The sequence below is a fragment of the Vibrio sp. J383 genome (genome assembly GCF_023503985.1).
Taxonomy (GTDB): Bacteria; Pseudomonadota; Gammaproteobacteria; order Enterobacterales; family Vibrionaceae; genus Vibrio; species Vibrio splendidus.
In genome coordinates this window covers 1,265,369-1,380,711 of the sequence record NZ_CP097294.1, presented here as the reverse complement: position 1 = coordinate 1,380,711, position 115,343 = coordinate 1,265,369, and the positions used below count along the sequence as shown (strand labels likewise).

The window sequence follows — 115,343 nt, the reverse complement described above, 5'->3', positions numbered from 1 at the left end:
CAACTTCTACAGGCAGGGTATTCGAAAGCAGAATTAAGATAAAACTTCATTTCCGCTCTACGGCTTAAGTGTCTATTGCGCGTATCATTATCAGCAAAAACGCCTTTCCCGAGCGCAGAAATGCGATACTCCCACTTAATAGCATCTGCACCAAGCTCTTCTAAAATAGAAGATTTAAGCGCTGCAGCACGTTTATCTGACAGTTTAGTGTTATATTCCACCAAGCCGATATCACACGTATAACCTTCAACGTTCAACAACATTTCCGATTCTGTAGCACTCAGATACTTTGCCACTTTTTTTACTAGGTCCTTATCAGAATCGGCAAGTTTATCATTCGCACTATCAAATTCGAAAAACAGCGTGAGATAGCTTGCCTCGCCTTCTTTAGCCTGTTTTTTTTGTGACAACGGTTGACCATTTAGTAATACTCTGTGGCGTACACTTTCATCAGAGAATGCTTCAAGGAGCGCTTTTTTATGTTCCGCTTCAGACTCAAGCAAAACCTGACGATCTTTTTCATCACTCAGTGAAAGCGTAGAGATAACCGATTGTGTTTTCTGTCCATATTCTTTTGACTTATCGATATAGGCATTAAACGCCGTCTCAGAATTCTCAACACCTTTTGGGATTTCAAGACCGCTAGAAACAAGCTGCGCAAAACCAAAAGGCTTATCAAGCACATATTCAATAGCACGAACGGCCGGCTTTAAAGGGGTTAAGATCTTATCGTCAACCTTATGCCAAAAATGCTGTAACGATGGTGGAATCGTATAAACGCTCGGTAAGGTATTCCCAAGGTGATTTGACCAGTTGAGGGCATTCGCTAAATCAGTAATCGGTGCAAGTGTACCTTGCGCTGGTGGCTTGAGCGTTTGCGCAAAATCTAAGAACCCCTTAGCTTTAGCATCAATACCGACCGCGAGCTTTAACGCATTTAAAAGTTCATCTCCAGCTTGCTCCTTATTCAAACCCGCGCTGAACGCTTTATGGACCGTCGTCATACTGAATGGGTCCATTACGCCTGACGCTGAAGCTTCGATAACCCCTTTATAGTTCCCAATGGAGTTAAGAATATTAATCGATGGTTGAACACCGTTCGCGGCTTTGTTTTCGCTGGTATAGGGGAGGTTTTTACTCCAATCTAGCCAACCTTTAAACGTGTCTGGCGCATGTTGAAACAGTGATTCTTCAACAGATATAGGATCACCAGACACAATGATGCTACGCCCTGCTATTGAATAAATCGGTAGGTGTAAGACTTGTTCAGACAAGGAGTAACAATTGTTTGGTAGGTTTAACTTAGTAACCTGAGCCATTTGACTATCTGAAGGTTCAAGTAATGAATCCCAATATCGCTTGATTCCTTCTAAATCTATATCAAAGCGGACTAATTGCTTAATCTGTTCATCATCGTCTAGATGACCGCCCGTAATCCAAAATGTGGCGACATATTGAGTCACCTCTTCTGCATCCTGAGCGTCACTCGCTTGGTTGGCAATATCAAAATATGTTACCGGCCTTACTCGGCTGGTGATTTTATTACCTATATCCTCAGCATCCCCTTTGATGATTAAGTTTTCTGGTTGTCCAGACAAAGTAACTTCCGCGCCCTCAAAATAGTCGGCTGAGAAGAATAAATTGATGGTCCAAACTTGAGGAATGCGCAGATAATAAAAGTTATGTTTATAGTTTCCGCTATAAATTTGTTCATACAGGCGCTTATACGCGCCCTCTTCTTGCTGACCTAGTTCCTTTTCCGCTTCTTCGGCTTTATGGATAAAAAACTCGGCTAATTCGGGCGCTAAAAATTTTCTTTCCGCTGCATCCTTACTCAAATCATCTTCAATTTGCTGAACGCGTATGCGTAAGACATCAACTTTATACCGCGAATCAACTGCCTCTTTGGCTAGTTTAGCTAATCCTTCCGGCCAAGCAGTATCTGCAGACATGACCGCAGCGGGAATTAAGTAAGGTGGAATATAGACTGGCTTTAGATTCTCTCTAGTGCCAGAAATCGACAATGGGTTAGAAGCAAGCTTATTCCCATCAAGCTCATTAACGGATTGAACCTTGGAATTCCAACCTTGTAGCCGACCTGATGAATCACTGAAGTATAATGGTGACTCATTCTTACTACTGCTACCATCCGCAGTTTGACCCACCGCCAACTCTGGTAAGGCTAACGCAAAGCCGGGTAATGGATAAAGCCCATTGCCGGTAATGGCATCTCCAGTTGGTCCAACTAATTGCCCCATCAAATAGAGAGAGTGCTGTTCAATCTTAGCCCAAGCCATTGTTACGCTCCTCTAGAACTGTTTTTGCTTTTTCGATGTCAGCGTAGGTTGGCAACGGGTAGAGTGACTCGCTCCAATTATCCGTCTCTTTATGCTCAATTACATAATGGCTAAAACCAAAGCCATAGGCGGATTTTTTAACTCGTTCTCCATCTCTAAAACCTACGAACCCATATATCATTTCTGTAGTAGGGCTGTTATCGATCGGTTGGTGTAATACGCGGGTTATATTTCGGCCATGAACAGGGACGAACCACATGTCATTACCACTAAAAGCCAACAAATCCACTGTAGCTCGGAAGTTGCCCATTTTTCCAGATGGTCTTCCCGAATGGTACACCTTACCCCCACCCTCGCCTCCAAGGCAGTAGAAGCCATCTCCATACGTACCACCCCAGACATTACAATCGTAACTAATCGGAGTAAAATCACCGCGATCGATCAGTTTTAAGGTTTTGGCATCAAACACGAATGTGTTACCACATTTTGGAACATCACTTACCCCAAAAGTTTCTATATACGCCTCTTCCTCTCCTTGGCAACCAAACCCCGCTAGACCGGGTTCGTAACTAAAATAGATCGCTTGCTCTGACTGGCTCATATACGGCTTGGCAAGAGAGGTCATATAGCGTGCGTCTGGACCATTTACATCGGTAAATTTAACTACTTCTTTTGTGCCTAACTTAACCAACAGGAGTTCATCTCTTTTTTTCACAACAACTTGTGTGCTGTCTGTATCCCACATTATATCGTGACGAGTTGAGCCATATTCCTCACTAATTTCAGTTATTTCACCATTACTTAGATCATACAACACAGTGCTATCTTCCTGAGGGATAACAAGGTAGCGGCCGTTTGGCGAGCGTGACATATATTTAGCATAATCAATCCCAGTATTAGGCGCGGGCGGCAATGCCCCCTCAGGGATCAGCAATTGAGGGTTAGTACCATCAATGTTTAATGCCCAGTAACTGACCTTGGATTTGTCTTCGAGGTTTGCGACAGTAAACAGCACCTGAGGGAGTTTCACATTCTCGGTATTCCAATCAGCAACCTTTGGGTTATCCGGTATTTCAAAATCGTACTGGTAAAGCCAAGTATCCGTTTTACCTTTATACAAATCTAGGCGGTCTGCCATGCTCTCTATTCGAGCTTTCTCATCAAAGTAAGGTTTAGTGGCAATGTAACCAACACCTGCGGCGACAATAGTCGTCAAACCCAAACTGAGTAATATTTTCTTTTTCATTCTTAATCCATTTTCTAGTGAGGTTACAACGACCAATCCAGCACTAATGACTCAAAGCGTTGTTTTTCTTCTGTTGTCATACCTTTAGGCTTGTCGTTTGGCAGAGCTTTTGGCGGAGTTTCAGTAGCGCTCTCAGGCTCAACAAATAAATCGTTATAAGCGACCTGATCAAAAAGTACGTGACGGCTATCAGCATCTTGATCATGTACAAGAGACATAGTAAAGATTCCGTCCGATGGTAGCCCGCTTAGTAATGCTTGTTGCCAATCGTGGTCTTCCCCTTCATAAAACTCTAAATCAAAGACATCTTTATAATCGCTATTGTGATCGATCACATAGAGTGAATTCAAAGCGGTAATGCCGGAGGTGCCAACATCCACTCGGAATAATAGACCACTGTTTTTACCATCCACATAAGCGATCACGGTATTGCTCTGGTCGTAACTTCGAACGATGGCTTGCTGGTCGCTCAGCCATGGCATGTCATCCTCGGTAACTTTATGGATGGCGGCACTGTCTACATCGGAGGTGAATTCTTGTACACTGAATGACTGTCCGTCACTGTAACTGCTTAATTCATCTAATGGTGTGCTGGGTTTCTCTAGCAAAGCAGCATCCGATTCTAATGCTTCAATTTGAGCAAAGCGCTTTTGTTTCGGTGAAAAAATGATCTTGAGTCCACTTTCCCCTTGTTGGACGTCACCCGATATTTTATAAGGTGCCCAGAAATGCGCCATGGCAAAGCCGCTTGCGCTTCTTTGTATTACCTGAGGTGTGTCTTTTTTCTTTTCTTCTTGCTCTAAGGTACGGTAATACTCGACGTCAACATCTTGGTAGTAACCCTTCTCGTTTATGGCCATCTCTCGCCAAAGCTTCCCTTTCCAAAAAACATAAAGAAAACCACCACATAGATCAGAAGCTTTTGCTTTTTCATTACTGCCATCTAAGTAAGCTAATGGCCTCACCGGCACCAACACGTTATCCCATTCATCCATCTGAGTTTCTTTATCAACGGGTTGTAGGTCTTCGGCGAGTTTAAGCAAGATCGGCTGAGGCTGGTCAGAACAAGGGATTTTGATATAAAGCGTTTTACCCTCAGTCTCGAGATCTTTAAACGTCGCGAGGCTTCGATGTTTATTCTCTCGATCTGGCTTACCTACGGTGACTTTTCCTTTTTGAGCCTCAGTTTTACCCAACATCAAACATGCCGCATTGCTAGACCACTGGCCCGCAAACTCAACGACAATTTTGTGTTCTGGGGAAGGTTCAACTGGCGAGAAGCTATAGTGACGTGCCAAAGGTACATCATCGACAACTTGCTGGTAGTTAGCTTTGTGAACGCGCTCTGAACCGCTATTACTCACCCTGTCGACATGTAACTTTAGTCGGGGGAAGCTTGCTAGTTGCTTACTGGTTAATGAACTGCGCCTCACATTGGAGGAAAGACAAACCCAGTTCGCTTTTACGAGTTCTACTCGAATCGCGTTGAGTAGGCTGTGGACATTTTTTTTAGCCGACGCAGTAACCTGCTGAAGCAAATTACTTGGTAATTGAACCAAGATGTCTTTAGGGGTACGCACACGCGAAAATAGCCCTACACACTCATCTGGTGTTAAGACATATTGAAGGTCGTTCGTACTGAGAGACGAACTAGATATAAATTTGCAAACTAAGTGCATTTGGATTCTCCACAACCTACAGGTATATATAGTTGCGGTGATAACTAAGCTGATAAGGCTTAAAAAACGATTTGGTTAAATAAATTCTACGCGTAATGGTTATAAATTTCAATAGATTAGAAGGAGTATCGTCAAAAACCATAACACTAGCAATAAAGCTAATTAAACAGGATAAATAGTCATTTCGTCTGACCAACTAAAAAGGCAAATCAATTTGAACGGATGTCACATAATAATCATTTAATTGCGTACTTAAGTAAATACTAACTAGACCAAACACACATATCTGGTGGAAGCATTTCATCGATTTAGAAGGTTATATTGAGCATTTTCTCATCTGTAAAAGAGAAAAAAAGTGGGAATAAATTCCCACATAAACTTAGCCAATATAAATAGGTTTTATTTTGGAACACTAAATTGGCTTAAAAGGGTGGTACTAAAGTACCAAAATGCAGAACACCACATCAAATAACGATGTGATATAAACACTATATATATTATGCATTTAATATCAAGATGACACTTTTCTAGAGATAACACCAAAAACTACTATGCAAAATATCTATGCAATTGCCATTCTGATTGCATCACCAGTTATATTAGTTATCTGACTGAAAATATGCCTAAATAATGAAACAGAAAAAACAAAATAATTTTCATTTCAATGACTCAGCATCACTAAACTAATCAATATTGGGCACTGGTGTGCAATAATTTTCTTAATAAAATTGAGGGTAATAAAAATGATTAAGCCCTGGATACATACTCAAATTCCAACAACCTGAGATACATTTGCAAAAAAGGTCTGCCGAATAGGCAGACCTTTGTCTAATCTTCCATATAACAATTAGTGTTATGCTGCTAGTTTTGTGCCATTGTCGTAAATAAGCAATTGTCGTAATAAGCTTGGCACTACGACCACTGCAGCGCTCACATCCTTATTTAAGGTAAATGTAGATTCAACCAAAGTAGCATCGGCTCCCAGTCCATTAGCACCACGTAGTGACACCGTCACAGTTCCACCTTCGATTGGATCAAGAGTCATTTCATATTGCCAAACTCCGTTTTCACCGACCAGCACCTCAGCATCTGAAACTTTAACTCCCCCACTGTCTGTGACACTTAGGCTCAACTTATCACCTTCAGAAAAACGAACCGTAGTACCATCGAGAATCAACGTTGGTGACTCTGATTCGTTAACATCATTACCTCTGTTGATCGCAGAGATGCTAATAGTTGGCGTGATAGGCAGCGAATGTGTGCTATCCGCACCCACATTACCCGATAAATCTTGGTAATCTTTCACCACCAAATCAACATTCAAATCAGGCGACGCAGGAACCAATACATCCCCTGTCCACACACTGGCGTCAACACTCTTCGTCAGCGAGATGACCGTACCACCCAACTCAGCACTGGCCGCTTGCAACGCTTTATCGAACTTAAGGCTGACCGATACGCTTTGACCTATCGCTTGGTGTGTTGGGTTAAACGTCACGCTCGTTAACGTCGGCACTGCTTGCGCGAGCGTAAAGCTTGCGCTTTCGGTGACTTGCACACCTGAAGCGTTGGTGCCCGTCACAATGACGGTGTAGCTGCCGTTCGGTTGATCGCTGATGTCAACGTTACTGCTCCAAGCCCCACCGCTTGCTACGGTCGTAACGCCATTTTTCAGTACCGTCTCATTGCCTTGCGCTTTCACTTCTAGGCGGAGCTCTTGACCATCAAAACGGGTCGAGGTGCCTGAGAAGGCCAAGTTCGCGGCATTGCTGCCGTCCACACTGCCCACCGGTGTGATGTCCAAGGTTGGCGTGATAGGCAGCGAATGTGTGCTATCCGCACCCACATTACCCGATAAATCTTGGTAATCTTTCACCACCAAATCCACCGTCAAATCAGACGACGCAGGAACCAATACATCCCCTGTCCACACACTGGCATCCACACTCTTCGTCAGCGAGATGACCGTACCACCCAACTCAGCACTGGCCGCTTGCAACGCTTTATCGAACTTAAGGCTGACCGATACGCTTTGACCTATCGCTTGGTGTGTTGGGTTAAACGTCACGCTCGTTAACGTCGGCACCGCTTGCGCGAGCGTAAAGCTTGCGCTTTCGGTGACTTGCACACCTGAAGCGTTGGTGCCCGTCACAATGACGGTGTAGCTGCCGTTCGGTTGATCACTGATGTCAACGGTACTGCTCCAAGCCCCACCGCTTGCTACGGTCGCGTTGCCACTTTTTAATACCGTCTCACTGCCTTGCGCTTTCACTTCCAGGCGGAGCTCTTGACCATCAAAACGGGTCGAAGTGCCTGAGAAGGCCAAGTTCGCGGCATTGCTGCCGTCCACACTGCCCACAGGTGTGATGTCCAAGGTTGGCGTGATAGGCAGCGAATGTGTGCTATCCGCACCCACATTACCCGATAAATCTTGGTAATCTTTCACCACCAAATCCACCGTCAAATCAGACGACGCAGGAACCAATACATCCCCTGTCCACACGCTGGCATCCACACTCTTCGTCAGCGAGATGACCGTACTACCCAACTCAGCACTGGCCGCTTGCAACGCTTTATCGAACTTAAGGCTGACCGATACGCTTTGACCTATCGCTTGGTGTGTTGGGTTAAACGTCACGCTCGTTAACGTCGGCACCGCTTGCGCGAGCGTAAAGCTTGCGCTTTCGGTGACTTGCACACCTGAAGCGTTGGTGCCCGTCACAATGACGGTGTAGCTGCCGTTCGGTTGATCGCTGATGTCAACGGTACTGCTCCAAGCCCCACCGCTTGCTACGGTCGTAACGCCATTTTTCAGTACCGTCTCATTGCCTTGCGCTTTCACTTCCAGGCGGAGCTCTTGACCATCAAAACGAGTCGAGGTGCCTGAGAAGGCCAAGTTCGCGGCATTGCTGCCGTCCACACTGCCCACCGGTGTGATGTCCAAGGTTGGCGTGATAGGCAGCGAATGTGTGCTATCCGCACCCACATTACCCGATAAATCTTGGTAATCTTTCACCACCAAATCCACCGTCAAATCAGACGACGCAGGAACCAATACATCCCCTGTCCACACACTGGCGTCCACACTCTTCGTCAGCGAGATGACCGTACCACCCAACTCAGCACTGGCCGCTTGCAACGCTTTATCGAACTTAAGGCTGACCGATACGCTTTGACCTATCGCTTGGTGTGTTGGGTTAAACGTCACGCTCGTTAACGTCGGCACCGCTTGCGCGAGCGTAAAGCTTGCGCTTTCGGTGACTTGCACACCTGAAGCGTTGGTGCCCGTCACAATGACGGTGTAGCTGCCGTTCGGTTGATCGCTGATGTCAACGGTACTGCTCCAAGCCCCACCGCTTGCTACGGTCGTAACGCCATTTTTCAGTACCGTCTCATTGCCTTGCGCTTTCACTTCCAGGCGGAGCTCTTGACCATCAAAACGAGTCGAGGTGCCTGAGAAGGCCAAGTTCGCGGCATTGCTGCCGTCCACACTGCCCACCGGTGTGATGTCCAAGGTTGGCGTGATAGGCAGCGAATGTGTGCTATCCGCACCCACATTACCCGATAAATCTTGGTAATCTTTCACCACCAAATCCACCGTCAAATCAGACGACGCAGGAACCAATACATCCCCTGTCCACACACTGGCATCCACACTCTTCGTCAGCGAGATGACCGTACCACCCAACTCAGCACTGGCCGCTTGCAACGCTTTATCGAACTTAAGGCTGACCGATACGCTTTGACCTATCGCTTGGTGTGTTGGGTTAAACGTCACGCTCGTTAACGTCGGCACCGCTTGCGCGAGCGTAAAGCTTGCGCTTTCGGTGACTTGCACACCTGAAGCGTTGGTGCCCGTCACAATGACGGTGTAGCTGCCGTTCGGTTGATCGCTGATATCAACGGTACTGCTCCAAGCCCCACCGCTTGCTACGGTCGTAACGCCATTTTTCAGTACCGTCTCATTGCCTTGCGCTTTCACTTCCAGGCGGAGCTCTTGACCATCAAAACGAGTCGAGGTGCCTGAGAAGGCCAAGTTCGCGGCATTGCTGCCGTCCACACTGCCCACCGGTGTGATGTCCAAGGTTGGCGTGATAGGCAGCGAATGTGTGCTATCCGCACCCACATTACCCGATAAATCTTGGTAATCTTTCACCACCAAATCCACCGTCAAATCAGACGACGCAGGAACCAATACATCCCCTGTCCACACACTGGCATCCACACTCTTCGTCAGCGAGATGACCGTACCACCCAACTCAGCACTGGCCGCTTGCAACGCTTTATCGAACTTAAGGCTGACCGATACGCTTTGACCTATCGCTTGGTGTGTTGGGTTAAACGTCACGCTCGTTAACGTCGGCACTGCTTGCGCGAGCGTAAAGCTTGCGCTTTCGGTGACTTGCACACCTGAAGCGTTGGTGCCCGTCACAATGACGGTGTAGCTGCCGTTCGGTTGATCGCTGATATCAACGGTACTGCTCCAAGCCCCACCGCTTGCTACGGTCGTAACGCCATTTTTCAGTACCGTCTCATTGCCTTGCGCTTTCACTTCCAGGCGGAGCTCTTGACCATCAAAACGAGTCGAGGTGCCTGAGAAGGCCAAGTTCGCGGCATTGCTGCCGTCCACACTGCCCACCGGTGTGATGTCCAAGGTTGGCGTGATAGGCAGCGAATGTGTGCTATCCGCACCCACATTACCCGATAAATCTTGGTAATCTTTCACCACCAAATCCACCGTCAAATCAGACGACGCAGGAACCAATACACCCCCTGTCCACACGCTGGCATCCACACTCTTCGTCAGCGAGATGACCGTACCACCCAACTCAGCACTGGCCGCTTGCAACGCTTTATCGAACTTAAGGCTGACCGATACGCTTTGACCTATCGCTTGGTGTGTTGGGTTAAACGTCACGCTCGTTAACGTCGGCACCGCTTGCGCGAGCGTAAAGCTTGCGCTTTCGGTGACTTGCACACCTGAAGCGTTGGTGCCCGTCACAATGACGGTGTAGCTGCCGTTCGGTTGATCGCTGATGTCAACGGTACTGCTCCAAGCCCCACCGCTTGCTACGGTCGCGTTGCCACTTTTTAATACCGTCTCACTGCCTTGCGCTTTCACTTCCAGGCGGAGCTCTTGACCATCAAAACGGGTCGAAGTGCCTGAGAAGGCCAAGTTCGCGGCATTGCTGCCGTCCACACTGCCCACAGGTGTGATGTCCAAGGTTGGCGTGATAGGCAGCGAATGTGTGCTATCCGCACCCACATTACCCGATAAATCTTGGTAATCTTTCACCACCAAATCCACCGTCAAATCAGACGACGCAGGAACCAATACATCCCCTGTCCACACGCTGGCATCCACACTCTTCGTCAGCGAGATGACCGTACTACCCAACTCAGCACTGGCCGCTTGCAACGCTTTATCGAACTTAAGGCTGACCGATACGCTTTGACCTATCGCTTGGTGTGTTGGGTTAAACGTCACGCTCGTTAACGTCGGCACCGCTTGCGCGAGCGTAAAGCTTGCGCTTTCGGTGACTTGCACACCTGAAGCGTTGGTGCCCGTCACAATGACGGTGTAGCTGCCGTTCGGTTGATCGCTGATGTCAACGGTACTGCTCCAAGCCCCACCGCTTGCTACGGTCGTAACGCCATTTTTCAGTACCGTCTCATTGCCTTGCGCTTTCACTTCCAGGCGGAGCTCTTGACCATCAAAACGAGTCGAGGTGCCTGAGAAGGCCAAGTTCGCGGCATTGCTGCCGTCCACACTGCCCACCGGTGTGATGTCCAAGGTTGGCGTGATAGGCAGCGAATGTGTGCTATCCGCACCCACATTACCCGATAAATCTTGGTAATCTTTCACCACCAAATCCACCGTCAAATCAGACGACGCAGGAACCAATACATCCCCTGTCCACACACTGGCGTCCACACTCTTCGTCAGCGAGATGACCGTACCACCCAACTCAGCACTGGCCGCTTGCAACGCTTTATCGAACTTAAGGCTGACCGATACGCTTTGACCTATCGCTTGGTGTGTTGGGTTAAACGTCACGCTCGTTAACGTCGGCACCGCTTGCGCGAGCGTAAAGCTTGCGCTTTCGGTGACTTGCACACCTGAAGCGTTGGTGCCCGTCACAATGACGGTGTAGCTGCCGTTCGGTTGATCGCTGATGTCAACGGTACTGCTCCAAGCCCCACCGCTTGCTACGGTCGCGTTGCCACTTTTTAATACCGTCTCACTGCCTTGCGCTTTCACTTCCAGGCGGAGCTCTTGACCATCAAAACGGGTCGAAGTGCCTGAGAAGGCCAAGTTCGCGGCATTGCTGCCGTCCACACTGCCCACCGGTGTGATGTCCAAGGTTGGCGTGATAGGCAGCGAATGTGTGCTATCCGCACCCACGTTACCCACCAAATCTTTATACTGGCTTACGATCAAACCCACAGCTAGTTCTTTGGTATCCGGTACTTGAACACTACCCTCCCAAACTTTCTTGTCGGTCGTTACAGTTAAGGAGCTAACTTCATTTTCACCAAGCATTGCGGTTGCTTCTTGTAATTCTTTATCGAATTCAAGAGTTACTTTTACATTTTCACCGATCTCCTGATGCAGTGGATCAAACGTCACTTTGGTCAGCGTTGGCAGAACACCCTCGACCCCCATAACCAAACTATCCCCTGTTCCGGGGATAGTATTTACGCTTTCGTAACTATTATCACCGACCCGTATGGTTATGTTTTTGTCCTGTTTTTCAGGCGTTATATAATTGACCGACCAAGTTATGTTATCTGTTGTAATCCATGATGCTTGCTTCAGCTCGCCTGTATCATTACCATCACTTGCTTGAATCTCTACATCTGAAAATTCAAATTGATTAACCTCTTCAGTGAAGGTAAACAAAAGTGGAATTTCGACTCCACCAGCCAAAGGCATTGACGCTGTCGTTGATATTGTTAACTCAGGAATACTTGCAGCTTCAACTTTTGCATTTAGTGACTTCTCGGTCTTGTGTTCAACTAAATCGTCTGCTGTTACCGTTATTAGATAGTCGCCAGGAGACAAAAGATAACGTATCAAGTAAGGGTCACCGTCTTTGGTCGGTTCTTCAATTGATTGTGGGTTTACCTGGGCATCGGTACCGTTGTTTGCAGTAGAATTAACACTGCTTAGATTTTTATCGAAGACGTATGCTCTTACATCCAAATAATATTGCCCTTCCTCCGGAATCATCGAATCCTGAGTACTGGTGATACTTGAAATGACCGGAGCTTGGTAATCAACAATGGACGCAATGCCTTCAACATCGTAAGTCTTATTGAGCACATTAACGTCGGTAATGACTCGCCCGATAGAATCGGTTACGGTTACTTTTTGCATGTACTCAGCTTGAGCATCGATATCAAAAGTCATCGTATCTGAAGCTGTTGAAGAGGCTATTTTTCCAGAAAACTTAATTGTGTTACCTGAAACTGGAACCAAATCTATAGTATAGCTAGCAGCCTTTACATCCTCTCCCTCATCAGAGGTAATGGTGAGCGCTTGGCTATCATTAGTAAAAGCAAGCTTACCCCCTTGTAAACTTGTTATGCCATCAAAAGCCAAATCAATAGTTGGCATCCTAATGTCAATATCAATCGTCTTATTTTGAGTCCAACCTACATTGTCAGTTGCTTCGACATTGACTCGTATCGAATTCAACTCTTCTAGCTCAATTTTTGGAAGATCAAAATAAAGATGTGAACTGTCGCTAGCGTCATCTTTATCAAAAACATATTTAGGGTTAATTATTGTGTACTTAACCTTTGCTATGCCGCTACCCTCATCCCACACAGAAAACTGAAATCTAACTAAACTAGCATCATCCGGAGATTCATTGAGGGATACAGCGTCGTCAACATTAGGTTTGCTATTATCGACCAGTACGCTGACTTGATCGCTTATAGACTCTCCCCATACATCAATAATTTGGATTTTTGGCGTAATAGGTTGACCATCAAGTTTATCATCTAATGGCGCGGTAAACGTAGAGCAAGAATAGCCATCCTCGCACTTAATGAAAGGGCCAAAGCTCTCTGGGTTATCATTTAGATTGTATGTGGCACCATCTAAAGTCACGACGATATTTTCCAGATCAGAATTTTGTCCAACCTTCACCTTGAAATTCATTTCAAGAGTCTCACCTCGAACAATAGTATCTTTACCGGGGCTAGTAATGGCGATTTCTAAATCGCCTTGGGCTGGAAGCAATAACTCTAACGCATGATCCGAACCTAAGTTTCCGGCGATATCAGACAAGTTCTTAATCGTGTATAAGTGCTGCAACGCTCCCGCAGGTAAAATATCGGCATACAAACCTGTATACGAACAGGTCGTTATACCCAATTTCGTGCTACAGCTATTTGGTTTAAAAGACCTGTTTAATCGGTTTCTTATTAATAATGGCTCATTACCATCACTAATATCCACACCAGAAAGATTGTCTTTGAAGCTCAATGTTAAGCTCAAAATTTTCTCACCTTTGTCGTTCAAACCAACGTCATTACCAGTAAATTGATATGTGTCCTGTTCAACCGTTGGGACATCGATATCCATCATATTAAAGCTGAACTTATTAACAGTTTCAGTGCCATTCGTTCCGACTGTTTTAGTTATCAAAACCACAGGTGAAACAGACATATTCACATCAGTTGTAACGCTACACTTATAATTCTCTTGAGGATTATTTATAACACCTGAATAAGCATAGTTTGGAACATCTTCCGGCACACCGTCTGATGTGTAATTTTCTCTTACCCAACATTCTAATGTATCCGCTTTTACCTCACCCACAGGGTCAAATTCAACATTGAGGGTACTTCCCGATATATGACTTTGGAAGTCAGTCGGTTTTGCGATTGACAGAGCAACACCTTGACGTTGCACATTGATACTTTCTGACCTTGTTGCAGACGGCCTTTCTTGTTCTGAGTTATAGCGAACATTATTATAAACTTTGAATTCCAGCTGATAGGCTCCGTCTTCAGTTAGATCTGCCTCTGTCAACCTAGCTTCCCATAAGCCGTCTTTCTGAGAAAATGAGATACTGTTGGTTTGTTCCCCATATTTATAAGTACCTTCAACTAGCGGGATCCCGCTTTCGTCTTCGGCAGCAATACTGATAATTACAGGTTCACTACGAGTAATTTGTATCTGGCCACCAACAGAAGAAACTGGCGTGCCACCTTCATATGTGAAGAGCACCGGATGAATAAATGGCATTAAGTTCTGAACTTTAACCGCATAATCTACGCTTGTTGTATTTCCTCTAATGTCCGAACCGCCTAATCTTATTGTGCGAATTGCACTATCGCCATCGTTTTCACCACCTAAAGGGATCTTCATTTCATCACCAACTAAGGTGCTTGCATCAGATGGGTTTTCTTTAAAAGTCCAATACTCTAATGTTTCTTTGTTAACACCCTCTGACGAAGGTGTTCCCCTGTCATTTAAGTCTTGAGCAGAAAGGTTGAATACATAATTACCAAGATAGAAACTTTCCGGATCAAACCCATTTAACTTTAGTGATGGCCCTTCACGATCTAGCAGAATAGTTCTAATTTCTGTTTTAGATTCAAATCCATATTCGTCTACAGCTTTAAGGTACAGGTTCGCCTTTTTGTCTTCGCCAATTACGATAGCGTCACTTTGCGTTTCTGTAATTACGATATCAAAAGGCTGCGTTGGATCTTCGGGGTCAATTGAACGTATTGCAGCCACTTGATCTTGTTGCCAAAGTTGAACTTTAGATACGTCAGAATCGTCAGATACTGACGTAAGCTTCACCGTAAAGTTGGTACCAAGAACATAGCTTTCACCGGAGTTTGTATCTATTACCCACGGGTCAGCAAGTTCAATTACTGGCCCCTTATTGTCGACTAAGAATTCAAATTCACCACTGTGTGTACCCAATGGAAAAGAGCTGTCTGTTGCTGTTACGTAGAAAAAGTTTTTCTCATTATATTTAAATGCATCGGCAACTAGTCTCACCTCTACATTAGGCTGAATACCAAAGAGATACGGCTCAGTACTCTCTTCAGGTTCGGTTTCGTACTGTTGTAAAGTGAAACGCCTTCCAGACTCTGCCTTCATTTCGACTTTAACCAAGCTTCCCGTGCTTAAACTCCAAGTAATATCAGGAACCCAACTTGAGTTACCACCCAGATGGTTGGCAATTTTAGATCCGTTTACTACCGGGCCTTTTGAATCAAGTAATACACTAAATTGAGGGGCATTGGTCGTCTGACGGTTAACTATATTAGACAAATTGTCTTCAGCACTCACATATACAGTCCAATTACCATCTTCTGGACTAAGAGTATTATCTTCTGCGCTACATTTGTCTCCAGAGCATAGTTTCACCTTAAAATATTTTTCTTCATTACTTGAAAAACGGTTCGGATCATAACTATTGCTTTCGCCTGTGGCCGCGTTATAGAAAGTTAGGCCGCGCTTATCCAACTTATCCCCTACAGGATCATCAATTGTAAAAGTGAGTTCTTGGTTATAATTGGTGTTCAGGTAGACGCCCTCTTCTACCGGGTTATCGTCACCACCGATCGGGGGAGTGTAAGTGACCAAAGGATAATCATTATCGATATATAAGGTTTCTATATGGGGATCATATCCATTGTAACCATAGCTATTTCCATGCTCGTCCATTGCACTCGTTATAAGCTCAAACTTGTCAATACCTGTGAGATTTGACGACTCAGTATCAAGGGTAAATAAATACTCTTTTTTATAACTATCACCACCTGACTCTCGAATATTCAGGTCAATTGGGGTTCCCGTATTCGGTTCAGTTTTTTCATACCACATAGTAACAAATGATGGCTGACTGCCTTCTTCTACTACAATGCCAGACGGATCTTCCAAAAGAATCCGCGAATCTAAAACACCAGCAACGTAACGTTTATTTCCAATCCATGTTTCTCGGCCATTTTCGATACTTAGCGAAGGTTGAGGCGGTGATTTATCAATACTTTCGCCATCACCGTCTATAATCTGTTCGCCTTCTAGGCTTGGGTTCGCCATTGATATCTGGTCGGCGTATCGCTGAGCTAGGTTAGCTGCTACACCATACTTTTCAGTCATAATCTTATAGTACGATTGCGCTAAGTCATTACGGTAAGACTTTGAGCTAAATTCATATGAATCTAGAACTATTTTTTTACCCCCACTACCAATACCGTTAGCTTGGCCATCGTACTGCAAGTCATCATAAATTGCGGAAGCAAAATCAACAGAGTTACTTAGTAGCATATTGTTTACTTGGGTAATGTCGTAAATCGCTTCTACTAAAAACCTATGAATATAATTATTAGGTAGTTTTTCTGGAATAGCATCTTTCAACATTTCATTCGTCGCATACGAAACGATCGTTGGGTCGAAACCAAAGAATGAATCGCTTCCACCAGCGAGAGCATATTCTACGTCGTCTAAAATTCGTGCGGCATTCTCAGGGGTCTTGTTTCCAGATTCAACTTGATTCCATTGAGAGTCAAACAGTCCAGTTTGGTATGTTGCTAGCTCGGTAATATAAAAAGTTTTAGAACCATTAAGTTTAAAGTAGGCTCCTATATTTGCGCTATTTAAGTTCACTTGTTCTGATCGTGCGCCTGGATCACTTTCCCACTTGTAGTAATGCGGTTGTGTATTACCATCAATACCGATTAACCGCACTCGCATAAAGTCATAGTTGACTAAATCTGTTGTCGCTTCGCAACTCGCAACATCAAGTGCTGGAGAGTTGTCAATTTCTAGCTGTTGAATAGTGGTACAATTTGCTAATGACGTAAATTCTCCGCTCGAGCCCAAACCTTCAAGTTGCACTCGAGCACCAATAAATGGAGTAATAACAGTCATTGTGGGTAAGTCAAAACTGCTGCGAAAGTAAACTTCTTGAACGGCACTTTTGTTGTTTGATTCGTCGATGGTTTGTATTTCGAGCTTTTGGCCTGCATTTTCAGAAACAGATTTAAAACTCTCTCCCAAAATTTCTTTCACAAATGGGACGTAGTAAATGATTTCACTGACATGGCCACTACTATTGAGAATTTCTTCGTGGGGAATTTTCGCTAAATATTTCTCTGTAGATGCTTGAGTTTCCGTCGTTTTCTGATAAGCGTATGTACCGTCATTGTTTTGGCTTACATAATACTTGACAGAAAGCGTTAACTTATCTGCGCTTGAACCCAAAACAGCCTCAGAACTGATATCCGAAACTCTTACACGTACGTAAGGGATGTTATTTTCTTTAAGCAAGTTTACGTTGAAATCATCAAACTCAACCCCACTAAGTGAGCCTTGCAGACCTGTACTTGCGTACATGAAATCAATTTTCAGATAGTCGCGGCTCGATTGCACACTTTCTGACGTATACGTACTTTGGGTATATGCGCCTTCGTATGTCGTCCTTTCCCCATCCACATCGACATTTACAAATGCCATCGAGGTCCCTTCTGGGTACGTAATATCTTGAGCTGGCTCTTGATCATCCTTAGTTACTGTATGTGGCTCTATTCCTACATTCCCTTGCGTATCTGTCGCCGTAATTTCAAATGATGTTGTTGATGATGAAAAGTCCTCTGCAGGATAGCTCTCTTCGAAGCTACAAGCGCTACCAAACTCAGCGTTCATCGGCTTACATTCTAAATTTTTAGGTAGTTCTCCATTGATTCTTACCGTCGTTGATTCGATATTTTGATAATCTTCTTTTATAATTCCTCTAAGAAAATAGTAATCATCTTTGCCATTGAAAGTTTCTTCTGAAGTTACCTCAATTACCGGCGCATTGTTGTCCCATTCAAAGTTTACATAATGGCCAATATCTCGCCCTTGAACTAATTCGTTGCCTAAGACATCAGTCGTATAAAAAACCAAACGTGCAGCAGTGACATTTGAGAGCCCCGTATCCGAATCAACTTCTACCGCATCAATGGCTTTTGTGTCTACGCTTACTTTAATACTTGTTTCTCTAAGACCAGATTCAAAGCCGTCGAATTCCAAGAAACAAAACTCACTACCCGCAGTATGTTCATCGTCACACTGACTCTCGAGAGACCAGACACCGTCCAGTTGGTATTCAAGGTACGCTGAAACACCTTGAACACCAATTTCATCATTGAGCTTGATATCCACTTTATCGAGACCTGCCAATACATCACTGTCTGTTCTAGACACTGTAGGCGCTTCGGTATCAATTTCGGTTTCGTCGCGAGGAGGGATCACACCGCCAGTACCGCTATTGGTGCCTTGGTCATTAATCTTACGGCTAAACTCAACATAGTCGTCTGCGTCTGTTCCTGAAATATTTAAGTTAGGATCATTGACGACAATTAGAACATGCTGTGCCAAATCGTTAGTGTAAATATCACTAGAGACTTTTTGTTGACCGAAGGTCAAAGGGGTTACCCCTCCCGACACAGTACTTATTTCCAGCCCATCGAGAAGACCATCGGCAATGACATCTCGATATTGGATATCAGCCAAATGCATCGATGTGTAAATATTACTCTGAGTATCACCGTATTTTTGAATTAGGTCGTACGAATAAGAAGAATAAGCGGTTAACAAAGCACCATATTGGTGACCGGATGTAGCAAAACTACTTTGACCACCTTTAGTAATGTCTATCGGAGTAGTTTCATTGACATCGAAACCATACATATCGTTAATGCTATTTAGTGATTCCGATATAGCAGTAGAGTCTGACACTCCCCTGCCTACTTTGTATTGAGTTAAGCCTGAAACGATGTTCGTCAAAGGGGTCAGCATTAAGTTTTGATCACGCCCTTCATTGTAATTGAGCATAGCTTCTAAACGCAGTGTTTTGCCGTTACTGACAGACACTGTATTTTTCGTTAAGGGATCGGTATAACTGCCTTCTTTAGCTACGATAAAAAGTGGCATTGATGAAGATTCAAATTCAACCTTGTAGTCACCAAAAGCATCGGAAGTCGTACTTGCTAACTTCCTACCTAGGTTTCCATCCTTGTATTCAAACACCTCAATTTTCGCACCGCTCACAGGAGCGTCAAAAACGTTACCTGAGATGCTTCCGGTATTCCTTGCTGGCGGGGTGTTATCACCTCCACCTTCCCCACCGCCACATGCGCTTAAGATAAGCGACGTAACAATAAGACCTAATGTTGATTTCAGCGTATTTTTAGTGAACATAGTATTCTGGCAGAGTATATTTTGCCGCGATTATATTATCGTCTAAAATTTTCTCAACATGACATAATAACTACTTGCAAAGTACAATTTAGCTAAATCAAAAGGTGAAAGGTTTGTTTTTTATCACTCTAGAAACACACCCTATGCCTTTAGCCAGTCATTAAGAAGGAATGAACTAAAATAACATGCAAAAAAAACAAATAAATATTATGATCTAATTCTTATTTTTATCCATTAACCGAATTTTATTGATGATTTATGTATTTGAAAATAAATAGCCATTTAAGTCGCCGCACCCTTTCCTTTGGCCTTTTGATGGTTTTTTTGATCGTTTCAACAGCCATATCGCTAAGCTACAACCATTCAAATACTGATAAAAAACAGGCACCTAAAATAGCTAAGCCCAAAAGCATTCATATTCCAACCCCAGCTCCGACATCTGAAATGGTTTCAGGGGTTGTGAAATACTCTTTTGTCAGTTCCATACTATCCTCTGGTTTGACGAACAATGAATTAAAATCACTATTGAGTCTATTAGGTGATAATTTTGACATTATTAAATCAGTTAACAACGGTGATAAGTTTTCAATAAAAACCCAACATGATGGTACAAACACAGAATATGTCAGTGCTTTTTACTATTTAGGCAGTGATATAGAATTTTTTGCTATGAGAGGGGCGGATGATAATATCTATAACGAAAATGGATATAAAATAAATAATGACTATGTATTCCCTCTTCCTAAGCATTATCGAGTAAGTTCATCATTCGATTTAAACAGGAAACACCCTATAACGAATCGAATTGCACCTCATTTTGGAACGGATTACGCGACACCTATTGGCACAGAGATTCATTCGTTGTCCGACGGTGTCGTTTTGAAGTCTCGATATAACCGTTTCGCAGGTAACTACCTAACCATAAAACACACTGATGGAAACTATGCGCGCTACCTTCATCTTTCAGAAAGACATGTCTTAGCTGGGGAATACATCACTAAAGGTCAGATAATCGGTCTTACTGGGAATTCAGGCCGAACAACTGGACCTCACTTGCATTTAGAGCTTTCGGTTGCTGGAGTACCGATTAACTTCGAACAATATATCAACGCAGACAAAAGCTACAACGACCAATTTATATACATCGCTCAAGCAGAGCGTAAACAGCTAATAAAAAGCCTAGCTCAATCGATACAATCAAGCCAACCTCCAACATAGTGCTTTTCGGAGTAACATTTGATTTTATCTTTGAGGCAAACCAAGCAAATACTCGCATTATTTGTCTCCGAATAGGCGACTCAAATAACGCGTTCTCTCACTAACTCATTTCAAGTTGCTAGCAGTTGAATCAAAGGCTTAGCCGCATAAGTACTGCGTTCTAAATTGTAACTTAATAGTCAATTTCAATTGAACTCCCAAGAATCTTTGCGCAAATGTCTTTTTCCGTAGTTCTTCTAGGCGATATAGCGCTTTACACGCCCTAGCGAACCCTTACAATGTGCAGCAAATATATTTATCAAGGTTTATCTCTATGTCTATTCAATGGTTTCCGGGTCACATGCATAAAGCCCGCAAAGAAATCGAAGAAGTTATCCCACAGGTTGATGTGATCATCGAAGTACTGGACGCTCGTATCCCGTTCAGTAGTGAAAACCCAATGATCTCTTCACTGCGCGGCGATAAGCCTTGTGTAAAAGTGTTGAACAAGCGCGACCTTGCCGATCCTGAGCTTACTGAGCGTTGGATTGAGCACTTCGAGAAAGAGCAAGGCGTTAAAGCGATTGCCATTACCACCAGCGTAAAAGAAGAAGTTAACCACGTGATGGAGCTAGTACGTAAACTGGCACCGCACCGTGAGCAAATGGGCAAGAACATTCGAACAATGATTATGGGTATCCCTAACGTGGGTAAATCGACCATTATCAACTGTTTGGCTGGACGTACGATTGCGGTAACGGGTAACCAACCTGCTGTAACTCGTCGTCAACAACGCATCAACCTGCAAAACGGTGTGATCCTTTCAGATACTCCTGGGATCCTTTGGCCTAAAGTAGAAAACCCACACAGCGGCTTCCGTTTAGCTGCGACTGGTGCGGTAAAAGATACAGCAATGGAATACGACGAAGTGGCATTCTACACAGTAGAATACCTAGCAAAGCAATACCCTCACCTACTGCAAGAACGCTACCAAATTGAAGAGCTGCCAGAGTCTGACATCGAATTGATGGAAGCGATTGGTCGTAAGCGTGGTGCACTTCGTGCAGGTGGTCATATAGACATTCACAAGTGTTCGGAAATCCTACTTCACGAACTTCGCAACGGTACTTTAGGTAAAGTAACGCTAGAGCTACCAGAGATGATCACCAAAGAATTGGTTGAAGTAGAAGAAGCGGCTGCGCTAAAAGCCGAGCAACAAATAAAGAAAAAAGAAGAACGCCGTAAACGTTACTTGAAGAACAAGCGCTAATCGCTATTAGTTTTTATTAATCTCCATTAGTTTCTGTTAACACTCTTACACCAGCCTCTAAGATATTCACGTTCTACCGATAATAGAGCGTGAATATTGCCTTGTACCGTTTGTTGATCTAGCTAACATACTGACAAATCTATAGAAATGGTCATTTACAATCCTAAAGACTGTGACATACTACGCAAATTATTGTGTATTCATTTCGGCTAGTTTCTCAATGCGCTCTTATTCTGGGTTCAAGAATCAAAGATTTAAAACCTATTTCGATAATGAAATTTATTTGCCGTACATAAATTTCATCTACATCCCGATCTCAATATTCTGTGCTTTCATTGTTACCGACTACATTCACTTTGGTACAGAGTGTGTAACACCTATCATTTTCCGAGTCTTACTTTTTCTATTGATGATGGCTGTCGCCAGATACTGCATTACAAATAAACCCAACGTTTTAGAACTCATAGAAAGTACCTTCCTTGTAATTAGCTCGCTTTTCTTGGTCTATGTAGGCCGACTCGCTATCGAGCTGAGTAATTTCGATTACCAAGGTGGCATCATTCTCGTAATGATCTACATCGGAACCTTTTCAAGACTGTCTGTTAAATACAGCATCTCTACGCTGTCATTTATCTTTTTGGCTTATCTCATTGGCCTTGCCCCTCAGCTTTATGAAGCAGAGCCTAGTCACGAAATAGAAACCATTTCCGTATACGTTTCAGCTTATATTCTTATTGCAGCTTCTTGTTTAAGACGAGATTTCGAAGTGCATAAACGCTTCACTCAATCCGAACAGCTTCGTAAACAAGCAATACAACTCCGCAAGCAATCTAATATGTTTGAAGCCCTTTCTTATCAAGATGCGCTAACGGGTTGCTACAACCGCCTTTATCTTCATCAGGTGATCGAACCAAGAATAGACCGTCAGTTATCCATTACATCAATCATGATAGATATTGATCATTTCAAATCGATTAACGACACCTACGGCCACCAAATGGGTGATATGGTGATCAAAGAACTGGCCGATGAGATTCAAAAAAGGCTACCAACCAGCAGTAACTGCTTTCGATACGGCGGTGAAGAGTTTTTGGTGATGGTCCAAGGAGAAACTGAGGCTTCAATTGAATCGCTAGTTAACTCCCTATTAGAATCCCCTTCTCTCCTTCGGTTAGAAGTAACGATTTCAATCGGTGTGAAACATGCGTTACAGGCTCTCGGCTCTGTCGAACAACTTATCGACGATGCCGATCAAGCACTCTACATTTCGAAGAAGAGCGGTAGAAATAAGATCACATGGAGTGATTAATCGCCCAGCATTTCACGCGCCCTAGCGATTCATTATAACGACCATTAATCCAATCAAAAAAGCCCCGAACAATTGAATGCTCGGGGCTTTTGTCTTTGTTCTTGTGCTTTAAAATAGCTTCGTTAAGAACCTGCTACTCAGCAAAAAACCAATACTCAACAAGAATCGACTAAGAATACACAACGCTCGCTGTTTTCTGTTCAAGTTCAACGGGAGAGCTCCAAGAAATCACTTTTTCATTCACTTGGCTGCCACATGGTGCGTTCCAAACTTGCTCTAGTTCTTCTTTGCCACCAATCGCCTGATAAAAAGCAATCGCTTGGTGGTTCTCAGACATCACCTCTAGGTAAAGCCCCGAATCAGAATAGTATTGCTGCAACCACTTTGACAATTCAGACAATAGACGCTTGCCAACACCACGACCGTGGTAATTATTGTCTACGTGTAACGCATCAATGAACGTACCACGTTCAAAGTTGTGATTACCAAACGCGCAGACAAAACCAACCAGTAAACCGCCTTCTTCAAGCAATAAAACATGTTGGTTGAAAGGAGGATTAATCAAACGAGTCTGCCAAATAACAGATCTGTCCTCCAAAACATCATTTTCTAGGTAATCATCAGCAAGAATGCCACGGTAATATAGCTTCCAGCTATCCGCGTGTAATTGGGCAATCCGCTCATAATCTTTATATTCAGCTACCTTAATTTCCATTTATTAGCCCTTAGTACTTCCATTTATGACTTGCTACTACATTTCACACTACCTTTATACAATATTTAAGCAAAACATACTAATACACGTTTACACTTTCAATATTGACTTACACGTGTACGCTGATATTCTAGCGAACAGATGTAAGCTCAATGGAAATTTACTAATGAATAGTGCCGATAAACCATCAACAAAAAAGCCACCACTAATCTGGCTCAATATTTTTGTTTTCTCTTTTAGCATGCTGCTTGCTGTTGTCGCGGCTCCCGTTTATGGCTACTTTTTTGGCTATGGTATGGAGCACTGGATATGGCTAGCGATCTGTTTTACGTTCTGCAACCTGTCTATCACGACGGGCTATCACCGCTTATGGTCACACAAAGCATTTGAAGCGCATTCAAGCCTAAGATTTCTATTTGCATTAGGTGGCGCATTTGCCTTACAAAACAGCGCGCTACACTGGTCTTCTGACCACCGAGTGCACCACAAGCATGTCGATAACAACGACAAAGATCCATACTCAGCAAAGCGTGGCTTTTGGTATTCGCACATCGGCTGGATGATTCGCAATTACAACACTGCAATGTACACAGATTACGAAAACTGTCGCGACCTAAAGAAAGATAAGATTGTTATGTGGCAGCACAAGCACTACGTTTTATTGGCATTGCTGATGAACTTCGGCGTTCCTATCGCATTAGGTGTTATTTACGGTGACGTGCTTGGCATGTTGTTAATTGTGGGTGCAGTTCGTTTGGTCCTCAACCACCACACCACATTCTTCATTAACTCTCTTGCTCATATCTGGGGTAGCCAACCTTTTACCGACAAAAACACAGCGCGTGACAACGGTGTGCTAGCGGTACTCACTTTTGGCGAAGGCTACCACAACTTCCACCACATCTTTGAGAACGACTACCGTAACGGCATCTACTGGTGGCAATACGATCCAACAAAATGGTTGATTAAGAGTGCTTCTTTAATGGGCTTAGCAAGCAAGCTTAAGAAAACACCACAAGCTCGTATTGAAAAAGCCGAGGCATCAATGTTATTAAAGCGCACGCAGCAAAAAATCATGCACCGTGCTGACAAGCAACAAATCGCGGAAAAGCTTCAACAAGAATTCGATGCGCTTGTATCAAACATGAACGAATACTACGAAGTCAAAAAGCAGCTAATTGAAAGTAAACGCGAAGACGTTGTGAAAAAGTACGAACACTCAGTACTTAAGGTTCGTTACCAACAAATCAAAATGAATTTTGAACAGCAGAAGAAAAATTGGGCGATGACAGTGGAACAATATGCTTAAAGTAAAGCAATACGCGTAACACCCCAATAACAACACTGTTTGATTCTCATTCAAAAGCCCTCATATTGCTATGAGGGCTTTTTTAATTCACAGCTCTAATTAAACCCATGAATTTTAAGTCTTTATTCTAATAAAAGACACTAGTTCCAAATGTCACATTTTCAATGCAACAAGATGTCAACTTGGGGCTCTACCTGTGACAAGTATCACTTACAGAATGATGTCCATCTCATAATATGCGCGTCCCAAATTTCTTTCAGCAAATAGCGGACCCACTTTATGAAATTGTTAAAAACATCTATCGCTTTCGCCATCTCTTCCGCACTTTTGATCGGGTGCAGTAGTGACACAGATTACGTTCAACCTGAAGAAGTAAAGATCGCGACTTACAACTTGTCTTTTGATCGTGCCACCTTCCAAGACCTTGTAACGGAAATGCAGATTGAGCCAAGCGCTCAAACAAAACTAGTGACCGACTATTTGGATAACACGATTGATGACGCTGACAAAGAAACGGCAGCAAAAGTTATTCAGATCCGCAACGTCGCAGCTGTGATTCAAAAGAATCGCCCTGACGTGCTTATGATGGCTGAATTTAACAATGACGGCACAGGTACTGATAAATCAGCGCTAGAAGGTTTTCAAAAGAACTATCTCTCTGTCGCTCAAAGTATTGAAGGTGCAGGTGGCGACGCAAACTTAGAGCCAATCTCATACCCATACTTTGAAAGCTACTCAACTAATACAGGTTTACTGAACGAATTTGGGTTTGATTTAGACAATGATGGTAACGCTGGAACACTGCCAGGAGATGCGTGGGGCTTCGGTTTGTATCATGGGCAATACGCATTTGCTCTGATGTCAAAATATGAAATCGACACAGCCAACACGCGTACATTCCAAAAATTTAAATGGAAAGATCTCGAAGGTGCTACTATTCCAACAATCACTGTTTGCGACGATCCTAGTAAGTTCCCAACAGGTATGGTTTGCGGCGAAGAGTGGTACACGAACGACGAATGGGCAGAAGTTCGCTTGTCTTCAAAGAACCACGTTGATGCGCCAATCCTCATCCCAACCAAAGATGGCACAGAAACTGTTCACTTACTGATGTCACATCCTACTCCGCCTGCTTTCGATGTAGGTAAGAACATTGAACAGAACGCAGCAGAAGTAGACTTCTGGCACCAATATATCCAGAACAAATCGTTCATTTATGACGACTCTGGAAAAACGGGTGGCCTTGAGCAAGGGCAACACTTTGTCATGATGGGCGATCAAAACCTAGATCCAGTTGATGGCGACGGCATTAGCTCTGTTATGCAGGACTTACACAACGATGCATTGGTTAACCAAGATGTCACCAATGGCTCATTGTATCCAACAAGTGATGGCGCGGCTGAGTATGCTGCTGATAAACCACTACACCATCCATTACCAAGTCGCATTACTTCAAATTTTGGATTGGCGGTCGACTACGCCCTACCATCAGCGACAATGAGCATCGTTGATTCTGGAGTATACTGGCCTGCCACAAATGAAGATGGCAGGACTTTAATCTTTGATTCTCGAATCCCAGATTCTAATGGCGATAGTAAAGAAATTTCATCTGATCACCGTATGGTTTGGATCAAAGCTGACTTCAATAACTAACCCATTCAATTGAGACCTAAAAAGGCCCCATTTTGCTATGGGGGCTTTTTTATGAGCGTAACCTACTCGCCACCAGCTTTAGGCTTTCAACTTGAATTGTGGATGCCAGAAACCATAGTTATTGGATTTCAGAACTCTTTCTTCAATCTGAATTTATACTTATATTACGTGAACTTATCGAGTTTAAAGCCAAGGAATTGAAAATGAGCAAACTGACTATTATTGCAACAATCGTCTCTAAAGAAGATAAGATTGAGTTAGTGAAATCAGAGATGATTAAATTGATCGACAAAACCCGTGTTGAAGACGGCTGTATTAACTACGATCTACACCAAGATAACAGTAACCCGGCTCATTTTGTATTTCATGAGAACTGGGAGTCTGAAGCTCATCTAGAGAAACACTTAGCGAGCCAACACATCGCCGAGTACATGGCTGCGACTGAAGATTGTATCGAAACCTTTGTGCTTAATAAAATGACTCACATTGCCTAACCAGTCACTCAGTACTGATTCAATAGAAAACCCTGCTCTGATCGCAGGGTTTTTCGTTTCTACAAGCTTATATCTGCTCATTCTAATAATGAAAAAACCCGCCAGAGTAGCGGGTATGGTCAATAATCATGACTGTCAAAGACAGATAGATAATACCAATCGTAGTAAATAACTGTCAGCCTAGCTGGTTCAAAAACTCGATAACTGCGTTAGAATTTTTGATTGTAGAATAACTACTTATCGAAAAATTCTGCCTTGTTCTCAAGTCTTTTTCCTGCGCTATTTCTAATCACTTACTTACTGTGATTGGTATAACAACCATCAATCCAATATTGAGTACCACTTTACAGTGGCACTCTGACATTTCTTTTGCTGATCGCTAGCACGGGGGCACTAGTTAAAAGCACGAGCCAAAATGCCATTCCCTTGATATTGGTAAACACTTGAATTACTACTTACAAAGACTGATTCTCCAGGCTTAAGAGAAACTGTCCGACCTTCTGAGGTGACGGTCGCCTCTCCTTCCACACAGAACAAGATCTCCGCGCTACGTAGATACTGTGACTTGCTCTCATCAGTCGCAGACAAGATATCAAAGCCAAAGTCATCCACTGGAATCGGATAGCTCATCTTGCCCTCTTTCAATACAGGCTTAAGGCGAATATCTTCTGGCTTAATCGGCTCAAAGATCGTGTTATCGATAAGCTCAGGAACGTCTATGTATTTGGGTGTAAGACCGGCGCGCAGCACATTGTCTGAGTTTGCCATAATCTCCAAACCTGTGCCTTGAACATAAGCGTGAGGTGTTTCTGCGAACAGGAACATCGCTTCACCGGGCGCCAGTTCAACCGTGTTGAGCATCAATGGTGCAAACAAACCAATATCACCCGGATAGTGCTGTTTGAATTCAATGCTGTATTGCAGAGCTTCGCGCCCCATGACCGTTTTAGCTGGTCGCGCATGTGCAGCATAAAGCTGATTAAGCGCAGACGCTTTGCGGTCACCTTCAAGAGACATAATTGCGCTAAAGAAAGACTTCAGAGAATCACTGTCGGCATTGGCTTTAAGTACATTAAGCTCAATCGCTAACGAAGGAATATCTGCTTCTTCGAACAAGGCAATAATATCGTCGATTGGACGAAAGCCATTCATCGCTTTGTAGAAGGTCAACGCATAAACCAACTCAGGCTTGTGGTTTGGATCTTTGTAATTACGATTTGACGCACTCAAAGGGATACCAAGTGCATTCTCTCGCTCAAAACCTAATTCAGATTTACGCTTATTCGGATGAACCTGAATCGACAACGGTGTTTCAGCTGCTAACACCTTAAATAAGAAAGGTAGCTCACCGAAACGTGCCGCAGTGTACCCACCTAAGACATCGATCCTATTTTCATCAATCATGTGAGAAAGCGGCTCACCAGTATCGCCTACTTTGGAGCAACCATTAGGATGAGCACCCATCCAAATTTCTGCTTGAGGTTCTTGGTTTGGGTTCACAATACCAAACAGTTGGTTAATGGAGTCTTTGCTTCCCCATGCGTAGTTTTGAATAACGTTGTCGAGTTTAAATAGAGACATAATTACTTCTCATTAAAAATCTGGCTGCCAAGCTTGAGCGTGGCGGCGATATTACGGGCAGTACGAGTCAGGTTTTGATTCGCTTCTAATAAAACTTGGTCTAAAGACTGAGGTGAACGTACAGTTCCAAATAAGCTAGACATTGAACCGTAAAGCTTTTCAACGTCTTGCCCCAAAGAGCCCGCAATTCCTATCGTTGGAATATTCAGCTTTTGAGCTCGCTGAGCGATACCGAAAGGTGTTTTACCTTGCAGGGTTTGGTTGTCCATCTGCCCCTCTCCAGTCACGACCAGTGAAGCACCTTCAAGAACCTTATCTGCATCCAAGGCATCTAATACCATCTCAATACCCGCTTTAATTTGGATATTGAATGCAAGACTTAACCCCAGAGGTGTGCCACCAGCAGCACCAAAACCAGCGGTGTCGCGATGATTAGTACCCGTATGTGCTTGTGCGATATCGGCAAAGTGACCGATCGCAATATCAAGTTGTTCAACTTGAGCTTTTGATGCTCCCTTCTGTGGACCAAACACGGCACTGGCTCCGCTTTCGCCACACAGTGGATTATTCACATCACATGCGACCACGAACATCACTTCTTTGCATCTAGGGTGCAGTCCATCAAGATCGATGCTGGCTAGCTGACTTAATTCGGCGCCGCCACCAGATAACTCATTGCCTTGCTTGTCTAGTAACTTGCCTCCCAAGGCTTGTAAGATGCCAGCACCTGCGTCATTGGTGGCACTACCGCCCAGACCAATGATGATCTGTTCCACGCCTTTATCTAGCGCATCTTTGATCAGCACCCCTGTGCCGTAAGACGATGCTGTTAGAGGTGATCTTTCTTCTACGGTTAATCGATCTAAACCCGATGCTTGGGCAAACTCCACCAAGGCAGTGTTTACGCTTTTACCATCAACCTGTTGCTCAAGTGAAGCCCAATAAGCCGTACATTCACGTCCGATTGGATCCGTCGTTTGCAGCCGTTGTTTCTTACCATTAAGCGCGTCTAGCAACACGTCTACCGTGCCTTCTCCGCCATCGGCGAGTGGCATTTTCACAAACTCTGCGTGAGGGAAAACGTCAGCAAACCCAAGCTCAATACAAGACGCAACTTGATGAGCGTCGAGTGATTCTTTAAATGAATCAGGGGCAATTACAATTTTCATTGTCGTTCACCATTCCCGCCCACCAAGGTGAGCGGGTGATTAAAATTAGAATTTAATTTGGAATGTTTTTGCTTGGCAAGATGCCAAGTGGCCGAAGTCTTCAGATACTACATCACCTTCGCGTACTCGCTCGTCCATGCTTGTCTCTTTCCAACTTGAAACGGTTTGAGTGAAGGAGATTGAATCTGACACTGAACCTGTTTCTGCCGGGTTGTAGACACGCAGTATCAACGCATCTTCATCTTCCGCTTTCTTCAGCACACTCAGCACAGCGCCTGATTGTTGCTTAGACAGAAGGCTAAAACTCATCGGTAGGTTTTGCTCACCCACATTCAGCTTCATCGCGTTGTAAGGGATCTTGTTGTAGCATTCGATTTGAGTGACATTGTCACGTGCTTGCGCCATGACGTTCGCGTCAATATGGTTGCCAGAGAAGCCACACAGCGTGAATTCACACACTAACTTGCCGCGCACTTGTGAATCTGGTGTCGGGATTTTGATGCCTGATGGACGGCCCGGACGAAGCAATAGCTCTTCTTTGCCTAATACGCCAATACCGCGGAATAGTGTCAGTGCGAAGGTATCTCTATTCTCGCCACCTTGGGATGCAATCACTTCAAATTCACGCAGACCATTCGACATGATCGCCATACCCGCTTTGCCGTTTTCTAACGCTGCAAAGTTCATTAACTGATACACAGGAACTGGTGCTTCTTTCCACTTTTCTTCTTCCCAAACCGCCATAGCAGGGTCATTGGTTGGTCGAGTAATACAACCGAACTGGTTATCTGCAACCACAGTTTCAGAAACGAATGGCGTTGGTACTAGCACACGTACACGGTGGTCGTCGGCTTGGTTGTCTAGCTCCATGCGTACTTCGATGCGGCGAGAACCTTGCTTCAATACCACTTGGCATTGCGCTTCAACGAATCCGTTTTGACCCGTGCGTTCTTCACGCTCTGCAAGGTTTGCAGGTACGTTCATTCGGAAAGCGATGTTCGCTACCGATTGGAAGCCTTGGTGGGCAATTGATGTTTCTACCGGGAATTCATCTGAGTACAGTAACCATTCTTGACGAGATGGAGAGTAGTCGTATTCATCGCCGTCATCAGAGCCGTCTTCTAAACGAAGGACTTGGTCGAATACTTGCTCTGTCTCTTTATCGAAAATAGTCAGAGTACCGTTGTCGTTTACATTGATTCGGTAGTATTCGTTTTCTAATAGGTAGTCCTTTTGCTCGGCAACTTTTACAGCGCCCTTCTCGTTACCTTGGATGTGTAACGTGGTGAAGCCCATTGCTGGAACACTACGTTTGATTTGAATATCAAACTCCATGAACGGGTCGTAGTTACCGTAGTGAACGATTTGGCGGTCTACTTTACCCGGGTCAATTTGGCGCTTGTCTTGGATGAAGTACTCAACTGGATTTTCGTTTTCATCAAAGATTGAGAATTCTTGAGCACGGATAGTAATGGTTGTGTTCACCACTTCTTCACGCTCGTATGGAGAAAAGTTAAACATCGCCAACTTGTCGCAACCTTCGCGATCTGGCATGTGGTCAACAATCTTACGCTTGTAGAAATGAATCAGGTTGGTCGCCATGTCGTCCGCAAGGATGTAACGGTTAAGGATCTCAGCGTGAACCTTGTCAGAACAGCAGCAGCCAATCGAGTCATGAGCGTGGTTCTTCATGCTCTCTTTCCACATTTTCTCAATCAAACCGTGGTGGTATTCAAAGCCTAATGTCCAAGCGATAGATGCTAGCGGTTCTAAGATATTTACAATCTTGTTTTCGATTTCTGCATGGATCAGTTTGATGTCCATACGCGTAGAAGAAATCGTACGGTGAACACGCATGTATTTTCCGTCGTTGAATTCACCTTTGATTGTATCGAGTTGGTCGCGTGCCGCTTCTACTTTTTCGAATACTTCTTCAAAGCGGCTCATTGAGAATTCGCGATCTGGGTAGATTTCGCGAAGTTTGTCCATTACTTCAAAGATGTCTTTTTGAATCGGCATTTGGTCATGGCCATTCGGCAGCAAAATGTCTTTCGTTACCGATGGCTTTTCTAGCACTGGGAAGTACTTATCTAAACGAGCACGCAAGCCTTCTTCGTCTTGTGGAAGGTATTTGCCAATTGCGTAACCTAGCGGAAGCACTTGTGCCGTAACTTCACTGCCGTCATTAGACTGCCATAAGAATTCTGTTTTGTTGGTGCCATGACGCTCTGAACAACCACGCCAAAACATTGCACGCGTGATGTCGAAACCGTTATAGATCATCGGCAGTTGAGAACTCATGCTGAATGAATCTGGTAGGTAACCAATCTTCATTGCGTCGCCAAATTTCATACAGTCACGAATGCCATACATCATGTTACGCACAATCGACTCACCAGAAACTTGCATTGTGTCGGTTTGAGAATACCAAGGGCCAATAATAAGCTTGCCCGCTTCAACCAATGCTTTTACGCGTTCTGTGTTCTCTGGTTTGATCGCAAAGTAGTCTTCTAGAACAGCGGTTTGACCATCTAGAACGTAGTATTTGTATTCTGGATCACTCTCCAGACGGTTCATGATTTCTTCCATGTTGTTCACAAGAAGAATGCGAGACTCTTCTGTTGTGAAATACCATTCACGATCCCAGTGCATGTGTGGAGTAATATGTACGCGTGATGTAGTCATAATCATTTACCTAAATGTGTCGCTTCGAGTAAATCTAAAATTCGAACTCAAATACGACTAAATTAACGTTTTTCAAGGGGTTAAAATTGGCTGCCACTAAATTTAGGGTGCAGAAAACCACGCCCAGAATCTGTGTGAATTAAACCGTTAGGAGCACAGGTATTTAGGACAGCCAAGTTGTTCGTTATTTTTTATATGGTGTTTTAATTGCGAGTTAGAAGTTAGCTCAAAATTTAGTTAGTTCTGTGTTGCAGTACTTGCTTCAAACTTACCCTTTTTTACAGCATGACCACGCCACATCAGAAGAGTAACAGTTGAAATCACTGTGCCGACAATCGCAGCACCGAACCAGATTGCAGCAGCAGAGAATGCGCCCAAACCTGAATCGTGTAACAAGAAGATAGAGAAGATACCTGCGCCCGGAGTCGATAGACCAATACCTGCCGCGCCAACCATCGCACCTGTAACCACTGATCCTAGTAAGAATGAGCCGATTACACGGATTGGATCTTCAATCGCCATTGGGATTGCACCTTCGGTAATACCCGCTAGGCCAAGTAGCCATGTAGATTTACCGGTTTCAATCTCAAAGTCTTTAAATAGGCGTGGAGCAATCATGGTTGAAGCCGTTACGGTGAACGCTGATACCATTTTTACTGAACCAAAGATTGCGTATGGGCCATAAACACCGTTCGCCATTGCACCTAAACAGAATGCGTAAGCGGCTTTGTTTACCGGCCCACCCAAGTCGAATGATACAAACAGACCAAGAATCGCACCCAATAACAGCGCATTGGTGCCTGACATACCGTTCAACCAGTCCGTAAGACCTTGGTTTAGGAACGCTACAGGTTTACCGATAACAAATAGCATCAAGCTACCTGCCACCAAAGTACCGATCACCGGATAAAGGTAGAAAGTAAGGAAGCCGTTAAACGCAGGGCCTAAGCGAACATGCTCTTTTACCCAACGCATCACGTAACCAGCAATCAAACCACCAATAACACCGCCTAGGAAACCAGAGCCAATGATGTTTGCTGCAATACCTGCGGCAAAACCAGGACCAAGTGCGGGTTTGTCTGCTAATGAGTAAGCTGTGTAAGCCGCCAATACTGGCACCATCAATGTACCCAGTAGGCCGCCACCTAGTTTGCGATACATCCATAGCCAAGAATCTTTTGTTGCGTAGAGCTCTTGCAGGTCAAAAATTTGCGCGATAAGAACAGCAACCGCAAGAACAGTACCACCAGCAACGATAAGAGGAACCGCGTAAGAAATACCAGAAAGCAGTGCTTGTTTGAGCTCAGTTTTCAGTGGCAGTTTCTTTGGTTTATCATCAGTAGCTACTTTACGCTCTGCACCGTTGCCTTTTTTCGACTCTTCGATCGCTTCGTTTAAAATGCGCTCACCGTGTTTAATCGGTTCTGCGACTGGCGTTTCAATACGAGGAATGCCGTTAAAGCGCTCAGATTCTTTAATCGCCACTTCAGCAGCAAAAACACACGCCACAGCATTGTTTAATTGCTCAGCCGTTAAGCGATCTTCAATACCGTTTGCGCCCTGCTTTTCAACATGAACCTTGTAGCCAAGCTTTTTGCCCGCCTTTTCAAGATATTCTGCCGCCATATAGGTATGAGCAATGCCAGCAGGGCAAGCAGTAACACATACAATTGTCGGTGCATTTGTATCTAAGTTGTCTTGTTTTTCTTCTTGTTGATTGTCGCCATCAAGAAGCGCAAAGATTTCTTCAGCGGTTGTCGCTTTTAATACCGCTTCGCGAACATCGTCGTCAACCAATGTAGTTGTCAGTGCGGTAAGCAGATGCATGTGGGTAGAACCCGCTTCTGCATTTGGAATCGCAATTAGGAAGATAAGATTGACATCTTCGTCTTCATCCAAGCCTTTCCATTTCATGTCTTCTTTAAGCGTTGCTACAGCGAAGCCAGCTTCTTTAACCGCGTCAGTCTTGCCATGCGGTACTGCTAGGCCTTCGCCAAGCGCTGTCGGGCCTTGCTCTTCACGAGCAAATACTGCATCAAGATACTCTTGCTTGTTATGCAGTTTGCCTTGCTGATCCAGTTGGTCAGCAAGTGCGTAAATCGCTTCTTCTCGACTGCTAAACGTAGTTTGCAGATTTACGAGCGACTTATTCGTTAGAGTAGTAAGTTTCATAACCTTTGTCCCATAGTCACGGATTAGTACGACAGTCGTCCCTGTCGACAAGAAGAATAATACAACTTCAAGACATTTAATCCGTGATCACGATCTCACCAATACATATTTGTATTTAATTTGTATTTAAATCGTATTGGCAAATCCTTTAAGAAAGCTTGTTATGTATCGTTTAATTTGTATTATATGTACTACAAAACGCCGATACGACGCTCACACTAACCTTTAAAGCAAGGCTTATATAGAGCAAATTTACGTATTTAAGGTACAGGTTGTTAATCAAAGTCTAGTTGTTCTAGCGCACAAATGAGGCAAAAATGGTAAGACTCCCTATGTATCGCCAAATCGCAGATGCAATAAGAGAAAAGATCAGTTCTGGAGAATATAAAGTTGGAGAAGCACTCCCAACAGAAGCGCAATTGCGTGAAGTATTCTCGGTAAGCCGTGTGACGGTTAGGCAAGCGTTGAAACTACTGATCGAAAACGATGAGCTTGAAAGCGTTCAAGGCAGCGGCACTTACGTCAAAGAGAACAAGATCAATTACGACATCTACAAACAGTCGAGCTTTCAAGAAAAATGGGCGCATTTGGATGTGGTTACACATAGTAACGTTCTGGCCTTTGAAATGAAGCCGTGTTCTTTGGCGATGTCTGAGCATTTAGATATCAAAGAAGGCGAATTGGTTTTCTACGTAAAGCGTGTTCGTTTCATAGACAACAATCCAATCACGGTTGAAGAAACTTGGTTACCTGTTGCCCTATTCCCAGATCTCACCTATCAAGTGATGCAGACATCAAAGTACGACTTTATTGAGAACACCAAAGGCATGGTAATTGATAGAAGTGAGCAAGAACTGGTGCCGATTCTTCCGCCTGAAGATGTTGCGAAACAGCTAGGTATTGACCCAGCTCAGCCTATCATTGAAAAACGTACTCGCGGTTACCTCGCCAATAACACGGTGTTTGAATACAGCCGTAACTACTTCACGTCTAACGATTACCGATTTACGTTGGTCGCAAGACGCCAGAGATAATACTCATCAGCGAGTTTCTATAGTCGCAATATGACCAACACAGAGAGCGCCTGTTCTCTGTGTTTCTATGCTGTTATTTCAATCAAAAACCTAGCTTTCTCCCCAAAATATTCCTAAACCAATATCAAGCAACCTCACGAAAGATCATTCACGTTCATTTAAATACTGTTCGCGCACTTTGAACATAAACTAAGCGCCAAATGACAAGAACAACAGTCGACAGGAATGTAAATGAATACCAAACAACTTGAAGGCGCGGTAAGCGAAGTGAGCTTATTCAATCAGCACCTGCACTTAATCCAATCCGTCCATACCATTCCGACACCAAAAGTAAATTGGGAGTCGATTGCCATGGAACCTGCGCCTGCAATGCCAACGGTTCGCTTCGATCATAAAGTCAAAGCCATGGAAGCGCTTGATGAATACGAGCCATACTGGCTCGATATACTGTTGGGTAACAAATCTAAGTTTCACACCCTCACAAACAATGTCGAGCGAGCAGCAGAGAAAGACATCGAACAATACAAAACTGAGTTTGTAAGTTGGGTTCAACACTACAGCTACTGGGCCAAAGATAATCAGTTGTCGAAAGGCATTTTAAACAACGACAGTGGCGCCAAGCTTTCTGCCCTTTCAGAAGCGCAACAGAACCCTATAAACGCCGCTGTAGTCGACACCAAACTGATAAACCATAACTTTAATACCTATAAGAATGGGCACCTGTTAGAAGTCAATATTCAGGTTAATAAGCACAACGTGATCCCAAAAGAAAAAAAGGTATTGTGCCAAGGCGAAGTGAAGCTTGAAACGATGCCTCTTTCTGAAAGTAACACCTTATATCGTGAGTATGTGTGTAGCTGTATTCTTAAATGCGCGCAAGATGCTTTCAACGTCTTGCCTGAGACCAGCGTCTTAATCAATGTTGAACAGGTTCTAGCTGACTATTCGAGTGAGACTATTGTTTCATGCCATATCGAACAGGGATTACTCGAGTTCCTATTAATCGAAGATGATAAACCCTCTGAGATACTTGAATTCTTCGTTCACATTGAAGACTTCAACCCTCATAGAGGCAACGGGTTTTCTGCGATTAAAACCATCTTCTCGCCTTTGCCTATCGCGTCTTAAATCAATCCAATTTTCGATTCAATCATTGACTACCATTCACGACTAACCTTACGTTCGTCGTGTTAAATTACTTTATAAACCAAACCATTATGTCAACACACACTATCTCACAAACAACGTGCCCATTAACAAGCACAGTTCCATACACACGTTCCCTTGCAAAGCTACCTATGGTTCTAATCGCTATCTCTATGCCCGTATTTGCCGAAGAAATTGATGAAATGGTACTCGAAGGCGACGTCGTATTAAGCGAAGGTTCTGAGTTAAAAGAAGAAGCTGAAGAATCTCCTTTTACAACCCTGACTAAGCTTGGGTTTATCTACTCGCAAAACACCAGCTCATCTTTGTCGATCAACTCTGGAATCTCTGTTGGATACAAAAAAGAGAACTGGGGGCAACGAGTCCAGTTTGATACCTACTATACCGATGCTGAAAACGACGAAGATGGTACTAATCGCTATACCACAAACTATGGCATTAGCTATGACCTGAACGAAGTCACCTATTTGGTCGCCACAACACGTCTTGAACACGACCACTTTGGTACTTATCGTAAGCAATTCATAACAGCTACAGGACTGGGTCGCCACTTTTATGATACTGAAAGAATCAAACTCCAAGGATCTGCCGGTCCGGGTTACCGAATCAGTAAGCGACAGTCTTCTGATGAAGAGTTTCCAAACAAAGAGAACTATGAACTGATCGTCAATGCCAATATTGATGGCTCTCTGACGCTCACAGAGACGTTTTCTATGGGAGCAACGGCTAACATGGCTTACGGTGAAGAGAACACCAATTACAACCTCAAAGGCTATCTAAAGAACATCTTGATGGGCAATTTGGCGCTAACTTTTGATACCGAATACATCTACAACACTACTGTCGCATCAGACCAAAGTAACGCCGAAATCTACAGCTCAATGAATCTAAACTACGATTTCTAAATAACGCTTCCCCCATCGATCATGCAAAAGGATTTGCATGATCGTCTAAGCTTCTCCATCACTCCGTAATTTGTTCATGACTACTATTCCTGCCGCTTATTGACTTAAGCAGAACCGCTAAGCCGCTATTTGATTATATAGAAAACGTTAATTCTGTTTTGCCCTGCACCCCGTTTATCTACAAACCTTGGTGTAATAGATTGGTCGTCAGCAAACAAAAGGAGCGAACACATTATGTTATCTAATCAACTAGAGCGCGCACGCGCCATCGATTTACCGACACGAGAAGCGATGCTTCAACGAGCTCCTTCTGTACAACAGTTTTGGGACAACAATAAGGGCTTGTTCAGCGAAGCTTGGAAAGAATGGGAAGCAAGTGCGGAAGGCAGCCAATTGGATTTCGATGATTCGCTGTTAGATGCCCGTCTGCGTGAAGCTGTCAGAGAAGCTTGGCAAAATCCAACGAAAGAAATCGCGGTAAAAGACTTGCTCGAAGAGATCTCTCCTGGAGTATTTAAGTTCCAGTTCTTTGATGCTGAACGTCTCGCTGAGTTGCGTGATTACTTGGAAGCGGTCTCTAACGCACAAATTCCGCTGCGCCCACCATATGGCATAGTGCTTAACCGTGGTGGAGCGATGTTAGACAGCCGTTCTGAAGGTTATTTAGCAGCGCCAAGTTTCCAAGCGTTTTACCGAGATTTACTCGATAGTTACATGCGCCCTATCGCTCGTTTATTGTTCCCAGAAATCATGGGCTACGATACACAAACTTTTGGGTTCTCGATTCAGTATCAAGCGAACAAAGATACGACTTTACGCCTTCATACTGATGCGTCTTCTGTCACGCTCAACATTAACGTAAATATGCCAGATGAAGAGTTTTCAGGCTCAGAACTTAACTTTTATGATCCTGCTACGGGTAAGATGAACGAAACGACATTCACGCCCGGTGTCGCTATGATTCATCGAGGAAACGTTGCCCATGCGGCGCTGCCGATAACAAGTGGTGAACGTTCAAACTTGGTATTGTGGTTGTATGGCGACCGTGGACAAATACCACACCACAATTCAGCACTAGAGCCTGTAGATGCGCATCAACGTTGGACGGTACCAACCGTGGTACATGACGATTTTGCACCGTTCTAGACTGTTTTGTACTGTTCTAGACAGCTTCGCACAGTTCTAGATCGCTTCGTATCATGCTAAATGAAACAAACTTTCTTAGCCTTTCACGGCAATTGAGAGAATAGAATACAAAACGCGCCAACCATGATTAATGGTAGGCGCGTTTTAGTTTTCACTTCAATTGATTCGTCAGCCTATATTGCGAGTTAGGCGGATTTCGTTCTCAACCGAGTCAGTATGTCCATCTGTTTTAGATTCGCCATACCAACGTAAGCCACTGGCACTAAGAACAGTGAGAAGAAGGTTCCGGCTGTCAAACCTCCGACCAACACCAAACCAATATTGATTCGACCTAACGAACCCGGCCCATCTGCTAATGCCAATGGTAATGAACCGAGGATCATCGTCAGTGAGGTCATCAAGATAGGACGCAATCTTGAACGCGCACTGCTGATCGCCGCTTCTTTCGCACTCGTGCCAGATTTGCGTTTCTCGTTGGCAAACTCCACCAGCAAAATACCGTGTTTGGTCACTAGGCCAACCAATGTCAGCAGCCCGATCTTCGAATAAATATTGAGACTTTGACCAAATACCGACAGCGTCAAAATCGCACCCACGATACACAATGGCACCGTCAGCAAGATGATCATTGGGTCGACAAAGCTTTCAAACTGCGCCGCCAAGATCAGGAAAATGAAAATCAACGCTAATACGAACAACACTTGTGCGCCTGCTGTTGAATCAACTAAGTCTTTTACAATTCCATTGAATTCGTAGCTCTGCGCCGGTTTCAATAAGCTTGGAACCGTATCATCAATGTAGGCTTTCACATCACTCGCCGTGTATCCGGGCATCAAATCTGCGGTAATTTCAGCGCTGTCTTTACCCATGAATGTCTTAAAGTTAGATTCTGATGTCACTTGTTTGATCGAAACAAACTGAGACAAAGGAAGCCTTTGCCCCGACTGTGAATCCACATACAGCTTATCGAGAACCTTAAAGTCGCCGAGATCCTTTCGGTTAACTTGAACTTGAATGGGGTATGTATAACCGTCATCGGCTTGCAAATCTGCCGCCTTCACAGAACCAAGGAAGGTCGATAACGCGTTGGTTACGTTACTGTAATCAACACCAGACAACACAATCGCATTACGGTCAATCGACAAGTCATAACGTAATTGGTCGCGTAACATCGAATTTTTAATGTTGGTCACGCCCTCATAACTCTCAAGCGCCTCAACGACCTCACTTGCGGTTTCAGACAACACCGAGGTGTCACGGTTAACCGTCGTCAGCTCAAGGATCATATTGGTCGCTATGCTTAAGTTATCTGCCGAGCGAACCTTGAAAGACATGCCATAAGCAGAGACCGAACTTTGCGCTTTGGCGATAAACTCGTTAACCAGTTCATCAGCTGACTGGTCACGTTCGCCCCATGATTTCAATAAAACGTGATTAGTCGGAGTCCCTTCGATGTAAGACAAGTTTGCCTCTACCGAACGGTCACCTTTGAACACACTGTTAAGTTGCTCGTTGTTGTCTAGGTGATACTGACGACCTACCCCTGTTGGTGGCGTTGAAGTCACCTCGACAAAACCAGTGTCTTCGGTTGGAAGTAGCACTTGAGGCATTTTCCAAACCGCCAAAACGGACAGAGCAATCAACACCAAAGCAATACTACTCATCAGTGTTTTACGCTCAAACCATTTGCCCAGTTCTTTGGTGTACAAGTCAGACAGAACATTCAGCTTCGCATCAACTTTTTTGTACCACTTTGCTGGCTTTGTAACTGGCTTCATTAAGTAAGCACACATCATGGGCGAGAGCGTTAAAGCAACAAACCCTGAGATGATCACTGCAGCAGCTAACGTGAAAGCAAATTGTCTAAATAGATCGGCGGTTAAGCCCGACATCAGGCCAATAGGTAGATATACGACCGCTAACGTGAGCGTCATCGCTATCACAGGAAAAACGATCTCTCGACACCCTTTGATTGCAGCATTAAAAGGGGTTTCGCCCTCTTCGATATGTCGGTAACAGTTTTCAGCCACAACAATGGCATCATCGACAACTAAACCAATTGCAAGAATGATGGCTAATATAGTCAATACGTTGATACTAAACCCAAGTAGATGCATAACGGCAAATACACCTATCACACACACTGGGATGGTAATGATCGGAATCGAAGCCACACGAACAGAACCAAGGAACAGAACCACAACCGCTGAAACCAGAACAATCGCTTCAACTAAAGTCATGAAGCCTTCGTCAATTGCGGTTTTAATGAAATCAGCTTGGTTGTAGACCATCTTCATTTCAATGCCTTCAGGCAACTGAGGTTGAATCACGTCTATTTGCTTCTTAACCTTATTGGCAACCGTCACTGGGTTTTCACTTTTCAGTGGCAGTACCTGAATCGACATCGCTAAATTGTCATCTACACGAAGAATGCTCGGCGTAAGGCTCTCCTCACCCATTTTGACTTCAGCAATATCGCCAATGCGAATGATCTTGCCGTTATCGACACGAACCACCAAATCTCGCACATCATCAACGCTGGTCACTTGGTTGACTGGGTTAATGGAGAAATCTCGCACCTGACCTTTGATAGTACCCGCGGTAAATGTCGCGTTGTATGAGCTTAATGTACCGACAACGTCTGACGCACTCATGTTAAGCGCCATCATTCGATCAGGTTGTAACCACACACGCACCGCTTTTTCACTGCCACCATACGGCCCCCAAATCCCACCCACACCTTGTATGTGCTTAAACTGGGGCACGACTTGCTGGCTAATGTAGTCATACATGTCTTGCTTAGACATCTTGCCGGTATTCACAAACGTGATGATGTTACTCGGCATGCTGGTATCAGAAGAGTCATCCGTTACCGTTGGCTTATCCGTCATACTAGGAGGGAAATCACCAATCGCTTCAACACTGCTGCGCAGATTGTTCATCAAGCTCGTGTATTCGACGTCATTAATGTCATCTTCAAAGATGATTTTTAGATTACACGTTCCTTCCTGACAGTCGGTCGTCATGGTTTTCACGCTGTCTAAGCCTGTTGCCGCCGTGATCAGTTTATCTGCCACATTGCGCGACATGAACTCAGCGCTCGCGCCATTGATCGCCGCAGTTACAGTCGCCGACGGTGTTTTATGTTCAGGAAAGTATTGGATTGAGAGCTTTTGAAACGACAAAATCCCAAGCAAAACAATAGTAATACTCAGAACAGACGCAAACACAGGGTGCTTGATACAAATCTCAGGAAGCTTCATTCAGATTCTCCTTTGTTACAGCTTCCTTGCTTTGGATTTCCTTGCTGTGAGTTTCCTTGCTATGAGTTTCCTGGCTTTGGATTTCGCTCGATGATTGCTCAGCAGCTGCATTAGTTTCCCCACCCTCGCTATTTTCGTTGACGGCTTCGTCTACACCTTTTGTTGCTTCCGTCCAATCAACCGAAGGCTCAACCGGATGTGCTTCATCAATCTGTGTTTCGGTCTTTTCTACCTCGGGCTTAACGGTCTGCTTAGTGACCTCTTTGTCTATTGGCTCCGTTATTAGCTCAACCGTTTTCTGCTCCGCATTAGGGTTCATTACCTTAACTAGAGACGCTTTCTTTAGGTTCTGTTGTCCCGTCACTACGACCTGATCACCCAGTTTCAATCCGTTTTCTACAACGACATACCCATCGTTAGTGTTCACGCCCAATTCAACAATGCGTTGCTCGATTTTTTCGCCATTCACAATCCATACAAAACGTTGTGCATTTTTTGCTTGAACGGAATTTTGGGAAACCACCATTTGAGTCGTGTCTTCGCTCGTCATTTGGCTTACTTTGGCAAACATACCCGGAACTAAACGATGATCTGGATTGGTCACGTGCGCGTGTACTTCTACGCGACCTGAACTCTCATCAACCGCGGGGGCAATGTAATCCACCACACCAGAAAATGCTTCATCGACAAAAGCATCAACTTGGATGGAAACATTCTGCCCAAGCTTTGCGTTTCCTAAATCCGACTGGCCAATGGAATACTGAACTTCGACAGGATCGAGTTTAATCAAACTCACCAACGCGGTTGCGCCATCAATCTTACTGCCCACTGAGTGGGTAAAGTTGGTTAGCTGCCCATCAAATGGCGCAACCAATAAATAGTCATTCATTAGCGCTTCTTTCTGACGGAAATCAGCCGCAGCTAAATTCGCCTGCTCTCCCAGTTCTTCAACATCTTGTTGAGACATAGAGTCAGGCTGTTTCTTTAGTAATTCTTGTACTCGCTTTAATTTCGACTTTGCTAACGCTAGAGAGCTTCTTGCTTTGTCTAGATCGGCTTTCGCTTTGGTATTGTCCAGTTGAGCGATCGACTCGCCTTTTTTAACTGAATCTCCATCTTTGAAATGGATATTGAGAATTTTGTCGGAGGCACTGAATGTCAATGCAGCAGAATCCGTTGCCCTGATTTTGCCAACCTCGTTGATTGAAGATGTGAATGCTTGTTTGTGCGCTTTTTCGATAGTCACAGGAATCAAGTTTGAGTCTTGGGCAAACGATGGAGAGATATGTAAGGCAAACAGTGCCAAACAGATTGTTTTGCTAAGCTTTGTAAATTTCATTTTTAATAACCATAACCGTTGAATTCGTCTGAATTAAAACGTTTTTCTAAGCAGCTATTTCTTACTTAATGAGCTTCCAGCTATTTAAATAATGCTAAAACAGCTAATAATGAGAAAAGGGCTCAACTCAGTGTCGAGCCCTGCAATTTTTATATGATTCCTAAATTTTTACGTTCTGAACTCCAAAGTAAAAGTTAAAAACGATGCTGATATTGAACACCAAGCAAAAGAGCATCGGCAGTCACATCAGCAGTTATATTGGAACTCGTTTCTGGAATCGTCGTCAGGTTTTCGTCAATATCTTGTGATTCTCCGATGATAAAGCCGACACCAATGTCCACAGAACTGGCAGCCGTGAAGTTATATGTCCCTCCGACTGTTAACCAGTGACGGTTAACATCAGGAATAGAGAGCGATGTGAGTTCGTCAGTCGGGGAAATGTCGTACATGTAGCCCGCTCGTAGAACGATGTCTTTTGACATGGTGTATGTACCGCCGACAGAAACATGTCCTGCATCTTTCCATTGATACTCTTTAATAGAGTCGTCATAAGAGTCAGATGTTAGCGAGTCAAATTCAGACCAATTCACCCATTGCAGGCTGTAGTGAAAAGCCCACTGTTCGTTGAGCTGGTGCCAACCGGAAAACTCTAGAGTGTCTGGTAACGGAACATTCATTTTTTCTGCCGTACCAGAACCCAGCATCCAGATATCCCCCTCAACTTCGATATCAGGGCTGTAACGATAGGAAATACCAAATTTGTTATTCTCATTAACTTGATAGGTAGCACCAATATTGGCGCCCAAGCCAAATCCATCAGCATCAACACCGAGTAAACCTTGACGCGAAATTTCACCTTCACCGTAGATAACATCAATACCAGCACCTAAGTTGAGCTTTTCAGAGATCTCATAAGCGACAGCGAAGCCAACATTTATACTGGAAAGCGCCGTTTTGCCTCCAAACTCATCCGCTTCGAACGAGTTATCAAATTCGACGTCGGTACCAAAGTTTGAATGAACCGTCGCACCCAGAGTGAACTTCGAACCCTCGATAGGATGAACATAATGAATGTTCGGAACTAATGTCCCTGCGTCTAATGATTGGTCATCTAACATTTCAGTATCACCAATCATTGGCGTGTAGCTAACACTCGACACATCAATACCACTATCGATATAGATAGCGCCGACAGAGAGTGTTGGTTGCTTTATGTAAGCCATCGCAGCGCTGTTCTTAGCCACAATTGCCGCACTATCGGCCATAACAGCATCACCCGCGAATGCACGGCCTAAACCCGTTGCTGATTGTGCGTTAAGTTGGAATCCTGCAGCGTTTGTTAAACATGGAATGAGAGCAGCTGCGGTGCCCAATATGAGTTTATTCTTCATCTTGAGGCTCCTCTGTTTCGATATGATCAGGATTCTTAATTTCAATATCCGAACCATTTGATTCAACTACGGAAAAAATGGCTTTTTGATGAGTTTTTGTCGCGTCCAAAACTTCAATCCACTCTTCACCTTCAGGGATGCTAGGTAAACCGTTTTCACCCATCGTTCCTTCATATGGAAAAAGATAAGTTCCATGACCACCAGTGGTCGTTCTTAGGACTCCTCGAGATTCCGCTACAGGCCCTGTATCAATAATTGAGTTAAGCCTTAACGCCTCAATGAGTGGTTCAGTTCCTGTTCGAATGTTATTCGCAGCCAAATTAGGCACTACACTATCCGGGATGTAATCACCGACATCACATGTCTCACCACAGTTTCCCACCGCTTCAAGCAATAATGTAGGCTGTTTTCTTTGTGTTTGACGAGACGTGAAACTGGCGGGGTCAGCGCTGTCGATTGCAGTTTGTACGCCTTGCTTTAGATCGGTTTCAATTAATGCATAAACATCATTTGCGAACTCTTCTACCACCAAAGCGTTATCCGATGACATTCCAATAAAGTCTTCAAGAGCCGTTATGCACTCTATATTGGATGTTTCTGGTGTGCAGGTCTCTGGAATAAAGGTCTCGGCAATACCTCTTTGGACATCTGGAGAGTTTTTTACACCATCAGACATCTCGGGACCGAGTGTTTGAGATGATAAAACTAAGTTAGTTAATCCTTGCCCTGGAACCGCAAAGTTAACTGTCTTAAAAGTAAAATCAGAGTCATTTTGGCTAAACTCACTGATCATCACCGACATGATGCCGCCTAATGAATGCCCAACTAAATGGACATTATTCTCATCAACCCATGGCTGGCCGATTAAAGCAAATCTTAGGCCCAAGAAATCAGAAACCGTTTGTTGCAAGTTAGAACGAAGTGCTAATGGAGAGTCGATATTTATGAAGTTAGCTTTATTCTTCTTTGCACTGATGTTGCCTTCTTCGCTATCATCCTGCAGCGCATCATGACGAATACGCTCCCCATGATATGGCATATCTATCGCCACCACTGCGTAGCCGGCTTTTGTATAATCGCTGGCCATTAAAGATGCTGCACTTTTATCCGCAGTAACACCATGGACAAAAATCACTGTGGGTAATTTTGAGTTGAGATCATGCCCTTCAGGGGTATATATATCTGCTGTCAAACTCAACGTCTCAACGGTCTCAAGACCTTCATTAATTAGGCTTTGCCTTGTCGGAAATCCTTGGGAAGGTGTTTGTATCCATTCATATAATGGCGGACAAAATTCTTTAGGGTTGAATACATTAATTATGCATTCGCCCTCTCTTTCTTTTGTAAAAGGTAAATAAGAAGGCAATTCCAGCGTCTTAGTATATTGGTCGTAATCTGAACTAAAATTATGCTTTTTCTTTTCGCTATCTTTTACAAAAAAAGAGACTGACTGGTCGTGATTATCTCTCATCCAATCCAGAGTTGAATATGTACTCTGTGTTGTAAATTGAGCGGCATATACTGGTAGTCCTTTACCAGAGTACGAACTAATCGCATTCAAAACTTGCTCTTGTAATTCAATATTTTTATCACTGATAAGTGCAGTTTCAGAAGAAATTAAATCTTCAAACTCAGTATCGGCCTGCAACGATTCTCCGAATTCCGTTTTTACTCCATCCGTTACGACAACATAGTAAGTACTATCAGGAGCCAACCCTGATTCACATTGTATTTTAATATTTGCGCCATCAGCGGATATTAGGGTATCAACTTCTATGCCGTTTTGATCGATCAACGCAACGTTACCAGTCAACGTATTATTGTCTAAAGGAAAGCGTTTATCAGAATCAATACTTTCTAAAGGTATTAAAATAGGTTCAGCACATACACCCCACCCATCCAAAGCTGCGTAAGTATTGTTATAGTCTTGATAGTAGGTCAAAGCTTGATCAGACGATAAAGCTTCAACTTCACCGACTCCCGATATTGTTCCATCGTCGTCATACCCATAACCATCATTCGGTTTTGGTAATTCATTAATGTTGTAGGGAACCAATACCGAAACGGCTTCTTGAGTCGAGTCTTCAGACTGACAGCCGAGTAAGGCAAGCGTAATTAGTCCACATATATATGGCTTATTGAAATCTTTCAAAACAGCTCCTTCGTAGCTTTCGCATTTAACTGGTGTGGCCATGCGATTTATCGTTATTTGAGTTGCCAATTGAGTCGGAGGTAAGCTCGACTTTTATTCGTAGAGAGCAAGGCAACACAGAGTTGGAATGATACGTTGATAAAACTACGTAAGAAATTTGAGCAGTTAACCCACACCCACTAAATCAGCGTCACCCGTTAATGATCCAATAGCTACTAACGGCAAGCACCTGAAACCGCATTAAACAACCTCAAAAAGGTATATAAGGAAATCTAATTAGGTTAATAATCAACATAAATTCAGTCACTTAAATATCAAAGACGATAAGACCAGTAAGTTTATGTTTGTTGTAAGATTTGTTATATTTAGGTTAGAACGCTTATAACAATGAGAACCCAGATGTCTGCTGAATTTATTATCAATGATGATATACAGGTCAATTTAGAAGAGAGTGAAATCCATCACTTCAAGACGGGCCGTACCTACCCAATAGGTTCTAATGAATCAGAGCTGCTTAAGTTTTTTATCTCGAGACCCAATGAGGTGATCACTCGCCAAGTTCTGATTGAACAAGTGTGGGTGTCTAAAGGTATCTACGTTGAAGATGGCAGCCTAATGCAGACCATCTCGATTTGCCGAAAAGCATTAGAAGATAAGAGCGGGATGATCATCGTCACTGAGCGCGGTAAAGGCTACCGATTTGCAGGACAAGTGACACAAGACAAAGAACGCGCGCTGAGTAAAATTCAATCGCAACCCAAACAAGAAACGAAACAACCTGAAGACAACACAACGACAGATAGCATAGCGACAGAGAATTCAACAACCGATACAACGGCCGCGACGAAAAAGACAAACAGTGTAGTAGCGCTGGTTGCATTATTTGTAGTGGCTGCAGGTTTATCCCATTATTTGTTTTCTTATTTAGATAGAAATAGCCTAGGCGAAGACCTCGTGGGCCAGCATTTTATCTCTTGTAAAATTGAATCCGACGAATTCACTTTTAACGAGTTATTCAACGTCACGCTTTATGAATATAAGGGACGAAAAATCATCATCGATAATTCAGGAAAATCTCTGAGCTTTCCAGCAGGATTTAAAGGAGTGACTTGTGAATAACAAAACGAATACAGCAATTTTTGTGGTACTGCTTGGCGTATTAGTCGGCTGGCTTTCTACTTTTATTCCTAAATCACACCTTGAAGGGCATTATTTAGCAAATACAGCATCAATTATTAACCCGTCCAATAATATGATTCATAACCAGTCTTCTATTAACATCGAATTTAAGAAGAATGACAGTTATGACCTATTATACGTGTCGACCAAGCAAGTCGGTTTTACGTCATCAGGATCTTACTCTGTCACTCAACACGACATCTCACTGGATGAGAACCAACACCAGCAAATCATCCCGAATCGCGAGTTGTCGTTTTACGAAAAAGTCATGATAAGTGAAGGTTCTACACTATCGTCTGACGCCATGCCTTACATTCCATTGAATAGAGAAGAGTTTTTACTGGTGACGCGTTATGGGATGATTCATTTTTGTAAGAAGGTCGTCTGCTCTGAGCTGTCAACGTATTCAAATGACATTCCTGACGTTGATATGAACTAAACTCACTCGCTATTTTTAACCCTAATTATATTTTAGTGCTAGCTTGTGTTTTAACGCTTACTTAGGAAAATAAGTAGGCGTTAAACGTAAGTAAGCGTCAAAGCTAACTAAGCATCAAAGCTAACTAAGCATCAAAGCTAACTAAGCATCAAAGCTAAGATTCTCACCTCTTTACTCCGATAAATACCCACTTCGTTACACATTCCCTTCCAAAGTACAAAAAACACTCACGGTTTATAAAACAATGCCTACATATGCAACTAGAACAACCAAAGGTGATCCAAGTTATATTCTAACGAGCTGCAAAATTTGTTTATTAACATCTAAACAACAGTAGTTAATCACGATTTACAACCACAATTAACATCGAAAAAAATGTTTGTCTTAGATCATATCAACCTCAACTATGCCTCGTGCCACAGTGCAGTTTTCTGTACATTCATTGTCATATTCTGAAACACTTTCTTATATTTTTTAAACTTTGTGGAGATTTCTATGTTAGAGCTCTTGATCGGATTAGTGATTACTATCGCTGTTGGTTACTTTATTGTGAAAGGCTATAAAGCGGCAGGCGTATTACTAACTGCTGGCCTTGCCCTACTTCTTATTACTGGCCTTATTGGTCACACAGTCTTACCAGCTAAGGTCGCTTCAACAGGTAACATGGTTACCGACTCACTAGAATTTGTTAAGTACATGCTTCAGTACCGTGGAGGCGGCCTAGGCATGCAAATCATGCTTCTTTGTGGCTTTGCTTCTTACATGACGCACATCGGCGCAAACAACGTGGTAGTGAAACAATTCTCTAAACCGCTTGCTGCTATCAAATCTCCATACGTACTTCTTGTTGCGGCTTACATCGTAGCGTGTCTAATGTCTCTAGCAGTAAGTTCTGCAACAGGCCTTGGTGTGCTATTGATGGCTACCCTATTCCCAATGATGACGGCAATGGGTATTTCACGCCCGGCAGCGGTTGCAGTTTGTGCGTCCCCTGCAGCAATCATTCTTTCACCAACCTCTGGTGATGTGGTTATTGCAGCTGAAAAATCAGGCATGTCTCTTGATGTGTTTGCCGTTCAAACGGTACTACCTGTTTCTATCTGTGCAATCATCGTAATGGCTGCAGCCGCTTTCTTCTGGAACAAGTATCTGGATAAGAAAGAAAACACACCAATGGAAAAAGTAGACGTTTCTGACATTGAAACAACGGCACCCGCTTTCTACGCTGCACTGCCATTCCTGCCTATCATCGGTGTATTCCTATTTAATGGCCGTACGATTCCAGGCCTTTCACTTGATATCTACACCATCGTGGTGGGCTCTATCTTCGTGGGCGCAATCATCGATTACGTTGTGAAGAAGTTCGACGGTGAGAAAATATTAGAAGACCTAGATTCTTGCTACCAAGGTATGGCTGAAGCATTCAAAGGCGTGGTAATGCTGTTGGTTGCGGCGGGCGTATTTGCTCAAGGCCTAATGTCTATTGGTGCGATTGATAACCTAATCGGTCTTGCTGAGTCAGCTGGCGCCGGCGGCATCGCGTTAATGCTTATCCTAACGGGTCTAACGGTTGCAGCGGCTATCGCGACAGGTTCTGGTAACGCACCGTTCTATGCATTCGTAGAACTGGCTCCGTCACTGGCTGCGAAAATGGGCTTGAACCCTGCGTTCCTAATCATCCCAATGCTTCAAGCATCGAACCTAGGTCGTACCATCTCGCCAGTCTCTGGTGTAATTGTCGCGACATCTGGTATGGGTAAGATCAGCCCATTTGAAGTAGTAAAACGTACTTCTGTCCCTGTAATCTGTGGTCTTATCACGGTTATCTTCGGTACGCTTGTTCTAGTACCAATGGCAGCTTAATTGTCAGTAAAACAGACATGATTATTTGGATATAAAATGCCCTAACAAAAAGGCGCTGAACTTAATAAGTTCAGCGCCTTTTTTCATGTCACGTGTTCAAAATCATTAGAGGTTATTGATGCTAAATTAAAAGCTATCACGAGAAACTGTCGTTAAAAGCTCACGTTATTTGCCCCTAATATTTACAACCAACAGTACGGCTTGAAATAGTTTTATTTCAAAAGGAACAAGCCCTACTTCATGTCACCATAGCGTTCTAGGTACAGAACCGTTGCTGCAGTACGTGAAGGAACTTGTAGCTTTTTCAGCAAACTCTTCATATGTACCTTAACTGTCGATTCAGAAATGAACAGATGGTCTGCGATCTGCTTGTTGCGGTAACCTTTTGCAACTTCTTGAAGGATCTGCATTTCACGTTCGGTCAGTTGGTCGAAGATGTCGTTGCGGCTCTCAGCATCATTTAAGTAACGAGATACAACACTGCTGTAGGCTTTGTCGCCATGGTGCGCTTGTTTCAGTAATTCGATGAGTTCATCGGGTTCAGTGTCTTTAAGCAAGTAACCATCAGCGCCCGCTTTTACAATTGCTTCAATATCTGCAGGGCTGTCAGAAACCGTTAGAATAACGATGTTAGCGCTTGAGCCATCAGTACGAAGTGCCTTTAACGTATCAAGGCCAGACATACCTTTCATATTAAGATCCAAAAGGATCAAATCAGGTTCTTCTTCATGGGCAAGAGCGACCGCTTCAGTACCGTTACTTGCTTCTGCAATCACTTCGAATTCATCTTCAAAGCTCAGTAATTGGCTTATACCTCTGCGCATCAATGGATGATCATCAACCAGCATTACTTTACAAATCGTCAACTTTAACTTCCTTCAAACTTTTATATTTCAATATGACTGTACAGCCTTCACCTTGAGCTGCTTCAATCGTTAAGTCGCCATTCAGTCTTGCCGCACGCTCCTGCATAATGCTCATCCCGTAGTGGTTCATCTTCGAACTACTTGGGTCAAAGCCATCTCCATTATCCTTAATCACGACGAATACTTCACCTTCCTCATCGATACAGCATACATCTATCAAGTCGGCATTGGCGTGTTTTATTGCGTTTATTGTTGCTTCACGAATCAATTGAAGCAAGTGAACCTGACTGTGCGCATCAAGCTCAATCGATGAAAGATTATTGGTTAGGTTAATCTTCGCTTCTGTTCTTTCGCTGAGTTCTTCAAGCATGGTGCTCAAAGCCTCTCCGAAGTTGCCCTCTTTTATCGTCAACCTAAAGGTTGTGAGCAACTCTCGTAACTGAGTATAGGCATCAGCTAAACCGTTGCCGATCTCCGATGCTATTTGTTCCGACTGCTCTCGGTGTTGTTGCTCTGGCAGTTTGCCAATCACACGCTTCAGCAATGTCACTTGAATTTTCAAATACGACAGTGATTGAGCCAGTGAATCATGCAGTTCACGTGCAATTGTTGCACGCTCTTCCATAATAATAAGCTGCTCAGCTTTTTTTTGCGCACGATTATAATAGATAGCTCGCGATAAGAGTTGGATAAAACTATCAATCAGCGTCCTGGTTGAATGGCCATGATGATATGAACAATATAAATAGCCCAAGATAAGCTCATTATCATCCAGCTTCATTTCAAATTTTTCATAGTCTAAGTTCGAGTCGTACCCTTCATCCATAATCAGTGAACGACCTGAGTTGTCTACAATCTCTAGCCTTAACGATTCGATGCCCTCTAAGCTCACGAGGTGTTGGATGATTGCTCGGAAATTCTCAGGGGCGATACGTGTTACGGTCAGCTCTTGTGAAGAGTGATACAACGCCTGGAGTGATTGGTTAGCATTTTGTAGCTCTATTGTCTTAGCATCCACAACGTCTTCAAGATTTCGATAGAGCGCACCCAAGTCTTTCGCCATTGAGTTAAATGTCTTGGTCAAAATACCCAATTCGTTGTTATTGGTGACCTTCAACTCGACTTCAAAATCACTGTTCTTGATTCGCTGACTGGCGCCAACGAGTGCATGTAACGGCTTAACAACTTGTTTACGGACAAAGTGAACAACAAAAAGAGATATGACGAGAATTCCACCTAAGCCAATACCACCAGCCCACGCCAACTTTATCAACTTATCTTCAGAGAACTCTTGCAGCTTAAAAACGAAGCCATCAATTTCAGTAACGAAGTTTTCAACTAATACGAGATAGTGCTTTCGATCTTCGCTGCTTAATACCTGTTTAAGCTCGTGCCAACGACCAATAATTAAATAGTAATCTTCGGTGATGTCTGTAGGAACTTCCCAACTGACCAAGTTGGCCATTGAAGGGGAATAAAGAGAACTTTCGAATTCACGAATATGAGAATCATAATCAGTTGATTCTATTTGAATATCATGCGCTAAACGATAGCTTTGCATACGCATTGAGCCAGCCACGTTAACCGCCTCTGCGTCGTTGAGACTTGACGCCAATGTGAAGATAGCAAAACCAGTAGTGGCAACCGAAAGGAGCAGTATGGACAGCAATGATTTAGCTATTGTACTCGTTACAGATGAAACTGGTTTAATAAGCAAAATCAAAATCCTGAAGGTATATAAGTGGCTGTCCGAAACCTATTGTCACACATCAAAAAACAGAGCTCCATTCAATATGTGACCAAACGCTTCGTAATTTATTGATCTAAGACAATATAGGATCCTATTTAGCCCTTAAGGGGTATTTATACAAATATTTCTAAAACTACACTACTTGTGAGGATAAATGACAAGATATTAACAAAACAATGATCTACAATTACAACATCTTAGCAACATTAGTAGGCATTTAGTGGTAGACCTATCGAGACGACGCCTATTTTCTAGGCGAAAAGTAGATTCAAGCCAAATTCGATTGCCTTGGATTAACAGCCTAGAAAGCTTTACAGATGACTGCACTCGTTGCGGTAAATGTATCGAAAATTGTGAGACTAAGATAATCATTGTAGGCGATGGTGGTTTTCCTACTGTCGACTATTCAAAAGACGAATGCACTTTTTGTTATCAATGTGCTGACGTTTGTCCTGAACCAATTTTTAAACCCAAGGAAGAAACACCTTGGCAAGCCAAAGCAAGTATCTCTGATAAATGCTTAGCGCAACAAAATGTTGAATGCCGAAGCTGTGGTGACATGTGTGAACCTATGGCCATTCAATTTCAACTTAGAGCAGGCAGTGTTGCTCTACCAAAAATCGAGTTAGATGAGTGTAACGGTTGTGGAGCCTGCGTAGCAGTTTGCCCTACTTCAGCTATTCTTGTGAGTAATGCATAAAACAAAAATAACGAGAGCAATTTATGGCACTAAATGAAGTGCATATATCAAGTTTAGTCGTGCATGTGAGCCCAGAGCATCTAGACGAGATCAAAGCACAAATCGAGAAATTCGATAACGCAGAGATTTACGGCAGCAGCCCTGAAGGCAAAATCATAGTAGTCCTAGAAACCGAAAACCAAGGTTTTGTAACGGACACCATCGAAGAAATTAATAATATTACGAACGTTTTAGGCACAGCTTTGGTTTATCACCAAATCGAAACTGAGCTCGACGAAACGGATTTAGAAACTGGAAGCAACAATTCTCAACTTGAGGGTGAAGTATGAAAATGACAAGACGCGCGTTTGTGAAAGCAAACGCAGCTGCATCAGCGGCAGCCGTTGCAGGTGTAACTCTGCCAGCAACAGCAACCAATCTGATTGCTAGCTCTGATCAAACAAAAATCACGTGGGATAAAGCGCCTTGTCGTTTTTGTGGTACGGGCTGTTCGGTACTAGTTGGTACTCAAAACGGTAAAGTGGTTGCGACTCAAGGCGACCCAGAAGCACCTGTAAACAAAGGCCTTAACTGTATTAAAGGCTACTTCCTTTCAAAAATCATGTACGGTAAAGACCGTCTTGAACAGCCTCTTCTTCGTATGAAAGACGGCGAGTTCCACAAAGATGGTGATTTTACACCAGTATCTTGGGACCAAGCTTTCGACGTAATGGCTGAGAAATGGAAAGCGGCTCTGAAAAAGAACGGTCCAACAGGTGTTGGTATGTTCGGTTCAGGCCAGTGGACTGTAATGGAAGGCTACGCAGCTGTTAAGTTGATGAAAGCAGGTTTCCGTTCAAACAACATCGATCCAAACGCTCGTCACTGTATGGCTTCAGCGGTAGGCGCATTCATGCGTACTTTCGGTATCGATGAGCCAATGGGTTGTTACGATGACTTTGAACACGCAGACGCATTTGTACTGTGGGGTTCAAACATGGCAGAAATGCACCCAGTATTATGGACTCGTATTACAGACCGTCGTCTAAGCCACCCACACGTTAAAGTAAACGTACTGTCTACTTACTACCACCGTTCTTTTGAGCTTGCAGACACGGGTTACATCTTTGAACCTCAATCAGATCTTGCGATTGCTAACTTCATTGCAAACTACATCATCCAAAACGATGCTGTAAACTGGGACTTCGTGAATAAGCACACGAACTTCAAGCAAGCAACGACAGACATCGGTTACGGTCTTCGTGATGACGATCCTCTACAGAAAGCAGCAGCAAACCCTAACTCAGGTGCAATGACTGCAATCACTTTTGAAGAGTACAAAGCTTCTGTCGCTGAATACACCGTTGAGAAAGCATCTGAAATGTCAGGTGTCTCTCAAGATGATCTGATCAAACTTGCGAAGCAATATGCAGATCCAAACATCAAAGTAATGTCACTTTGGACTATGGGTATGAACCAACATACTCGTGGCGTTTGGATGAACAGCCTTGTGTACAACATCCACCTTCTAACAGGTAAGATTTCTACTCCAGGTAACAGCCCATTCTCACTTACTGGCCAACCATCTGCGTGTGGTACAGCTCGTGAAGTTGGTACGTTCTCTCACCGTCTTCCTGCAGATATGGTGGTTGCTAACCCTAAACACCGTAAGATTTCTGAAGAAATCTGGAAACTTCCAGAAGGTACTATCCCAGCTAAACCTGGTGCTCATGCTGTTGTTCAAGACCGTATGCTTAAAGACGGCAAGATCAATGCGTACTGGATAATGTGTAACAACAATATGCAAGCTGGTCCAAACATCAACACTGAACGTCTACCAGGTTACCGTAACCCAGACAACTTCATTGTATGTTCTGACCCTTACCCAACAGCAACAGCTCAAGCTTCTGACCTTATCCTTCCAACAGCAATGTGGATCGAGAAAGAAGGAGCTTACGGTAACGCAGAACGTCGTACACAAGCATGGTACCAACAAGTTAAAACGGTTGGTGATGCGAAGTCTGACCTGTGGCAAATCATGGAGTTCTCTAAACGCTTCACTGTTGAAGAAGTTTGGGGCGAAGAGCTTCTTGCTAAAGCACCTGAGTACCGCGGTAAAACCATGTACGACGTGCTTTACAAAAACGGCAACGTTGATGCATTCCCATTGTCTGAAGCTCAAGAGCTTAACGACGATGCACAAGCTCAAGGTTTCTACGTACAAAAAGGTCTATTCGAAGAATACGCAACCTTTGGTCGCGGCCATGGTCACGATTTAGCACCATACGATACTTACCACAAAGTACGCGGCCTACGCTGGCCTGTTGTTGATGGTAAAGAAACACTATGGCGCTTTAAAGAAGGTTCAGATCCATACGCTAAGAAAGGTTCTGACTGGGACTTCTACGGCAAGCCAGACGGTAAAGCACTGATCATCAACGCACCATACGAAGCGCCACCAGAAGTACCAAATGATGAGTACGACATGTGGTTATGTACAGGTCGTGTTCTTGAGCATTGGCATACAGGTACTATGACTCGTCGTGTACCAGAACTTTATAAAGCAGTACCGGATGCACTTTGTTACATCCACCCTGCAGATGCAAAATCTCGTGGCCTTCGCCGTGGTGATGAAGTTCTTATCGAAAACAAACGTGGTGAAGTACGCGTTCGTGTTGAAACTCGTGGTCGTAACCGTCCACCACAAGGCTTGGTATTCGTACCATTCTTTGATGCAAGAATTCTGATCAACAAGTTGATCTTGGATGCAACGGATCCTCTGTCTAAGCAGACGGATTATAAGAAGTGTCCAGTTAAGATCACTAAGGTTTCTTAAGCGCCAATTGCTTTTAGAACCTAGATACAAGATCTAACGTATTTAATATTGCGACTACTTTTTTCATCACTTTTTGAAAAAAGTAGTCCACTCAAAGAATTAGCCTTTAGGCGGAGAAATTAACCATGAAAAAACTGATTACTGCCCTACTATCAGCTGGTCTTTTGCTAGCTGGTGCAGTTCAAGCTCAAGCTGAGCTGGATAACCCAGGCGGCATTGGTGGCGTAGAATCTCTACGTGGTGCAAGTGAACTTGAAGCTACTCGCGCAGCAGATGACTTTAAAAAGTTCCCTCGTGACCAAGTACTTGAGAGTGACTACGTATACCAACCACCTCTAGTGCCTCATACTATTCGTAGCTATGAAGTTTCTCTTAACGCTAACAAGTGTCTTTCTTGCCACAGCTGGAAAAACGCAAAAGAAATGGGTGCGACTAAAGTGAGTGTAACTCACTACATGAACCGTGAAGATGCGGTACTTGCAGACGTATCACCTCGTCGTTATTTCTGTCTACAGTGTCACGTACCTCAAGCTAATGCTAAACCACTAGTTGAGAACGAGTTCAAACCTGTAGATTCACTGCGTTAATCGTAGCCAGACGGTAAGAGAGGCTATATATGATAAAATTACTTAAAGCGTTTTGGAAAAGACTCGCGACACCAAGTAAAGCAGCGGTAGGCGTTGTACTTTTCTTGGGATTCGCAGGCGGTCTTTTGTTCTGGGGTGCATTTAACACAGGTATGCAAGCAACCAACACGGAAGAGTTCTGTTCTGGTTGTCATGCGCCTATTGTTGCTGAAATCCAAGAAACAATTCACTACTCTAACCGCTCAGGCGTTCGTGCTATCTGTTCAGATTGTCACGTACCTCACGAGTGGACAGATAAAATTGTTCGTAAGGTTCAGGCATCTAAAGAGTTGTACGCGCACTTTATTGCAAAAACCATCAACACTGAAGAGAAATTCAAAGCACGTCGTGCCCACCTTGCTGAACGTGAGTGGAAACGTATGAAAGGCAATGACTCACTTGAGTGTCGTAACTGTCACCAGTTCGATTACATGGACTTCTCAGAGCAGAGCCCTCGTAGTGCGAAACAACACTCAACTGCGCTAGCTTCTGGTGAAAAAACGTGTGTAGATTGCCACAAAGGTATCGCACATAAACTACCAGACATGCACGGCGTTGAAGGCTGGCAATAAGGAGCGATTGAATGAGTACTTTAGAAAGCGTAATTTGGCACATCCTAGGTTACAGTGCTATGCCAGTTATCATTCTTGGTGGCTTTGCAGGTGTTGCAGCCGTATCTCTTTGGCTTTTATCTATGACTAAAGACAAAGAAATCGATTAGAAATCGAAATTTCGTCAACTTTTACCAGTTATCTTTGGGATGAGTTGATACTAGAAAGCCACTGAATTCAGTGGCTTTTTTATTGTCTGGTGCTTCGTATTTCGACTGTTAAGGTATTTCTACTGTTAAGTAAGAGGCAAAACGTTAAGCTTGGTTTTCCGAAGCTTCTGGATCGACGCTCTCTTTATCGACATCTTCCTTATCAAGAATCGGCAGCACCTGCTTTACGGAATCCCGACAACAATACTCTCATACCATAAAAACTGTAGATCCATTGTTTAAACGGAATAGCCAGATACTGCTTATATCGGATTAAATATAATGAGGCGCCCATAAAGAAGCCCACTCAGCGATAGAGTAAGATTTCAAAAGTTTCATTTATGAACGGTAACCCTAAGGAATATTAATACGTCCAACACTTAAAATGGGGCGATTTTTACTTCGTAAATATTTCATTTGTATTTACATCTAAATAAATTTTATTTTCAAGCGATAGTCCGCCGCAATAAATAAAATAGACATCTCGGTCACTGTACTTCACCGATTTCACCCAACCACCTAACTCCTCGAAATCACTTGGGTCACATTCGCCATCCGAGATCAGCTCTGCAACCGTATTGCGGAACGTCTCTTTATGGATCTTAAGATCGTCGGATTTAACCAAATATGAATCCAATATCTCTATGCTTTCTTTCTCAGAAATAATCACTTCATCATTAGATAGGCCAGACATCGAAACCCACTCAGCTGTCTGTGGCCCGCCTTCTTTTAGAACGATGTAATCTGAGATACGAGCCCATTCGCCTTGTTTCTCTAACACTTCAACCTTTTCACCTTTATAGAGGTAATCTGTTATCAACCCATCAATTTCAGGCTGCTCTACCACTTCGAGCTTTCTATCCAAAACGTAAAATTCGGTCTGTTCTGGTTCAGGCTGAAGATCCATGATGGGTGCGAGGTCAGAATCTGACTGCTGAGCAACTTCTGCAGCTGGCTCTTCCATTTTCTCTGGTGGAATTGGGTCTTTATTCATGACCAAGAAGTAATACGCCGCTCCTCCGCCCAATATTAACAACACAAGTAAAGCGATCAGCGCTTTTTTCATCAAATCCACCAGCTCTTCCGTTTTAGGTATCTTTCAAGTGTACATCAACTCATGCTGCTGCTCATCTATACTCTCTATAGAGAACGCAGTAAGTAGAGGAAAGTCATGAGTTTTTGGGTGACGGTTATCATTGTGAGTGTACCTTTGAGTGCTAATGTCGCGCTAGCAAACCATTGTGACCGTGAAAACTGGCAAGTACTGTTGGACCGCCAACTATCATTTGAAGGGCGGTACAACCAATACACTAAAGAATTCAACCAAGTTCTCTCAACCTATGAATCACAAACGCTGTTATCCAAACATTTCACCAAAAAGCAGATCATTGAACTTTGGGCAAAATACGAACAAAGGTTTAATGTACAGCTCAATAGTCATATGAATACTGCTTACGATGTCTCTGAGGTTCTATTAAAACAGGCATACGTTGTGTCTACCGAGCTAGATGGGGCGGAGTCTCTAACGCATTCTTGGCAAGCCGTCGCTAAACATTGCACCAACGCAAAACTACCGCGACAGACAGAAAGTGCGCAGGTGCATGTACAAAGCTCACAATCACTCTCGCAAGATCTCCATACGCTCAGTGAAAAGTTCCGCCAGCTGTCTTCAAAATACCGCAAAGAAGCCACGATGATTGACGAAGCACGTCACACAAACCAACCGACAAACGATGGCCCAAACTGAAAACATTACTAGGTTTCATCGCTTTATCGACTGGATTTTTCCGATAAATATGCTTCCCTCAAGCGAAAATAGTCAGATAACTCGTTAATCAAAGCTTTATCAATAAGTTGTAAAACTAATGTGCGAACTATCAACAATAAAGTTCAATTTCCGACCAATGCAAGCGAGTATGTGAGATATTCATCACAAAATAGATTTACAAACGCCAAGAAATTGTTATCATGATTATTCATATAACTTAATAACAAGAAACATTTTGGCTAGGTAATATGCAAAAAACTATGGCTTTCAACTGCTTGAGTAACACGGAATGGACTGCGGAGATAAGAGGTAAACTTTTATCTGTAGCTAAACACATGGAAGAGTTCGGTTCAGTAAGTGAGCTAGAGCTATGTAAGATATTTGGAGAGACAATTTGGAATGATGGTGTGGATTATCATTCACATGCTTTTTCATTCAGAATTAACGCTCAAACTGGGGATTGTTCAATCTCTAACTTTAAGTATCACTAAGTTTTGCACCTATCATATACGGAGTGCCTTTCACGAGGCGCTCCGTTTTTTATTGCTGCGCATCTGGTATTTGACGACAGTCTTTAAGAGCAGCGGCCCCCTAGTTTAACAACGAAAGTCATTTCGTTTTCAGCTCATTTCACCCAAAGACGTCTCCCCTACCTATAGCTTAGTCAGTATAAACCGGAAGTGGCGCATTGCCTTTCACTTGCCTAATCGCAAGATGAGTATGTATATCTTTTACGTTAGAGAGTCGCTGTAGCTTTCTTGTAAATGCTTCATAAGCCATAAGATTTGGACTGACAACTTCTAAAAGATAGTCATAAGCTCCGGATACAACATGGCAGCTGATGACCTCTTCCATCTCGACAATTGCACTTTCAAATTTATCGATCGACACTTCTTGGTGGTTGTTTAAGCTCACCTCAACAAACACACTCATTGCGATACCGACCTGTTCTCGTGACAGGCTCACACGATAGCCATCAATAATCCCTTTTTCTTCCAGTCTCTTGATGCGCCTCGCGCACGGTGAAGCCGATAAGCCAACCTCATCAGCTAACTCAGCCGTGGTTAGCCTGCCGTCTTTCTGAAGCAACTCAAGAAGATGTCTATCAATCCTATCCATAGCAAATACCGATCATTGGTTAAATTCGTTAATAATTTGGGGAATATTAGCAGAAATCATCAACAATAACTTAAGTTAGAACAAAACTTGCCAACCTGTGGCACACCAAGTACCCCATAATGAGTCATCATCCACTTTCCTTGTTTATTATGAAGCTTGGTTACCTATCTATTATTGTCACTCTGCTCATCTGGGCGAGCTTTTTCCTTTCTCTTAAAGGCGGCGCAAATTCAGACTTAACACCTGCAGACATCGCACTGACTCGATTCCTCATACCTGCATTGGTGCTATTGCCTTTGATGTGGAAAGCACGCAGTACGATCGCTGCTGTCCCGAATCGATACTTGGCCGGTATGTTTGTGGGGTGCGGGTTGCCTTATTTACTCGTTGCTGGGACAGCCATGCAGTTTGTTCCCGTATCACACGGGAGTGCTTTGGTTCCGGGAACGCTTCCTCTGTTCGTAACAGGAATCGCGGTGCTCTTTTTTAAACAACCGCTTAGCCGACACCGTGTCGTTGGTTTAGGTCTTGTTTTACTCGGGATATTGTTGTTTCTAGGAAATAGCTTAAGCAGCTTCAACTTTGAATACACCAAAGGTCACTTGTTGTTTTTGTGTGGCAGCTTAATGTGGGCGACTTTTACCATCTCAGCACGTGTTGCCAATCTTAATGCGCTTGTGAGTGCGGGTTTCATTTCATTTTGTTCCACTTTGCTGTTGCTGGTCCTTATCCTCACAGGAACCCTCCCTAGCCATTTAATGAGTACACCAATTGCTCAGTGGCCAGTCACAGAGCTTGCCGTACATTCAGTGGTGCAAGGCGTCGGCGCAGGCCTAATAGCGGCATTCACTTATCTCTATGCTGTTAATACACTAGGAGCAGAGCGATCAGCCGCCTTTGGCAGTGCAACACCCGCCGTTGCAACTTTGTTGGCGATCCCACTGTTTAACGAGATTCCAGATACGATGACTTGGTTAGCGCTTGGTTCAATTTGTATCGGCAGCTTGGTCGCGAGCAACATTTTCATGAGAAACGACCAGTCTATGCAGTATCAACCGCCAAGCCATAGCAAAGCCTGATACTGCGTTCAAACCTAAATACAGTTCCCCTAAACATCAATTTTAGGGCTTGTAGTACATAGATAAGCCTACAAACGTAGGCTTATCTAAAATCTGCTTTTTCTGAACTCGCTTCTCCATTAAACTGTCCGACCTTTTTGCAGATCCAAGAGAACACCATGCAACGCGATTACACTTTAACTTGCTTAAACAACATGCCTCGTGAAGAACTAAAAGAATTTAGTTTAAGAATGATTCATCGCCTTGTCCCTGAAGATGCAATGACGGAACTGTTTACGTTCGAACAGGAAGAAGTAACCAATGAAGAGCGTATGCAATCAGCGAAGTTTGATGCGATGTTGCGAATGACAGCAATCGCGCTTAGTGAAGTGAATCTTGCGTTTAGTGAGTCGGATAACTCACAGCAAAACATCGAGCGCATGACTCGACTGTTGCTTTGGCACTTCTATGCAATGTCGTTCAACCTTGAGCAAGCGATCAGCCTTGAAACTCACTGTGACAAAGTCGAGAAGATTTTGTCGAAAGCACCGACAGAAGCATTTGGTTGGGTAAAAGAGCTCACAGAGTTGCTGCACTTCTATGCTGAACTAAATGAAGGCAATGAAGGCAATGAAGGCAACGAAGCCAAAAAAGACGCATAAAGTCCCTTCAACTTAAAAACGTCTTAACTTAAAAGCTGCTCAACGAGTTGTTCGTTACTCAAGGAACAACTCGACTATCCCCTAGAACAGCGGCAAGTAGAACGATATCGAAAGAAAATAGAACTAAATCGAAGGCAGTCAGGGCTATACCGAAGGCAAATAGAAACTTTGTTGAAATGAGTTTTCTGCTTTTGTTGTTTCTAAAACACTATGATGCAACATCAGTATCGACTGAGCGATTTTGGTGCCAATACCTAACGAACCATTAGGGGCCTCTCGTTCAACTTCATTATGGATAACGACCTTCACCCGTTTTGAATCCGATTCTAAACCTACATCTAACGACACCATTGTTCCGCTCGGGCTATGCCTCAACGCATTATCTAGCAGATTCAAGATCAGCCTCTCAAGTAAATCACTGTCACCCACAGCCTTGATTCCAATAGGTATATTGACGTTCAACTCAACATTCTTGTGGCGATACTGGCTTTGAATCGTTTCTAAGCATTCGTTCATCAACACATTAAAATCGATTGAAGCGTATTGATACGTAGGCACAGGATTATCATTCTTGGCGCTATCGAGTAATGAATGGAGCTGTTCAGACAACTTGTTGCCATTGCGGTAAGCGACGTCAATCAACGGGTCTGACTTCGGATTTTGAATCTTCCACGTTTCTAGGTAGCCAAGAACACTCGATAATGGCGTTTTCAAATCATGACTGAGCTGTAATAAGCTTTGTCTGCGGTGTGATGACTGATACTCAAGCTGCAAAAACTGTTGTTGGATGTGTTTCGCCATCAATTGATAAGAACGTGCAATGGGCACCAATTCTGGCACTTGATGGACAAAGTTAGGTTCCAATCTAAAATCTTGCTCAGCTTGTTGCTGCAATTTATTGGTTACCGCCTCTATTGGATTCAACAGACTGCGTTTCACTAGCAGATAAGCTCCAATCGCAAAGCCAAAAATAGAAACCAACACAAGCCCTGCAAGTGCGATGTATGGTGTATCAACCTGAGAGTTGGTGATCACAGTATGGCGATTACTTCCTATCACCACATACAAATAACCCACCGTCGACCCTAGCTCTTCAATCGCCGCCACAGAAAATACTTTAGGAGAGCCTGGGTTGATCGGGTCTTCGCCCAAAATAGGATAAGGCTCGTCATTTAAGAACTGTTGAATGGGCGCTAGATCTATCTGATTGGCTAACACAGTGCCTTCAGGTGCTGCATTGGTGGTGATATTGCCCTGACTATCCAGAAAATAGATATCAAAATCAGGCCCTATCAACATCAAGGTATGGAATATAGATTTGAGTGCTTTGGGGTTGTAGTCGGTACCAATCATGAGAGGATTATCATCGCGCATATGAACTGCGAGCTCTTTATGTAAGCTCTGCTTAGTTCTTTGTTCTATGGTCTCTTTTTGCCAATGATAAGTGTAAGCAATCACCACACTTACCAACAAAAACCACAAACTTGTGAACAGCACTAAACGCGATTTGAAACTCATGTTCTCTCCTCGATGGCTCGTAGGTCTTACTGGCTTTTTAGTAAACTTAGGGCGCGACACATAGACCTAAACTTTCGACTCAAACTTATAGCCAACACCCCAAACGGTTTTAATGAAATCATCATCACTATTGGGCATCGCAAGCTTGCTTCTTAGACGGTTGACCGTGCTACACACAGTATGGTGATAGCCAGAGTGATGAGTATTCCAAACATGATCGAGCAGCTCGTCTTTGCTATACACACGGCCCGGGCGGGTTGCTAAGAAATGAAGTAAGGTAAACTCGGTAGCAGTAAGCGGTACATCTCGGTTATTGAGTGACACCTGATGTTGTTCAGGTTGAATAGTGAGCCCACCAAAATTCATAATCGATTCTGTTGTCATAGCCTCTTGAGTGACTGATTCAACATGGCTTAAACGGCGAAGTACGTTCCTCACTCTTGCTTGAAACTCGAGAACGCTGAAAGGTTTCGTTATGTAGTCATCAACACCGGCTTCTAAACCTGACACCTTATCTAGCTCAGCATCCCTTGCTGTTAGCATGAGTACCGGCGTCCAATCTTCTTGCTGACGTAACATTCGACAAAAATCAAGTCCATCTCCGTCAGGCAAGCCACGATCCAGTACGATCAAATCGAAATTACCATCTTTATAGAGCGCCTGAGCCTTTTCAATCACATTAGTTCTTATTACGTCATGACCTTGGAACTTAAGATGCATCTGCACTAGTTCAGCTAAGTCATCATCGTCTTCAACCAACAATATGTTTGCCATCAAATTTACCGCAGCACTATTCATGATCCCTGCTCTATTCGGAGTCTGCCTACCTTTCAATTGACCGGAACAGAGCAGGAATTCTTTCATCGTGCTTTCAACCCTATTACTCAGTTCGAGTAATGGTGATTCTTGCTCCTGGGTTGAGGAAACGATGGTTAGCACTTAAAGCAGACGTCGTAAGGCCGTCATCTTGGCTGATTACACCAGAGTGGAAACTCACTACATCGGTGTCGTCTCGTGTGGTATTAAAACCCTCACCACCGCCCGCAGGTCCCGGAATCGTTGCAGCAAGCTCGTCGTTCAATTCCGTTCCTGAATCCCAAACATTCATGTTCATCACAAAGGTATCACCCACGGCTAATGACTTAAGCGACAAACCGGATTCACCAACAAACGCATCATTGGTATTCACCAACATGGAAGCAACTGAGATATACCCTTCCTGATTTGGGTCAACACGAATAGACACCGTGTCGTGCTCACCTGAAAGAATCAGCCCATTGCCTGAGATGCCTTGATAAACATTGGCGTCACTGTCACTGAGCGCAAGCAATTGTGCATTACTGCCTCCTTCCGCCAAGTATTCCAGATCGACAGAGGCACTTTGCCCAACTTCAAACAGATTGAAGCTATTATTGTGAGTCAACACTGCGAGGGGCGACATTGGTTGATTGGGGGTGAGGTTAGTCACACTCACATCATAGCGATAGTAATCGTCGTCATCGTTCGGACAACCTGCTAACACAGCTACTGATGTAGCGATAAATAGAATTCTAGCTTTCATACATCCCCCTTACTTCACAACAATGGTGATAGTAGCTACAGGGTTTAACCAACGATGACTACTGCTATCGAGGTCACTGATGCCGCCAGCCGCGTTACTATCACCAATGTTGCCCGGATGAATATGAACCTTAGCGTTTGACACTGCAGTTTCAACTCCGGTACCACCAGCACCAAAGGTAATAAATGGCGGGTTTGGCATGCTGCCCGCTAGCTCATCATTGGCTTCTGTGCCTGCGTCATAGCCATTGAGGGTCGCTTTGTAGGTGCCCGCTTGAGTTGGGATTTTCCAACTGTCTAAGCCAACAAAGCCGTCGTTGGTTGGCAGTAGCATGGCACCCAATGACAAGTAAGCTAAATCACCGGTGTCGATATCAAACGTAGTTGCGACGCCCGGATTAAGAATACCGGTAGCTGGGTTTTCAACCACCACACCACCCGCATTTGCAATCAAACTCGATAGACCTGAAGTATCGCCACCTTCGGCCATCGATTCCAATTCCGCAGAAGCACTCTCACCCGTTCTAAACATGAACAAGCTGGAGTCATGAGCGGCTGCCAAGATAGGCGTAAAGTAGATCCCTTTCGTTGCGTTGGTAATGGTCACCTCAAGCTCTGCAGCCTGAACCTGAGCCGTTCCAAGGGTCAACATAGCCGAGCTGATCACTAAGCTGATTTGAGTACGTTTGTTCATTGTGATTCCATCCTTTATCGAGTCCTATCGTTGCCAGCAAAACGAATAACAGCGATATACCATTACCTTTGCCAGAACGAACTGTGGTGTTGTTGACTCTAAGAATGGCGATCAAATATATCAGCAACTTCATTGAATTCTCATAAAACTCTCACAAGTTTATTCAAACTTCTTACTATCCAGAAAGACAGACCTAAGAAACTGATATGTAAATAGAAACTCTCGTTCCAGAAATGAGAGGTACACAAGGAATCATGGTTCAAGAATAGCGCAGACCAAACGCAAAAAGGCCCAATCGATATACCGACTGGGCCTTTCACTGATGTATAAAGCTTCTCTCAGGAAAGCTCTATTCGCTTCCAACTGAGCTAGCCGAACAACACCAATTTAGAATGCGTAGTTTGCGTCAACAAGTTCGCTTACTTCTACTTTGCTTACTTCTGAGCGAGCTTCAAGCCACTGCGCTACTTGCAGTTGCTCTGCTTCTGTCACTGAACGGTAGCGCTCAATAGAACATAAGAAACCTTCGAACAGCTCTAAACCACCGCCACCAAAGCACAGGCCGATGCTGTCGATAAAATCGATAAATTCATCGATGAACACATCGTATTGGTCAAAATCAGCAATCGAAGTCGTGCAGCTTACTTCAAAACCTAGAATAGCGAATTCACCTAGGTATAACTTCTTGCGTAGGCGGCGATTTTTGTTTTCGATTTTATCTAATTTCATAACTGTCTCTCTTTTCGTTTGATAAAGCATTTATACACAGTTCTTCGTTAATTCCCAAGAGTTTTGTATTGCACTAGAGGCTTAGCCGCAAAAATCGTGCTACAGAAACAAAACCTTAATCAAAACTATAAAAATCTGTCACTTAACTGCTTCACGATTGCTCACACATCAGCCCAAGTTATTAACCAATTCATTAGTAAGTGGGTAAGTCATAAATAACGAATAATAAAGTCAGCCAACAGGAAGCAGTCCCGATGAGCAAGGAAACATTTGATAGCACTCGTTTTAACAAGAGTAACAACAAGCCTTTCGAAGAAGTTCTAGATGCGAACCTTTCAAGAAGAAACGTTCTGAAAGGCGGTTTAGGCATCAGTGCAATGACCGCATTTGGCGCGTTTGGTTTAGCGGGTCACAGCACGGCTAACGCTGCGACAATGCAAGCAACGGGCGCACAAAAAAGCACTGCAACACTTGCATTCGAATCGGTTAAAGGATCATTGACAGACAGTGTCGTTGTGCCGAAAGGCTATACAGCACAGGTATTAGTTCCTTGGGGTACTCCACTTAACAAGCAAGGCAAAGCTTGGTTAAAAGACGGCACCAACAACGCACAAGATCAAGCCAACGCATTAGGCATGCATCACGATGGCATGCACTTCTTCCCGCTTAATGGCAACAGCAATGATGGCTTATTGGTGATCAACCACGAATACATCGACCAAAAAGCGCTGCACGCCAACGGCCCAACATACAACGAAGGCGCTCGCCCTAGCCTTGATGAAGTACGTAAAGAGATCAACGCGCACGGCGTGAGTGTTGTTCGAGTGAAACTTGAAGGCAACCAATGGGTGATGGTCGATAACGATCCACTGAACCGCCGCTACACAGGCGCAACAGTAATGGACCTGTCTGGCCCTGTTGCTCACAGTGAATTTACCAAAACCAAGTTCTCACAAGACGGCAGCCAAGCTCGTGGCACGTTGAACAACTGTGGTAATGGCTACACGCCATGGGGCACTTACCTAACGTGTGAAGAAAACTGGCCGGGTTATTTCGTGAACAAAGGCGAGACAACGCCAGCACAAGAGCGTATTGGTATCGCAACCGACAAAACACGTTACGGTTGGGACACACTTTCAGGTAACAAACAAGAACGCTTAGACGAATTTGCACGCTTTGACGTAACACCAAGCGCTGATTCACCGATGGACGATTACCGTAACGAAGCACATGGTCACGGCTACATTGTTGAAATCGACCCATACACGGCGAACTCTCGCGCGAAGAAACGTTCTGCACTGGGTTGTTTCCGTCACGAAGGCTGTACGTTTGGTAAGTTGACCGAAGGTGAGCCGATCGTATTCTACTCTGGTCACGATTCTCGTTTTGAATACCTGTACAAATTCGTTTCTGAAGAGAAATGGGACCCGCGTGATGCAGAGCCGAGCAATCGCCTAAGTGCGGGTGACAAGTACATGGACAAAGGCACACTGTATGTGGCTAAGTTCAACGATGATGGTTCAGGCACTTGGCTACCACTGACTCTGAGCAGCAAGACGACAAACGGCGGTAAGCTAGGTGATTCATTTGATTCTCAAGCAGCACTTATCATTAATACCGCAGGCGCAGCCGACCTTGTAGGCGCAACGCCAATGGATCGCCCTGAATGGTGCTCTGTTGACCCGATGACAGGTACGGCTTACCTAACGCTAACTAATAACAACAAGCGTAAAGAAGCGAACTCTGCGAACCCTCGCGTAGACAACAAGTTCGGTCATGTTATTCGTTGGGATGAAGGCAAAACAGCAGGCGAGTTCGATTGGGATATCTTCGTATTTGGCTCTCCAGCAGTAGAAGACAAGTCTATTAACCGCTCAGGTCTAACAGACATGAACCAATTCGCAAGCCCTGACGGCTTAGCGTTTGATGCTCGTGGCATCTTGTGGATTCAGACAGATAACGGCGCAGACGAAGTAACTGGCTACACCAATGACCAAATGCTGGCAGTGGTTCCATCTCAGTTAACGGATGACAACGGCAACAGCGCGGTAATTGATGCAGACAACCAAGCACAACTTAAACGCTTCTTTGTTGGTCCAAACGGTTGTGAAGTAACAGGCTTTACCATCAGCCCAGATTTCAAATCACTGTTTGTGAACATTCAACACCCAGCAAACTGGCCATCGTCAGAAGATGCGACTGCACAGACTCAAGGCAACGTTCGCCCAAGAGCATCTACAGTTGTGATTCGTCGTGAAGACGGCGGTGAAATCGCAGTTTAATACGCAAATCTAGCTAAGATCAGCAATCTTACTGTTATCTAGCTTCTGTTCGCTAGCTAAGTGAAATCAAAAAGAGCGATAAGGCTAAATGCCCTATCGCTCTTTTTATATTCTATGCATTCTTCGGTTTGAGTAAGAATCCGAATCTTCAAAATTCATCGTCATCCTAAGTACTCATCATCCCGAGTACGCGTCATCCTCGAGAAGGAGGAACGACTGAGTCGGGAATCTCTGCTCGTTGTAGGCTAACCAGAATTAGCTCACGAACAACCACACACCAACGCCCATCATTAACGTACCTGCAATACGGTTCATCAACTTAACGTTATCGGCTTTACCAAGCATATGTTTTAGGCTCTTACCACCTGTCGCATACAAGGTCATGCAGACAAATTCAGAAACCAGAATAATAGACACTAAAATCAACAACTGCGGTGCTAAGTCTTTATTACTATTAATGAAAGGAGGCAATAACGAAATCATGAATGCCCAGCCTTTCGGGTTCGCAATCGCTGTCACGAAGCCTTGAACCACCAAGTCCCAATCATTGCTGACTTTTGTCGTTTGGTTGTCAGTACTGATCGCCAGCTTGCCTCTTGAACGCCACATCTGAATGCCTAAATAGAACAAGTAAGCTGCACCAACAAATTTGAAGCCCGTAAATAGCCACGGGTAGTTCAACATAATAGATGCAATACCCAATACCGCAGCAATAGAAACCACCGCAACACCAGCCAATTCACCGATCATCATCCATAATGTACGCTTGTATCCAACACTCATTCCTAGCGTCAAAGCCAAGGTCATACACATACCGGGCGTGATTGACACAAAGAAAAAAGTGGGAATAAAAGCCCAAAGTAGTGCGCTATCCATATTATTACCTTATCGACTTATTTTTATTTAAGTGTTTAGCTAGTTGAGCTGTCTTTCTAAGGAGCTACCTTATATTTAGCGACACAACGAAAAAGAGCCACAATACAGTGGCTCTTTTCCATTACCAACCGTAATTTTACTTACGACGGTTTTTAATTCGCTTCATCATAGTCAAACGACGTTCAGCGCTTGCTTGATCTTGAGGCTCTTCGTTCGCGTTGTTCTTACGACCCTGACGGTTTTTGTACGCCGATTTAGTGTTCAGCTTCTCGATGTAAGCATCACGTTTCTTCGGTTCATAACCCGGTTGTTCAACACGACGAATACGTTGTTGAATCAGTGTTTCAACTTGAACAACAGTCAACTCTTCTTCGCGGTTAACGAAAGAAATCGCATGACCTTGTTTACCAGCACGACCTGTACGGCCAATACGGTGAACGTAATCTTCCGCTAGGAAAGGCATGTCGTAGTTAATTACGTGTGGTAAGTCTTCGATATCAAGACCACGAGCTGCAACGTCGGTTGCTACCATCACACGTGCTCTGCCTTCTTTGAAGTCATCCAAAGCACGACGACGAGCGCTTTGTGCTTTATCACCGTGACAAAGTACCGCTTTAATGCCGTCTAATTTAAGCTCTTTAACAACGTCATTCGCTGTTTCTTTGTAGTTCACGAACACAAGCACTTGGCGCCAGTTTTTACGGCCAATCAGCTCAGAAAGCAGTTCTGTTTTACGCTCTTGATCCACAGGGTAAACCACGTGACCAACAGTAGAAGCCGTTGAGTTTTCGCGCTCAACACTAATACGTTTTGGTTTACGTAGAATATCAACAGACAGTTGGTTTAACTGAGTAGAAGTCGTTGCCGAGAACATCATGATTTGCGGCGATGTTTCTACATCCAACATGATCTTACGAACGGCATTGATAAAGCCCATATCAAGGATACGGTCAGCTTCATCGAATACTAGAAATTCTAGGTTTGCGATAGACACGTTACCCGCTTCTAAGTGTTCTTCCAAACGGCCAGGTGTTGCAACCAAAATATCCACACCCAGTTCTAATTGACGAACTTGTGAAGACATTTTGTTACCACCGTAAACCGCTGAAACGCTTAGTTCAGTGTATTTAACGTAGTCTTTAATGTTTTGAGCGATCTGCGCAGCTAGCTCTCGAGTTGGAGCAAGAATAAGGCCGCGAGCCGTTCCTCTAGACGCCTTTTTGCCGCTGTTCAAAAGGTGCTGAATAACAGGCAATGAAAATGCCGCTGTTTTACCCGTACCGGTTTGAGCAGTAGCAAAAATATCATGGCCTTTACGAGCCATTGGAATCGCTTTTTGTTGAATTGGAGTGAGTTTTTCATAACCACACTCAGTCAACGCTTTGACTAATTCAGGAGCAAAACCTTGAGAGGAAAATGACATTGTTACGGGTTCCTTAAGCAGACAGCCTACATTCTTATTTCAGCCGAGCACTATAAAGTAATTAGAGTGATTTATCTCACATTTATCGTGATATAACGCAAACTTTCTCATTTAATCTGGTGTTTACCCCACCTTCAACGAAGTAAACACCGAGATCATCAGTTCAAACAGTAAAAATGGCGCTATTTGATGCCACACAGCTTGAGTAGAATCTGCTCGAGATCGTCCCAAGGCATTAACTGCGAGTCGATCACTTCAAGACGAGACTCAAAGCCATCCAGTGTAATTTCGTTCACGGACACCACTTGATTCGCCACGTTAAACGCATAGCAACCTTGGTCAGTATTCACCACGGCTTTTACACGCTCAGCCGTTAGATCCGACAACATTGAGAATAGCGCATCGAAGTCGAACTTATGCTCTGCGCCAAATAGCCAACCGCAACTGAAATAGCCCTGACCTTTATTCTCTTTACGGATAAACGCTTCACCGGGAGGAAGTTGGAATTGAGGCTCTTGTTCAGCATGATCGTGATGATGCGCTTCAATGTGAGAGGAAGCACCACCGTATACTCTTTCAATGTCCAACACTTCCAATGGCACTTCACCATCGTGAATTAGCTTATGGAAGACTTTTGCTGGCGTTTGATCCGTCACCCAATCATTGAACACATCGATGTCTTCAGAATGAACAAGGTCAACCTTAGTACCAAGAATCACATCTGCACTGTCCAGTTGATCATTGAAATTCTGATTCGACGTGTACTTTTCATTGGATAGGTTTCGTGGGTCAACCAAGCCAAGCGTCGCTTTTAAATCAACATAAGGTGTGTATTGCTCTGAAGTTAGTGTCGCAATAACCTGTTTAGGGTGACCAAGCCCAGTTGGCTCAATCAATAAACGGTCCGGCTTTTGGCGCAGTAAGGCATTAATACCTACCGACATAGGCACACCTGCAGTACAACACATGCAGCCACCCGGTACTTCTTTAATTAAAGCACCTTGGTCTGTCATTAATGCGCCATCAATGCCGATTTCGCCAAACTCATTAACCAGGACAGCCCAGTTTTCATTCTCAGGTTTATTTTTGAGCAGGTTCAAAATAGCTGTCGTTTTGCCAACACCCAAGAAACCCGTAATTATGTTTGTAGGAACTTTTTTGGTCATATCAGTTCTCCTTTTTTAAGGAGTATATACACAATCACGGAGAAATTGACCCCAATCGCTTGTTTATACGGAGAATGATTTAAGCCATAAGTTGTATGAGTGTCACTAGAAAGGGGGGGAACGATGAAAAATGAATGCTCCAGACGAACTAAAGGCGTACTTTAAGTACGCCTCACTCTCGTTACTCAATCGTGAGTTCGCGAATCAGGAAGCCTTAAATATCGACCTGAACAATTAACGAGAAACTAAAACTTTATATCTGAATCCATCCAAATTGTGTGTAAAACCTCACGTCTCCTTTCGGTTTGTTATGTTGCTTTACGATTTAACTATGGTTCATTTTTAGGGATATTCAAGGTGCCATCTGAGAATCGATCAAAATTGTGACGGGGATTCCACTATTGCCCATATATTCCATTTATGTAACACGTACATTCCATAAATGAAATTCAACTTTTCATCTTTGCTGCTATAGGATATGCAGAGGACGCGTATAATTTATGACAACCCCGCCTTAACCCATTCAGGAGCCTTATCTCAATGACCAGAAGAGAGAAAATTAAGCAATCCTTATTAGCCAAAATGCCAAGGGATGCTATTAATCAATTTCTCTCAAGAGATAAGACACCCGCTTCCGTTCTCTTTCTTTCTTGTATTGTAGGTGTACTTGCTGGCGTAGTGGGTACCTATTTCGAAGTCGCGGTTCATTTCATCACAGAAACTCGTACCGATTGGCTTAAAGATGAAATCGGTAGCTATTTACCCCTTTGGCTAGCCGCTTTCCTTATTAGTGCTGCATTTGCCTTTATTGGTTACTTCCTCGTTCACCGCTTTGCTCCAGAGGCTGCAGGCTCAGGCATCCCCGAAATTGAAGGTGCGATGGACGGTATGCGCCCTGTTCGATGGTGGAGAGTATTGCCAGTAAAATTCTTTGGCGGTATGGGCGCATTAGGCTCTGGTATGGTTTTAGGACGAGAAGGACCAACCGTTCAAATGGGCGGCAGTATTGGTCGCATGGTCACCGATATCTTTCGAGTCAAAGATGACGACACTCGCCACTCACTATTAGCTTCGGGTGCCGCAGGTGGTTTAGCCGCCGCATTCAATGCACCACTGGCTGGCATCATGTTTGTAGTCGAGGAGATGAGACCACAGTTTCGCTACTCACTCATATCAATTAAAGCCGTCATCATCTCAGCGGTTTCAGCTAACATCGTTTTTCGATCAATCAACGGACAATCTGCCGTTATCACTATGCCTCAATACCAACCGCCTGAACTGGATGCTCTGTGGTTATTCTTGTTGTTAGGTGTGTTGTTCGGCCTGTTTGGTGTGATTTTCAATAAGCTGATTACACTTTCGCAAGACCTGTTTGTGGCAATACACAAAAATGACCGTAAACGCTACTTAATGACAGGTTCCCTGCTGGGCGGTTGCTTTGGCTTATTGCTGCTCTATATACCGGAGTTGACTGGCGGTGGTATTGGTATCATCCCGAATATCACTAATGGCAACTACAGCGCAAACGTGCTGCTGTTAATCTTCTTAGGGCGCGTGCTCACCACGCTACTTTGTTTCGGCTCTGGTGCACCGGGTGGCATCTTTGCACCAATGCTTGCTCTAGGAACGCTCTTTGGTTACGCGTTTGGGCTTATCGCGGCGGCATTCTTTCCTGAACTGAATATTGAACCGGGTATGTTTGCAATTGCTGGCATGGGAGCCTTATTTGCCGCCACCGTGCGAGCGCCTATCACCGGTATTCTGTTGGTTATTGAAATGACCAATAACTACTACCTCATCCTGCCGTTGATCATCACCTGCTTAGGTGCGGTAATCATTGCTCAAATGTTAGGTGGGCAGCCAATTTACAGTCAGCTGCTTAACCGTACGCTGAAAAACGAGAAGCTAAGACAACAAGACCTCCCTCAGCAAGAGGAAGTACGTTAACGACATTGAGAACGGTAGTTCAAATGTGGGACTTAAACGTAACTCGTTAAGCCCCACTAATACAGTCAAGTTCCACTGATACATGAGCAAACCAAGCTCGGTATTTATAAATCACTCAAAAAATAAAGCACACTTTCCTCGTGCTTAATGTCCCGATTTCGTATCAAAATCAAAAAAGCAAACGTTAAACTTGCTATCATCCACTCAAAATTATTTGAGTGTCCTTAACATCTATTGAGGACACAGCTGAGCGCTCACTCTAGAGCAAAAATTCTATAATTGACTCATATTATATAAACAGCTCACATTCTATATAACTCATATTCTATAAATAACTAGTTGGAGAAAGGCGTTGAACTGGAGAAGGTTAACCCAAGTAAAAAATGTGCCGCCATCTCAGGCGTCTTTGGCACTTGGCGTTATTGGACTAGGACAAGCTTGGGCATTATATCTGCCAGGGGTTGGTGAGATCATTCGCCCTTACCTTGCTGCATTTGGCGCACTGTTATTGCTACCCGTTTTACTTCGTTATCTCACCAGCTTTAATACTTTCATCAATGACATTCGTCATCCGCTTAGTGGAAGCTTGATGGCACCAATGAGCATGGCGTTATTGATTCTATGCGACTATTTAGCCGAAATCTCTCCAGTCATTGCTTACCCAGTCTGGTTCTGCGCGTTGTTATTGCATTTTACCATGATGGTGTTGTTCTTTAGTTTCCAAATCATCAACTTCAAAATGTCGAACATTGTACCGAGTTGGTTTCTGTATCCGGTGGGGTTAATCAGCAGTTCCTTAGCAGGTTCACAATTTGGGCACACCGTTTTTTCAGAAACACTTGCGGCCACTTGTATCGGTATCTATTTCCTAATGCTGCCAGTGGTGTTTTACCGCTTGGTATTCGAAGGAAACCTGCCACGCCGAGCAAGACCAACCTTAGCCATCATGGCAGCACCTGTGAACCTGTCTTTAGCGGCTTACTTGGTTAACTTCGACAACCCAGACCCGATTCTAACAGGCGCGTTGGCTGGTATTGCTATCACCATGACGCTACTGATCTACTTGTGTTACATACGATTGATGCGTCTGAAATTCCAACCTTCGATTGCTGCCGTCACTTTCCCTTCCGTGATCAGCGCTATTGCCATGCATCGTCTAACTACGTTTTTCGGCGCGGAATACCCACAATGGTATTGGCTGCACAAGTTTGGTTTCTTCGAGCTAACCATCGCGACCATCCTAGTGATTTGGGTTGCAGGTGGATACGTGAAAATGTACTGGCCTGAGTTTTTTGATACTGACTACATGTCTAAAAAGGTCAAACGTTCTTAGACCGAAGCTAGAAGAGCTTAGTTTGCTCGACCGAATTCTCCAATATTCGATATGTCAGACAGCAGAACCAAACAAAAAAAGGCCTCACAATGTGAGGCCTTTGAATAGGCAAGGTGTTAATAGAACTGGCGAGAGCTATTAGAAGTTAGCGTGAGGGCCAAATACTTCGTAGTGTACGCGTGAGCGATCTACTTTAAGTGCGTCTAGCTGCTCTACGATGTTCTTCATGAAGCCAACAGGTCCACAGATGTAGAAATCGCTCTCCTCAAAACCGTTAGTGTCAGAGATAGACGCTAGATCCATTTGACCTTGATGTGTGTTCTCACATGCAGACTCGTCTTTGTTCATGTACCACGTTTTCGCTTCCCAACCTTTGTCGGCAACAATGTCTTTAACACGAGTCGTGAAAGAGTGTTGGCCTACGTTTTCACAAGCGTGAAGGTAAAGAACCGGTTCGTTTTTCTGCTCGTTGTTCAAGAACTCAAGCATAGACTGCATTGGCGTTACACCCACACCTGCAGAGATGAGCGTTACTGGCTTGCTGCGCTCTTGATACATAAAGTCACCTGCTGGTGCGTATAGGCTAACTTCATCGCCGATAGCAACGGTATCGTGCATGTGGTTAGAAACAACACCTTGCGTTTCTTGACCTTGGCCTTCACGCTTCACAGAGATACGGTAGTATTTTCCGTTCGGCTTGTCTGACAGTGAATACTGACGAATTTCGCTGTATTGTGCACCTTCAGGTTTCACTTCAATACCGATATATTGACCTGGTGTGTAATCCAAAACCTCACCGCCATCTTTTGGTTGTAAGATGAAGCTTGTTACGAGTGCTGACTCTTCGATCTTGTCTGCAATTACGAATGCACGTGCTGCTTCCCAGCCACCAACAGCCTGCTTGCGCTGTAGATAAAGTTCAGCTTCACGGTCGATGAATACTTGCGCTAAGAATAGGTAAGCGGCAGTCCATGCTTCTTCCACTTCTGGAGTAAATGCCTCAGTAGCTAATTCACGTAGTGTTTCAATCAGGTGCAAACCAACAATTTGATAGTGCTCTGGTTGAATGTTAAAGCTTGTGTGTTTCTGTGCAATACGTTCAACCGCGGTGGTTAACGCTGCTAGGTTTTCAATGTTTTTAGCATAAGCCGCGATAGCTTCAAACAGCGCCACACCTTGGCGACCTGTTCTTTGGTGAGTCATATTGAAGATATCTTTCAATTCAGGGTTATGCGTGAACATACGTTGATAGAAGTGTTGAGTTAAAGCAGGGCCTGCGCTTTCTAAAAGAGGAATCGTCGATTTGATGATGTTGATATGTAGATTGTTTAGCATTGATTTGCTCCGAACACTTAGTCTTTTGACCACTTAAGTCAAATTGACTAGTTTTATTTAAAGATGACTTTATACCAATTCATTCTCAATGAGCTCTCTGGCTGCATTTTTTATGAGAATCACGTGGACTGATAAATGGGCATTAATTGATTCAAATCAACTATAGGTCAGTTATTCAGTCATATAGACAACACGTAATGGACACACTGCACAAACGGTGCCAACATGCGAAAGCTTGCTGTGTCTGGCATCCTTTCAAAAATCCACTTCAAACTTTAGTCAAAAAGACCTTTTTTTTGTGTCATAAAGACTCTACCATGTATAAAAATACAAACAGTATGAGCCCTTTATGCAAGATATCTCAGCATCCACTCTCATGGAAATGACCATTGGTTTAGCCAGCGGTGTGAACGATCAAGACCGTTTTAATCGCCTAATCGATGCCATTCGTAAAACCATAACGTGTGATTGCGTCGCGCTTTTAAGCCTTCAAGGCGACACGCTAGTACCCATCGCAATGCAAGGGCTCAGTCGAGATACATTCGGTCGCCGCTTTATCATTTCGGAACACCCTCGCTTTGAGGAGATTTGCGCATCACGTTCTCCTATTCGTTTTGATGCTGATAGCTCATTGCCAGATCCTTTCGATGGCTTGCTGATCGACCACGACGGCGATTTACCAATGCATGCCTGCATGGGTTTGCCTCTACTGTTTGGTGACAAATTGTTAGGAGTGCTAACCCTAGACAGCCTAAAACCTGATGTCTTCGCGAATATTCCAGCTCGTAACCTAGAAGTTCTCGCTGCTATTGCAGCTTCAACCATGCAGATGGCGATGACTTTCTCGCAACTTGAGCATCAAGCAAAACAGTCAAAACAATTACTGGAAGAGTTGAACGTAGAAGCGTGGGAACGTGACGGCGGCGAGTTGATTGGTAACAGTGACACCATGGTCGCGCTTAAGAACGATATTGCGGTTGTAGCGCCGTCTGAGTTTAATATTCTGATTCATGGTGATACTGGTGTTGGTAAAGAGCTCGTTGCTCGTACCCTGCACCACCAATCGCAACGTAAGCGTAATCCGCTGGTCTACGTGAACTGTGCTGCTATTCCTGAGAACTTGGTAGAGAGTGAACTATTTGGTCACGTTCGTGGCGCATTTACTGGCGCAGACAAAAACCGCTTAGGTAAGTTTGCTCTAGCCGATGGCGGCACGCTGTTCTTAGATGAAATTGGTGAATTGCCTTTAGCAGCACAAAGTAAGTTACTGCGTGCGCTGCAAAACAACGAAATCCAACCGGTAGGCCAAGACAACATCCAAACCATTGATGTTCGTGTTCTGGCTGCAACCAACCGAGACTTAAAGCAAGAAGTTGAAGACGGTCGATTCAGAGCCGACTTGTATCACCGACTTAGTGTGTACCCTATCGCGGTACCTGCATTGAAAGAGCGTGGTGACGACATCAGCTTATTAGCTGGTTTCTTCCTAGAACAAGCGCGCCGTAAGCTTGGTATCAACCAAGTTAAGTTCCGTTCCGATGTTCTGGTATTCCTAAACCGTTACGGTTGGCCAGGTAACGTTCGTGAGCTTGAACACGTTATCAGCCGTTCAGCACTGAAAGCATTGGCTCGCAGCACTAACAAAAACCTCGTGACAATCACTAAAGAAGATTGTGGTCCACTCGACCAAGATCAACCGATTGCGACGACACAGGTAAAAAACACACCATTATCAACACCAACGATCGACCTATCCGCTGGTTTACGTGGCGCGACGGACGATTTTCAACGCAGCATCATTACTGAAGTGTTGGAGGATGCCAACTTTAACTGGGCGCAAGCAGGACGAGTTTTGAAAACAGACCGAGCAAATCTGACTCGACTGTCTAAGCGTTTAGGACTAAATGTGGCTAAGTCTCACACGATCGAACGGACAAAATAGATATTAGCGGTTTGTTGCGAGCATCTAGCAAAACTTGTGTATATAATGCTGCAAATTGTAACGCTAATTTTAAATATGTAGAGAGAGTTATGAAGTTTATCCGTTGGTTCTTAGGTCGTGTCATCTTGTTATTGAATTTTGTATTCAGCCCAAGTGGTGTGAAACGTTCTCAAGAAGAGCAAAGCAAAGTGAATGAGCAGGCAAAGACGCACACGTTATACCAATTCGAAGCGTGCCCATTTTGTGTAAAAGTGCGCCGCGCGATGAAACGTCAATCGGTTCAATTTGAACTTCGTGATGCAAAGAACAATGATCAACACCGTGCAGAGCTTGAAGCTGGTGGCGGTCGCGTTAAAGTGCCTTGCCTACGTATCGAAAAAGACGGCAAAACTGAGTGGATGTACGAATCTTCAGATATCGTGACTTACTTAGAAAAGCAGTTTGCATAAGCAATAAAGCTAAAAGTGTCAGACATAAAAAATCCCTCAAATATGAGGGATTTTTTATGTCTATTATTTGGAACTCGTCGCTTTCAATTTAGGGAAGAAAGCTCAAATGACTACTTCGACACAATCAGCATCAATTCTACACGGCGATTACACGCCTTGCCTTGCGGCGACGCGTTAGTACAAGCCGGAACGTATTCGCCAAAGCCGCGAGTGTAAATAGCACGACTCGAAACATAGTTACTTTCCAAGCGCGCTTTCACTTCTTTTGCACGTAGCTCAGAAAGCGGATCATTAACACGATCACTGCCCGTGTTATCAGTATGGCCCTCAATCACCACATCAATGTCTTGGCGTTGAGAAAGGTAACTGCCTAAAGTATCCAGCCATTGATTGTAGGCTGGCTCAGGGAATGCCGAACCCGTTTTAAAGTTCACGTGCTGTTCCAGCTTTACCATCACATGGTTGCCCGGCAGTACTTCAAAGTCGATACGGTTTTGTCTTAAAAAAACTTCCAGTGGGTCATTAGTCGAGACACCACGTCCATAGTTGGTCGTGATGGTTTTTTGTTGATGAGTGCTGTTCTGGACTGAGTAACTGCGATTGCTCGCTACAGATGTCGTTTGAACCACACCCCATTCAGGATGCATAAGGTCGTAATCGGTTTGCGGCGCAGTTTCTAGCAGATCGTCACCTAACATACCCGTTGGTAACGTCGTTTCACACCCTGCCAAAGCTATGCTTAACATTATCGCTAAATATCTCATTACTTCACCAACCACTCATGCAGATAAACCATTCACTAATGTCTATATCGGCACCGAGGGAAAAACTTTAGACAAAAACTTTATACGAAAAGAAAGCACATCCAAAAAAGGTGCTTTTGATCACAGTTAACCGTCAACTAGCCTGTCATCACCCTCTAGTTCGAACTGTTTGCATTTATTTACCTTATAATTGTTTTCCAATTCGTACTAAATAGTTAGAATCTCACGACTTCTCAACGCTAGAGCAAACATTATGTTTAAACCATTTACTAAATTCATCACAGCACTCGCTGCCGTACTTATTCTTGCGGGTTGTAGTGAAACAGACGAGCCACAAAAAGGCGTTCAATACGAAGCGCTTCCTACTGCTCTAACTGAATTTAACCTGTCTCCGATCACTGAAATCTTCTCTTTAAACTGTGGTCACTGTCGTCAAATGGAAAGTGCAATTCCAGAGATTGAGTCGCTAACAGACCAAACTATTGGCAAGATGCACGTAACGTTCAATGAAAGTGCTCAAATCAGCGCAATGATCTACTACACAGCAGTGATGCAACTTGACGCGACACCTGACCACGCGTTCATGGACGACCTATTTGGTGCCGTTCAAATGGGTGCAGATGCAACGCCAGAACAGCGTCAACAAGCACTAGAGACAGCGTTCACTTCTCGCGGTTTGGTTAGCCCATACCAACTGAATAAAGAACAGCAAGTTGCTCTTTTCGACTACGTTAAAAAAGCAGAAGAGATCTCAGTAAAAGGTCAAATCAACTCAGTACCAACATTTATCATCAACGGTAAATACCAAGTACTCACTGCAGGTCACCAAGACGTTGCTGGCATCGCAAAAACGATCAACTACCTTTTGACTCAACCCTAATCACGGCTTTAGCCCATTGATTAACACACTCTGTATTAACTGCGAAATTATGCATTAACTGTCAAATTATGCATTAACTATGAAATACAGCATTAACTATAAATAGGTTTTACTATGTCTAAATTTATCATCCCGGTCATTGTCTTTATTTTGGCTGGCTTCATGATCTACCGCACTTGGATGAATCATAAATCTGGCGAAGAAAATATCGAGCAAGGCCAACAGTTCCTTGTCGAAAACGGTGCTAAAGAAGGGGTTGTTACGACTGAAAGCGGTCTTCAATACCTTGTACTTGAAGAAGGTACAGGCACAGAGCACCCAACTAAGAACAGTAAAGTAACGGTTCACTACCACGGTACACTTATCGACGGCACTGTTTTCGACAGCTCTGTTGAGCGCGGCGAGCCAATCTCATTTGCTCTTAAGCAAGTAATCAAAGGCTGGCAAGAAGGTTTGACTTACATGGTTGAAGGCCAAAAAGTTCGCCTGTTTATCCCGAGCCAATTGGCTTACGGTAAAGGCGGTTCAGGCCCTATCCCACCGTCATCAACTCTGATTTTTGATGTTGAGTTAATCTCTATCAAATAACCGAAGTGACTGATATAAGCCCCAACATACAAGCTATGTTGGGGCTTTTTTATATGTGAACATTTGAATAGTTGAAGCCACTTTTGCAACGACAAAATATATCGTCAAAAACCGATAACTAGACGACTGGTCTAATTTAATTTATAGTACTGTCCATGAACGAAAAAACGAATGACACACGCCTGCATGTTTTAGATGTTGGCTACCAATTAATAGTGAACAACGGCTTTAACGGCGTTGGCTTATCGCAATTGCTTAAAGAAGCGGACGTGCCGAAAGGGTCGTTTTACCACTACTTTAAATCGAAAGAGCAATTTGGCGAGACTCTGATCCAACACTATTTTGAGACCTACATCAGCAGAGTTGAAACTATTTTGGTTCATGGTGAAGGCAACCATTACCAGAGAATTATCAGTTATTTCACTCGATGGTCACAGATTGAAAACGGTACCTGTAACGCTCATAAATGCTTAGTCGTTAAGCTCAGCGCTGAAGTTTCTGATCTTTCTGATCCTATGCGTCAAGCCTTACTAAAAGGGGCTGAAAAAGTGACCTCTACGATACAACACTGTGTTGCTGGTGGTATTGAAGATGGCTCCATTAAAGTTGAAGACAGCCAAGAAACCGCTCAAAATCTATATTCTATGTGGTTGGGCGCAAGTTTGTTGAGCAAACTAAGCCAAAGCTCAAGCAGCTTAGAATCAGCTTTAAACCTAACCCAACAGATTTTAAAAGGTAAAAACTAACTACACACTGTGTTTAGTCTTTACTAACGACAGATAACCCGCCCTCTTATCAATTTGATGACGGCGGGATTTTTAGACAACAAGACTAGACGACTGGTCTAATTCTAAATGTATAATATAAATTAAGGATATCCAATGACTCAACAAGACAATCGCCGCATCGTATTGGCTTCTCGCCCAGTTGGCGCACCGACTCAAGATAACTTCCGTTTAGAGTCAGTAGCCGCACCAACAATTCAAGATGGCGAGATGTTACTTCGCTCAGTTTATCTTTCTCTAGACCCATACATGCGTGGTCGTATGAGCGATGCTAAATCTTACGCAGACCCAGTTGCGATTGATGAAGTGATGGTTGGTGCAACTGTATGTCAGGTTGAAGAGTCAAACCACACTGATTACGAAATTGGCGAGTGGGTACTGGCTTACACTGGTTGGCAAGATTTTGGTGTGTCTAACGGTGAAGGCCTCATCAAACTAGGCAAAGAACCAACGCACCCTTCTTATGCACTTGGCATTATGGGTATGCCTGGCTTTACGGCTTACATGGGTTTGCTTGATATCGGCCAACCTAAACAAGGCGACACTCTAGTCGTTGCAGCGGCAACAGGTGCAGTAGGCGCAACCGTTGGACAAATCGGCAAACTAAAAGGCTGTCGTGTTATCGGCGTTGCTGGTGGTCAAGAGAAGTGTCAGTACGCGAAAGACGTGCTTGGCTTTGACGAATGTATCGACCACAAAGCTGACGACTTCGCGGAGCAACTGGCTAAAGCATGTGACAACGGCATCGACGTTTATTTTGAAAACGTTGGCGGCAAGGTTTTCGATGCCGTAATGCCATTGCTTAACACCGGTGCTCGTATTCCTGTATGTGGCCTTATCTCTCAGTACAATGCAACATCACTGCCTGAAGGCCCGGATCGCATGTCTAGCCTTATGGGTACACTGCTGGTCAAGCGTATTAAGATGCAAGGCTTCATTATCTTTGATGACTACGCGCACCGTTATAACGAGTTTGCTGTTCAAATGACAGAATGGTTGTCTCAAGGCAAGATGCACTATCGTGAGCACCTAATTGAAGGCCTAGACGAAGCGCCACAAGCATTCATGGGTCTATTAGAAGGCCAAAACTTCGGTAAGCTTGTTATCAAAACAAACGAAGCTAAATAAATTCAAAACTGAACCCGTTAGTTAACTAGGTAGAATCATGATTACTTTGCATCACCTGAATAAATCACGCTCAAAGCGCATCATCTGGCTGTTGGAAGAGCTTGGTGTAGATTACCAAATCAAACCATACCAACGAGACAGTGTCACTTTTCTTGCGCCACCAGAGCTTAAGTCCGTTCACCCATTGGGTAAATCTCCTGTCATTGAAGACGATGGCATCGTGATCACTGAATCTGGCGCTATCACGGAATACCTAATCGACAAATACGGTCAGGGCAAGTTCGCACCAACACGCGGCACAGCTGACTACGTAGAATATTCACAGTGGCTACATTTTGCTGAGAGTTCAGGTATTTTACCGATGCTGCTTAAAATCTTTGTGATGAAAGACGGTTGCGAGACTAATTTCCTTGGCGGCTACGCCGACGATGAAAACCAAAAGATCTTAACTTACGTGAATAATGCACTTGAAGGTAAAACCTACTTAGTTGCAGACACACTAACAGGTGCCGATTTCATGATGTCGTTCATCGTAGAAATCGTTGGTAACTTTGGTGCAACTGCGCTTTACCCTAACATTGCTAAATACGGTAAGCTTTTGGCTGACCACCCTGCTTACCAAAAAGCAGAGCAAGTAGAGCTAGAACACTCTAACTGATCGAGTTTCACTCAAGCGCGTGCGTTCTTAGAATAAGTACGAGCAACTAAATGAAGCCAAAGCCGATTTATCTTTCGCTTTGGCTTCTCATTTGTCTTCATTTCGACAACAATACCGAACTCTAACTGAACAGCCATAGAGTTTGATTTTCATGTCAGCAAACCTTGCTCAATACACACCACTGCACGCTTTAAACCAACCAGCGAACCAAGACTTATCGCTACCCACTCGGTTTACGTTTCCGTATTACTATACTCCGCACCCAACGTGTGAGTTAGCAATGCAGCAGCTTCAACAATCATTACTCGACTGTGGTGTAAATGAAACCTCGCAAGGCAACCTCTATGCAGTACTTCTTGTTCAGAATCCAATAACTCAAGAGCTAGGCTACCTTTCTGCATTTTCAGGTTTGCAGTTAGATCCGTCTTTGGCCTCTCAGTTAAACAACATTAACTTTGTTCCACCAGCCTTCGATTCAGAACAGTTTCAATCTCACAATAGTGCAAACCTCGCTCGCCAATCACAACTAGCGGATGACATTAAGAAGCTACAACAATCGCACAACCTAGACGCATTAGTGGCTGAGCTTGAAGAGTTAACAGTCGAATCAGCACAAGCTATCGAAGCCTTTCAGTTGGCGATGACCGCGAATAAAGCTCAACGTAACGAACTCAGAGAGCAAGCCAATCAAGAAAAGGCATTGGGGAATCTAGAGTCAGCTGCGAATTTGCTCAAACAACTGGGCAATCAAAGTAGCCAAGAGAAACGCGACCTAAAAGCGCTTCGTATCGAATGGAAGCAAAAGATCGCAGAACGCCAATCACAAGTTGATGCTATCGAAAGCGAACTGAAAAACCGTAAGCAAGACCACCAAGCCATTTCAGAACAGTTAGAAACTCAACGTCTCTCTCACTATCGCTTTATCGATCAAGCTCTCGAATCAAAGAGCCTACTTGAATTGTTAGATGGCAAAGACGCTCTTGAAGGCTCTGGCGACTGTTGCCTGCCCAAGCTGCTTAACTTTGCTTTTGAACACGGGTTTAAGCCATTAGCTTTGTCTGAGTTTTGGTGGGGATTACCGCCTACAGATATCATTCGACAACACGCAAACCTCTACCCGGTTTGTCAGAGTAAAAGCTTTGAGATCCTCGACCACCAGCTGAGTGGTATTGAACTAGAAGATAATCCGCTTATCGTGAACCCTGCGGTTGGTAAGTCGTTTGATATTGTCTATGAAGACGACGAGATCGTGGTGGTGAATAAGCCTGAGGAGTTTCTCTCAGTTCCCGGCAAGTTTATCGAAGACTCGGTTTATACACGCATTAAAGCGCGTTACCCGAATGCAACAGGGCCTTTGATCATCCATAGATTAGACATGTCGACGTCAGGCTTGTTGATCTTGGCGCTGACGGCGGAGTCAAACAAGCACATTCAGAAGCAATTCATTGATAGAACCGTCGAGAAACGATACACAGCTCTGTTAGATGGTGAAATCGACGGTAAATCTGGCGATATCAGCTTGCCTTTGCGCGGTGACATCACAGACAGACCAAGACAATTGGTTTGCCATGAACATGGACGTAACGCTGAAACTCATTGGGAAGCGATTGGTACCAGCAATGGTAAAACCAAGGTTCATCTGTATCCGAAAACAGGCCGTACCCATCAGCTGCGTGTGCATTGTGCTCATCCATTAGGCCTTGGTGTACCGATTCGTGGTGACGACTTATACGGATACAAACGCGAACGCTTGCACCTACACGCGGGTTACCTAAAGTTGATTCACCCAACAACCGGTGAATGGATGGAATTTGAAGTGCCTTCTGAGTTTTAAATGATTTCTATTTGGTAGGGCTTCGTGCCCTACTCTTCTTTTCTTTGCCTCTCACCTCTATCGCTACATACGAATAAACTTAGTACGCTGCAATGACCAAGAAACCAGAGCCCAACAGAGTAACCATCGCGGGAATACCGTCCTTCCAAGTATCAAAGCGTAAGTGGAAATAAAGCGCCCCTATCGAAGTAGCCCCCAATATTGCACCACCCATCAATTGAGTATGTTCTGGTGAGATGTCACATAGGGCTAAAATCAAAAGAGCCGCTCCGGTCAATTCGACTAACCCCACGAGAAACATGATCACTCTATTCAAGCCATAGCTTTTAAAGAAACCAAGCTGAATTTCAAACACTTTCTTTTGCCAAGCAATTATCTTGATTGAACTCGCCAATAAAAAGAACACCACCAGTAATACACTCACTACTGTACTCATATTGCCACCTTTCTTAAGAATCATTAACGTCAGTGGAATTATTTAATCATTCATAAATCGAGTGATAAATGCTAGTTTTATAATAGTTAAGATTCCAAATTGGAATAGATAAACACAAGGTAAGTAAGATGGATAAGATTGAGTGTATTCGTATCTTTGTGGAAACCGCACAACTGAATAGCTTCACCGCAACCGCCAATAAGTTAAACGTGACGCAGGGTGCGGTTAGTAAGAAGATCGCATGGTTGGAAAGTGACTTAGGGATGACTCTGTTTCAACGAAACAGCCGCAAGATATCCCTCACTCATGCAGGAAAAGACTACCTAGAATATTGCTCCCGTTTGCTCGAAGAGATGTCTGCCATAGAAAGCAAGCTCAAGCGTGAGACAGAATCCGTAGAAGGCGAGCTCAAGATATCGGCGCCAAGTGCCTTTTCATCGATGTTACTCAGTGAGCCGCTTCAAGCTTTCATTGAACAGCACCCAGGTATCCGCATTAACCTCAGTGTCGACGACCGTATTGTTAACCTCAATGAACACAATATAGATGTCGCCATTCGGGCATCACAACTTGAAGACTCAGGGTTAAAAGCTCGCTTTCTTTTCAACAATAGAGTTCACTACTTTGCATCGCCCGATTACTTAAAAAATCACGGAAAACCTAAACATCCGCAAGATCTTAGCCAGCATAAGTGCTTAACTTATTCTCTGATGAACCCTGCAAACGAATGGCGTTTCAAAAACAAAGATCGCCAATGCACCAGTATGGAAGTAAACCAAATTTTCACGTCAGACAGTCCAGAAATGTTGCTTAAAATGGCGAGCCAGGGTTTAGGTGTGGTTGCTTTACCGGATTGGATGGGCAAAGAATTTGTAGAGAATGGGGAATTAACGCAGTTATTAGAAGATTGGAGCAATGACTACTTGCCTATGTACGCGGTGTACCATGCAAGTGATTATTTGCCCCAACGAATTCGAGTATTTATTGATTTTATTGCGGAGTGTTTAAGTTCTACAAACAGTTAGAGCTCAACCAGAAATCAATCAACCAATCGATCAATAAGTCGTCAAGCCTCTATAAATCGTCAATCAAACATTAAGATGCTACTTAGCCCATCACATCTGTACGTTGCTCGACGCATTCGAAAGAGCCCATTTCGAACTCACGACAGATCCAAGGTCGGTTTTCGTAGATAGTACACATCAGTGTTTCTCTATCAACTGCCGAACACCAGCCGTCGTCTAATCTCAGCATGGTCTCGCCGCCCCATTCGTCATACGCAATATGCTCTTCAGGAACGCCGGTATCTGTGATGATCATAACCTCTAAGCGACAACAGCATGCCTGACAATTGGCACATGTTACTTCGGGTTCGGTTACGTTCTTTATCTCTATGGTCATAAGTGACTACACTGCTAAATTTTGCGTATAGTAATCGAAACCGTCGGCTACGGCTAATAAAGAAAGTAGATGACGGTGTTTTCATGGATGTAGAAATAACAATGGGCGCTATGATTCACTCACAACACCCATTAATTTATTTTTTAGCTCGGTAAAGGCTCTATTTAGAATAGGCTCGCGAAAAACAACTTAATGTAATCCATCAGACGTTTGAATATTCCACCTTGTTCAACAGCCTCTAGCGCAATCAATGGCTGAGTTTGCACGTCTTCACCATCGACTGTGTAATGAACTACACCTAGTGTTTGACCTTCTGCAATCGGTGCCTTCAACTCAGAATCAAGTTCAATCGATGCCGTTAGCTTTTTACTGTCTGACTTAGGCAGTGTGATAAACGTGTCTTCTGCAACACCCAGCTTCAATGTATCTTTGGCTCCAAACCATACCTTCTCTTCAGCGACTTCATCTCCACCTTGATGTGGGTTTAGAGTATCGAAGAAGCGGAAGCCATAGCTCAACAACTGTTTGCTGTCTGACTCACGGCTCTTAACGCTTGATGCGCCCATAACAACCGCGATAAGTCTCATCTCACCTTGTGTCGCCGAACTCGCTAAACTGTAGCCAGCGCCAGAGGTATAGCCCGTTTTCATGCCATCAACCGTCAAGCTTCTATCACGCAGTAAGCCATTACGGTTGTGTTGTGTGATGCCGTTGTAACTGAACGAACGTTCGCTGTATAAGCCATAAACATCCGGTAAATCACGAATAATCGCACGACCTAGTAATGCAATATCGTAAGGAGTCGAATAAAGATCGTCAGCGTCTAAACCATGCGCGTTCGCAAAGTGGGTATTTTCTAGTTTTAAAGAGGTTGCCCAAGAGTTCATCAAATCAACAAAGGCGTCTTGTGAACCGGCTACGTGTTCTGCAATCGCAACACTGGCATCGTTACCCGATTGGATAATCAAACCGCGGTAAAGATCCATCATCGCCACATCGGTGTTCACTTCAATGAACATCTTCGATGAGTCTGGGAATTTTTTCGCCCATGCATTCTCACTGATTCTTACTTGATCATCCGCAGAGATGTTGCCTCGCTTCATCTCTTGCCCGGCTACATAGCTGGTCATCAGTTTGGTCAAACTCGCAGGGTTTAACTTAGTGTGTGCGTTTTTTTCTACCAGCACATCACCAGAATTAAAATCAATTAACACATACCCTTTTGCGCCTAGGCTAGGTGGGCTTGGCACTATAGAAGGTGCTGCGATAGCTGCATTACTTACCATCGCTGCGTTACTTACAATGAATATACTTAATAGAGGGAGAGAGTATTTGGAAAACAGTTTCATTGAATCAAACCTAAATTAACGTTTTGAGCAGTATAGACAAATGCTAGCAAAAGAAGCGCGAACTTTACGTTGCTTTACGTATTTGTACCATTCGTTACAAATAAAAAAGTATAATCTGCGATCTGACCATATTTTCAACAACTAATATTGACTCAACGAATGCATCCAACGTCTAATTCTATCGCTCAGGCATGCGTCTAAATAACATTTCAACAAAGCCAGTAATACGCTGTTTGCTCTCGCTTGGCTCTAAATCAGGTTGAATGCCAGACTGTGCTAATGCTTGCCATTGTACGACCTGAGAGTTAGGTACGAAAAAAGCAATGTACAGCGATCCTTTCTCGGCGACCTTTCCGTCACCATCATAAAATGGCACCCCCGTTGAAAGCTTAATCGCATCGAAAATCGAGTCATCATTTAACTCTGATTCTTCGGCCAATCCAAAACCGACAACAACATCACCAACTGCACCATTTTGATTCAGTTGATAACCTTTCGTAGCGAGTTGATCTTCAATCGCATCACGCACTAGATCGGTTACTACGGTCTCATCGTATTTTTGAGAAAGGTAAACCTGCTCTGATTCAGGGTGCCACGAGTACGTCGTTACTCCGTGTTTCATGAACTCAAAATCACCACTGGTGACCACACCATAATTGTGTGTTGGCGGCATTTCTTGTGTGGTACATGCTGTCATTCCAATCGCTATCAAAGTCAATAACACTGCTTTTCTTATGCTTTTTGTTGCACAAATGGATCGTTTTATCATTCGCGGCTTCCTTACCTATATAAGAATAAATATCAATTAACCTCCCAACATAAATAGTAATTATGTTAATAGAAAGGTCATTAAACGTTTGCGTAATCGCTAACCTTCACTTCTGCCCGTTTTGGGGGTTTAATCACAAAAACAGAGTTGGTATAGTCTACCTCGTTAAACATAACCAGACCATTCGAGGCACGGAGCTTCCTCAATCATCTCATGAAGAGAAGAATTGGTACCGACAAAGTATCGGCAAATTTAAGAGGGTCAAACAATGGAATTCAATATGGTTGAAATTTTAGGTTACGCGGCATCTATTATGGTCGCAATTTCATTAACAATGAAAGATATCGTTCGTCTGCGTGTCCTTAACTTTATTGGCTGTACTCTCTTTACAGCATACGGCGTTATGATTGACGCATGGCCAGTGGTCGCGACCAACGGTTTCATCGCTTGTGTAAACATCTACTTCCTTGCAAAAATGCAAAAGGAAAAAAAAACGGAAGCGATGAAAGCAGCGAAAGCTTAAATTAGCGATTCGCATTTCAAATAATTCTGAAAAAGCCCAAATAGAGCGATCTATTTGGGCTTTTTTGTGTCTGTCGTTCTCAAGAGCATGATTTCCAATCTTCCAGCCTTGAAGATATCGATTCTTTCAACTGATCACATATAAGCAACGCGATATTCGTTCTTTTGATACGTCTGAGTGTTGTTACGTCCCCTCTCTTTTGCTTGATAAAGCGCTTTGTCAGCTTTATCGATCGCTGTTTCAATATCAGTGAGCGCTCGATCGTGACAACAGCCAGCACTGATTGTGACAGGTGACACCAAACCTTGCAGTTGCTCTACACTTCGTCTGAGTTCCTCAGACAATTCGAATAACTCACGCTCATCACAATCAAATGTCACCAAAATAAACTCTTCACCGCCATAGCGCGCAATCAAGCGACGACGATTAACAAATTTCTTTAGCGATTTTGCGACCTCACAGATAACCCTATCGCCTTGAGCATGACCATATTGATCGTTCACCCGTTTGAAATGGTCAATATCAAGCAAAATGACACCGACATTTGTTAGCGGATAAGGCGACCTTTGAGCAATTTTCAGCTTTAACTGCTCGATAAAACTCCGTCGGCTAGGAAGACCAGTGAGGTAATCGAGGCTCGCAACATCCAAGATTTTGAGATGACGATGCCGCAGGTAAAGCACCAACACGATGATAATGCTCAATAGGCTCACGACCAAAGCCATCAAACTAATGAACAGCAAACTATGATTTCTATTGAGCTCCTGCTCTAAAATACCGGCGGAAATGACCCAATTCAGATAGGGGTAAAACTTATAGAAGACGTTTTTGTTGGTCGTACCATTGTCACTGGAAATTGAATAGCTAAAGTGACCTTCTGGCTGGGTTGCGATTCGATCAATTAGCAGTTCGGACGAGTAGCCTATCAAAGCTTTCAAGGACTTGTGTTCATAATCAGGATGAAGCACTAAGTTGCCCTGAAGATCAATAATGTACACATATCCGCTATCACCGAATGCGTACTTTCTCAGCTTATCTTTTAAGCCTTCAAGATCGACCAAATACATCAATTCTTCTTTATAGGTCGTCGCGACCAAAGTATTGCCACTCGGTAGCCTCATCGAATAAGCGACTTTAGCTCTGCGGCTTATCTCATGAGGATTAGCGTGAAAGTATTCGATCATACCAGAGTCGATACTGAGCTGTTTTTGGATATGAGTAAGATGCCCGCGCTTCTTTCCTTGCAAGAAAGGATGGTAGAGGTGAACGCCTTGCGGTGACATCAAATAGATATAACCTGATTGTCCAATGTGCAGTTCACCGGCGATCTGGCTTACTTGTTCAATTTCTTGTTCCGGTGTGGCATGCCATACATGGGACGCAACGGTATCGGTAATTCCTTTGAGATATGTCTTTATCGCCTCATTAACTGTTGTGTCGACAATATCGTAACTCGCATTCACAATCGTTCGAAAAAATAGCTGGTTGGATTCCAACAGTGACCTTTCAGTTCGGTTAAATTGAAAGGCCGAAAGAATCATCGACACAATGGCGAGCGCAATAGAAAAACTAAGAATGTATTTACGTCTGACTTTCAAGATTACCCCATAGATTTATAATTTTAGGTAACGCTGTGACTTCTCTTATATACAGACTGTTTTATATCATGGTTTTATTTTTTACTGAACGAGTGTCGATATTTTTAAGGGTTTCTATACGCAATCTGTGACTTAAAGCAAAAACGCCGAACTGGATTCAGTTCGGCGTTTTAATTTTACGTTGAAGTTGATGACTTAAATTACACTAAAACCCTGATAAATAGACTTAAAAGCATTCGTATTTACCGGCTATTACTGCGATCTATTGTCTATAAATGGATTAGTTAGCATTAAATTAAGAACAAACCTGAGTCCAGCTACCATCACTACCCGGTTCAGAACTTGTCCACCAGTTCGCTTGGTAAATACTACCGTTATGAACCACTTGGTCGCCAGTGTTTGCATGGCTTGGGTTACCCGCCCAATCTTTCTGAGGTAAGTCTGGGTAAACCGCTAAACCGGCTGTATCGCATGTACCTGGGTTTGTGCCACCATCGCCAGGGTTACCGCCACCTGAACTGATATCACCTAATGGTAGGTCTGGTTGCTCAAAGCTAAAGGCATAATCGATACCGTTCACGCTTACTGCATAGTTAGCAGGGCCTGAGATTGGCAAGTAATACACCATATCTAGCTCATACACGCCACCTGCTGGAAGCTCTTCCCATGTAGGCAAAGTAAACGCCACTCGGTGCATGGTGCCATCTAATCCACCAATGTTATCCGCACGAGTATGACCCGAAGCAATCACAGTTAAACCACCACCCGATTGATCTTTTGCGTTATCAGGTGCTGACACTGGGATATCGAACTGGAACTCGGTACCGCCCGGAAGTGCTTGACCTGTGTTGTTTGTAAACGTGATCTTAGGGTTAATTGGGTAGTTTTGGTCACCGACTTTGAAGCCACCAACCGATACCGTAATATCTAGAGCTTCTGTCGGGATAGCGCCCGTCGCTACCTTGTTTCCGTATGGGGTCGCAGACTTAAACTTGTCGTAGATAGCTTTCGTCATGGTGTTACCCATGTGGAACTCACCGTTACCGCTGTTACACGCTTGTTCTGTCGTATCGATAGACGTTCGGTTGCCACTTGCATCGAGTACATAACAGTTGTAATCCCCTGCTAGTTCCCAGAACATGATACCGCCGATCTCTTTGTCGATAACGTAGTCTGCTTTCACGTTAATAGAGTCTTTATCTTCCGTTGAAAGGAATACGCCCTTCTCTGCGTTCCACAACCAAGGGGCAACCGCTACACTGTCGTAGTTGCGCGTGTAAGTGCCCGTTAGAACATCAGATGGATCATTCACAGGATCAAGCTTGTAAGCCTCTGCATAAGAACCCCAAATGCCTTTCTCTAGGTTCTTCGCGTGCCACATAGGGTTAGAACCCGCGCCCATTTCGTTACCTTTTGGATCGGTATCGTGCCACATGTTGTCGATACCAATTGCACCATGGCCACAGTTATTCTTCTCACCTTCCCCCGTACCTGCTGAACATTCAGCTTGGTTTGGAAGTGCAGCTCGGCCCCAAAGACCATTCTCGCCTCCGGTTACACCTTGCCAACCACGTGTGTAGTAAGGCACACCGATGTTAATACGACCTGCTGGCATAGAACCACGGAAGTAATGGTAAGCCCAATCCGTGTTCAGATAACCGATACCACCGTAAGCCGCAGTGCCGTAAACGTTCCACTGTGCTAACTCTGAATCTTTACCCGTATCAAACAAGGCTGCGTTATGACCTACGTGATCGTTCCACGCACCGTGAAGGTCATAAGACATGATGTTCACGTAATCGAGATACTTAGTCACATCGAATGTTTCCATACCGCGCAACAGGTAACCAGAAGAAGGCGCCGCGATCGTTAACATGTAATGATTGCCATCTTGCGCAGACGCCGCATCAAGCTTCTCACGTAACACTTTCATCAAGACTTGGTACGAAGCCCACAGGTATTGACGACGTGGCTCCATGAAGTCTTTGTCGTACGGATTACCGGCACCCGCCATAGAAGTTGGGTATTCGTAATCGATATCCAGACCATCGAATTGGTATTTACGTAGCATTTCCACCGCGGAAGTGGCGAATGTTTCGATACCTTGATGGTTAATAGAACCGTCGGCGTTGGTCGTCATTGTGTAGAAACCACCATCAGCCGCTCGGCTACCGTCAGTGGCGAAGTGACCACCCGTTTCCGCCCAACCACCGATTGAGATTAAAGTCTTAACATCGTGTTTTTTCTTAGCGGTCGCTAATGCACCGAAGTGACCTTTGAAGCCTAAGGTAGGATCAACTTCAACACCCGGCCACTCTTTACCAACCGCTGCGTTATTCGGATCGTTCACATCACCCACGTTTACTTTGCCATCTGAGCCAATGCTCACGAAAGCGTAGTTAATGTGTGTAAGTTGCTCCCAAGGAATATCATTTACTAAGTATGCGGCTTGCGGGTCGTCCCCTGCACGCCAGCTGGTGAAGTAACCAATCACACGACGTGGGTGATCCGCGCCCATCTTCTCACGACCTTCATCATCGTAAATCGTACAATAAGGAACATCGACACCTTGAGTTTGATATAAGCCATCAGGACGACATGTGCTTACTGTTGGTGAGCCATTCACCGTCAAAGAAGCCAGCGCTGAATCTGTCGTTGCCCCTTGATTGTCAGTCGCTTTTGCGTAGACCGCTAAAGAACCCGCTTGAGTGGTTGTGTAATCAAGCGTGTAAGGGCTAGTTGCAGCTGTGCCAATAAGAGCACCTGCTACGTAGAAATCAACCTTATCGACAGTGCCATCGCTGTCTGCTGCCGTTGCTGTAAAAGTGACTACACCACCAACATCCACAGACGTCGCTGAAAGGGCTACCGAAACTGTCGGTGCTTCATTTCCTGGTGTAACGGAATCAACAGAGACAGAAACCGCACTTGTAACACTTGCTGCGCCTTCATTGTCCGTTGCAACAACTGAAACCTGATGGTTACCCGACGTTGCAGCCCACGTTGCTTCAAATGGTGCCGCTGTCACAACCGCGACCGAAGAACCATCAACAAAGAATTCTACGGAAGCAACACTACCATCAGCGTCCAGCGCTGTTGCGCTTAATACGACATTGTCGCCTTCAACAATCACATCTGATGCTGTAGGCGTTGTTAATGCAGCCGTTGGTGCTTCGTTTGGTGTACCACCACCGCCATTACCACTACACACATCGACTTTCTTCCATTGTGCGTAATCGCCTTCAAATTGGCTTGGGTTGTTATTTTGATTCCAGTAGTTTGCTGAGTACGCGTTGCCGTCATGTGAAACCTGATCACCACCGGTATATACAGTGGCAGAGCCCCACGTTTCTAACGTTGAGCAATCCACAGCCGCATAGCTATTGAACGCCATTAAGCATGACGCGGTGAGAGTACTGAGTGTAAAAACCTTCTTGGCCACTCTTCCTTGGTTTAGGTGCATGTTAGCTATCCCTTAAGTTGTTGTTTCAAGATGTTTAATTTAAATGGGACTTTACTCACCACTTAAATCTCTTCGCAAAACAACTGTAGGTAACAACGCAAATTTAACACCTAAAATATTCTCTATTTATAAAATGACTCGCATTAATTTGTTTATAGCATGCAATGAGTCGACACTTATTTTGCACCAACAACTAATATTAATTTATTTCGGAAAGCTAAAAAATAATGTCTCAAAAATCAGAAATGTGACTCAGCGTTGGAAAAAAATTCGTATCAAAACTAACCAAAAAGTAGAGATTTACAGTCGATTTGGCTTTCTTTTTGGAATTCGCCCACCTTTTGATAACAAATGTGTTAGTATCTTCGGCTTTTTTGACGAACCTCACACTTCTATGCAAGTGTGGGAGAAATACATAGGCTTGAAAGAGCCAAATATAGCGAAGAAATAATGTCCAACTTGACGCAAGTCGCCAACGAAAACATCAACGCAGAAGCTACTTCTATCGATTTCAATAAAGCTCAATCTTTGGGTGAAAAACTGGAACTCGGAAACCCAGTATTTTGGCTTAGTGGGAGCTTTTTAACCCTCTTTGTCGTCCTTGCTTTCACCAACACCTCCGTGTTGTCCGAACTTGTAAACATCGGCTTTAGTTACTCAACTAAGTGGTTCGGTGCTTTCTGGCAAGTCCTACTACTACTCAATTTCATTATCGGCTTAGTGCTTGCACTAGGACGCACAGGCCACGTTCGTTTAGGAACGCTTGCTCTCCCTGAAATGACCACCTTTAAATGGATGTCTATCGTCCTATGTACGCTGCTAGCCGGCGGTGGTGTGTTCTGGGCAGCCGCAGAGCCTATTGCTCACTTTGTTTCAGCTCCGCCACTTTATGGCAACGCTGATCCTCAAGCGATGGCGTTCAACGCCCTATCACAATCTTTCATGCACTGGGGCTTCCTTGCCTGGGCAATCTTAGGTGGTTTGTCTTCCATCGTGTTAATGCACCTGCATTACGACAAAGGTCTTCCTCTTAAGCCACGCACGCTGCTTTACCCAGTACTTGGCGACAAAGCAATCAACAGCTGGATTGGTAACGTAGTTGACGCATGCAGCATCGTCGCTGTAGCCGCAGGTACTATCGGCCCTATCGGTTTCCTTGGACTGCAAATCAGCTACGCGTTGAGCGAACTGTTTGGTATTTCCGACAGCTTTGCAACTCAAAGTGTTGTTATCGTTTTCGCTATCGCAATGTACACACTGTCTGCATTGAGTGGCGTGAACAAAGGTATCCAACTGGTTAGCCGTTACAACATCATCTTATCAGTGTGCCTAATCGGCTACATTCTGCTAGTAGGCCCAACGAGCTTCATCATTGATGGCTACCTACAAGGCATGGGCGAAATGGTGGATAACTTCATCCCAATGGCACTGTACCGCCAAGATACAGCGTGGCTAGGTGGCTGGACCGTATTCTTCTGGGGTTGGTTCTTAGGCTATGGTCCGATGATGGCGATCTTTATTGCTCGTATCTCACGTGGCCGTACGATTCGCCAAATGATCGTTTCTATCAGCATCGTTGCACCGCTAGTAACATGTTTTTGGTTCAGCATCGTTGGTGGTAGTGGTCTAGCGTTTGAATTAGAGAACCCAGGCGTAATTTCTAGCGCGTTCGAAGGCTTTAACCTTCCTGCTGTGCTACTGGCAATTACCGCTCAACTGCCGTTCCCTACTTTGATTGCGATTCTGTTCCTTATCCTGACGACCACGTTCATCGTGACAACAGGTGACTCGATGACTTACACCATCAGTGTAGTAATGACAGGCACTACAGAGCCAAACGCAGCCGTACGTACCTTCTGGGGTATCATCATGGGTGCAGTAGCCATTGCTCTTATCTCAATGGGTTCTGGCGGCATCTCCGCTCTACAGTCGTTCATTGTGATCACTGCCGTTCCGGTATCGTTTATCTTACTGCCATGCTTATGGCACGCACCGAAGATCGCAAAACAGATGGCCAGAGATCAAGGTCTCGCTTAATGCCTGACCCGATTTAGTTTCGGGTAGCGTATAAAATTAAAAAGCCACTCAAGTGATTCACCTGAGTGGCTTTGTTTTATCTGTTCGCTGTCTAATTGATTAGCTGATTAGCGTTTATACGACCAATGCTACTTCTACCGATATTTCGGCTTATTGAAACTTTTCACCCGCAGCAACCATAAACGACATCTCAACCAATAGCTCAGGGTTTGCCAGTTCTGCTTTCACACATGCACGGCTTGGCGCACAGCCTTCAGGGAACCACGATTCCCACACTTCATTTAACGCGTCAAAATTGGCAAAATCTGTTAGGTAAATCGTTACCGACAATACGCGAGATTTGTCACTGTCGACCAAGCTCATCATTTCTTCAGCTTGATCAAAAATTTGCTGAACCTGACTCTTAATTCCTGCCGTTGTATCCGTCTCTGGTACCTCAACAAAACTTGCGATGCCATTAAATACAGTTACATCTGACCAACGTTTGGTCGGGTTAATTCTATGGATTTTCACGAGCGATTCTCTTCTTATAATTAGGGATTTACGTCAACGTAATCTAATCCAAATTCCTAATATTGAAAACAAAAATTAGAAAGCTCCTCTTCTTGCATAAAACCTCCCCTTCTCTACCCAGCATCTTGCGACTCGATTTTTCAGGGATCGAACCTGAATTCGCTAAAAAAGATTAAGTATTGTTCTCAAAGCGAAATTAATTTTGCACTAGTGCGGTCATATTCAGGGATTTTATTAAATGGAGTACTTTTATGCATGTTCAAACCTATGATTTAAAACAGAGTAATGTGGGATATAACCTTGGAGTGGTTGGCGTAGCATTAGTGCTCGCTTGGATTGGTATTTATAAGTTTACGCCAACCGAAGCGATGCTCATTGAACCACTAATCGCAAATCATCCTGCAATGAACTGGCTTTACAATCTGTTCTCGGTACAAGCTGTATCTAACATGGTGGGTGGCGCGGAGATCATTGTCGCGATTGGACTGATCGTTGGATTTAAGAAACCAACAATTGCTTTCTACTCAGGTATTGCTGCAGCGGCTATCTTTGTTGTGACACTCAGCTTCCTAATTACAACGCCAAACGCTTGGAAAGTATCGGATGGCATCTTAGTCACTAACTTCTTCCTAGTGAAAGATATTCTATTTTTGGCGATCGCGATTAGCGTAATCGAACGTAACAAACCTCAGAAGTAACCGTAAATCTATAAGTGGCCGAAACTAGAAGTAACCTTAAACCTTGAAATAAAAAGACTCGAAGCTGGCTAGAAGGACGCTGCCAGCTTCTAATGTATAAGGCGATAATCGATTAGGTCGTCTATTCCGAATACAGTTATCACGCACTAATGGATTAGATGTTTCTACTCAACTTTTACTCTCAACTCTTCGCACGCTAAGCCATCCAAAAAGCCAATAATAATGTCATTCGTACTTTGCTTCGCGAGATTAGAACCATAATCGCTTAAATCCATATGTTTAGAGTCTGGAATCTCAACAACACAACTACCATATTGCTTTTGCTCTGATTCAGTCGGTAGCACACCCTCTTTGGTAGGGTATTCAGTTGCTCGAATGGAAAGCACTCGGATATTTTCACTTTTAGGTAAAGTGACTCGTTTATGGTCGAGCGTAATTAACTGAGAAACATAACTTTTATTTTCGTTACTCAACCATGTAGAAATGTCGCCTCCGTTCGAATGCCCGACTAAGGTTAACTTGTTAAAATCATAAGCAGGGAAACGATTCGCTAGCTCGTGCTGAAGAACATTGAGAGTCTGTGCCCCTCGCGTCCAATTTTCAATTCGCGTTTTATACAAATCACCAGTCTTCGATAGAGGAGGATCACTTGGTAGTTCGTGATCGACATAAATGGTCATGTAACCCCTATCGTTTAGCATTTCTCCAACAAAACTATATTTGGTGAATGGAACTCGATTACCGGCACTAATAAAAGCCACGTCACACTGTTCTTTCGTTGTGCAACTATCAGAATCCTGCGGTAAAACAACCTCTAGATGTATAGAGCGATCTCTTGTTGAATCAACAATGACCATTGACTGCGCTGTCGCAGACAGAGATAAGGCACCTAAGCAAACACCTATTAAATACTTCATATCACCTCGAACTCATAAGAATGCAGCCATAAAGACAATAGAAACTATGCCTTTAATCTTCAAAACTGCCCTGCCAAATTTGCGGCTAGTATTACCCATACAAATTCACATCACAAGTTGCCACTGGTGAGCATTTAGATAATAAAATCTAAATAAAATAACAAGTAAGGTATCAATTCACGTCGTAGAGTAAATGTAACCTATAACAAAAACTTGAACTCTTGAGACGCCTTGGTTGGCAACATCTCGATGACTTCATACTTAGCGATATTCTCTCGATGAAAGGGATCCTCGGTCAAAATCATGTCTAACTGTTCCCTGTTACTAAGCGTGGATAAAATAACACCACCAGTTCGAGGGTTCTTACGACCCGACAACTGAAAGTGCCCGAGTTCATACTGCTTGTTTAAAAACTCAACATGTTCTGGAATGAAGCGATCTATTTCTTTCAAAGGCACTTGGTATTCAAGAGAAACAATAAACATTATATTTCCTTACTAATAGGAGGAGTTAACATTGAAAGTATTCAGTTACACAGATAACGCTTTGCGATAATAATGAGCATCTTGATCCTTCCCTTTGAACACGGCGTAACTTTCAACGCGCTCAACTAAATCAAAGCCTGTATTGAATAAGATTTTGTTTGAACCAACATTACACACTAACGCATAGGCATCAACATATTTAAGGGAAGAGTTCTCAGCCAAGTAGATAAGTAACTTCCTCACCGCGTTAGACGCAATACCCTTAGAACCAAATGCGTGACCTACTCGATAACCTAGTTCTCCACTTCCAGCGTTCTGGTCGATATCACGAACATTGATTCGCCCACAAATAGTGCCATTAGCGTCTTTGATCAACATAGGAATCATTTCGCCATTGTCATACTCTGTTAGAAAGCTAGTGACTTGCTCGACAACACCCGTATTAGAATAGAAACGGTCTTCCCGAGCTGGGACAAATTGCTCAAACCACTCTCTATTTTCAACTTCAAACTCCAATAAAGCACTGGCATCGCTTGGGTGAAGTAAGTGTAAAAATACATCCATATCAATACTCTGTCGCTTATCTAAAAAGCCGCACCTTATGATTCATACAGCTCAGCTTGTCTTATGAATCTAAGGTAAGTCTCTTAACTTCTTAGCAGGGTTGCCAGCATAGATACCTTTCTCGGTGATGTCTTTTGTCACCACACTGCCCGCGCCGATTACCACCCCTTCGCAAACACTGACAGGCAACACTGTCGCATTAGAACCGATGGTAACGTTATTTTCGATAACGGTACGTCCCCAACTGTCTGGGTTTGGATCTGGTTTGCCATCTTTGAACAAGTCATTGGCAAACATTACTCCATGCCCAACAAAGCAGTCACTTCCGATAGTCACATACTCGCAAATAAAGGTGTGAGATTGAATCTTACTTCTCTCGCCTATCACGGAGTTCTTTTGAATCTCGACAAAAGGGCCAACGAACACATCATCTTTAAGCTCACAGCCATAAACGTTGCTTGGTCCGATGATCGTGACATTCTCGCCACAGGTAATGTCAGTAATCTGTACCTTTAACACTCTTGGACTGGCCATACTTCCTCTCGACATTAGCGTCACAATTCAACATAAGCGATTGTGCCGTAGCCATTTAAGCACAAGCAAGTTGGAGTAGAGAGAGTTGGCGGTGGATCAAACATTCCACGAGTCTGTTTACTAAAACAACCCAACCAGCAAAACTGACAATAACACTCCACTGATAAAACTTGGAGCATGAAATGGGCGAGCTTTAGATTTTACGTACTCTTTCTGAAGATCTTCTTGATAAGTTTTAACAGCGAGTTCTTTTACGTAGTTATTTTGCATAATAAGCTCCTTCTTAATCAGTAAGAGAAGCTTAAGACTTGAAGTTAGGTTGAGGTAAAGCAAAAATTCAGATTAATTGAACACTTTAGTTTTGTTACTCGAGGATTACCCTGAACACATCGTTATTCACGCCGCCAACATCCACTAACTCTCCCGGATTCATAACAAGCGAGGCGTTTAGTTGTCGTGTTGAACGCGGCTCTTTTTTTTCTCGAATCACTAACATATCGACAAAGTAGCCTGAGTTTTGCTTTGATATTGAGCCCGAGAAAGTAACACTCTCCTTTCTATTGGCTAGCACCGAACTAAATGTTTTATCCTCTAAAACACCTGCAGAGATGGATGTATCACCATAAAATAGCGTTATGGTTGTTGGGTCGGGTACCAACTCTTGATTGGACGAACACCCTATTAGGGTAAGGCATAGCAGTAAGATGGCTCGAAATTGCATAAGCTGGTTTTCTTTATTACGTTAAGCGTCTGTTTTTCATATTAAAACACTTCAACCTTATAAATACCATATTTACGGGATAAGCTTAGGTGTGTCGCTTCGATGGACTTGAGTAATGAGGTGAACGGATCAGATCACGGCCTGTTGAATTTGCTCCCTGTTTGGAAACTAAAGCCGAGATCTGATCGATATTATCGAGAAGGATTCAATTGATTTAAGCAACCACGTCTTGTGGAGGCGTGCCTTCACAATTAGAAACGACAGCATCAATTTGAACTAAAGCATTCATTGGGATTTCTGAAACCCCTACTACAGTTCTTGCAGGCAGTTCAGCATTAAAGAATGTTGTGTAGATTTCGTTTACCGCATCAATATCTGAAATATCCTTAAGTTGAATATTAATTTTCACCGTATCGTCCATGCTGTGGTCAACACTTTCAATTATCGATTTAATATTTTTTAAACATTGTTCCGCTTGCTCTTTTACACCACCAGCAACAATTTCATTTGTTTTCGGGTCTAAAGGTAATTGTCCTGAAATATGATTGTAGTGAGAGAAAGCAACAGTATGCGAATAAGGCATGAATGGTGCTGCAACAGTATTATTGGTTTCAATAACCAGTAAGCGAGTGTCTTCTGGTAATTGCGGCGGTGTACCGTCGCCATGTGAAACGGATGTATCAATTTGAATTAAAGCACCCATTGGTAATTCAGCTGCGTTAACAACGGTACGAGCAGGAACGTAGCTTGGGAAGAATTTAGCACATACTTCATTTACCACTTCCGCATCTGCGATATTTTTGAGGTAGATAGTCGTTTTAACCACATCATTCATGACATGTCCGATGCTTTCTAAAATAGCTTTAATGTTTGATAGACATTGGACCGTTTGCGCTTCGATACCACCATCAACCAACTCACCTGTGGTTACATCTATCGGTAACTGAGCTGAAAGATTGTTGTAGTGAGAAAAAGCCGCAGTCTGCGTGGACACAGCACTTTGAGGCGCATTATCCGTATTTCTTGATACCTTAACTAGTGCGCAAGGTGCTTGTGGTTTAGTGCCTTCGCCGTTTGAAATAAGAGCATCCATTTGAACTAGCGCATCGCTGTTTGGCAGTGCAGCGACACCCACGACAGTACGTGTTGGAAGGCTGTTGTGGAAGAAGCTTTTGTAAACTTCATCAATAGCATCGATATCAGAAATATTCTTAACGAAAACATTAATCTTCACCACATCATCCATAACATGGTCGATGCTTTCAACAATCGCTTTAATATTATTTAAGCATTGCGTTGCTTGGTCTTTAATATCACCAGTTACTATTTGACCTGTTTTAGGGTCAACAGGTAATTGAGCAGAAAAGTTATTATAATGAGAAAAAGCGACCGTTTGTGTAGATACAGAATTAATTGGTGCATTTTCAGTATTTCTTGAAATTTTAATGATATCGCTACTCATCGGAATTATCCTTTTAATAATATAGGAATACGTATTTATATTTAATAATCGTATTGGAAAGAATGATTAAAGTAGCGCTATATTAATTTAATTAATTTAGTAGAAACGTGATAACAGTCAGGCTATCACTTAACCATAAATCAGGGAGTTACAGAATAATTAGTCACAACACGACTAATTATCCGCAATAATAGGGCGAAACGAGTAATAAATTCTCTTTATCTTTTGATATATTCAACAATCATGAATACTCACTCAGATAAAGAGATGGATAACTTTCTAAGTTTAGAAAATATTTGATAGGTTGTTCACATTAAAAGTCCTCAAATCCTCTTACTAGACTAATTATTGAGCTAACTATCTTATATACGTGCATAAACTCTTAGGCTGGTTAACTAATTATTTTAGAGGGCTGATATTATATAAACACATTAATAATATATTCGAAAATCGAATACCAGCAGACTAATATTACCTACGATTAGATACATTTGCTCATCTTGATTAACAAGGGGATTGTGCTCATTCGTGGTATTCGGAGAATCCATCCACTAGACGCCACCCAAATTTAAAAGTTTCAGCGTTGAATACCTAAGAAGTTAGACCACTTATCTTTTACTTCAGGTGTTAAATCTAACGTAAATTCGTAGCCTAAATGATTTTCACGAGTGACCTCAAACCCCAGATGCTTGTGAAACTGCACCGATAACTCATTGAGGCGTAGGACATTGCTCACTAAAACAGTTGAGCGGTTATTTTTAAGTTGATCGGCAATGGAACGAAACAAAAAAAGGAATGCCGCCTTACTTCGATAGTTTGGATGCACCACAAACATAGGCACAAACCACTGACCATCTCCCAAATCACGTAGCGTTACATAACCAATTAATTTGTCTTGTCGACGATACTCAAACAACAACCCCTGCTCAATTGATTCAGCACGTGATGCCAAATAAACATCTCTTTCGATCGGAAACCCAGCTGCTTTAAAAATTGACTCCAACGTGAGCATATCTAGTTCCAAATACTCTTCCATCATTACCTTCTCAGCCAATATCTTACTGGCGAAACTTTCCAAGTATTAAGTATCATGGCAACTCATTTGTTCTACTGGAACTCAAACAAGTTGAAGAACAAAGCAAGCAATAAAAGCGGGTAAACCAGCGATGAACAACACTAGCCCTGTGTGGTAGTTCATTCGGTAGTGTTCTTGTTGGTCTTTATCAAAATCATGGCCTTCGACCATTTTGTAGACTTTATCTGTTATAGGGTCATCAAGACGTGTCGTCTTACTATGAACACCACCTTCCCACATTAACTTCGCTAGAACCCAAATGACAATGACCACAAAAAATAGAAAGTCGACAAGTCTTGTCGTGGCAAAGAAAGGAAAAAACTGAGATAGCGCTAAAACTGCCAATGCTGCTGTTAGATTAATTAATGCTACTTTCTTCAATAAGTCGAACAAAAGACCTCCTAGAGTATCAACATGATTTAAGCAGCTGTGACTGGAAATCTTCTAATGTCATCACAGACTCCAACTTTGGTGTATTCTTGAAAAACAACACGCATAGTCAACCCAGCCTCACTTCTCATCCAATTCATAAACTCACGGTCAAGCTCAGAACGCCATATGTGTTGAATCATTTTTGTGAAGCTTTCGATTTCAAGGTTTAAAAGTCATTACCGACTCATTTCCTAAAGTTTGCAAGCACTCAAAACCTGATTTGTTGTACGTGCTTATCGCGTGAGTATTATTAGTAAAAACTGTGAGTCTTAATTCTGCTTCATTGCGCGACTCCAATAAAAGCTTAGCGAGATTTAGCATTTTAATGCTGATAGCACGTCCTCTAGAGCTTGAAGTCACAAACATTTGAATGACTTCTAAAGAAGAATCATCAATAGGTGTCAGCCCACATAAGCCGACAAGTTCTTCCCCGATAAATGCACCGATCATGACACTTTCCTGAGAAGCACTTTCAATTAGTCCTTCAAAATATAACTTTGGCATTTTTGACTGGGCTTCATAACCAGAGCCAAAGCATTCTGGATGTAATCTCAAACTTTCAAGTCGTAGTGCGCGATACTTAAGGCTATCTTTGCTTTCTAGTATTTTACAATGAACGTCCATATTTCCTCACGTGAGAATAATCGCCGTTAGTCCGAAAAGTTTAACGCTTGAACGCAAATTCCTTCCTAACAACTTACTCATGACGACTATGCTTTGTTGTTTAATAACAGATATTTATAAAACATCCACTTTTCGGGCAACTAAAATATACAAACAATATTGCATAATATGAAATACCGCACGTTTCGGAACATAAATATTGAGTAAGGGCTAAACAGCTCTTGGAGTAGTATTGAAGTGGCGCTTAAATTCGCGGCTGAATTGGGATGGGCTCGAGTAGCCGACTCGGCGAGCAGCATCGCTGATGCGAAGGCCTTCTAGCTGAATCAGTTCTTTGGCTTTGTTAAGTCTCACCTTCTTCAAATATTGAAGAGGTGATTCAAAGGTGACATTGCGGAATGCATTGTGGAAGGCAGACACGCTCATGTTAGCTTCATCGGCAAGCGATTGAACAGTGATGGTTTGGTCATACTCTTCATGCACTTTAGACAGCGCTTTAGCGACACGTGCATAGTGTCCGTCATGATGAGCTAAATCAAACAGCACACGCCCTTCTGAACCGGTTAATGCGCGGTAGACAATCTCGCTGACCATGGCATCACCCAATATGTTGGCTTCAATGTCACAATGTAGAGTTTTGACCAATCGAGTAAAGCTCCCCAGCATTTGCTCTTCCATTGGCGCCGATTCTAAGCCGCTCGAATTCTGCTTGTGCTTGTTGCAGTAGCTCTCTAGAAAGCCTTGGTCTTCCAACTTTTTGACTAAGCTATGCAAGCGCTGAGAATCGATGCTTATCGACAAACCAAGCAATGGTTCGCCATTTACAGGTAAGGCTTCACACTCCAATGGCATTGGCACGCCTACCACAAGATAATCACCAGCAGCGTATGTAACGGGTCTGTCGCCAATGTAGATGTTCTTTTTGCCCTGCCCGAGCATGATAATACCCGACTGGTAAGTAAATGGCTGACGCTGATTCCCGCCAATGCTTCTATACAACCACACACCGCCAATTTCAGTTTCTCTGATCCCTTCGAGATCATCCCAACCTTTGTGTTCTACATAAGACTGTAACAACTGCGCGAGTGTTTTCATAAGTGGCGACTTTCCATTCCAAGTGCTAAGAGTAATTAAGCTAAAGCAGAGAAAGAATATCAACTTTGTAGAAATAGGCAATTTATTTGGAGGATCAGCTCTTCATCACCCTAGATTACTGTACTAATATGCAAATATAGAAATTGAGCAATCAACTAAAATAACAAATTGAGCTTTACACAAGGAATCTCTAATGCAATTCACTTATGTTAACCCTACAGTTATCCACTTCGGCCAAGGCCAAATCAACGCTATCAACCAAGCGGTTGATACTTCGAAGAAAGTACTAGTCATCTACGGTGGCGGTTCAATCAAAAGCAACGGTGTTTACGACCAAGTTGTCGCTTCTCTAAAGGATCACGCTTGGATTGAGTTCGCTGGTGTTGAAGCTAACCCAACCAAAGAGACGCTAGATAAAGCCGTCGCTCTTGTTAAAGAAGAAAACGTAGAGTTCATTATCGCTGTTGGCGGTGGTTCAGTAATCGACGGTTCTAAGTACGTTGCTGCGGCGGCTAAATACGACGGCGACGGTTGGGATATCCTAGCGGGTAAACACCAAGTAACAGAAGCGACACCAATTGGTGCGGTACTGACACTTCCTGCGACAGGTTCTGAATCTAACATGGGTGCGGTAATCACTCGTAAAGAGACTCAAGAGAAACTGGCATTCATGAACCCTGCGGTACAGCCTAAGTTTGCGGTTATGGACCCAGACGTAATGAAGTCTCTACCTGAACGCCAACTGATCAACGGCTTGGTTGACGCGTGGGTTCACGTATGTGAACAATACATCACAATGCCAACAGACGCGATGGTTCAAGACGGTTACGCTGAAACACTGCTGAAGAACCTACTTGTACTGGGTAAGCAATACGACGAGCGTGACAACGACGCTTGGCGTGCAAACCTAATGTGGACAGCAAACCAAGCGCTTAACGGCCTGATTGGTACTGGCGTTCCTCAAGATTGGGCAACACACATGATTGGCCACGAATTCACTGCGCTATGGCACGTAGACCACGCGCGTTCTCTTGCGATTGTTCAACCTTCACTACTTCGTAATCAAATCGAAGCGAAGCGTGGCAAGCTAGAGCAAATGGGTCGTAACGTATTTGGCCTAGAAGCGGGTGCTGATTTAGCCGAGCGTACAATCGCTGCAATCGAAGCCTTCTACCACAGCCTAGACGTTCCAACCATGTTCGACGGTTACGAAGCAACGAAAGCGGCAGCAATCGACAACGTTGTTGCTCAACTTGAATCACACGGTTACCTGCAACTTGGCGAAAACCAAGCAATCACGCCAGAGAAAACGCGTGAGATTTTAGAGTCTGCTATTCACTAAGAATTGCTAAAGTAGAGAGAAAGCAAAGACAATGACCACAAAAAGATGATTTTTTACATCTGACTGAACCCATTACTTATTTCTTTCGTACAAACAAAGCAGCGTTCATTTTGGGCGCTGCTTTTTAATTTGCCCTACAAGATGCTATTAAATTCTCATAAGTCCTTAATTTTATGTGCATTCAGATTTCTATATTGGTAAGGTAAACCTGTCTCTTTACTAGGTATGAACAACGATTTGAACAATCTCAAGGAAATGGTTAAGTTTAAGTCACTTAACAAGTGGTATGGTGATTTTCATGCCCTAAAGGATATCGATTTAAATATTGAACAAGGAGAGATAGTGGTGATTTGCGGGCCATCAGGTTCGGGTAAATCAACCTTAATCCGTTGTATCAATCAGCTAGAACCTTTCGAAAGTGGCGAGCTTTGCGTGTTAGAACAAGTGCTTCCGAGTAAATTCAACACACCTGGCCAAGTCGGAATGGTGTTTCAGCATTTTCATTTATTCCCCCATCTTACCGTGCTCGAAAACCTGACTCTGTCGCCGATTCGTACGCTTAAAAAAAGCAAACGAGAAGCTGAGAAGATTGCAATGCACTATCTCGAGCGCGTACACATCGCTGAACAAGCCAACAAATACCCAGTGCAACTTTCTGGCGGTCAGCAACAACGTGTAGCTATCGCCCGTTCGCTGTGCATGAAGCCTGAATTACTGCTTTTTGATGAACCGACTTCAGCGCTTGATCCGGAGATGATCAACGAAGTGCTCGACGTGATGGTTGAACTGGCGAGCGAAGGTATCACCATGGTGTGTGTGACCCACGAAATGGGCTTTGCAAAACAAGTGGCCGACCGCGTTATCTTCATGGATGAAGGACAAATTGTGGAATCGAATACGCCACAAGCGCTCTTTGAAAACCCTCAACATGAACGTACTCAAGCGTTCCTAAATCAGATCCTGACTTATTGATGTTGATTCGAATTATTAAACCCGCCCTATCTGCTTTGGTACAGATTGTTGTACTGGTGGCTGCTGTTGTTTGGATTCTCGACTCTGGTGCGCAAACCATGGGATACAGCTGGCAATGGGAGCGTGTGCCGGACTATATTGCTTTCTATGAAGATGGTGAATGGTGGCCTGCAGAATTAGTTGAAGGGCTACTGGTTACCATCAATATCTCTTTGATTTCTTTGGTTGCTACGCTGATCATTGGTTTAACGACAGCACTATTGAGAAACTCAAATTCGGTGGTTGGACGCACCTTAGCCACCAGCTATGTTGAGTTGATTCGTAACACGCCGTTATTAGTACAAATTTATTTGCTCTATTTTGTATTTGGCCCCGTATTAGGGCTCGATCGCTTTAGTACTGCCGTTTTAGCCTTGGCACTTTTCCAAGGCGCTTACACCGCCGAGATATTTCGTGCTGGTTTAAATGGTATTGCGAGAGGACAATTTGAAGCAGCTCAATCCTTGGGCTTATCAAAGACCTATACTTACTGGGATGTGATTCTTCCTCAGGTGGTGCAACGCATCTTGCCACCTTTGACCAATGAAGTGATCTCTCTTATTAAAAACTCTTCAATTGTGAGTGTCATGGCTATTTTTGACCTGACGACTGAAGCCAGAAACATCGTTTCTGAAACCGCGATGCCATTCGAGATTTGGTTCTCTGTGGCGATCATTTATCTTGCTCTTACACTTTCACTTTCTGCCGTTGCTGCTTGGCTTGAGCATAAGCTCGGGGCTAACTGGCGAACACAATAAGGATTTATCAGCATGAAGCTATTTAAAACCGCGATTACAGCCCTACTTGCGCTTGCCGTAAGTTTGCCTGCACTTGCTTCTGAAACGCCTAACCTCGATAAAATCAACGAACGTGGCTCACTGCGCGTTGGTATGTCGACATTTGTTCCTTGGGCGATGCGTAACAAACAAGGCGATCTCGTTGGCTTTGAAATCGACGTGGCGAAACGCCTTGCCGAAGATTCTGGTTGGAAAGTCGAATTTGTACCTACGGCATGGGACGGTATTATCCCTTCTCTATTATCGAAGAAGTTTGATGTGATCATCGGCGGTATGTCTATCACTGAAGCTCGAGCTAAAAGCGTATTGTTCACTGAACCTTACTCGCACTCTGGCGTTCAACTGGCGGCTAATAAAGAGCTAGCGGAAGGTTTTACTCAGATCTCTGATTTTGACTCTCGCCGTGTAAAAATTGCAGCACGTCGGGGAGCATTCACAGTTCAAGTCGCTCGTGAAACCTTCCCTAAAGCGAAAGTTCTACAGTTCGATGACGATGCTCAAGCATTCCAAGAAGTGTTGAACGGCAACGCACACGCGGTTATCGCGTCTAGCCCGAAACCAGAACACGAAACGATCAAAAACGCAGACACGCTATTTATTCCATTTGAAGAGCGTCTGTCAAAAGGTAACGAAGCATTTGCAGTTCGCCTAGGTGAAACTGACAAGGCAGAATTCTTCAACGAATGGATCAAAGCACGTACTGAAGACGGTTGGTTGAAAGAGCGTTACGAGTACTGGTTCTCTACTCTAGATTGGCAAGACCAGATTGCTCAAGGTCAGTAATCAGAACTTTTGCTAGTGAATCGAGGCAGTGCGTTGTCTGCACTGCCTTCTCATCGGCAACTTGATTCGCTTTATTGATGATCTAAAACTCAACAAAACAGCCTACTAATTATTATTGTTTAAACAGGAATGACGTGAGTAGTACTAGCGCATTGACAACACCTAAGCCCAACGTTCATATGAAGCCTTGGTATCAACGCCTTAACCTTTTGGATGGCGTGTTACTCGCTGTCATGTGTGTGTTTGCAGGCTGGCTTTATTATCGCTCTGCTGTTGGTATTAACTACCAATGGCGCTGGGAAGATGCGTTTACCCTGATTTTTATTCCGCCTTCTCAAGGCAGTATTCCCTATTTTTTCCAAGGCTTGATCGCAACGCTGCGCTTAAGTTTATGGAGTATGGTGTTAGCACTCTCTTTTGGCACATTGTTAGGTGTGGCAAGACACTCAAAGATCGCTTTCTTCAAAACACCGGCACTGATTTTCATTCAGTTGGTTCGTAATATTCCGCCGCTGGTGTTTGTCTTTATCTTTTACTTCTTTGTTTCTAACCAGCTGATCCCATTGCTTGGTTTAGAAAGCATTTTACGTGAACACAACGGCGAGATTAATGCTGTTCAAGATTTCCTGTTCGGCCCAGCTAACCTTTGGGAAAACTTGGCGTCTGGTGTTATCTGTATTGGCTTGCTCTCTTCTGCTTATATTGCTGAAGTAATTAGAGCTGGCTTAGAAGGTATTCCTAAAGGCCAATGGGAAGCGGCCGATTCACTCGGTCTGTCTGCATTGTCTAAGTATCGATTTGTAGTCGGCCCGCAAGTATTAACGGCTATCACACCGCCATTGGCTGGCCAAGCAATATCTTTGGTTAAAGACACGTCGATTGTGTCTCTGATTTCTATCCAAGAGATGACGTTTGTTGGTACTGAAATGGCAAACTCTTCAGGTTTGATCTTTGAGATCTGGCTCATTGTAGGCTTCGTATATTTTGCTTTGTGCTTTGCGCTTTCACGTCTTTTCAAAGTGATTGAGCAGCGCTCTAGTGCCTATCTCAACCATCAATAACACCACCAATCAAAAATACGAATTCACCAGACTATTCATCGCCCTTATCAATTTCACCTGATTGGTTTAAGCTATTGACCAATCAGGACTTATCCATTCATATTTCTTTTTAGAAACACAGCAAAATGCTCGCCTAATCACTATACTTAACGTATCGAACTACGTTGATTCATCTCAAGGACATCGCTCAACATGGACAATCATAAAGAAAGAGCTTTTTACGCCGTTGTCGGCGCATTGGTTGGAGACGCCGCTTCAATGGGGCTGCACTGGCTGTATGACCAAGAGAGGATCTTACACGTGGCTGGTTTTGAGCCTGAATTTCGCTCACCGAATCGGTTCGATTATCAAGATAAAGGCTACTTTGCGCACCAAGGTAAAACCGCAGGCGAGCAATCGCAATATGGTGCTCAGTTATTGGCGATGGTCGACAGCTTAGTCGACAATCAAAAATACGATGAAGCGAACTATATTCAACATTTCCGCTTCTGGTTTGATTTTGGTGGCAGTTGGCAAGGCTACATTGATAAAGCGACGCGCATGAGCTTGCTGAACATCCATCAATTAGAACTAGAGGACGCCCCGATTACTGCCTGTGGCGCAGACGATACGCAACTTCCCGCAGTCTCAAAGATCATCCCATTGGTGGCGTGTACTTACACCTCTCACACTTTGCCAGCCATGGTAGAAAGTGCGGTACGAGTGACGAACAACAACGACAAAGCCGTAGAATGGGCCCAAGCCATCACTCTACTGATTCAAGCGGCAATTCAAGGCAACTCGCCTCTGCAATCGGTAGAAATGGTGCGACAAACTTGCAGCAGATTTATACACGATCAAATCGATGAAGCATTGGCTGAACCTGAGCTTTCGATTACAGATGCCGCGAAGAAGTTCGGATTGCATTGTGAACTGAGTGCCGCATTTCCCTTGCTGATTCGCATCATTGCGGGGGCCCAGAGCTTTAAACAAGGTATTCGAGACAATATCTTATGTGGCGGTGACAGCTGCGGGCGTGCGATTGTGATTGGCGCTGTATTAGCGGCGTGTTTCTACGAAGAAGATGGCGAAATTCCAACCGAATGGCTAAAACAAGTCGAACTCAATGGCGGTGTGCTGTCTTTGCCTATTGAATGACTCCCACAATAACGAACAAGGCAAAAGCGCCTTTCTTGCTCAAGAGCTCGAAAGGCGCTTTTCTTTTCACTAGCCACCTAAAGTAATCACTTAAAAGAATGACTTAAATGAATGCTTTAAACGACCGACTTAAAGGAATAGCTTCAGTTTTGGTCAATAAACTTTGCGGATCCCTACGACCGCCAGTTTATTGAGCTAACCAACCCTGAGAACTGGAACCTTCTCTAGAACTGATACGCAGCGGAAAGCTTGTAGTTACGACCTGGTTCATAGTCATCCAAGGTAAAGCCTCTTGCTGTACCCGAACGAGAAGCGTGTGAGGTGTATTGCTCATCAAACACGTTATCGATACCAAAGGTGACAGACAATCCATCCACATTTGATGGCACCCACTGAGCATACAGGTTATGAACGTCATAGCTTTCTTTGATCGGCTGACCATCGAATACATTGTCTTCGTCTTTAACAAACATTGAATTCCAACCAAAAATCGTTTCCAACGCTTCAGATTGATAGTCCAGTGTTAGCGTGATACTGTCGCCCATATCAATACTGCGTCCATTGCCACCCGCGACAGCGCCGCCTGTGTCTTTGTTTTTAGTATCTGAACGAGCATAAGAAAGCTTGCTGTTAAACATCTCGTAACCATAAGACAAGCTCGCCTCAAAACCTTTTATCTCGACATCACCTAAGTTATAAATCAAGTAACTCTGGTTTACGGGCTGATACTCTTCGGCAATGTAATCATCGATATTGGTTTGGAATACAGTTAAGTTTGCGCCAATAAAGTGATTATCTAAACGTTTATCGAAGCGCACACCACCTTGGGTGTTCTGCCCTGTTTCAGCCTTAATGTCGTCAGCTAAGAACGCTGCGTCTTGGTAAGCAATAAAGGTCTCCATCAACTCGGGTCCTTTGAACAGCGAACGGGTGCTCGCGAACAGCGTCCAATCTTGGGTCACGTCCCATTGCGTTGCCAACGACCATGTTACGTCGTCAAAGTCATCGTTTCCTGTTTCGGCTTTACGCTGGTAATCATCAAAACGAACACCTGCAGTGATCGAAAAGGCTTGAGTAAAGTAGAACTGGTCTTCAACAAAAAGTGCGGTAGAAATTGCTGACTCATCCATAAACTTACTGCTGCCGTAATAGCTGCTCGATGACTTGTCCATGTAGTCAAAGCCATAAGTCGCGATATTATCAAATGACATCAGGCGATAGTCCGATTGGAACTTAGCATTCAGGCCAAAGTTTTGGTTTTTCGCCGTATTGTTAGATAAGCGGTTCGATGGCCAACGCGGTGCCATAACACTTTCATCACGCTGAATCTCGGTCTCTGTGTTGTACAGAGTGACGTTACCTTGATGACTTTCGCCACGTAGCTCATAACTTGCCGTAATAGTGTCACGGTCATAATCAGTTGGAATCAGGATGTCGCTAGACAAGCCTTCGTTAGCACCACCTGACATATCTGGACGTGGGCTGTAATCACCACTATCACGATACAGATCATAAGAGAGTTCAAAGCGGTGTAAGTCATTCGGTTCAAAACCAATCTTACCGAGAATGTTGTAAACATCGCCTTCTGACCCAAAGGTTTCATTGCCGGCGCCGTCTTCGAAGTTA

At 43.7% G+C, this 115,343-nt stretch carries 91 protein-coding genes (2 of these 91 running past the window's edge); 45 read left to right on the top strand and 46 right to left on the bottom strand.

Going from position 1 to position 115,343, the window contains the following annotated elements:
• The 4 genes from M4S28_RS22530 to M4S28_RS22515 all read right to left on the bottom strand — a co-directional run.
• Window positions 1–2,297 carry the 5' portion of an OmpA family protein gene (locus M4S28_RS22530; protein WP_249632931.1) on the bottom strand. Its footprint begins 2,443 nt before the window's first position, so 2,297 of the gene's 4,740 nt are visible here — the first part of the coding sequence; its start codon is at window positions 2,295–2,297; the stop codon falls past the left edge of the window.
• Complete coding sequence (locus M4S28_RS22525; RefSeq protein ID WP_249632930.1) at window positions 2,284–3,543, bottom strand: hypothetical protein; 1,260 nt, start codon at window positions 3,541–3,543, stop codon at window positions 2,284–2,286. The genes M4S28_RS22530 and M4S28_RS22525 overlap by 14 nt, the downstream gene beginning before the upstream one ends.
• Before the next feature lie 23 nt (window positions 3,544–3,566).
• Entirely contained in the window at window positions 3,567–5,222 is a 1,656-nt protein-coding gene (locus M4S28_RS22520) for a hypothetical protein (RefSeq protein ID WP_249632929.1), read from the bottom strand.
• Between the two features lie 853 nt (window positions 5,223–6,075).
• The gene (locus M4S28_RS22515; protein ID WP_249632928.1) at window positions 6,076–19,443 is read right to left on the bottom strand and encodes a tandem large repeat; all 13,368 of its coding nucleotides are present in this window, start codon (window positions 19,441–19,443) and stop codon (window positions 6,076–6,078) included.
• A gap of 258 nt (window positions 19,444–19,701) precedes the next feature.
• Between M4S28_RS22515 and M4S28_RS22510 the strand changes: the two genes are divergently transcribed.
• The 3 genes from M4S28_RS22510 (at window position 19,702) to M4S28_RS22500 (ending at window position 23,219) form a co-directional block, all read left to right on the top strand.
• Window positions 19,702–20,661, top strand: coding sequence for a peptidoglycan DD-metalloendopeptidase family protein (locus M4S28_RS22510; protein ID WP_249632927.1), 960 nt, complete (start codon window positions 19,702–19,704; stop codon window positions 20,659–20,661).
• 313 nt (window positions 20,662–20,974) lie between these two features.
• Entirely contained in the window at window positions 20,975–21,910 is a 936-nt protein-coding gene (gene ylqF, locus M4S28_RS22505) for a ribosome biogenesis GTPase YlqF (RefSeq protein ID WP_054545545.1), read from the top strand.
• Window positions 21,911–22,193: 283 nt separating this feature from the next.
• Complete coding sequence (locus M4S28_RS22500) at window positions 22,194–23,219, top strand: GGDEF domain-containing protein (protein WP_249632926.1); 1,026 nt, start codon at window positions 22,194–22,196, stop codon at window positions 23,217–23,219.
• Window positions 23,220–23,388: 169 nt separating this feature from the next.
• Here the strand turns inward: M4S28_RS22500 and M4S28_RS22495 are convergent, their stop codons facing one another.
• Window positions 23,389–23,934: a GNAT family N-acetyltransferase gene (locus M4S28_RS22495; RefSeq protein ID WP_004731280.1), complete on the bottom strand. Its 546-nt coding sequence runs from the start codon at window positions 23,932–23,934 to the stop codon at window positions 23,389–23,391.
• 166 nt (window positions 23,935–24,100) lie between these two features.
• Here M4S28_RS22495 and M4S28_RS22490 point away from each other — a divergent pair, with 166 nt between their 5' ends.
• The 3 genes from M4S28_RS22490 to M4S28_RS22480 all read left to right on the top strand — a co-directional run bounded on the left by M4S28_RS22490 (window position 24,101) and on the right by M4S28_RS22480 (window position 27,390).
• A complete protein-coding gene (locus M4S28_RS22490) occupies window positions 24,101–25,243 on the top strand; it encodes an acyl-CoA desaturase (RefSeq protein WP_004731281.1) in 1,143 nt (380 codons plus the stop codon).
• A gap of 279 nt (window positions 25,244–25,522) precedes the next feature.
• Window positions 25,523–26,896 (top strand): endonuclease/exonuclease/phosphatase family protein, encoded by a 1,374-nt coding sequence (locus M4S28_RS22485; RefSeq protein WP_249632925.1) that lies wholly within the window; start codon window positions 25,523–25,525, stop codon window positions 26,894–26,896.
• Between the two features lie 203 nt (window positions 26,897–27,099).
• Window positions 27,100–27,390, top strand: coding sequence for a putative quinol monooxygenase (locus tag M4S28_RS22480; RefSeq protein ID WP_017082114.1), 291 nt, complete (start codon window positions 27,100–27,102; stop codon window positions 27,388–27,390).
• Window positions 27,391–27,783: 393 nt separating this feature from the next.
• On the opposite strand, the gene manA is transcribed toward M4S28_RS22480, so the two are convergent.
• The 4 genes from manA to mngA form a co-directional block, all read right to left on the bottom strand.
• Window positions 27,784–28,971 carry a mannose-6-phosphate isomerase, class I gene (gene manA / locus M4S28_RS22475; RefSeq protein ID WP_249632924.1) on the bottom strand — a complete coding sequence of 396 codons (1,188 nt, stop codon included), beginning with the start codon at window positions 28,969–28,971 and terminating at the stop codon, window positions 27,784–27,786.
• 2 nt (window positions 28,972–28,973) lie between these two features.
• On the bottom strand, window positions 28,974–30,140 hold the full coding sequence (locus M4S28_RS22470; RefSeq protein ID WP_249632923.1) for a glycerate kinase: 1,167 nt from the start codon (window positions 30,138–30,140) through the stop codon (window positions 28,974–28,976).
• A 45-nt stretch (window positions 30,141–30,185) separates the two neighbouring features.
• Window positions 30,186–32,825, bottom strand: a complete 2,640-nt coding sequence (gene mngB / locus M4S28_RS22465) for a mannosylglycerate hydrolase (RefSeq protein WP_249632922.1) — start codon at window positions 32,823–32,825, stop codon at window positions 30,186–30,188.
• Window positions 32,826–33,062: 237 nt separating this feature from the next.
• The gene (gene mngA / locus M4S28_RS22460) at window positions 33,063–34,997 is read right to left on the bottom strand and encodes a PTS 2-O-a-mannosyl-D-glycerate transporter subunit IIABC (RefSeq protein ID WP_249632921.1); all 1,935 of its coding nucleotides are present in this window, start codon (window positions 34,995–34,997) and stop codon (window positions 33,063–33,065) included.
• Between the two features lie 317 nt (window positions 34,998–35,314).
• Here mngA and M4S28_RS22455 point away from each other — a divergent pair, with 317 nt between their 5' ends.
• The 4 genes from M4S28_RS22455 (at window position 35,315) to M4S28_RS22440 (ending at window position 39,249) form a co-directional block, all read left to right on the top strand.
• Window positions 35,315–36,031, top strand: coding sequence for a GntR family transcriptional regulator (locus M4S28_RS22455; RefSeq protein WP_249632920.1), 717 nt, complete (start codon window positions 35,315–35,317; stop codon window positions 36,029–36,031).
• A 231-nt stretch (window positions 36,032–36,262) separates the two neighbouring features.
• The gene (locus tag M4S28_RS22450; protein WP_249632919.1) at window positions 36,263–37,159 is read left to right on the top strand and encodes a hypothetical protein; all 897 of its coding nucleotides are present in this window, start codon (window positions 36,263–36,265) and stop codon (window positions 37,157–37,159) included.
• A 191-nt stretch (window positions 37,160–37,350) separates the two neighbouring features.
• Window positions 37,351–38,103 carry a DUF481 domain-containing protein gene (locus M4S28_RS22445; protein WP_249633761.1) on the top strand — a complete coding sequence of 251 codons (753 nt, stop codon included), beginning with the start codon at window positions 37,351–37,353 and terminating at the stop codon, window positions 38,101–38,103.
• A gap of 234 nt (window positions 38,104–38,337) precedes the next feature.
• Complete coding sequence (locus tag M4S28_RS22440; RefSeq protein ID WP_249632918.1) at window positions 38,338–39,249, top strand: 2OG-Fe(II) oxygenase family protein; 912 nt, start codon at window positions 38,338–38,340, stop codon at window positions 39,247–39,249.
• A 185-nt stretch (window positions 39,250–39,434) separates the two neighbouring features.
• Here the strand turns inward: M4S28_RS22440 and M4S28_RS22435 are convergent, their stop codons facing one another.
• The 4 genes from M4S28_RS22435 to M4S28_RS22420 form a co-directional block, all read right to left on the bottom strand.
• Window positions 39,435–42,512, bottom strand: coding sequence for an efflux RND transporter permease subunit (locus M4S28_RS22435; protein WP_249632917.1), 3,078 nt, complete (start codon window positions 42,510–42,512; stop codon window positions 39,435–39,437).
• Entirely contained in the window at window positions 42,499–43,851 is a 1,353-nt protein-coding gene (locus M4S28_RS22430) for an efflux RND transporter periplasmic adaptor subunit (RefSeq protein ID WP_249632916.1), read from the bottom strand. Before M4S28_RS22430 ends, M4S28_RS22435 begins: the two co-directional genes overlap by 14 nt.
• A gap of 194 nt (window positions 43,852–44,045) precedes the next feature.
• Window positions 44,046–45,242, bottom strand: a complete 1,197-nt coding sequence (locus M4S28_RS22425; RefSeq protein ID WP_249632915.1) for an outer membrane protein transport protein — start codon at window positions 45,240–45,242, stop codon at window positions 44,046–44,048.
• Window positions 45,232–47,436 carry an alpha/beta fold hydrolase gene (locus tag M4S28_RS22420; RefSeq protein WP_249632914.1) on the bottom strand — a complete coding sequence of 735 codons (2,205 nt, stop codon included), beginning with the start codon at window positions 47,434–47,436 and terminating at the stop codon, window positions 45,232–45,234. Before M4S28_RS22420 ends, M4S28_RS22425 begins: the two co-directional genes overlap by 11 nt.
• Before the next feature lie 357 nt (window positions 47,437–47,793).
• Here M4S28_RS22420 and M4S28_RS22415 point away from each other — a divergent pair, with 357 nt between their 5' ends.
• From M4S28_RS22415 to dcuC, 3 genes are all read left to right on the top strand, one after another.
• Window positions 47,794–48,513, top strand: a complete 720-nt coding sequence (locus M4S28_RS22415) for a winged helix-turn-helix domain-containing protein (protein WP_249632913.1) — start codon at window positions 47,794–47,796, stop codon at window positions 48,511–48,513.
• Window positions 48,506–49,012, top strand: coding sequence for a hypothetical protein (locus M4S28_RS22410; protein WP_004731312.1), 507 nt, complete (start codon window positions 48,506–48,508; stop codon window positions 49,010–49,012). Before M4S28_RS22415 ends, M4S28_RS22410 begins: the two co-directional genes overlap by 8 nt.
• A gap of 495 nt (window positions 49,013–49,507) precedes the next feature.
• A complete protein-coding gene (gene dcuC / locus M4S28_RS22405) occupies window positions 49,508–50,875 on the top strand; it encodes an anaerobic C4-dicarboxylate transporter DcuC (RefSeq protein WP_249632912.1) in 1,368 nt (455 codons plus the stop codon).
• A gap of 233 nt (window positions 50,876–51,108) precedes the next feature.
• Here dcuC and M4S28_RS22400 read toward each other — a convergent pair whose 3' ends face one another.
• Both M4S28_RS22400 and narQ read right to left on the bottom strand, forming a co-directional pair.
• Complete coding sequence (locus M4S28_RS22400; protein ID WP_004731316.1) at window positions 51,109–51,741, bottom strand: response regulator; 633 nt, start codon at window positions 51,739–51,741, stop codon at window positions 51,109–51,111.
• Window positions 51,728–53,458: a nitrate/nitrite two-component system sensor histidine kinase NarQ gene (narQ, locus tag M4S28_RS22395; RefSeq protein WP_249632911.1), complete on the bottom strand. Its 1,731-nt coding sequence runs from the start codon at window positions 53,456–53,458 to the stop codon at window positions 51,728–51,730. Before narQ ends, M4S28_RS22400 begins: the two co-directional genes overlap by 14 nt.
• 253 nt (window positions 53,459–53,711) lie before the next feature.
• Between narQ and napF the strand changes: the two genes are divergently transcribed.
• The 6 genes from napF (at window position 53,712) to M4S28_RS22365 (ending at window position 58,353) form a co-directional block, all read left to right on the top strand.
• Window positions 53,712–54,191 (top strand): ferredoxin-type protein NapF, encoded by a 480-nt coding sequence (gene napF / locus M4S28_RS22390; protein ID WP_017078318.1) that lies wholly within the window; start codon window positions 53,712–53,714, stop codon window positions 54,189–54,191.
• A 23-nt stretch (window positions 54,192–54,214) separates the two neighbouring features.
• Window positions 54,215–54,520, top strand: coding sequence for a chaperone NapD (locus M4S28_RS22385; RefSeq protein WP_004731320.1), 306 nt, complete (start codon window positions 54,215–54,217; stop codon window positions 54,518–54,520).
• Window positions 54,517–57,006 (top strand): periplasmic nitrate reductase subunit alpha, encoded by a 2,490-nt coding sequence (napA, locus tag M4S28_RS22380; RefSeq protein ID WP_017086853.1) that lies wholly within the window; start codon window positions 54,517–54,519, stop codon window positions 57,004–57,006. Before M4S28_RS22385 ends, napA begins: the two co-directional genes overlap by 4 nt.
• Window positions 57,007–57,131: 125 nt before the next feature.
• Window positions 57,132–57,593: a nitrate reductase cytochrome c-type subunit gene (locus M4S28_RS22375; RefSeq protein ID WP_004731324.1), complete on the top strand. Its 462-nt coding sequence runs from the start codon at window positions 57,132–57,134 to the stop codon at window positions 57,591–57,593.
• Between the two features lie 29 nt (window positions 57,594–57,622).
• The gene (locus tag M4S28_RS22370) at window positions 57,623–58,204 is read left to right on the top strand and encodes a NapC/NirT family cytochrome c (RefSeq protein ID WP_004731326.1); all 582 of its coding nucleotides are present in this window, start codon (window positions 57,623–57,625) and stop codon (window positions 58,202–58,204) included.
• A gap of 11 nt (window positions 58,205–58,215) precedes the next feature.
• The gene (locus M4S28_RS22365) at window positions 58,216–58,353 is read left to right on the top strand and encodes a TIGR02808 family protein (protein WP_004731329.1); all 138 of its coding nucleotides are present in this window, start codon (window positions 58,216–58,218) and stop codon (window positions 58,351–58,353) included.
• Window positions 58,354–58,789: 436 nt separating this feature from the next.
• Here the strand turns inward: M4S28_RS22365 and M4S28_RS22360 are convergent, their stop codons facing one another.
• The gene (locus M4S28_RS22360; protein WP_017088903.1) at window positions 58,790–59,467 is read right to left on the bottom strand and encodes an SH3 domain-containing protein; all 678 of its coding nucleotides are present in this window, start codon (window positions 59,465–59,467) and stop codon (window positions 58,790–58,792) included.
• Window positions 59,468–59,563: 96 nt separating this feature from the next.
• Here M4S28_RS22360 and M4S28_RS22355 point away from each other — a divergent pair, with 96 nt between their 5' ends.
• Window positions 59,564–60,139 carry a hypothetical protein gene (locus M4S28_RS22355; RefSeq protein ID WP_249632910.1) on the top strand — a complete coding sequence of 192 codons (576 nt, stop codon included), beginning with the start codon at window positions 59,564–59,566 and terminating at the stop codon, window positions 60,137–60,139.
• 269 nt (window positions 60,140–60,408) lie between these two features.
• Window positions 60,409–60,651 (top strand): hypothetical protein, encoded by a 243-nt coding sequence (locus M4S28_RS22350; RefSeq protein WP_017062621.1) that lies wholly within the window; start codon window positions 60,409–60,411, stop codon window positions 60,649–60,651.
• Between the two features lie 169 nt (window positions 60,652–60,820).
• Here the strand turns inward: M4S28_RS22350 and M4S28_RS22345 are convergent, their stop codons facing one another.
• Complete coding sequence (locus M4S28_RS22345) at window positions 60,821–61,279, bottom strand: Lrp/AsnC family transcriptional regulator (RefSeq protein ID WP_017078313.1); 459 nt, start codon at window positions 61,277–61,279, stop codon at window positions 60,821–60,823.
• A 149-nt stretch (window positions 61,280–61,428) separates the two neighbouring features.
• Here M4S28_RS22345 and M4S28_RS22340 point away from each other — a divergent pair, with 149 nt between their 5' ends.
• The gene (locus tag M4S28_RS22340) at window positions 61,429–62,358 is read left to right on the top strand and encodes a DMT family transporter (RefSeq protein ID WP_229649578.1); all 930 of its coding nucleotides are present in this window, start codon (window positions 61,429–61,431) and stop codon (window positions 62,356–62,358) included.
• A gap of 158 nt (window positions 62,359–62,516) precedes the next feature.
• Complete coding sequence (locus tag M4S28_RS22335) at window positions 62,517–62,999, top strand: exoribonuclease R (protein ID WP_249632909.1); 483 nt, start codon at window positions 62,517–62,519, stop codon at window positions 62,997–62,999.
• A 144-nt stretch (window positions 63,000–63,143) separates the two neighbouring features.
• Here the strand turns inward: M4S28_RS22335 and M4S28_RS22330 are convergent, their stop codons facing one another.
• The 5 genes from M4S28_RS22330 to M4S28_RS22310 form a co-directional block, all read right to left on the bottom strand.
• Window positions 63,144–64,517, bottom strand: a complete 1,374-nt coding sequence (locus M4S28_RS22330; RefSeq protein WP_017093728.1) for a sensor histidine kinase — start codon at window positions 64,515–64,517, stop codon at window positions 63,144–63,146.
• 66 nt (window positions 64,518–64,583) lie between these two features.
• Window positions 64,584–65,315 (bottom strand): response regulator transcription factor, encoded by a 732-nt coding sequence (locus tag M4S28_RS22325; protein ID WP_249633760.1) that lies wholly within the window; start codon window positions 65,313–65,315, stop codon window positions 64,584–64,586.
• A gap of 82 nt (window positions 65,316–65,397) precedes the next feature.
• Complete coding sequence (locus tag M4S28_RS22320) at window positions 65,398–66,078, bottom strand: spondin domain-containing protein (RefSeq protein WP_249632908.1); 681 nt, start codon at window positions 66,076–66,078, stop codon at window positions 65,398–65,400.
• A 9-nt stretch (window positions 66,079–66,087) separates the two neighbouring features.
• On the bottom strand, window positions 66,088–66,771 hold the full coding sequence (locus M4S28_RS22315) for a spondin domain-containing protein (protein ID WP_249632907.1): 684 nt from the start codon (window positions 66,769–66,771) through the stop codon (window positions 66,088–66,090).
• Window positions 66,772–67,158: 387 nt separating this feature from the next.
• Window positions 67,159–67,500 (bottom strand): YggL 50S ribosome-binding family protein, encoded by a 342-nt coding sequence (locus M4S28_RS22310; protein WP_108111254.1) that lies wholly within the window; start codon window positions 67,498–67,500, stop codon window positions 67,159–67,161.
• 254 nt (window positions 67,501–67,754) lie between these two features.
• On the opposite strand from M4S28_RS22310, the gene M4S28_RS22305 reads away from it, so the two are divergent.
• The gene (locus M4S28_RS22305) at window positions 67,755–69,782 is read left to right on the top strand and encodes a PhoX family protein (RefSeq protein ID WP_249632906.1); all 2,028 of its coding nucleotides are present in this window, start codon (window positions 67,755–67,757) and stop codon (window positions 69,780–69,782) included.
• A 255-nt stretch (window positions 69,783–70,037) separates the two neighbouring features.
• Here the strand turns inward: M4S28_RS22305 and M4S28_RS22300 are convergent, their stop codons facing one another.
• From M4S28_RS22300 to M4S28_RS22290, 3 genes are all read right to left on the bottom strand, one after another.
• Window positions 70,038–70,658 (bottom strand): LysE family translocator, encoded by a 621-nt coding sequence (locus M4S28_RS22300; protein ID WP_102557313.1) that lies wholly within the window; start codon window positions 70,656–70,658, stop codon window positions 70,038–70,040.
• A 136-nt stretch (window positions 70,659–70,794) separates the two neighbouring features.
• On the bottom strand, window positions 70,795–72,081 hold the full coding sequence (locus tag M4S28_RS22295) for a DEAD/DEAH box helicase (RefSeq protein WP_004731392.1): 1,287 nt from the start codon (window positions 72,079–72,081) through the stop codon (window positions 70,795–70,797).
• A gap of 182 nt (window positions 72,082–72,263) precedes the next feature.
• Window positions 72,264–73,247 carry a CobW family GTP-binding protein gene (locus tag M4S28_RS22290; RefSeq protein WP_054542330.1) on the bottom strand — a complete coding sequence of 328 codons (984 nt, stop codon included), beginning with the start codon at window positions 73,245–73,247 and terminating at the stop codon, window positions 72,264–72,266.
• 540 nt (window positions 73,248–73,787) lie between these two features.
• Here M4S28_RS22290 and clcA point away from each other — a divergent pair.
• Together clcA and M4S28_RS22280 are read left to right on the top strand one after the other, a co-directional pair.
• The gene (gene clcA, locus M4S28_RS22285; protein WP_017078301.1) at window positions 73,788–75,194 is read left to right on the top strand and encodes a H(+)/Cl(-) exchange transporter ClcA; all 1,407 of its coding nucleotides are present in this window, start codon (window positions 73,788–73,790) and stop codon (window positions 75,192–75,194) included.
• Window positions 75,195–75,546: 352 nt separating this feature from the next.
• A complete protein-coding gene (locus M4S28_RS22280) occupies window positions 75,547–76,527 on the top strand; it encodes a TDT family transporter (protein ID WP_249632905.1) in 981 nt (326 codons plus the stop codon).
• A gap of 138 nt (window positions 76,528–76,665) precedes the next feature.
• Here M4S28_RS22280 and hmpA read toward each other — a convergent pair whose 3' ends face one another.
• Window positions 76,666–77,862 carry an NO-inducible flavohemoprotein gene (gene hmpA, locus M4S28_RS22275; RefSeq protein WP_249632904.1) on the bottom strand — a complete coding sequence of 399 codons (1,197 nt, stop codon included), beginning with the start codon at window positions 77,860–77,862 and terminating at the stop codon, window positions 76,666–76,668.
• A 349-nt stretch (window positions 77,863–78,211) separates the two neighbouring features.
• Between hmpA and norR the strand changes: the two genes are divergently transcribed.
• Together norR and M4S28_RS22265 are read left to right on the top strand one after the other, a co-directional pair.
• Window positions 78,212–79,804, top strand: coding sequence for a nitric oxide reductase transcriptional regulator NorR (gene norR, locus M4S28_RS22270; RefSeq protein ID WP_102459065.1), 1,593 nt, complete (start codon window positions 78,212–78,214; stop codon window positions 79,802–79,804).
• Window positions 79,805–79,893: 89 nt separating this feature from the next.
• Window positions 79,894–80,253: a glutaredoxin family protein gene (locus M4S28_RS22265; RefSeq protein ID WP_102492180.1), complete on the top strand. Its 360-nt coding sequence runs from the start codon at window positions 79,894–79,896 to the stop codon at window positions 80,251–80,253.
• A gap of 110 nt (window positions 80,254–80,363) precedes the next feature.
• Here the strand turns inward: M4S28_RS22265 and M4S28_RS22260 are convergent, their stop codons facing one another.
• Window positions 80,364–80,999, bottom strand: coding sequence for an OmpA family protein (locus tag M4S28_RS22260; protein WP_029222001.1), 636 nt, complete (start codon window positions 80,997–80,999; stop codon window positions 80,364–80,366).
• A 271-nt stretch (window positions 81,000–81,270) separates the two neighbouring features.
• On the opposite strand from M4S28_RS22260, the gene M4S28_RS22255 reads away from it, so the two are divergent.
• From M4S28_RS22255 to M4S28_RS22230, 6 genes are all read left to right on the top strand, one after another.
• Entirely contained in the window at window positions 81,271–81,897 is a 627-nt protein-coding gene (locus tag M4S28_RS22255; RefSeq protein ID WP_171308934.1) for a thioredoxin domain-containing protein, read from the top strand.
• 114 nt (window positions 81,898–82,011) lie between these two features.
• On the top strand, window positions 82,012–82,485 hold the full coding sequence (bamJ, locus tag M4S28_RS22250) for a BamJ family beta-barrel-assembly machinery protein (protein WP_004731366.1): 474 nt from the start codon (window positions 82,012–82,014) through the stop codon (window positions 82,483–82,485).
• Between the two features lie 155 nt (window positions 82,486–82,640).
• Complete coding sequence (locus M4S28_RS22245) at window positions 82,641–83,231, top strand: TetR/AcrR family transcriptional regulator (RefSeq protein ID WP_054545586.1); 591 nt, start codon at window positions 82,641–82,643, stop codon at window positions 83,229–83,231.
• Window positions 83,232–83,366: 135 nt separating this feature from the next.
• Window positions 83,367–84,398: an NADPH-dependent curcumin/dihydrocurcumin reductase gene (gene curA, locus M4S28_RS22240; RefSeq protein WP_249632903.1), complete on the top strand. Its 1,032-nt coding sequence runs from the start codon at window positions 83,367–83,369 to the stop codon at window positions 84,396–84,398.
• 37 nt (window positions 84,399–84,435) lie between these two features.
• The gene (locus tag M4S28_RS22235) at window positions 84,436–85,056 is read left to right on the top strand and encodes a glutathione S-transferase family protein (protein WP_004731417.1); all 621 of its coding nucleotides are present in this window, start codon (window positions 84,436–84,438) and stop codon (window positions 85,054–85,056) included.
• A gap of 151 nt (window positions 85,057–85,207) precedes the next feature.
• Window positions 85,208–86,890 carry an RluA family pseudouridine synthase gene (locus tag M4S28_RS22230; protein WP_249632902.1) on the top strand — a complete coding sequence of 561 codons (1,683 nt, stop codon included), beginning with the start codon at window positions 85,208–85,210 and terminating at the stop codon, window positions 86,888–86,890.
• A gap of 79 nt (window positions 86,891–86,969) precedes the next feature.
• On the opposite strand, the gene M4S28_RS22225 is transcribed toward M4S28_RS22230, so the two are convergent.
• Window positions 86,970–87,350: a DoxX family protein gene (locus tag M4S28_RS22225; protein WP_249632901.1), complete on the bottom strand. Its 381-nt coding sequence runs from the start codon at window positions 87,348–87,350 to the stop codon at window positions 86,970–86,972.
• Between the two features lie 104 nt (window positions 87,351–87,454).
• On the opposite strand from M4S28_RS22225, the gene M4S28_RS22220 reads away from it, so the two are divergent.
• On the top strand, window positions 87,455–88,351 hold the full coding sequence (locus M4S28_RS22220; protein ID WP_249632900.1) for a LysR family transcriptional regulator: 897 nt from the start codon (window positions 87,455–87,457) through the stop codon (window positions 88,349–88,351).
• Window positions 88,352–88,433: 82 nt separating this feature from the next.
• Here the strand turns inward: M4S28_RS22220 and M4S28_RS22215 are convergent, their stop codons facing one another.
• The 3 genes from M4S28_RS22215 to M4S28_RS22205 form a co-directional block, all read right to left on the bottom strand.
• Entirely contained in the window at window positions 88,434–88,727 is a 294-nt protein-coding gene (locus M4S28_RS22215; protein WP_017085602.1) for a YkgJ family cysteine cluster protein, read from the bottom strand.
• 164 nt (window positions 88,728–88,891) lie between these two features.
• Complete coding sequence (locus tag M4S28_RS22210) at window positions 88,892–90,076, bottom strand: D-alanyl-D-alanine carboxypeptidase family protein (protein ID WP_108185383.1); 1,185 nt, start codon at window positions 90,074–90,076, stop codon at window positions 88,892–88,894.
• A 178-nt stretch (window positions 90,077–90,254) separates the two neighbouring features.
• Window positions 90,255–90,845, bottom strand: coding sequence for a DUF4136 domain-containing protein (locus M4S28_RS22205; protein WP_249632899.1), 591 nt, complete (start codon window positions 90,843–90,845; stop codon window positions 90,255–90,257).
• Window positions 90,846–91,113: 268 nt separating this feature from the next.
• On the opposite strand from M4S28_RS22205, the gene M4S28_RS22200 reads away from it, so the two are divergent.
• Window positions 91,114–91,368, top strand: coding sequence for a YgjV family protein (locus tag M4S28_RS22200; RefSeq protein ID WP_010430226.1), 255 nt, complete (start codon window positions 91,114–91,116; stop codon window positions 91,366–91,368).
• A 134-nt stretch (window positions 91,369–91,502) separates the two neighbouring features.
• Here the strand turns inward: M4S28_RS22200 and M4S28_RS22195 are convergent, their stop codons facing one another.
• Both M4S28_RS22195 and M4S28_RS22190 read right to left on the bottom strand, forming a co-directional pair.
• A complete protein-coding gene (locus M4S28_RS22195; protein ID WP_249632898.1) occupies window positions 91,503–92,966 on the bottom strand; it encodes a sensor domain-containing diguanylate cyclase in 1,464 nt (487 codons plus the stop codon).
• Between the two features lie 295 nt (window positions 92,967–93,261).
• On the bottom strand, window positions 93,262–96,429 hold the full coding sequence (locus tag M4S28_RS22190; protein ID WP_249632897.1) for a chitinase C-terminal domain-containing protein: 3,168 nt from the start codon (window positions 96,427–96,429) through the stop codon (window positions 93,262–93,264).
• A 43-nt stretch (window positions 96,430–96,472) separates the two neighbouring features.
• On the opposite strand from M4S28_RS22190, the gene M4S28_RS22185 reads away from it, so the two are divergent.
• Entirely contained in the window at window positions 96,473–96,880 is a 408-nt protein-coding gene (locus M4S28_RS22185; protein ID WP_249632896.1) for a hypothetical protein, read from the top strand.
• Window positions 96,880–98,466 (top strand): BCCT family transporter, encoded by a 1,587-nt coding sequence (locus M4S28_RS22180; protein WP_004731433.1) that lies wholly within the window; start codon window positions 96,880–96,882, stop codon window positions 98,464–98,466. Before M4S28_RS22185 ends, M4S28_RS22180 begins: the two co-directional genes overlap by 1 nt.
• 150 nt (window positions 98,467–98,616) lie before the next feature.
• On the opposite strand, the gene M4S28_RS22175 is transcribed toward M4S28_RS22180, so the two are convergent.
• Entirely contained in the window at window positions 98,617–98,979 is a 363-nt protein-coding gene (locus M4S28_RS22175; RefSeq protein ID WP_004731436.1) for a RidA family protein, read from the bottom strand.
• A 251-nt stretch (window positions 98,980–99,230) separates the two neighbouring features.
• Between M4S28_RS22175 and M4S28_RS22170 the strand changes: the two genes are divergently transcribed.
• On the top strand, window positions 99,231–99,677 hold the full coding sequence (locus M4S28_RS22170) for a DUF417 family protein (protein WP_076646849.1): 447 nt from the start codon (window positions 99,231–99,233) through the stop codon (window positions 99,675–99,677).
• A 164-nt stretch (window positions 99,678–99,841) separates the two neighbouring features.
• Here the strand turns inward: M4S28_RS22170 and M4S28_RS22165 are convergent, their stop codons facing one another.
• The 11 genes from M4S28_RS22165 to M4S28_RS22115 form a co-directional block, all read right to left on the bottom strand.
• A complete protein-coding gene (locus M4S28_RS22165) occupies window positions 99,842–100,594 on the bottom strand; it encodes an alpha/beta hydrolase (protein ID WP_249632895.1) in 753 nt (250 codons plus the stop codon).
• A gap of 200 nt (window positions 100,595–100,794) precedes the next feature.
• A complete protein-coding gene (locus tag M4S28_RS22160; protein ID WP_249632894.1) occupies window positions 100,795–101,079 on the bottom strand; it encodes a YciI family protein in 285 nt (94 codons plus the stop codon).
• Between the two features lie 45 nt (window positions 101,080–101,124).
• A complete protein-coding gene (locus M4S28_RS22155; protein WP_249632893.1) occupies window positions 101,125–101,643 on the bottom strand; it encodes a GNAT family N-acetyltransferase in 519 nt (172 codons plus the stop codon).
• Window positions 101,644–101,712: 69 nt separating this feature from the next.
• The gene (locus tag M4S28_RS22150) at window positions 101,713–102,177 is read right to left on the bottom strand and encodes an acyltransferase (protein ID WP_249632892.1); all 465 of its coding nucleotides are present in this window, start codon (window positions 102,175–102,177) and stop codon (window positions 101,713–101,715) included.
• Between the two features lie 120 nt (window positions 102,178–102,297).
• Window positions 102,298–102,447 (bottom strand): hypothetical protein, encoded by a 150-nt coding sequence (locus tag M4S28_RS22145; protein WP_004731446.1) that lies wholly within the window; start codon window positions 102,445–102,447, stop codon window positions 102,298–102,300.
• Window positions 102,448–102,541: 94 nt separating this feature from the next.
• Window positions 102,542–102,898 (bottom strand): hypothetical protein, encoded by a 357-nt coding sequence (locus tag M4S28_RS22140; protein ID WP_249632891.1) that lies wholly within the window; start codon window positions 102,896–102,898, stop codon window positions 102,542–102,544.
• Between the two features lie 214 nt (window positions 102,899–103,112).
• Window positions 103,113–104,360, bottom strand: coding sequence for a RidA family protein (locus M4S28_RS22135; RefSeq protein ID WP_249632890.1), 1,248 nt, complete (start codon window positions 104,358–104,360; stop codon window positions 103,113–103,115).
• Window positions 104,361–104,937: 577 nt separating this feature from the next.
• A complete protein-coding gene (locus M4S28_RS22130) occupies window positions 104,938–105,399 on the bottom strand; it encodes a GNAT family N-acetyltransferase (RefSeq protein WP_249632889.1) in 462 nt (153 codons plus the stop codon).
• A 78-nt stretch (window positions 105,400–105,477) separates the two neighbouring features.
• On the bottom strand, window positions 105,478–105,828 hold the full coding sequence (locus M4S28_RS22125; RefSeq protein ID WP_249632888.1) for a hypothetical protein: 351 nt from the start codon (window positions 105,826–105,828) through the stop codon (window positions 105,478–105,480).
• Window positions 105,829–106,026: 198 nt separating this feature from the next.
• Window positions 106,027–106,491, bottom strand: coding sequence for a GNAT family N-acetyltransferase (locus tag M4S28_RS22120; RefSeq protein WP_102499864.1), 465 nt, complete (start codon window positions 106,489–106,491; stop codon window positions 106,027–106,029).
• A 210-nt stretch (window positions 106,492–106,701) separates the two neighbouring features.
• Window positions 106,702–107,586, bottom strand: coding sequence for an AraC family transcriptional regulator (locus M4S28_RS22115; RefSeq protein ID WP_249632887.1), 885 nt, complete (start codon window positions 107,584–107,586; stop codon window positions 106,702–106,704).
• Window positions 107,587–107,779: 193 nt separating this feature from the next.
• On the opposite strand from M4S28_RS22115, the gene M4S28_RS22110 reads away from it, so the two are divergent.
• The 6 genes from M4S28_RS22110 to M4S28_RS22085 all read left to right on the top strand — a co-directional run bounded on the left by M4S28_RS22110 (window position 107,780) and on the right by M4S28_RS22085 (window position 113,717).
• Window positions 107,780–108,928: an iron-containing alcohol dehydrogenase gene (locus M4S28_RS22110; RefSeq protein ID WP_249632886.1), complete on the top strand. Its 1,149-nt coding sequence runs from the start codon at window positions 107,780–107,782 to the stop codon at window positions 108,926–108,928.
• Window positions 108,929–109,153: 225 nt separating this feature from the next.
• Window positions 109,154–109,900, top strand: coding sequence for an amino acid ABC transporter ATP-binding protein (locus tag M4S28_RS22105; RefSeq protein WP_017078274.1), 747 nt, complete (start codon window positions 109,154–109,156; stop codon window positions 109,898–109,900).
• On the top strand, window positions 109,900–110,697 hold the full coding sequence (locus tag M4S28_RS22100; RefSeq protein WP_249632885.1) for an amino acid ABC transporter permease: 798 nt from the start codon (window positions 109,900–109,902) through the stop codon (window positions 110,695–110,697). Before M4S28_RS22105 ends, M4S28_RS22100 begins: the two co-directional genes overlap by 1 nt.
• A gap of 12 nt (window positions 110,698–110,709) precedes the next feature.
• Complete coding sequence (locus M4S28_RS22095; protein ID WP_012600468.1) at window positions 110,710–111,519, top strand: transporter substrate-binding domain-containing protein; 810 nt, start codon at window positions 110,710–110,712, stop codon at window positions 111,517–111,519.
• A gap of 134 nt (window positions 111,520–111,653) precedes the next feature.
• Window positions 111,654–112,580, top strand: coding sequence for an amino acid ABC transporter permease (locus M4S28_RS22090; protein ID WP_017081503.1), 927 nt, complete (start codon window positions 111,654–111,656; stop codon window positions 112,578–112,580).
• 192 nt (window positions 112,581–112,772) lie between these two features.
• Complete coding sequence (locus tag M4S28_RS22085; protein ID WP_249632884.1) at window positions 112,773–113,717, top strand: ADP-ribosylglycohydrolase family protein; 945 nt, start codon at window positions 112,773–112,775, stop codon at window positions 113,715–113,717.
• A 224-nt stretch (window positions 113,718–113,941) separates the two neighbouring features.
• Here the strand turns inward: M4S28_RS22085 and M4S28_RS22080 are convergent, their stop codons facing one another.
• Window positions 113,942–115,343, bottom strand: the 3' portion of a protein-coding gene (locus tag M4S28_RS22080) for a TonB-dependent siderophore receptor (protein ID WP_249632883.1). Its footprint extends 605 nt past the window's final position; only the last 1,402 of its 2,007 coding nucleotides appear in the window; its start codon lies beyond the right edge, outside the window — the gene reads right to left on this strand; the stop codon is at window positions 113,942–113,944.

Excerpts from the sequence above, each read along its gene's own strand:
- clcA (WP_017078301.1), top strand. The coding sequence starts at position 73,788 with ATGACCAGAAGAGAGAAAATTAAGCAATCCTTATTAGCCAAAATGCCA.
- M4S28_RS22205 (WP_249632899.1), bottom strand. The coding sequence starts at position 90,845 with ATGATAAAACGATCCATTTGTGCAACAAAAAGCATAAGAAAAGCAGTG.
- M4S28_RS22235 (WP_004731417.1), top strand. The coding sequence starts at position 84,436 with ATGATTACTTTGCATCACCTGAATAAATCACGCTCAAAGCGCATCATC.
- M4S28_RS22115 (WP_249632887.1), bottom strand. The coding sequence starts at position 107,586 with ATGAAAACACTCGCGCAGTTGTTACAGTCTTATGTAGAACACAAAGGT.
- dcuC (WP_249632912.1), top strand. The coding sequence starts at position 49,508 with ATGTTAGAGCTCTTGATCGGATTAGTGATTACTATCGCTGTTGGTTAC.
- M4S28_RS22335 (WP_249632909.1), top strand. The coding sequence starts at position 62,517 with ATGCAACGCGATTACACTTTAACTTGCTTAAACAACATGCCTCGTGAA.
- M4S28_RS22520 (WP_249632929.1), bottom strand. The coding sequence starts at position 5,222 with ATGCACTTAGTTTGCAAATTTATATCTAGTTCGTCTCTCAGTACGAAC.
- M4S28_RS22515 (WP_249632928.1), bottom strand. The coding sequence starts at position 19,443 with ATGTTCACTAAAAATACGCTGAAATCAACATTAGGTCTTATTGTTACG.
- M4S28_RS22355 (WP_249632910.1), top strand. The coding sequence starts at position 59,564 with ATGAGTTTTTGGGTGACGGTTATCATTGTGAGTGTACCTTTGAGTGCT.
- M4S28_RS22455 (WP_249632920.1), top strand. The coding sequence starts at position 35,315 with ATGGTAAGACTCCCTATGTATCGCCAAATCGCAGATGCAATAAGAGAA.
- M4S28_RS22430 (WP_249632916.1), bottom strand. The coding sequence starts at position 43,851 with ATGAAATTTACAAAGCTTAGCAAAACAATCTGTTTGGCACTGTTTGCC.
- M4S28_RS22495 (WP_004731280.1), bottom strand. The coding sequence starts at position 23,934 with ATGGAAATTAAGGTAGCTGAATATAAAGATTATGAGCGGATTGCCCAA.
- M4S28_RS22105 (WP_017078274.1), top strand. The coding sequence starts at position 109,154 with ATGAACAACGATTTGAACAATCTCAAGGAAATGGTTAAGTTTAAGTCA.
- M4S28_RS22095 (WP_012600468.1), top strand. The coding sequence starts at position 110,710 with ATGAAGCTATTTAAAACCGCGATTACAGCCCTACTTGCGCTTGCCGTA.
- M4S28_RS22135 (WP_249632890.1), bottom strand. The coding sequence starts at position 104,360 with ATGAGTAGCGATATCATTAAAATTTCAAGAAATACTGAAAATGCACCA.
- M4S28_RS22130 (WP_249632889.1), bottom strand. The coding sequence starts at position 105,399 with ATGATGGAAGAGTATTTGGAACTAGATATGCTCACGTTGGAGTCAATT.
- mngB (WP_249632922.1), bottom strand. The coding sequence starts at position 32,825 with ATGACTACATCACGCGTACATATTACTCCACACATGCACTGGGATCGT.
- M4S28_RS22165 (WP_249632895.1), bottom strand. The coding sequence starts at position 100,594 with ATGAAGTATTTAATAGGTGTTTGCTTAGGTGCCTTATCTCTGTCTGCG.
- M4S28_RS22170 (WP_076646849.1), top strand. The coding sequence starts at position 99,231 with ATGCATGTTCAAACCTATGATTTAAAACAGAGTAATGTGGGATATAAC.
- M4S28_RS22450 (WP_249632919.1), top strand. The coding sequence starts at position 36,263 with ATGAATACCAAACAACTTGAAGGCGCGGTAAGCGAAGTGAGCTTATTC.
- M4S28_RS22325 (WP_249633760.1), bottom strand. The coding sequence starts at position 65,315 with ATGAATAGTGCTGCGGTAAATTTGATGGCAAACATATTGTTGGTTGAA.
- M4S28_RS22150 (WP_249632892.1), bottom strand. The coding sequence starts at position 102,177 with ATGGCCAGTCCAAGAGTGTTAAAGGTACAGATTACTGACATTACCTGT.
- M4S28_RS22155 (WP_249632893.1), bottom strand. The coding sequence starts at position 101,643 with ATGGATGTATTTTTACACTTACTTCACCCAAGCGATGCCAGTGCTTTA.
- M4S28_RS22085 (WP_249632884.1), top strand. The coding sequence starts at position 112,773 with ATGGACAATCATAAAGAAAGAGCTTTTTACGCCGTTGTCGGCGCATTG.
- M4S28_RS22200 (WP_010430226.1), top strand. The coding sequence starts at position 91,114 with ATGGAATTCAATATGGTTGAAATTTTAGGTTACGCGGCATCTATTATG.
- M4S28_RS22415 (WP_249632913.1), top strand. The coding sequence starts at position 47,794 with ATGTCTGCTGAATTTATTATCAATGATGATATACAGGTCAATTTAGAA.
- M4S28_RS22145 (WP_004731446.1), bottom strand. The coding sequence starts at position 102,447 with ATGCAAAATAACTACGTAAAAGAACTCGCTGTTAAAACTTATCAAGAA.
- M4S28_RS22330 (WP_017093728.1), bottom strand. The coding sequence starts at position 64,517 with ATGAGTTTCAAATCGCGTTTAGTGCTGTTCACAAGTTTGTGGTTTTTG.
- M4S28_RS22340 (WP_229649578.1), top strand. The coding sequence starts at position 61,429 with ATGAAGCTTGGTTACCTATCTATTATTGTCACTCTGCTCATCTGGGCG.
- M4S28_RS22305 (WP_249632906.1), top strand. The coding sequence starts at position 67,755 with ATGAGCAAGGAAACATTTGATAGCACTCGTTTTAACAAGAGTAACAAC.
- M4S28_RS22345 (WP_017078313.1), bottom strand. The coding sequence starts at position 61,279 with ATGGATAGGATTGATAGACATCTTCTTGAGTTGCTTCAGAAAGACGGC.
- M4S28_RS22100 (WP_249632885.1), top strand. The coding sequence starts at position 109,900 with ATGTTGATTCGAATTATTAAACCCGCCCTATCTGCTTTGGTACAGATT.
- mngA (WP_249632921.1), bottom strand. The coding sequence starts at position 34,997 with ATGAAACTTACTACTCTAACGAATAAGTCGCTCGTAAATCTGCAAACT.
- M4S28_RS22140 (WP_249632891.1), bottom strand. The coding sequence starts at position 102,898 with ATGCAATTTCGAGCCATCTTACTGCTATGCCTTACCCTAATAGGGTGT.
- M4S28_RS22445 (WP_249633761.1), top strand. The coding sequence starts at position 37,351 with ATGCCCGTATTTGCCGAAGAAATTGATGAAATGGTACTCGAAGGCGAC.
- M4S28_RS22315 (WP_249632907.1), bottom strand. The coding sequence starts at position 66,771 with ATGAACAAACGTACTCAAATCAGCTTAGTGATCAGCTCGGCTATGTTG.
- napA (WP_017086853.1), top strand. The coding sequence starts at position 54,517 with ATGAAAATGACAAGACGCGCGTTTGTGAAAGCAAACGCAGCTGCATCA.
- hmpA (WP_249632904.1), bottom strand. The coding sequence starts at position 77,862 with ATGCTAAACAATCTACATATCAACATCATCAAATCGACGATTCCTCTT.
- M4S28_RS22230 (WP_249632902.1), top strand. The coding sequence starts at position 85,208 with ATGTCAGCAAACCTTGCTCAATACACACCACTGCACGCTTTAAACCAA.
- M4S28_RS22210 (WP_108185383.1), bottom strand. The coding sequence starts at position 90,076 with ATGAAACTGTTTTCCAAATACTCTCTCCCTCTATTAAGTATATTCATT.
- M4S28_RS22420 (WP_249632914.1), bottom strand. The coding sequence starts at position 47,436 with ATGGCCACACCAGTTAAATGCGAAAGCTACGAAGGAGCTGTTTTGAAA.
- M4S28_RS22190 (WP_249632897.1), bottom strand. The coding sequence starts at position 96,429 with ATGCACCTAAACCAAGGAAGAGTGGCCAAGAAGGTTTTTACACTCAGT.
- M4S28_RS22225 (WP_249632901.1), bottom strand. The coding sequence starts at position 87,350 with ATGATTCTTAAGAAAGGTGGCAATATGAGTACAGTAGTGAGTGTATTA.
- M4S28_RS22215 (WP_017085602.1), bottom strand. The coding sequence starts at position 88,727 with ATGACCATAGAGATAAAGAACGTAACCGAACCCGAAGTAACATGTGCC.
- M4S28_RS22485 (WP_249632925.1), top strand. The coding sequence starts at position 25,523 with ATGAAATTGTTAAAAACATCTATCGCTTTCGCCATCTCTTCCGCACTT.
- ylqF (WP_054545545.1), top strand. The coding sequence starts at position 20,975 with ATGTCTATTCAATGGTTTCCGGGTCACATGCATAAAGCCCGCAAAGAA.
- M4S28_RS22300 (WP_102557313.1), bottom strand. The coding sequence starts at position 70,658 with ATGGATAGCGCACTACTTTGGGCTTTTATTCCCACTTTTTTCTTTGTG.
- M4S28_RS22120 (WP_102499864.1), bottom strand. The coding sequence starts at position 106,491 with ATGGACGTTCATTGTAAAATACTAGAAAGCAAAGATAGCCTTAAGTAT.
- M4S28_RS22255 (WP_171308934.1), top strand. The coding sequence starts at position 81,271 with ATGTTTAAACCATTTACTAAATTCATCACAGCACTCGCTGCCGTACTT.
- M4S28_RS22525 (WP_249632930.1), bottom strand. The coding sequence starts at position 3,543 with ATGAAAAAGAAAATATTACTCAGTTTGGGTTTGACGACTATTGTCGCC.
- M4S28_RS22385 (WP_004731320.1), top strand. The coding sequence starts at position 54,215 with ATGGCACTAAATGAAGTGCATATATCAAGTTTAGTCGTGCATGTGAGC.
- M4S28_RS22265 (WP_102492180.1), top strand. The coding sequence starts at position 79,894 with ATGAAGTTTATCCGTTGGTTCTTAGGTCGTGTCATCTTGTTATTGAAT.
- M4S28_RS22440 (WP_249632918.1), top strand. The coding sequence starts at position 38,338 with ATGTTATCTAATCAACTAGAGCGCGCACGCGCCATCGATTTACCGACA.
- M4S28_RS22425 (WP_249632915.1), bottom strand. The coding sequence starts at position 45,242 with ATGAAGAATAAACTCATATTGGGCACCGCAGCTGCTCTCATTCCATGT.
- M4S28_RS22110 (WP_249632886.1), top strand. The coding sequence starts at position 107,780 with ATGCAATTCACTTATGTTAACCCTACAGTTATCCACTTCGGCCAAGGC.
- M4S28_RS22220 (WP_249632900.1), top strand. The coding sequence starts at position 87,455 with ATGGATAAGATTGAGTGTATTCGTATCTTTGTGGAAACCGCACAACTG.
- M4S28_RS22470 (WP_249632923.1), bottom strand. The coding sequence starts at position 30,140 with ATGAAAATTGTAATTGCCCCTGATTCATTTAAAGAATCACTCGACGCT.
- M4S28_RS22180 (WP_004731433.1), top strand. The coding sequence starts at position 96,880 with ATGTCCAACTTGACGCAAGTCGCCAACGAAAACATCAACGCAGAAGCT.
- M4S28_RS22490 (WP_004731281.1), top strand. The coding sequence starts at position 24,101 with ATGAATAGTGCCGATAAACCATCAACAAAAAAGCCACCACTAATCTGG.
- M4S28_RS22510 (WP_249632927.1), top strand. The coding sequence starts at position 19,702 with ATGTATTTGAAAATAAATAGCCATTTAAGTCGCCGCACCCTTTCCTTT.
- M4S28_RS22320 (WP_249632908.1), bottom strand. The coding sequence starts at position 66,078 with ATGAAAGCTAGAATTCTATTTATCGCTACATCAGTAGCTGTGTTAGCA.
- curA (WP_249632903.1), top strand. The coding sequence starts at position 83,367 with ATGACTCAACAAGACAATCGCCGCATCGTATTGGCTTCTCGCCCAGTT.
- M4S28_RS22365 (WP_004731329.1), top strand. The coding sequence starts at position 58,216 with ATGAGTACTTTAGAAAGCGTAATTTGGCACATCCTAGGTTACAGTGCT.
- M4S28_RS22160 (WP_249632894.1), bottom strand. The coding sequence starts at position 101,079 with ATGTTTATTGTTTCTCTTGAATACCAAGTGCCTTTGAAAGAAATAGAT.
- manA (WP_249632924.1), bottom strand. The coding sequence starts at position 28,971 with ATGTCTCTATTTAAACTCGACAACGTTATTCAAAACTACGCATGGGGA.
- M4S28_RS22480 (WP_017082114.1), top strand. The coding sequence starts at position 27,100 with ATGAGCAAACTGACTATTATTGCAACAATCGTCTCTAAAGAAGATAAG.
- M4S28_RS22370 (WP_004731326.1), top strand. The coding sequence starts at position 57,623 with ATGATAAAATTACTTAAAGCGTTTTGGAAAAGACTCGCGACACCAAGT.
- norR (WP_102459065.1), top strand. The coding sequence starts at position 78,212 with ATGCAAGATATCTCAGCATCCACTCTCATGGAAATGACCATTGGTTTA.
- M4S28_RS22435 (WP_249632917.1), bottom strand. The coding sequence starts at position 42,512 with ATGAAGCTTCCTGAGATTTGTATCAAGCACCCTGTGTTTGCGTCTGTT.
- M4S28_RS22350 (WP_017062621.1), top strand. The coding sequence starts at position 60,409 with ATGCAAAAAACTATGGCTTTCAACTGCTTGAGTAACACGGAATGGACT.
- M4S28_RS22245 (WP_054545586.1), top strand. The coding sequence starts at position 82,641 with ATGAACGAAAAAACGAATGACACACGCCTGCATGTTTTAGATGTTGGC.
- M4S28_RS22375 (WP_004731324.1), top strand. The coding sequence starts at position 57,132 with ATGAAAAAACTGATTACTGCCCTACTATCAGCTGGTCTTTTGCTAGCT.
- M4S28_RS22260 (WP_029222001.1), bottom strand. The coding sequence starts at position 80,999 with ATGTTAAGCATAGCTTTGGCAGGGTGTGAAACGACGTTACCAACGGGT.
- bamJ (WP_004731366.1), top strand. The coding sequence starts at position 82,012 with ATGTCTAAATTTATCATCCCGGTCATTGTCTTTATTTTGGCTGGCTTC.
- M4S28_RS22295 (WP_004731392.1), bottom strand. The coding sequence starts at position 72,081 with ATGTCATTTTCCTCTCAAGGTTTTGCTCCTGAATTAGTCAAAGCGTTG.
- M4S28_RS22185 (WP_249632896.1), top strand. The coding sequence starts at position 96,473 with ATGGGACTTTACTCACCACTTAAATCTCTTCGCAAAACAACTGTAGGT.
- M4S28_RS22310 (WP_108111254.1), bottom strand. The coding sequence starts at position 67,500 with ATGAAATTAGATAAAATCGAAAACAAAAATCGCCGCCTACGCAAGAAG.
- M4S28_RS22290 (WP_054542330.1), bottom strand. The coding sequence starts at position 73,247 with ATGACCAAAAAAGTTCCTACAAACATAATTACGGGTTTCTTGGGTGTT.